Origin of the sequence: Candidatus Bartonella washoeensis Sb944nv (assembly GCF_000278135.1) — a bacterium.
In the GTDB taxonomy this organism is placed as follows: Bacteria; Pseudomonadota; Alphaproteobacteria; order Rhizobiales; family Rhizobiaceae; genus Bartonella; species Bartonella washoeensis.
The window spans coordinates 136,105-251,447 of the sequence record NZ_JH725024.1 but is presented as its reverse complement, the minus strand read 5'-3'; the positions used below and the strand labels follow the sequence as shown (position 1 = coordinate 251,447).

The window sequence follows — 115,343 nt, the reverse complement described above, 5'->3', positions numbered from 1 at the left end:
TATTCCTTTACTTGGACTTGGAAGATCATTTTCAGCAATGCCAGCAATTTTATCATCTTTATCAATGTAATAATATGGTATTTCAGTAGAGGTAGGACCTGAGGCATTGCCTAATTCAGCGCCAACAATGGCAGAAAAGCCAGTGTCGCCACTAAAGGTGTAAGAAATAAAATTGGTGCGTGTCGGCCCTGCTGGCGCTATGCTGTCGTCATTGAGAACGTTGCCGTAGCCACCTGTCCAGCTATTGAAAATGGTATCATCAAGACCTACACGAAAACCACCAAGTTCAATGTAAGCGGCTGAAAGTTTTGCACCAGCGTTGTCTTTACCATCACCCCAGTTTGAATAGATACGCGCATAGGAACGAAGTGTTCCCAACTCTGTTTCAGAAGCAGCTTGAAAAACAAGGGTTAATCGTGATGATGCGCCATAAGTTTTCCTTTTGTGATTTAACGCAGTATTAGTTTTGGCACCAACATTGTCACCACCTATAAAATCAGCACGTACACTTCCCGACAAACGCATGCAGGTCTCTGTTCCAGGGATATAGAAATACCCTTTGCCATATGCATCGCAGACGCGAACAAATTCTACAGGCTCTGGTTCTGCAATAACTGTTGAAGCTGCTTGCGCTCCAGAAATTGCTATCAAAGCTGCTGTAGAGCTTAAAAAGAGGGACTTAATATTCATAATATTCATAGTGGATCTCCAATGAAGGTAATTTAATCTCTTTAGGGAATATTATTTGTTTAACTCATTAAAAACCAGAGTAAAATAATACGATACTTATGATTCTAGCTATACTGATCGTTTTTAGATATACAAATATGAAATCGTCTTTTTGAAAGCTATTCATGTACTATTCAGGGCAATGTGGTAGAAAAGTCACGATTTTTCATTTGTTAACTTTTTATTTGATTGGATCAATGAAAATAAAAGAGAAAAACATCAGATATTTTTGAAAAAGATCGAAAATGTCTTGAACTTTTTAGTGATACCGTTTATGCACCGCCCTTGGAGAGGTGGCCGAGTGGTCGAAGGCGCTCCCCTGCTAAGGGAGTAGGGCTCAAAAGGCTCTCGAGAGTTCGAATCTCTTCCTCTCCGCCATTTATCAATAAAATCAATAGGTTATATGGAATTTTGATTCTATTGATTCTTTTAAATACTTTTTCTGTCTATCCCGAACTTTCTTAGAGCTTTTTGATGGCTTTTATTGCGAGTCGTTTTTTATCAACAGTTTTGATATAGAGCTATGTTCTTTTGTCTTTGAATCTAGCTAAAAAGCCTTCTCATTTCCACTATATTATAAGTTTTACGAAACCAATTGCCAAAACTTTCTCTGGTCAGTTTCACGCTGCCTTTACCAATATAATGAATATTTCCTTCTGAGAGATGAGTTTCAAGTTTTGCAACTAGTTCAGGCAAAAATGGAGAGAAAAATATCTGTTTTAAATTGGTATTTTTGACCTTCGTATAGTTTTAGGGGAAGGCTATGTCCATTCTGTTTGAGGAGCGTTACCTATGAACTTTCGATAAGTTTGTCTGATTTAGATTTAGGGTATGCATCTTTATAATTCAGAAAGCACGAGTTTGTTGTCATCAAAGAATTTTTTCGTTCCATAAATTCTGTGTTTCTTATACTTGGATCTATAATCCATATGCACATGCCATACAATCTTACCCTGCCGCGTATTTTTTCCAAGATGAGGTGGGTTGATTAAGTATGGCGTATTAATTATGTGAATCTTAACATTTTGATTGAATTTTATACAATGAAAAAGTGAAAAAGCTATTGTGTGCCAATAATAGACCGATAAATAGACCAATAGATATTTCTCAAAAATGCTTCTAAAAGAAATTTTGATTCATAATACATTGTAAGGGCACATTCGAAAATCCTATTCCCTCACTTTTATTCAGGCATCCCTCACCTTAGAAAATATATGGAGAATCAATAAGTTATTTGGGATGAAAAAGAATATGGTGCCCAAAAGAGGACTCGAACCTCCACGCCTTACGGCACAGGTACCTGAAACCTGCGCGTCTACCAATTCCGCCATCTGGGCTATAAAGTTCATCTAAGCTTGTGAGGCAATTCTGTCAATAAAATTGTAGAATTTATCTTTAGCTGAAAAGTCTTTGACCAAACTTCTTATGTTACAATAAGACTTTAGCCATTAAGGTGTGATGATTGTCTTTGATGAAATCGTAGAATCAGAGTTGAATGTGTAAATAATAGGAATGCCAGTTGCTAATTCTTGAGACATAATTTTTTCTTCATCTAGACCTTCAAGTGCCATAATAAGAGCACGAAGAGAGTTGCCATGTGCTGCGACTAAAACAGTTTTACAACGTAAAATATGCGGTTGGATATGGTAAAGATAGTAGGGCCAAACGCGCGCACCAGTATCGCGTAGGCTTTCTCCATTAGGGGGGGCAATAGCATAAGAACGACGCCATATTTGCACTTGTTTTTCTCCCCATTGTTGACGCACTTCATCTTTATTCAGGCCAGCAAGATCACCGTAATTACGTTCATTCAATGCTGGATTTTTTATCAATTGCAGATCGGATTGTCCCATCTGTTCTAAAATGTGTTGTGCCGTTTTTTGTGCACGCTGTAAGGCAGATGTATAAGCGATATCAAATTTTAAACCAGCTGCTTTAAGATTCTTTCCTGCTGCTATTGCTTCTGCATGGCCTTTTTCTGTCAAATTTGGGTCTTTCCAACCAGTAAAAAGATTTTTGAGATTCCATTCACTTTGTCCATGACGGATAAGTACAAGTGTGCGTCCCATTATGAATTTCCTATGTTACATTGATTGTTTAAAATTCATTGTTCAATCCCAAAACATCGAGCATTGAATAAAGACCATTTTCGTGGTTCTTTGCCCATAAGGCTGCTTTTAATGCTCCATTGGCAAAAGTAGAGCGTTCTTGCGCTACGTGGGAAAAAACGATACGTTCATTTGAACCGGCAAAAGTAACACTGTGGTCGCCAATGACTGTTCCACCTCGTGAACAGGCAAAACCAATTGTACCTTTTTCGCGTTTGCCTGTGTAGCCATTGCGTCCACTGACACTCACATTTTTAAGCGTAATATTGCGACCTTCTGCTGCGGCTTGCCCAAGAAGAAGAGCTGTCCCAGAAGGGGCATCAACTTTGCTAGCATGATGCATCTCGTAAATCTCAATATCAAATTCATCCGCGTCTAACGCTTTGGCTGCTTTTTTTATGAAGTTAGCCAAAAGATTGATGCCGAGACTCATATTTCCGGATTTGACAATAGTTGTATATTTTGCAAAATCTGCAATTTGTGCTTCTTCTGTTTTGCTAAACCCCGTTGTTCCAATAATATGAACGAGGCCTTTTTGGGCAGCATAGTTGGCGTAGAGAATACTGGCTTGTGGTTGTGAAAAGTCTAAAATGCCATCTGTATTAGAAAAGGCATTTTCAGGATCATCTGTGATGCGAATATTGAGAAAGTCTGAACCAATCAATGTACTGGCATCTTTGTCTACAAAAGGTGATCCTTTTCGTACAAGTACAGCACAAAGCTCTACATCTTTCCTACACCGGATAGCTGTAATGAGCTCACGTCCCATTCTTCCATTAGCACCAACAACTGTCAGGCGCATATTTATCTCCTTATGATACTTTAGTCTTTTAATATAGATAAATTATAGGTAAATTCTCTTCTTATTTCTAACGGTTCCTTTTCCTTAAGGGAAAAGTTTGCTTCTTTTAAGTTATGTGAATGGGTTAACACTTCTTGTATAAACTCGTAATGAGAGGTATCTTCGTTATCATTATAGAATAAAGAATGTTAATGTAATGCAATATATTTTATAACATGTATTTGGGAGAATGGAAGATTGCGCATGATGTTTACAAATGCATAAGATTCCATTGGTGCACAGGCATATCACCTGTTTAAATATTACTTTCACTTTTATTGCTAAGAGGTGCTTAGAAATCAAGATCTGCATAGTGAGGACTCGCTACAATTCCTCGGATGCGATCTGTTAAAAGAGGGCGGAAAGAAGGCCGCGATTTAATTCGCATATACCAGTCTTTGGCTGCTGGGGATTGATCCCAGTCAATTTCCCCTAGAAAATCAAGCACAGAAATAGTTGCTGCGGCTGCTAGATCTGCATAGGATAGTTTAGAGCCGACTAAACAGTCGCGAGATGCACAGAGCCAATTAAGATAATTCATATGTGGTGCAATATTGGCGCGTGCATTGCGTAAAATTTGTGAATCAGGAGCTCCTCCACCAATGGTGAGTGGCATTTCACGTTTATAAATTCTTTCTCGTACAATATGACGCGTAGCTTCATTTTCAAATTTATTTAAAAACCAATCGTTGAGACGGCGTACCTCGCCCCGATCTAAAGGATTTTCCGGAAAGAGCTTATTCTCTTGTCGCAAACTCCCATGTGTCTCATCTAAATATTCGTAAATAACTATAGCTCCGGATAAGGGAACTTCTTGTTCAGCAAGAAGAACAGGGACATGACCAGCTGGATTTAGTGCAAGAAATTCGTGTCTTCTTGCCCATTCATGTTCTACAATCAATTGAGTGCTTATATTATATTCTCCAAGAACAAGACGTATGAAGCGGGAGGCAGAAGAGAGGGGAGAGTGGAAAAGTGTCAGCATAATCTACGCTATCAAATAGAGTTGATAAGAATTCTTTCAAGTAACAGGAATTTTTATAAAGGTGCTTTACTGGAAGCACAAGATTATTAGCAGCAGCTCACAATTATGCTTAATAAATTATTAATAATAGGAATGTGTTTTATACTGCGATTGCTTGCAAAATGGCAGCACGCATTTCTTCTAAACCTAGAGCTTTTTCTGAAGATGTCACGAGAAGTTCCGGATAAGCTGCTGGATGTTTGAGAAGCTTTGTTTGTGTAGCCATAACTAATTTTGCAAGCTCATTCGATTTAACTTTATCACTTTTTGTCAAAACAATTTGATAAGAGACAGCTGCTTTATCAAGGAGATTGAGAACATCTGCATCATTTTTTTTAATTCCGTGACGAGAATCAATCAACACATAAACACGCTTCAGTGTTGTGCGACCGCGTAAATAACTAAAAATCAGACGCGTCCATGCATCAACCAAATTCTTAGGAGCTTCAGCAAAACCATAACCTGGCATATCTACAAGCGCTACAGGGGGGAGATCTCCTGGTTGCCCACTGTAACCATCGGGTACAAAGTAATTAAGTTCTTGTGTACGCCCTGGTGTATTTGAGGTGCGTGCCAAGCTTTTTTGTTGGACGAGTGCGTTTATTAGGGAAGATTTTCCAACATTGGAACGTCCTGCAAATGCAATCTCTGGTGGACCTTCGGGAGGAAGAAAGCATATTGTAGGGACGCTGCGAATAAAAATCCAGTTGCGAGAAAAAATTCCAGAAAGGGCAGAACATTTTGTCATTCATGCACTTCTTTTTTAGGTAACTTTCGCCACATAGCTTTAAGATTATCAAAAAGCTCAATTTTAACTCCCTGATGTTTCATCATAATGCCTTGCTGAATCATTGACAATATATTGTTCCATGCCCAATAGATGACGAGACCGACAGGGAAAGAAGCTAGCATAAAGGTAAAAATGACTGGCATCCATATGAAAATCATAGCTTGTGTTTGGTCTTGGGGGGCTGGATTCATACGCATTTGTAAAAACATCGTTATCCCCATGATCACAGGCCATGCACCAAGCATAAGAAAAGCTGGAACTGCGTAAGGCAAGAGGCCAAAAAGGTTAAAAAGAGAAGTTGGATCAGGCGCTGCTAAGTCTTGAATCCAGCCAAAGAAAGGAGCATGCCGCATTTCGATTGTAATGTACAGAACTTTATAAAGAGCAAAGAATATTGGAAATTGCACTAACATAGGCCAACATCCTGCAAGAGGATTGATTTTTTGGGTTTTATACAATTCTATTATTGCTTGTTGCTGTTTGGTTCTGTCGTCTGGATATTTGTCTTTGATTTCCAAAAGCATAGGTTGCATGAGCTTCATGCGCGCCATAGATTTATAAGATTTATTTGCTAGCGGAAAGAGAAGCATTTTCAAGAGCACTGTGACAAGAAGAATGGCGATGCCAAAATTGCCTGTTTGCTTATAAAGAATGTCAATGAGGGCAAACATTGGTTTAGTGATGAAATCAAACCAACCCCAATCGATTAAAAGAGCAAATTTTCTAATTTTTAGCTCATTTTGATAGTGATTAATGATTTCAACCTGTTTTGCACCAGCAAAAAGACGATTTGTAATGCTTTTCGTTTCATTTGGGGCAACAGTTAAAAGTGATCCTAGCAAATCAGATTGATAATGCGTGTTTAGGCGATCAAAATAAATAAAGCGGCTTGTATATTCTTTATCTTGTGGGGGAATGATCGCTACGGCCCAATACTTATCGGTAATACCAATCCAACCTCCTATAACTTTGGAAAAAGTCATACTTTTCTGTCCATTATCGGGATTTGGATTAAGTTCTGCTAAGGTTTTGTATTTTTCTGTTTTGAGTGAATCTCCTGCAATACCTATCATTCCTTCATGGAGTAAATAGGTTGCATTTGTATGTTCTGGTGGCGCTGCACGTGCAACGCGCGCATAAGATGAGAGATATATTGGTTTATCACTCTCATTGTGGATAGAATCCTCAATGGTGAACATGTAGTGATTATCAACTGAAAGGGTGCGACGAAAGATTTGCCCTTGTCCGTTATTGTAAATTAAAGTAACGGGCGTTGAAGGGGTTAGTGTTGTATTCTGTCCCTCTATTTGCCATTGTGTATCAGATTGCGGCAAGGCTTTTGCTGATACAGATGAACTGGTAAAACCAAATTCAGCAAGATAAGTTGTTGTAAACCCTTTGGGGTTTAGCAAAGCAATTTCCGGTGATTTTTTATCGACTGTCAGACGATATTTTTTTAACAGAAGATCATCAAATTGTGCACCAATAAGATTAATGGAACCTTCAATTTTATCAGTTTTAATCGCAATACGGTTCGTTTTTGCCAATTCAACACTACGGATTTCAGGAGTCATTGGGTGATCGATGATAGATGCTGCTTCATGCGTTGGTGTAACGTCAGATAAATTTGTATGAGCAGTAGCAAGAGATGACTGTTGTTTTGACAATTGTTGTGCAACGTGTTGTTTTTGTTGTAACTCAATCTGTTTGGGAGCAACGTAAAAAAAATGCCATGCGATAAGCACTGCAAAAGACAATCCAATGGCGATGAAGAAATTGCGGTTATATTCCATTCGTACTACCTTGTTGCCGTTGTTGTTTTGTTTTTGATTTTACTCGTCGGTTTAATTCACTGATTAAAGATTTAAAAGGTGCATGCAGCGCATCAGGATATGCTATAATGACATAATCTGTCCCTGCTTCCATATCATTTGTTAAACCAACTCTAACTGCTTCGCGCAGACGCCTTTTGATACGATTACGCTTAACAGCATTGCCGTTTTTACGTGTGACAGTGAAGCCTACACGTGCAACAAGAGGAGATTTTATTTCTGCTGTTTGCTGACGGGACTTAACTTCGAGCAGAAATAAAGGACCACGTCGTTTTTCTCCTGTGCGTACAGCCAAAAAATCCGCTCTCTTGCGAATGCGGCAGGGATGTGTTTTCTTCATAAATAGCGCTTCGCAATTTCGCTAAATGCCTGCATATACAGGCATTGGAGGTTCATAACGAAAGTTTCACAACGAAGAAATAATAAGCAACATTCAACTGTTGTGAAAATTGAAATGGTTAAGCAGATAACCGCTTACGTCCACGCGCACGCCTTGCGGCAATAACTTTACGGCCACCAGCTGTTGCCATGCGCGCACGAAAACCATGACGACGTTTACGGACAAGTTTAGAGGGTTGGTAAGTACGTTTCATTTATTTAATACCGCGGAGTGCGGCCCTTCTTAGCTCTATGAGCAGTTACGTGCTAGATGAATATTTGATCCTAGTCATATGACTGCTAATCCATAAGGAAAAACATACAAAAAGTCAATCTTAGATTATTTTTCTTTTTCTGAAAAAAGAAAGAAAGTCTATGACGAATGTTAATTTTATGTATGATACTTTTAAATTATGGAAAAATGATTATTGGTTGTCATATTCAGTTTATAGTTATTTCTTCTATGGTGAAAATAAAAGACTAAGGCATTAAGGTAAAAAAGAAAGAAGAATACTTTTTTATTGTATATTTGTAAAAAATGTTATTTTGGAATACGTGGTATTTTATTTATTTAAGGAGTGTCCACAGTTTTGTTTCTTAGAGGGACAGCTAAGAGTATTTATAGAGTGATCATAGTAGAACAAGACATGTCTGGTGAAATTTCGTAATGGATTTTACGCTTGAGTTTTTTGTTCGAGATTAGTTTAATGTTTTGAAAAATTAGTGTGTTGAAAAAGATGAGGTATAAAATATTTACACTTTAATAATTCTCATAAAGTGGGAACTTTGTAGGTGTTTACCTTTAAGTGTTTTTTGTCCTTATTGCTGTGTTCTCTGCCATGAGTATAGAGAGGAAAGAGCGTGAATCCTATCACAAGAGAGGCGATCCGCAACGCGTTACATAAAGTCAAAGGACCAAATTTTGAAAGCGATATTGTATCTTTGGGGCTTCTTTCAGAAATATTGATTGCTGATGGCAAGGTTTTCTTTTCCATTACAGTTCCTGATGGACGTGTGCAAGAGTGGGAATCATTGCGCCGTATTGCTGAAGAAGTGGTGTGTGCTATGGAGGGGGTTGAATCTGTTGTTGTCACACTTACGGCAGAAAAAAAACCGATGATATCTTCTCAGATGCATAGAGATGCAATATCAAAACGTAGGGCAAATCTATTACCTATGAAAATGCCGATAGAAGGTGTGCGGCATGTAATTGCGGTTGCTTCTGGAAAAGGTGGAGTTGGCAAATCTACAATGGCGATCAATATTGCCTTAGCTTTACAAGATTCTGGTTTTAAAACAGGTTTGATGGATGCGGATATTTATGGTCCATCTTTGCCACGTTTGACAGCGCTTGTTAATCAAAGAGCACAGCTCATTGGTGGGAAAAAGCTTCAACCGCTTGAAAAGTTTGGTCTTAAATTAATGTCGATGGGATTTTTGGTTGAAGAGGAAAAGCCAGTGGTATGGCGTGGTCCTATGGTGATGGCAGCTGTGACGCAATTGCTAAGAGATGTTTTATGGGGACCTCTTGATGTTTTGGTGGTCGATATGCCACCGGGAACAGGGGATGCACAATTGACACTTGCTCAACAAGTACAGTTAACGGGTGCGCTGATTGTTTCTACTCCCCAAGATCTGGCCTTGATTGATGCGCGTAAAGCGATAGAAATGTTTATGAAAGTTAATATTCCCATTTTAGGGCTTATTGAGAATATGAGTTATTTTATTGCTCCTGATACAGGAAAACGCTACGATATTTTTGGCTATGGTGGCACGCGCGTAGAAGCGGAACGTCGAGGTGTCCCTTTCCTAGCAGAAGTGCCGCTGGATGCAGCTTTACGGTCTTCTTCTGATGATGGTATGCCCATCTTTGTTGCTAAGCCTGATGGGGAGAATGCTAAGCTTTATCGTAGAATTGTGGATCAAGTAAAAAACAGATTTTTTTAAATTTGTGTTTTTTTTTGTAGGGTTTGCTAAGAAACAATAATTAAAAACATAAAGAGCTTTTTTGGGTGTGCTTCTAGTGTGTGCGTGCTTCTTGTTGAAGGAGGTGTTTCAAAGGTTCAACAAATAATAAATGGGTTATGCAAGTGGGTGATTCAAGGGGGATTTCCAAAGCTTATCATATGAGGTAGAGCAGTAAGGTGAAAAACGAGCTGCGGGCATTTACGCTAAAGAAAATTGTAAGCAAATGAGGATAATTAAAGCAAAATTGCATAGACCGTAAAAGGTATTCTAAAAACAGCGTATTAAAGAAAACCTCTATCTATATGTTTATGAAAGAAAAAAGTCTCTATCGAGGCATGAAAGGAGCGTTTTTCGTTATCCAGCATCCTAACGGAAAGGTTGGAGAGAATAGTGTAAAATGAGATATGTTAATCCTGAGGTTATATATTTCTTCAAAAACGCTACAGTCAGTTGTTTTGGTTGCTAAAAAGAGCGATTTACGTTTGCATGGAAGTGTTTTTATTTCAAATGGATGGGGCAAGTTTGAAAAATGCCGGTTATTAAGGGTAATCGGGATAATCAAGAGGGGAGTATAAGATAGAGGAATGGATAGAATTGTTGCTTCTGCGATTGAAAAAGCGGCTTTAGAAAAGTTATTTGGATTGATATATGGTGTTGGTCACTTCGGGAATTGATTTTTCTGGAAGCGATAATGCTGATCAGAACGGATGATAATGCTAAGAAAGTCATTGGATACTCGGGAAAGTCATCTTTTTACGATGCGACTGATTATTTAAGCGACTGATCCTTTGGTGTTGGCAAAAAAAATTTGGCAGATATGGCTTATGATTACAGGTAAAAGATTTAGTGAAAGTTGATGGAGAGAGGTACTTGAATATGAAAGAAATGCATGCGTGAAAAGGCATATTTTATAGGTGCTCATGCTTATTCTGCACCTCTGATAGAGCCAGCGCTTTATCTCGTGGCAACACCTATCGGAAATCTTGCCGATATCACTCTTCGTGCTTTGCAAGTTCTTGCAGGCGTTGATGTTTTAGCGTGTGAGGATACCCGGGTAACGCGTATTCTTTTAGAACGCTACGGTATTCAGAAAAAAACATTTCTTTATCATGAACATAATGCGCAAAAAGCAGGGCCGAGGTTGTTAGCGGCTTTGGCAGAAAATAAAACTGTTGCACTTGTGTCAGATGCAGGAACACCACTTATTTCTGATCCTGGCTTTAGATTGGTGGAAGAGGCGCGCAAAGCTGGTCATAAAATCATTCCGATTCCTGGTGCATCAGCTCTTTTAGCTGCTCTTGTCGCGACAGGGTTGCCTACGGATAGTTTTTTCTTTGCGGGTTTTTTGAGCGCGCGCAAGGCACAGCGCCAAAAGCGGTTAGAACAATTAAGAGCTATTCCCGCGACATTGGTTTTTTATGAATCGCCTCATCGGCTTGTTCAGACTTTGCAGGACATGGTCTCTCTTTTTTCGGCGGATCGACCTGCTGCAATATGTCGGGAATTAACAAAAAAATTTGAAACCGTGGATGTTTCCAATCTAGGAAATTTGTGCGAGAGTTACAGTAAGCAAGCGCATATTCGTGGAGAAATCGTTGTGCTTGTTGGAGAAGCGCCTCCCTCTTTGGAGGTGATGAGCGATCAAGAGATTGATGACATGTTATTAGAATTGGCGTGTACGCATTCTGCAGCTCAAACAGCTGCTTTGGTGGCAAAAAAAACTGGCTTAAAAAAGCAGGAACTTTTTCAGCGGTTGAATTTTTTGAAGGATGCGTAAAAGATGCATAGGGCTCTGCAAAGAGAACGCAGAAAAAAGTCTTTCTCTCGAGGTGTTCGTGCAGAAAAATGGGCAGCTTGGTGGTTGCGTTTTAAAGGGTTTCACATTGCTGAAATTCGTTTTCGAACAAAGTGTGGTGAAATTGATTTAATTGCGCGGCGTGGAAATCTGGTTTTAATCGTCGAAGTAAAAGCACGCTCAACATTGGATGAAGCAATAACTGCCGTTTCTCCAATGAATGAGAGGCGCATTGAGGCAGCGGCCGATATTTGGTTAGCACGACAAAAAGATCATGCTCTTTTATGTGTACGCTTTGATCTGATCGCGATTGTGCCATGGCGTTTCCCGCATCATATTCCAGCGTTTTTTACTTCTGATAAGTGAGGGTTTTTAGGGCACTTTAGCTATGGTCGATAAAAAACATTTTGTTTTTATATATAGATGGGGTAGAAAAAGCAAGTAACAGTTTGAGCGCTATGAGGAGCAAAAGATGGACGATTATGAAAAGTTTGCAACTGGCTTGTTGATTGTTTTTGGGGCGTTGATTATCGGTGGTCTAATGGCCATGCATATTGTGCTTATGAATAAGCCAGGTTTTTTATTTGCATTAGCAGCAGCTGTCGTTGGTTGGTTCTCTGCTTTTGCAGTTCTTTTTGATAAGCCCAAAATCTATTTGGGATTAATTATTCTTGCTATGTTATGTGTTGCTTCCTCAATCAGTGTTTATGTTAGTTAAAATGTATGAGGTACTGGTTGAGCTCCCTTTAAAATTATGAGAGTGAGAAGTAGAAATGAAGATTGGCTTTTTGGGAACGGGTAAAATTAGCGCTTCAATGGTCGAGGGCTTAATGACAAGCGCTTTTGATGTTTCTTCCATTATCATCTCACCACGCAATGCGCAAACTGCACAGCGCCTTTCGCACAACTATGATAAGGTTATGATTGCTGAAAACAATCAAGCATTACTGGATGAAAGTGATTGTATTTTTCTTTGCTTGCCTAATCAAATTGCAGAAGAAGTTTTGCGTTCTCTTCGTTTTCGCCCAGAACAGCTTGTTATTTCTGTTCTTGCTATGGCAAAAGCAGCACAAGTTGAAGAGTGGATAAATCATGAGGTTTATCGTGCGGTTCCACTTCCTTTTGTGGCACAATGTAAAAATTTGACGCCAATTTATCCTGATCATCGATTTTTACGCAGTTTATTTGATGCGTTGGGTGGCACATTAGTGTTGGATGCGGAAGAACAATTTAATCTTTTCATGACTGCCGGTTCACTGATGGGGGTTTATTTTAATTTTATAGAAACAGCACATCAATGGTTTGTAACACAGGGCTTAAAAAAAGAGCAGTCGGCAGATTTTCTTGCCATGATGTTTGGAAACCTTACGGATGAAATGCGCAAAATTACAGCAGCTGATTGTCACACATCTCTTGATTTTTCTCTACTTGAGAAAGAATTTTCAACAAAGGGAGGAACAAATGAACTTTTATCAGACTGTTTTTCTCGTCAAGGGGGAAGAAGTGCTTTAATAACGGCTCTTGAGACTACTTTGCAAAAAATGAATGCTCCGTTTACACATTAAAATACTGAGTTAATATTTTCTTTTTTCATCCGAATGATAGGGTATTGGTTGTGTTTATTGATATCGATCTACGTGAAAACAGATCTACAAAATTGTTTTCTATGCATACGCAATAGCAAGAAAATTGATGTTCGGGATAATTGCTGTCATATGTTGATTTTTAGTATAAATTAGCATCACATCTATTGAAACGATCCCTTCGGTACTGTCGTCTTTCATTCTGATCAGGAAAAACTCTTTTCAATGGTAGATCAATAAAAGGGATGGCATGTGTATCGAAAAGTAGTTTTAGAATGGGTGGAATATGCATTTATGAATTTTTTAAAGACAAGAGCAATTGCAATATAGGGGGAAGTATAATGGTTGGCACCAGCTTTTTACAAAAAATTGAAATTGTCAGAATAGCTTTGTCTCCAGTATTTTATTTTGAGGTATCTTATTTATTTTGTCATTAGAGGGGTAAAAAGCATTCAATAAGAGCATATGATATATTTTCTTGTTGCGAAGAGTTTCCATGCCGTGGTGAGAATATTTTATTGGGTATATAAAGTGTGTTTCACTTTGTGAAAGGATTGTGTACATTGATGGTGTGACGTAGGGATCTTGATCTGGACTAGGCACTCTGATTGATTACGTTTTTATAGATTCCGATTTCAGCAAAATGAACAATAATTACATATTGGGGTAAAGCGGTCCTTCATTGCCTTGTGGACAGGTCCAATTGATGTTTTGGTTGGGATCTTTGATATCACATGTTTTACAATGTATGCAGTTTGAAGCATTGATAACATAAGTTTCGTGATCATTATGATTGAGCCATTCATAGACAGCTGCAGGGCAATAGCGTGCGGAAGGTCCTCGATAGATTGCGTATTCAGAGTTTTTTTGTTTTTCTAGTGAAGCTATTTTTAAATGGCAAGGTTGGTTTTCTTCATGGTGTGTATTAGAAAGTGCGACACTGGAAAGGCGATCAAAGGTTACAACACCATCTGGTTTTGGATAAGCAATTGGTTGAAATTTTTCTGCTGGTTTGAGACATGCATAGTCTGCTTTTCCATGGGAGAGTGTTTTAAATAAGGAAAATCCGAACAACTGTTGCCACCACATATCAAAGCCAGCAAGTTTAATTCCATATTTTGTACCATATTTTGCCCAAAGTGGTTTGGCGTTGCGTGCTTTATAAAGATCTTTGCCAATGGGACCTTTTCGCCAATGCGTTTCGATTTCTTTGACTTCATCATGAGCACGGCTTTTAGCAAGAGCTGAAGCGATTTTTTCAGCTGCCAATATACCTGATAAGATAGCATTGTGTGATCCCTTGATACGAGGGACATTGACAAAACCGGCAGAACAGCCAATGAGTGCTCCGCCAGGAAAGGTGAGTTTTGGTACAGATTGCCAACCACCTTCACTGATGACGCGTGCACCATAAGAAAGGCGTTTTGCGCCTTTGAAGATTTCATAGAGTTTGGGATGTGTTTTAAAACGTTGAAATTCTTCGAAAGGAGAGAGGTAGGGGTTTTTATAATCTAAATGCACAACAAAACCGACAGAAATTAAGTTTTTTTCCTGGTGATAAAGAAAACCTCCACCGCCGGTATCATTATCTAATGGCCAGCCGATAAAATGTTGAACTAAACCAGGCTTATGTTTTGAGCGATCAACTTCCCAGAGCTCTTTGAGACCGAGACCAAATTTTTGTGGTTCACGGTTTTTGCTGAGTTCAAATTTCTGTATTAGTTGTTTTGCTATTGAACCACGAGCTCCTTCTGCAATGAGAGTATATTTTGCCAGTAACGCCATACCGGGCATATAATTTTCTCCAGGGGTTCCATCTTTATTAAGCCCCATATCACCTGTAAGAACGCCAATGATAGCTCCGTTATCGTTTTGGATGGTATCCGATATGGCAAATCCAGGATAGATTTCAACACCAAGTGCTTCGGCTTTTTTGCTCAGCCAGCGACAGACATCACCAAGCGAAACGATATAGCAACCATCATTTGATAAGATTTTTGGGCGAAACACATTGGGGAATATTGTAGCGTGCTTTGGTTTTAACAAAAAGAATTGGTCATTGGTAACAGGCGTTTTGAAGGGATGATCATGTTCATTTCTCCATTCTGGTAAGAGTGTATCAATGCCAATAGGATCAACAACTGCACCAGATAGAATGTGAGCGCCGACTTCACTTCCTTTTTCGACGATTATGACAGAAAGTTCAGGGTTAATCTGTTTCAGACGAATTGCAGCGGAAAGCCCTGCAGGTCCTGCACCTACAATCACTATATCAAATTCCATACTTTCGCGTTGGTGATGCAGAGGTGCGTGCATAGCTTATAAAGCTTTCTCCAATTCAGGAATAATGTGGTGAAGATCGCCTACAAGGGTGTAATCAGCAATTTGCACGATAGGAGCTTCTTCGTCTTTATTAATGGCTACAATAACTTGTGCATCCATTATACCAGCTAAATGTTGAATTGCACCAGAGATGCCGACAGCAATATAGAGTTCAGGAGCAACGACTTTACCTGTTTGTCCAATTTGCCAATCATTAGGAGCATAGCCTGCATCAACAGCTGCGCGGCTGGCACCCAAAGCAGCTTCTAGTTTGTTTGCAAGAGGGAGAAGAAGTGCCATAAATTGCTCTTGTGAACCAAGACCGCGTCCGCCTGATACAATAACACGAGCTGAGGTGAGTTCAGGGCGATTGCTTTTGCTAGTTTCTGCTTTTACGAAAGAAGAAAGGTTGGGATTAGCGGCTGGTGATATTGTTCTAATGGGTGCAGCATCATTTTTTTGTGGAGTTGGCGTGAAAGAGGCTGTACGGACTGTTATAACCTTTTGAAGATCATTCGTGCGTACAGTTTGAATGGCATTTCCTGCATAAATTGTTCGTTTGAAAGTATCAGGTGCAATCACGGCGATAATGTCTGAAATTTGCATAAGATCAAGAAGGGCAGCTACACGCGGCATCACGTTTTTTCCGGTGCTTGTAGAGGCAGCCATGATCACATCATAATCATTCGCACATTTTATGATTGTGTCGGCTAAAGGTTCGGCCAAATGATGTGCTAGATACTCAGCTTCAGCAACAAGAACTTGCCGTACATCGGTGAGTTTGGCGCTGTTTTCAGCGATCTCTTGAACGTTCGTTCCACAAACCAAGATATCGATATCATTGCTCATTGCTCGAGCCGCAGTGAGTGCTTTTGCGGTTTCTTCTGTATTGTGTTCGGCCAATAAAAGAATTGCCATAAATTTTTATCCTTTTATACAGTGTTGCTTCTGATCCATTATTTATTGAACGTTAAATGCAATTTTTTTGTTTTAGCGCACTGATAAGCTCTGCTACATTGGTTAGTTTGATACCGGGTTGACGGGGTTTTGGTTCTTCAACGCTAAGAATCGTTAAGCGTGCTCGTGTCTCTACGCCAAGATCCGTAAGAGCTTTTTGTTCAATGGGTTTCTTTTTCGCTTTTATTATATTGGGGAGAGAAGTATAGCGTGGTTCATTTAACCGTAAATCAGTAGTCATAATTATGGGGAGGGGGAGGGTAAGGGTTTGTGTACCATTGTCTACTTCTCGGATGACTGTAGCATGTCCATCTTTTATGTCCAGATTGGAGGAAAAAGTTGCTTGTCCCCAGCCAAGAAGGGCAGCTAACATTTGCCCAGTTTGATTGCTATCGTCATCAATGGCTTGCTTGCCCAAAAAGACCATATCTGGTTTTTCTTCATGTACAATGGCCTTGAGAATCTTAGCAATCGCTAAAGGTTCTAGTGTTTCCTCTGTTGTGACAAGGATTGCGCGATCCGCTCCCATTGCCAATCCCGTTCGCAAAGTTTCTTGTGCTGCTTCTGGTCCAATGGAAACAAGAACGACTTCAGAAATTTTTCCAGATTCTTTTTGGCGAATTGCTTCTTCCACGGCGATTTCGTCAAAGGGGTTCATAGACATTTTTACATGGGAGAGATCAACGCCTGTGCCATCGGGTTTAACACGTATCTTGATGTTATAATCAACAACACGTTTGACAGCGACAATTATCTTCATGATGATCCTCTTTGTTTGTATGCTCACAAGTTTATAGTAATAACCACAAGAAACCAAATTGTTTAGAACGGAATCTCACTTAATCATTGGTTTTCCTATTATATAATTTTTTATGTGTGCTTATATTTTTTATCATTGTTACGCATCTTTATTTTGTTTTTTATGTTCTCATAATTGCCAACTTCACTTGAATAAAAAGTAAAAAACAATGAACATTTATTTCAAATGAATGTTTTCATCATAGTTTGTAAAACAGTTGTACGAAAAGAACTTGAAATAAGAGGGGTGCAGAATGATAAATAATTTACGAATAGCAAATGAGGATATCGTTTTTTGGTTCCGTATCTCAGTTTACAAACGAGTATAATAGCTATTAAAGATAATGACAAAAGAATAAAAAAGCCAAAGAGGGGGAGAATTTCTTAATTGAAGCGTTTAAAAGCAGGGAAATTAAATATCACATGTTTCAATATTTCTAACAAATGTTTTAGGAAGTTCTTAAAGCTCTATTTACTAAAATAGAGCACACTTCCCACTCCTTTATGCGATTCTTTGCAAAAGATTAATGAGATGTAGCGTTTGTGAATACTGAATACAATGAGGGGTAGCATTTGTGAATACGAAGAGTCATAATACTAAGCAAGTTCAGCATGATAAACCTTCTTCTTTTGTTGTTGAACCAAAGGGAAGGGTAAGCACACCTGCTGAAGTGACGATGTCGGATATCGCTAAAAAATTACGCTCTGTTTACACACAAATGCAGATGAAACATTCGCCTCATCATTTGACACCACGCAATTTGGTGGAAGAGAGTTTTAAATCTTATTTGGATGATATTAGTCGGGCTATTTTAGCTGAATATTATATGCGTCGCCAAAAAGAAAAAAAGCTTTTTGAGCATTTGGAGCAGATTAAAACGCTTATTCAAAATTTGCAAAGTGAAAAGAAAAGTTTAGAAGAAGCAGCGGCAGTAGCACGGCCTGTTTCTCGTTCAAAACCTCTTGATTCTGTTGTGCAACACCTTGCTCATATGGCATGTGGGGAAAACCAAGAACGGTTTTCGCTCAAAGAGGCGCCAAATTTTTCGGAGCAAAACAATATAAATCCAGTCTCTCCAAATGCTATAAACGCGTTGCAACAAGGTGGTAAAAGTTCTTTGCCAGCAGAAGCTAAAAAGCCTTCTTCAAAAGAGGATGATAGGTTTGTAGAAAGTTCTATAACAGAAGGGAAGTGTTCAGATGTTCAAGCATCTGGTCGTTGCATTGAGTATGATCAATATGCTTCTTCTTTAAAGGTGGATTCTCTCTTAAAAAGAGAGCCTCTGGGGATTTTCTTTTTTTTACGTTATCCTGTTAAAAAATTGCTTCCTTATTTTTTAACCATTGCATTTATGGTGACGATAACATTATGTTTTTATAGTTTTTTTAAAAGGAGCTCGCTTTTTTAATTTGATGATGTGAGGTTAAAATAACATAAGATGTATGCAATTTTTGATTTTATAAAGGCATGTATGGCATCTAAAGTTGTTTTTTTAAACACGCAACAAAGGTTATTAGAGAAGGAGCTCAAAATTAACTAGAAAACCTCAAATTATCTTGAAGGTTCTATAAGTGAGTATTTATTTACCAATTGCTGAAATGTCACTCAACATGCTGATCTTGATTGGTATGGGAGTTGTTGCTGGTTTTTTTTCAGGCCTTTTTGGAATTGGTGGTGGTTTTCTCATCACGCCTTTATTGATTTTCTATAATATTCCTCCTGCTATTGCTGTTGGAACAGGGGCTAACCAGATGATTGCATCATCTGTAACAGGGGCGATTACACATTTTAGAAGGCGCACTCTTGATATCAAACTTGGTCTTCTTTTGGTAATTGGAGGGGGGATAGGCTCTTTAATCGGGATTCAGATTTTTTCTGTGCTGAAAAAATTGGGCCAATTAGATCTCATGATTTCGCTTCTTTATGTGCTTCTTCTTGGGAGCGTAGGAACTTTGATGATTATTGAAAGTTGGTGCGATATGATGCGCCAGCGTAAGGCACCAAAAGTCAATGTTCGTCTTGCTGGTAGACATAATTGGATTCACCGCTTGCCATTTAAAATGCGTTTTCGGACATCAATGATATATGTCAGCGTTATTCCCGTTTTAGGAATTGGTCTCATTGTGGGGTTGTTGTCTTCGATTATGGGAATTGGTGGTGGATTCTTTATGATACCAGCGTTGATTTATCTTCTGCGTGTCCCAACCAGTGTGGTGATTGGAACCTCACTTTTTCAGATTACATTTGTGTCCTCTTTTACCACAATTTTGCAAAGCGTGAGTAATCAGTCAGTTGATATTGTTTTGGCTTTTTTACTGATGCTTGGGGGAAGTATTGGTGCGCAATATGGAACACGTGCTGGACGAAGATTAAAAGCTGAACAATTGCGTATGGCGCTTGCATTTTTGGTGTTGATTGTATGTATGCGGCTTGCTTTCCAATTATTTGTACGCCCTGATAATCTTTTCTCTCTGGATATTCTGATGAGATAAAAATGGATAGATTCTTTTCTTTATGTATCATTACAGGTTGCTTTTATGTAGTTTCTTTTTCTACGTGGGCACATGTTGGTGCGAAAGCTACATTTATTGATCAAGTCGACCACGAAACTATCCAAATTATCGTAACGACTAATATGATCACGGTTGATGCACATTTCGATGGTCGTGATCTTTATATTGCTGGTGTTTTGGAAAATATCGATCCGTTATATTCTCGACAGAACCGTTATGATATTGTTGTCAGCTTAGAAGGGCAAGCGCGGCCGATGGTTATGCGGGAAAAAAAGCGGAATGCTGGAGTTTGGGTTAATGCAGATTCCCTTGTTTTTAAAAATGTTCCTCTTTTTTATTCGATGGTTACAACGAGTGAAATTGATGATATTACTACCGTTGAAGAATATAAACGCTTGGGGCTAGGATTATCCTATTTATTGCTGCAGACGGATGAACAAGATCAGGAAAAAGTACAAATCTTTCGTGATGAACTCATAAAATTGCAAAAAGCCAAAAATCTTTATCATGAGGAAGTGGGTGGCGTTCATTTTGGTTCTGGTGCACTTTTTACAGCACATTTTCGTTTACCGCCAAATACCCCTGTTGGACATTATCAGGTCCGTGCTTATCTTTTTCGCGATGGGCAGTTTATTGATAGTGCGACCACAACTCTTGAAATCGTTAAAGCACATATTGCTTATACAATTTTCCACGCAGCTCATAGGCATAGTTTCTTATATGGACTTGTTGCAGTACTTGTGGCTGTTAGTACAGGCTTTTTATGCCGTTTGATTTTGCGAAAAGATTAGGAAAAGGGAGACCATAAGACATTTATTTTTTGCGGAAAATGCGTAAAAAAAGAAAAATAGGCACAACAATGACGGCTCCCATCACGGTGATATGGAAGAGATTTGTGAAAGTTATAAATCCTGTTTTCCATAGAGATTTTAAAAATTCCATTATTTTCTGCATCAGATTTTGAGGTGTCCACCCAAGAAAATTCATCACAATACCAGCGAGGAATGAAAGGGTAAGCAATTTTATAGCAACACGCCCTAGTGATCCTCCAAGAAATGCATGAAAAGAGTTGGACATATTTTTTCTTCTCTTTATTTTGATACGCTTTTGCATATATTGTGATTGTGTTGCATAATACAATGGTGTTATTATAATAAAGGAGAAACAATATTTTTTTTGTTATTTTTTCTTACTTCTCTTTCAAGTTTACCACCTTGTAATACTGGTGTAACATCTGTGCTAGTTTCTGAAACACGTTCGTGTTCTGTTGGCATTTTCCGTATTACTTTCATAGTACTCCTTTCATTAATTTGGTGAGTATTCTTCACTTTTTTAGGATTTGTAAGGATATATTTATAATGTTGCGATATCTTTCATGATGGTAAGACTTTCAGCACATTGACGTCTCCTCTAAAACATTAATATGTTGCGTATAGAATGGGATTTCAAACCATCCTATTTAAAAAAGAGACTACCCCTTTTGATAAAGAAATACTCAGATAGATATTAAAACTGGATGTTTCAACCTCCGTCAATTAAAAAAATGATAAATTTATTTTTTGAAAAAACAGGGGCAATAAATTTAGCAAGAGTTAGTGTTTCTAAAATAGCAGGGGATTTTCAAAATGTGTTGTTGAAGAAAAGTTTGCTTATGTGTGTGTGGGCAAATACTAGGTTATCGTCATGTTTATGGTTGGGGTTATGTCGTTCTTTGCCTTAAAAGATGATAAGGTGCAATTGAGAGCCATTATTTAGAGGGGAATTCATGGAAAAGCTTAAATTTCCTCCTGAAGAAGGCATGGAAAGCGTTGCCGTAGACAAGTTTATCACTCACTTATGGGCATCAAAATATCAAATTGTTATTGAGATTCTTGCATAAACCGGGGGTACTTTAATGACATTTATAGAAAATCGCAAGAAGAAGTTTGAAGAAGAGGTCATGTTTGATAATGCAAAGAAGAAATCTTTGCTTTCTATGGACTCAATTATAGGTTTTGTGACATCATCAATAGAGCGTTATCAGTCGTAATATCTTCATCGTAATCGGATTGTTTTTCGTTATTATTGGGGTTTGTTTTATACGTGTTCAGGGGGAAAACCGAGTGTTTGGCAAGTGGCTGCTGCTTTTGAAAGTTTTGTGTTTTGCCTCTAGGAGGCGTGTTTTCTAAGCCTGATTTTATTATTTTTGCGTGTTGTTGCATCAGGGAATTTATAAAATAATCTTAAAAGGAAAAGTTTATGGACTTAAAAAGAAAAACATTGAAAAGCAGCAGTTCTTTTATTTCTGCTGTTATTGCACTGGGGATGTTTGTGCAACAAGTTTCAGCAAAAACACCTGTCGATACCCTTGTGATGGCTTGGAATCTCGATGCAATCAGTACATTTGACCCTGCGCAACTTAATGATCGCTATGGAATTGAAGTGGTTAACAATATTTGTGATAATTTAGTCGTTTCGGCTACAGATGATGCTACTAAAATTGTTCCCTCTTTGGCAAAGAGTTGGGATGTTTCGAGTGATGATCAGAGTACGGTGATTACTTTTCATTTGCGTGATGATTTGAAGTTTAATGACGGTCGATCTGCTTATGCCAATGATGTTGTTTGGGGCATGAGGCGGGTTGTTCAATTGAAGTTGTCTAACGCGGCAACGTTTAATGAATATGGTATCACTGAACAAAATGTTGATGAGGCGCTTCAAGCACAAGATGAGAAGACGGTGGTGATGAAATTTGATAAGCCTTATCCAGCAGAGCTTATTCTTAGCAATATTTCCACTAATCGCACTGCTGCTTTGCTTGATCGTGAAACGATTATGAAACACGAACAAGATGGTGATATGGGAAACCGATATTTGGCCAGTCATGCTGCTTGTGTTGGTCCTTATCAGTTAAGTAGTTGGCGTCCTGGAGAAGCTCTTTTATTGCGTGCAAGTTCCAACTATTGGGGGGAAGCGCCTAAGTTGAAGAAGATTTTAATTCGCCATGTTGCCGAGCCAGGAACGCAACGTTTACTGTTGCAAAAACACGATGTTGATGTTGCACGTAATTTGACACCAGAGGATTTGGCAGATCTTCAAGCAACAACAGATATTAAGGTTGAAAAAGTGTTGACGCCGTCCATGATAATATGGGGGTTCAATACAACAAATCCAATTTTTGCCAATGAAAAAGTACGTTTGGCAATGCGCTATTTGATCGATTATGAAGAACTTGGTAAGACCCTTCTCAAAGATGTTGGTATTCCACGTGCAAGCTTTATTCCTCTTGGGAATCTTGGTGCTTTGGATGAAAAAGAAGGGCAACCTTTTAAATTAGATTTGCAAAAAGCTAAGCAGCTTTTAACGGAAGCAGGGTATCCAGATGGTTTTGAGGCAAATATTTTTGCAGGAGCATCTCCTTATCCTTTTGCTTTGCCAATTGCCCAATCTCTGCAAGATAATGCAAAAAAAGTGGGGGTGCGTTTTAAAATTGAGCGTTTTGTGGGTACACTGTTGTTTTCAAAACTTTACGCACGTGCTTTTGATACAATTTTTTTCGGATGGAATAATGATTCTGCAGATCCCCACACAATGGCTTCACGTCTGATTTACAACCCTGATAATCGGTTTGAGGCTAAAAATACGGGTTATCCAAGTTGGTGCCATGGATATTTGGATGAAAAGATGAACCAAAAGGTTAAGGATGCATTGTTTCAAAAAGATCCACAGAAGCGGGCACAAATATATGCTGATTTGCAACGTGAAATTATGCAAAAAGGCCCTTATGCTTTCATCTATCAGACATATGTTTCTGTAGCGATGACACCTGATATTAAAAAATGGGTTTGGAATAGTGCACCACGTATTTTTTATAGTGCAATTGAAAAATAAGCGAATTTAAGTGTGTAAAATACAACAAAAGTGAGATCGTGATATCTTCGACGTTTTGTATATGATTTAAGAATTTTGCAAAACGTTGAAGTTCGTCTGCAACGGATTTATATGTTGTGTATAGAATGTAATTTCAAGACATTCTCTTTTAGAGAGAGATTTCATTCTCATTAAAGGTGTGTTTGTGTAGATGTCAAGATTAAACATTTCAACTTTCGTGAATTAAAAAATGGTAAATTTTTTTAGTGAAAAAACAGGTGCGACGAATGTAGCAGAATTTAGTGTTTCCGAGATAGCTGGGGCTTTAAAGCGTGTTGTTGAAGAGAAGTTTGCTTATGTGCGGGTGCGTGGGGAGATATCGGGGTATCGTGGTGCTCATGCTTCGGGGCATGCTTACTTTGCTTTAAAAGATGATAGGGCGCGCTTGGAGGCTGTTATTTGGCGCGGAGTTATGGAAAAGCTCAAATTTCCTCCTGAAGAAGGGATGGAAGTGATTGCTGTAGGCAAGCTTACAACTTATCTGGGGTCATCAAAATATCAAATTGTTATTGAGGCTCTTGAACCAACAGGGGTTGGCGCTTTGATGACACTTCTAGAAAACCGCAAGAAGAAGCTTGCGGATGAAGGCTTGTTTGACGAAGCTAAAAAGAAACCGTTGCCTTATATGCCACAAATTATAGGCGTTATAACATCACCAACAGGTGCTGTTATCCGCGATATTATTCACCGTATATCGGATCGTTTTCCTTTGCATATTTTGGTTTGGCCTGTACGGGTTCAGGGGGAAACAAGTGGTCGGGAAGTTGCTGCGGCTCTTGAAGGTTTTAATGCGTTGCCCTTAGGGGGACTTATTCCAAAGCCTGATCTTATTATTGTTGCACGAGGAGGGGGAAGTTTAGAAGATTTGTGGGGATTTAATGACGAAGCCGTTGTGCGTGCTGTTTATGCATCTGCTCTTCCTGTTATTTCTGCTGTTGGGCATGAAACGGATTGGACCTTGATTGATTATGTCGCTGATTGGCGCGCTCCAACTCCTACAGGAGCAGCAGAAATGGCTGTTCCCGTTAAGCTTGATCTCGAAGTGCAAGTGGCATCGCTTGGTGCGCGTTTGCGCACCGGATTAGCGCGTTATTTTGATTTTCATCGACAAAAATTGCGTGCTACTCTGCGAGCTCTTCCAACTGCCGATCAAATTTTTGCTTTACCTCGGCGAAGTTTTGATGAAATTTCAAGTCGGTTGCAGCGTGCTCTTTGTGTAAGTTATGATAAAAAACGTTTTTCTTTTTATGCACTTAGTATACGTCTTTCACCGCGTTTGCTCAATACTGAAAAAGCACAACACAATATGAAGGAATATACTGCACGCCTCCACCGTGCTTTTGTGCGCAATGTTGAAAAACAACGTGCTCAGATAGAGGTAGCTTTCAGGCTTTTAAGGAGTACTTCGTATCAGAATATTTTGGAGCGCGGCTTTGTTTTGGCTTTGGGGCAAGAGAATAAGCCTATCAAAAGATTGGTGCAGTTCCCTGAATCAGGGCAAGTGAATTTACGCTTTTTTGATGGTGAAATTAGTGTTTCAACGCATGATCATGTGCTCAATCGATCTTCAAAATCTAAACGGGTAAAGTCTAAGCAAGATGATCAAGAAATGCTCTTTTGATACGATAAATTTAGTGCTGGATGAAGGACTCCTTATGGGAGTGGATGGAAAAGTTCGTTGTTCATGGGCAGGAACTGACCAACTTTATTGTGCTTATCATGATAACGAATGGGGAAAACCTGTTTTTGATGATTCCCGTTTGTTTGAAAAAATTTGTCTTGAAGGTTTTCAGGCAGGACTTTCTTGGTTAACGATTTTAAAAAAAATCTCTCATTTTCGCCAAGCTTTTGATCATTTTGATTTCGAAAAAATTACTTATTATGATGAAGAAAAGATCAAAATATTGATGCTTAATAAAGGCATTATTCGTCATCAGGGGAAAATTCTATCAGTGGTTAATAATGCCTTCAAAGCACGTGAAATAATTGCAGAATGGGGCAGTTTGTCTGACTATTTTTGGTCTTTTCAGCCACCACAATCAGAGCGTTATGAAAAGATAGATTTTCAAATATTCAAGAACAATCCTGTTACACCAGCTTCTCTTCGTCTTTCGGCAGATTTAAAAAAACGTGGTTGGACATTTGTTGGTCCCACAATTTGTTATGCTTTTATGCAGGCAGTAGGGATTGTAAATGACCATCTTGAAGGGTGTTTTTGTCGATAAATTTGCAAAGATCTTTTAGTCTTTTGATAGTTTAATCTGCTGCTTATCACGTGATAATCGCTTTTGGGGGTGAGGGTGTGGTGTAGAACTGGTTTTAACAGCTACAGCGATGTGATTTCAGAAAGGGTGATAAAAGATCGGTTAGCGATTTTTCAGGAGTGTTTTTTTTAAATTTTTTATTTCTGGAAGCATCGTGGATGCAGTTTATACTACTATCGGTTTGAGGAATATTTGTCTGTTGTATTTATACAATGTTTAATAAGACAAATGATTGACATTTTATTCATGGTTTTTGATAGAAGCTGAGTCGTTTTCAGTTTTATCAGCGTAGAGCTATGATGTATTGTTCTGTTTTTTGGAATTTAACGAAATATGTTTGTTAAATTTTACTGAATATAGAGTCATTAGCAATATTTGTATCGTATCCTATTATCAAATGCTTGTGCATGTAATACAGAAAAATAGTGCTATGGAAAATTGATGTAAATCACTTAGTCTGCTTGTGTTATACTTTGTTATCTGATAGCTTTCTTTTTTGGGAAGCGATTTTGCTGTGTGGGCTTCAGTTTTTGGGAAGATTTTTAAGCTCAGGCAGGTTATATCCACTCCATTGCTTAGTTGAATCCCCGGAATTTTCCGTTAGAAAATATAATTGGTGTGGTTTGTGATTTGGTATCGAGTTTGTGTATGTGCGAAGCAATGGTGAACATCAAGATTGGAAAGAATTTATAGAAGTCATGTCTTTTTTGGGGGGGTGAGTATGGTGAATTTTGTTTTTACTCATGAAAAAGTTTTTTTTATTATGCATTTTCTCATTGGCGATGATCTTCTTAGAAAGATGAAGTTTAAAGGAAATATTTCTCATCGCAGTTGTATATTTGTCGAATCGTTTTCTATTGTACATAACAAAGAAAGATTTCTTTTTATTCTTAGCATTCAAAAGCTTAAAGAGCTTTTTACAGGGGCAAAGTTGCAGCAGTGTTGATTTTTTGTGTTTTTCGACTCGTTTAGTTCAGTCTTAATAATACGCTAAAGATAAGCGTGCTCCTTGAAACTGATTGTCTGAGAGGTACAATTATTTTTTTAAAGTTTGCACATTATTATTTTTTGATACAGTTTAAGGGAATGGAATGGTGAATTTATGAATCTCTGTGCAATGGCTTTCTATATGACTTACAACTTAGGAGTGGTTTGAGGATAAGAAGTAGCTTATTGTGGAGGGCAAAAAGGCATTATAATGCGGATATGATACTGGCTGAGTGAAGGTGCGTTGCATGTTTTTTATGGTTTTATTGCAACTTGAGCCAATGACTTCAAAAGTGAATGATTTTATATAGGTGGTCAAAACATTTTTGTTCAGTTTTCGTTATTATAAGTTTATCGTATTATTTTAAAATAATTAATCGATATAATAACTTAAAAGGAAAATTTTATGGACTTAAAAAGAAAAATATTAAAAAGCAGCAGTTCTTTTATTTCTGCTGTTATTGCACTAGGGATGTTTGTGCAACAAGTTTCAGCAAAAACACCTGTCGATACCCTTGTGATGGCTTGGAATCTCGATGCAATCAGTACATTTGACCCTGCACAACTCAATGACGTTTATGGAACTGAAGTTATTGATAATGTTTGTGATAATTTGGTTAGTGCAGCTACAGATGATCCAGCTAAAATGGTTCCCTCTTTGGCAAAGAGTTGGGATGTTTCAGGTGGTGATCAGAGTACGGTGATTACTTTTCATTTGCGTGATGATTTGAAGTTTAATGACGGTCGATCTGCTCATGCCAATGATGTTGTTTGGGGTATGAAACGGATTGTTAAACTAAAGATGGGCAACGCGGCAATATTTAATGAATATGGTATCACTGAACAAAATGTTGATGATGCTCTTCAAGCGCCAGATGAGAAGACGGTGGTGATGAAATTTGATAAGCCTTATCCAGCAGAGCTTATTCTTAACAATATTGTTTCTAGTCGTGCTACTGCTTTGCTTGATCGTGAAACGATTATGAAACACGAACAAGATGGTGATATGGGAAACCGGTATTTGGCCAGTCATGCTGCTTGTGTTGGTCCTTATCAGTTAAGTAGCTGGCGTCCTGGAGAAGCTCTTTTATTGCGTGCAAGTTCCAACTATTGGGGGGAAGCACCTAAGTTGAAGAAGATTTTAATTCGCCATGTTGCCGAGCCAGGAACGCAACGTTTACTGTTGCAAAAACACGATGTTGATGTTGCACGTAATTTGACACCAGAGGATTTGGCAGATCTGCGAGAAAAAACAGATATTAAGATTGAAGAGGTGTTGGAGCCTTCCATGATGTATTGGGGATTCAATACAACAAATCCAATTTTTGCCAATGAAAAAGTACGTTTGGCAATGCGTTATCTTATTGATTATGAAGGACTTGGGAAGACCTTTCTTAAAGGTGTAGGTATTCCACGTGCAAGCTTTATTCCTCTTGGGAATCTTGGTGCTTTGGATGAAAAAGAAGGGCAACCTTTTAAACTTGATCTGCAAAAAGCCAAACAGCTTTTAACGGAAGCAGGTTATCCAGATGGTTTTGAGGTAAATTTTTTGGTGGGGACATCTCCTTATGCATTGTCCATTGCTCAAAGTATCCAAGATAATGCAGAAAAAGTGGGAGTGCACCTAAAAATTGAACGTTTAGCGGGTACGCAGTTGTTTTCAAAAGTTTACGCACGTGCTTTTGATACGACTTTTATAGGATGGAATAATGATTCTGCGGATCCCCACACAATGGCTTCACGTCTGATTTACAACCCTGATAATCGGTTTGAGGCTAAAAATACAGCCTATCCAAGTTGGCAGCATGGATATTTGGATGAAAAGATGAATCAAAAGGTTGAGGATGCATTGTTTCAAAAAGATCCGCAGAAACGGGCAAAAATATATGCTGATTTGCAACGTGAGCTTATGCAAAAAGGACCTTATGCTTTCATTTTTCAGAAATATAGTGTTGTAGCGATGACACCTGATATTAAAAAATGGGTTTGGAATAGTGCACCACGTATTTTTTACAGTGCGATTGAAAAATAAGCACGTATTTAAGTGTTGTAAAATATAAAAAGAGCATGTTCATGATGTAAATGATGAAAAATATCCCCCTGCATAAAAGTGGTTTTAAAGCCATTTAGGGTATAAAATTGCGGGGGGGATTTGCTATAAATATAGTGAAAGTGCGGTTTATAGGTGTGGAGAGATCAATATTGATCAGCATAGAGATAATGTTTCTGAAGATATCTGTTCATTATAGTGTCGGTGGTATACGTCTCAGTTATATAGCTTAGCGTTTGAGTATCTAGCTTAATGAAAGTTAGAGAGAATGGATTGTGTGTTGTGCTGTGCTTTTGAGAGATAAAATAAATAAATCAGAATTGCTTTCGTGTGTACAAGAAAAAATAAAACGCAAAAGGAAGGAATAAAATGAAAAGAAAAGGAATATTGAAGAGCTTTTGTATTTTATTAGTGGTAATTGGGTATTTAAATGCCTCCATATCACTAGCACTAAGTGCATCATCCAAAGATACATTGGTGATGGCGTGGAATATTGATTCAATTAGCAGTTTTGATCCAGCACAATCGGTTGAGGTTGTCACGAGTGAGTTGTTGACGAATATTTGCAGTGCGTTAGTACAGTACGATCGTAATGATCCTAAGAAAGTTCGTCCTGCCATGGCTCAGTCTTGGGATGTTTTAGATGGTGGAAAAAGAATAGTTTTTCATCTCCGTGATGATTTAAAGTTTGATGATGGAAGGAAGGCGACTGCGCAAGATCTCGCGTGGTCAATGCAACGGATTGTTAAATTAGGTTTGGGTTATGCCCAATCTTTGATAAATTATGGATTTACTAAAAACAATGTTGAACAAGATATTCAGGCCCTTGACAATAAAACTTTACAACTGAAATTGGACAAACCTTATCCTATCCAACTTGTATTGACTGTAATTGGGCAGTCCTATGCTTCTGCTTTGCTTGATCGACAAACACTTGAAGCGAAAAGTGTTGATGGTGATATGGGCAACAAATATTTAGCCACGCATTCTGCTTGTGTTGGTCCTTATAAGTTGGTGCGTTGGACCCCGGGGGAGAAAGTTGTATTACAAGCTACACAACATTACTGGGGAGATGATGTACCCAAAATTAAAAAGATTGTTGTGCAGCATGTCGCTGAATCAGCAAGCCAGAGACTTCTTTTGGAAAAAGGTGATGTAGATATAGCGCGTGATCTCTCTTCAGAGGATATCTTAGATATTGAAAAAAAAGGGGGACCGATCAAAATTAGCCGTGTTTTACGACCGCAGTCCATTTATTTATCGTTGAACAATAAAAACGCGATTTTTGCTAACGAAAAAGTAAGGTTAGCACTTCGTTATTTGATTGATTACGATAACCTTGGAAAAACTGTTTTAAAAGGTATTGCAATTCCACGTGCAAGTTATATGCCATTAGGTATTCCGGGGGCTTTAGATGAAAAAGAGGGATTACCGTTTAAATTAAATTTAGAAAAGGCAAAGCAATTAATAAGTGAAGCTGGTTATCCTAATGGTTTTAAGGCCAATCTTTTGGTTGGGAGCCTTACCTATATGTCATCTGTAGCACAGTCTATTCAAGAAAATGCACGCAAAATTGGTATTGAGCTTACAATTGAAAAGATGGCACAAGCTCAATTATTGAGCCGTGTTCGTGGTGGAAATTATGACACTGCTATTATGGGGTGGGGGAGTGCTGATCCTGATGGGCATCCTGCTTCATTAAATCATGTTTTTAATCCTGATCCAACATTTACAAAAAAGCACAATATGTATTTGGCTTGGCGTGCTGGTTATTATGATGAGAATGTCAATAAAATGGTGATGGATACGTTGTTTGAGCAAGATCAAAATAAGCGTATTACACAGTATCGTGCTTTACAGCATTATGTGCTCGAGCACGGCCCTATGGTTTATTTATTTCAGACGTATTATACCGTTGGCATAGGACCAGCAGTCAAAAATTGGGTTTGGAATAGTTTTAGACTTTACTACAATGATGCAGAAAAATATGCGCAGTTACATGAATAAAAATTATGTGGGATGCGTGATTTGAGTTTTTTGATTGTGTGGCGGAAAGGAACGCCACATTCATATTTTATAGATGTTTAGGATCTTATCAAGATGACTTTATCATTTCCAGAAGCCAATAGAGTAGCATCACAAAAGCAGAAAGAAATGTTTGTATGGGACTTTTTTTTAAAGGGATTGAAGTTGCTCATTTCAATTTTTATCACATTGCTTGGTTTGGTGACTATCACTTTTTTTATTGGTCATTTGCTTCCTTTAGATCCGGTTCTTGCTATTCTTGGTGATAATATCAGTCAAGAAGCTTATGATGCCATGTTTTATAAGTTAGGTCTTGATAAACCATTGATTGTTCAATATTGGAATTACCTTTACAATGTATTTTTGTTTGATTTTGGGGATGCATTAACTTCAGGTCGTCCTGTTTTAACAGACATTATGCGTGTATTCCCTGCAACGCTAGAGCTTGCAACAGTTGCTATTGTGATTGGCACAAGTTTTGGTATTCCCTTTGGGGTTTTTGCAGCGATGTATCGTGATTCACCGATTGATTATTTTGTCCGTGTTTTTACACTACTGAGTTATTCAACCCCGACTTTTTGGCTTGGATTGATGGCATTATTAATATTTTATGCTAAACTTGGCTGGATTGGTGGTCCAGGTCGTATTGATTTTATTTACGAATATTCTTTTGAACCCAGAACGGGATTTTTTCTCTGGGATACTCTCTGGCAGGGACAATGGGAAGCTTTTGGCAATGTTTTTAGCCATATTATTATGCCTGCTTTAATTTTAGCTTTCGGAGCTATGGCTTATATTAGTCGTATGACACGTGGTTTTATGATTGAACAGCTTAATCAAGAATATATTATTACCGCGCGTGTGAAGGGATTATCGTGGGCGCGAACGGTTTGGGGGCATGCTTTTCGTAATGCGGCTGTTCAGATTATTACTGTGGTCGCGCTTTCTTATGCTTTTTTATTAGAAGGCGCTGTCTTGACAGAAACGGTTTTTGCCTGGCCTGGCTTTGGTCGTTATTTGACCAATGCACTTTTGGCAGGAGATATGAATGCGGTTGTAGGATGTACTTTCCTTATAGGATTTCTTTTTGTTGCTATTAATTTGTTTTCTGATTTACTTTATCGCATCTTTGATCCAAGGACACGTTGAATATGACAATAATTAATCATCATAAGTCGCAATCGTCATTTTCTTTGAAACATTGGTTAACTGAATCTGTTCCAAGATCAATACTGCAAGCGAATGTACAAAAAATTTATCATTCATCGATCAGATTTTCTCATAATTTTTCGGCTGTATTTGGTCTGATTATTATTTTTGTTATTGTTTTATGTGCAGCTTTTGCTCCTTGGATTGCTACCCATGACTTTATTAGCAATGACCTTGTTCATCGATTGCAGCCGCCGTCTATACAGCATTATTTAGGAACAGATGAATTGGGGCGTGACATTTTTAGTCGTTTAGTTTTTGGTGCACGTATTACTCTCTATATTGTTTTTCTCACAACAATTATTGTCGGACCAATAGGGTTAGTTGTTGGCACTGTAGCTGGCTATATGGGCGGATGGATTGATACTATTCTGATGCGTGTTGTTGATGTTTTTCTTGCTTTTCCAAGTTTGATTTTAGCCCTTGCTTTTTCAGCAGCTTTAGGACCAGGGATTGAAAATGCAGCAATTGCCATTTCAATCGCAGCGTGGCCACCGATAGCGCGTTTGGCACGTGCTGAAACTTTGACTATACGGTCATCTGATTATGTCTCAGCAGTTCGTTTGCAAGGTGCTTCTACTTGGCGAATTATTCTGTTTCATATCGCACCGATGTGTATTCCTTCAGTGGTTGTAAGGTTAACATTAGATATGTCTGGAATTATTTTAACGGCTGCTGGTCTTGGTTTTTTAGGGTTGGGTGCTCAACTTCCAAACCCTGAATGGGGGGCAATGCTTTCGACAGGTCGTGAATTTATGATGACAAGTTGGTGGTTAGCGGCGATGCCAGGTTGTGCAATATTATTTACAAGTCTTGCCTTCAACCTTTTAGGTGATGGGTTTCGCGATATATTGGATCCACGTAATGGATAAAAAATTATTAGAGATAGAAGATTTACGTATTTCTTTTCCGACAATGCGCGGCATTTCAGAAGTTGTGCGCGGCGTTAGCTTTTCTGTGGGAAAGGAAAAAATTGGAATTGTTGGGGAATCAGGGTCTGGCAAATCGATGACTGGACGTGCGCTGTTAAAACTAAGTCCAAAGGCTGCAATCGTTAAAGCCAAAAAAATGCGTTTTGATGATATCGATCTTTTGGCTGCAAATGAACCTCAGATGCGTACTATTAGGGGAAAACGTATTTCAATGATTTTGCAAGATCCTAAATATTCGCTTAATCCATTAGTACGAATTGGGGATCAGATCATGGAAGCTTATCGTATTCATTATCGTGTTTCAAAAATGGATGCGTGGGAAAAAACAATTTCCATGTTAGAATCTGTTCATATTCGCAATCCTGAGCATGTTATGCGTCTTTTTCCTCATGAAATATCGGGTGGCATGGGACAGCGGGTGATGATTGCTATGATGCTTATCCCTAAGCCTGATTTGATTATTGCAGATGAACCAACTTCTGCACTTGATGTCACTGTGAGAAGTCAAGTTTTGTCAGTATTAGATGAGCTTGTGACGAAGTCTGGAACGGGACTTATTTTTATTAGTCATGATTTGAATATGATTGCTGATTTCTGTGATCGTGTTTTGGTGATGTACGCTGGTCGCGTATTAGAAGAATTACCTGCGTGTGATTTATCGCGTGCGCGTCACCCCTATACCAAGGCTTTATTAGACAGTTTACCAAGGCTTGATAAACCAGTTGATGTTTTGGCCGTCCCAGAGCGGGATTCCGATTGGCTGTATGGCCCAACGATTGTTAGTGGTGTTTGAGGGAGCTATCCATGGCCAATTGTGAAAATATTGTTGATGTTTCTAATTTATCTGTAACCTTTGGGCATGGGCACAAAGCAGTGACAGTTGTTAAAAATGTTAATTTCCATATTAAACGTGGAGAAGCTTACGGTTTAATTGGTGAATCAGGATGTGGAAAATCAACGATTTTGAATGCATTGGTAGGGATGATATCTCGTTATAGTGGGCGTTTCCTCTTTGATGGAGAAGAGGTACAGCAAAAAAGAAGCAAAGATTTTTTGCGGCGTATTCAAATAGTTTTTCAAGATCCTTATGCTTCGCTTCATCCACGAAAAATGGTGCACAGTGTTCTTTCAGAATCGCTTGCAATTCATAGTATGGATAACCGAAAGGAAAGAGTGTACGATGTTTTGAATTCTGTTGGTTTAAATTCTTCATTTCTCTATCGTTATCCACATGAGTTATCTGGAGGGCAGCGTCAGCGTATTGCCCTTGCAAGGGCTTTGATTATTGAACCAGAAGTTTTGTTGCTTGATGAACCAACCTCTGCATTAGACGTATCGGTGCAGGCTGAAATTTTGAATTTGTTGAAATCATTGCGGGAAAAAAAGCAATTAACTTATTTAATGGTTTCTCATGATCTCCCCGTTATTGCTCATATATGTGAACGTGTTGGTATTATGCATCAAGGGGTTATTCTTGAAGAACTTGGTAATAATGATCTCCGCAATTTGCATGCGCAAAGTGACTATACCAAAATGTTTTTTGAAGCCAGTATCGAACCTATTGCTCATAGAGAAGAGAGAGTATGAGGAATTTTATAGGAAGGAAAAGGATTTTTTCTGTAATGTAAAATTTTTTCATTTTTTATTATTATATTAAGAAACTATTTAATGATAATATTTTTATCATATTATGTATTTTTATTATGATATATAAATATAATAATGTAATTTATTTTTTATATTATAATTTATTTAATTATATTTTGATAATTAAAATTTTAAATATAGCATTTCTTTACTCTATGATGCTGTATTTAATGGATGTTTCTGATTTTTCTATTGGAATATGTTTTATCTTTTACGCTCTCTGGTTTTTTTTATCCTTTCTCATCTTATTTCTCTAAAAATGCTGAGCTTTTTTTAAAAAAAGCAAGAGTAAGGATATTTGTAATCACAAATAACAATTATGGAAATCTTTAGGTTATTTTCTATCATAAAAAGAGAAGGCTTTTAAAAAGGAGTTCAGATTTATAAATTGAAAAGGCAGCACATTGTGCTGTCTTTTTTATTAATGCAAACAGAATAAACAGGCTTGCTTTTACAGCCTTATTTTAAAACTGATAGCGTATGCCACCAGAAAAACTAGCTCCAGAGATACCAGTTTTCTGAAGCTTTTGTTGATAACTGACATCACCATGAAGCGAGAGATTGCCAGACAGTTGTGCATTGATGCCAATGCCGCCTTCAATTGCAGCTCCCATAGGATCAAGGTCAAATTTTCTGCCAATCTCAATGGTACCATCATCAGCAAAAGTTTTGATTAAGTTTGCTTTTCCATAGAAAGACATCGGATGGTTGTTTTCAGCAGCAACGGTTTTTGTCAAACGTCCGCCAACACGGATCAACCATTGCGAAGGATTATTCATATCAACGGTAAAGTTATCGGCATCTTCAATGGTGTTAAACATCAAATGTTGATAGGCAAGTTGTGCTTGCGGCTCGAAGGTTAAACTTTCCACACTGGTTGCAAATTCTTTGCCAATAGTCGTAGAGACACTCAACATCTTAGCATCGTTCAACTTTGCGGTTTTGCCAATGAGAGCATTGGTGATATTTCCTTTTAGCATTCCATAGGACAACAGTGTATCCACATACAGACCATTGTTATGTTGTATCGTTGCGTAAGCTGTCAGAGACCACTTATCCAGTGTATTCTTGCTAGCATCTACTATGTCCTTTGGTGTGAATGATAGCTGTCCATAGGTGCCTACAAGACCAAAATGTGTGGTTGCGCTTTGTCCTTCCATAGCTGCCAATGTCACACCGCCTTGGAGAGCAGCATAACCAATATCCGCACCATAACCGTATTTGAGAGGTCCGCGTTCAGAAGATAAGGTTCCTGTGCTTCCGTAAGTGTAGAGGAAGAAACCTGTTTGTTTCTCTTTTTCTTTTCCTAAGACCGATGTTCTGATATTGGCTAAAAGCGTGTTTTGTTTAGCCATATCGGTTAATCCCGTATAGAAGAGGGCATTTGGCATAACTAAGTAACTTGCTGTTTGTGCTACAGGGGCGATGACACTTGGACCCGAGCTAGAACCAGTTTCAAGAATTTCTTTATGTAAGCGGAAATCCCAGAAGTTTTCATTCTTTTCATCAAACAGGTTTTGCGCAACATCAGCTTTTCCATGGCTTGACTCTGGTCCATAGGCAGTGAGCGTATATTTATAAGGCAAATGATTTTTCGTGGTATAGCCATTTGCCAGTTTGAAAGAGTCTTCATTTGCTTTTCCGGAAACTTGAATGAGTGAAAGTCCCCCTATATTGGAAGGACCAGCAGCATTTACTACACTCTTTCTGTCCCCTGAATCGCTTTTGATATAAACTGTTGTGTTGCCTGAGACATCACCATGAATGAGAAGCCTATCGGTTTTTTGATCGGCACTTGCTATGCCATCACTCCAAGCAGTGTTGAAGTAAATCTTTGCATCACCAGAAGCCTTATAGACCTCTGAAGTGTCTGGTTTACCAGACCCTATATGCAATGTGTGATAATGGTCTTCTGTTGGTCCATGAAAGATGATGGAGCTGTTGTTGAGACTAAGCACAGAAACATCAGAACGTGCTCTTTGATCAATATCAAGTAAATTGCCATCAGCATCTTTTTCTTTTGTACTGTTTTTCAATGTCCATATGGTGTTGTTTTTCAGATCAAAGTGGACATTTCTGTCTTCAGCAATATTCGCTTTGCCCTCTAGAGTGGAATGATTTGCGTTTAATGTGAAGGTGCCGTTGGAGATTGCTTTAACCTCTTTCTTGTTCCAATAATTGTCGGATCCCCAAGATTTTGGATTTTCGAAAATACCATCTCCTAATAATACGTCGTTATGGATTTCTGAATTTGTAAGATTGACTGTACTAATTGACAAATCTTGAATATCTTCAATGTTATCGTTAGTAAAAGCTCCAACGAAAATTCCTGTCCCATTTTCAACGTGAATATCTGCATTGGTTAAATTGATCTCATTGTTTTGATGTTTTTGAGGATCATTTGATTCATCGAGTTTGCTATCAAAGAGACCTAACAACTGTAAACCGTTGATTCCTGCTGTTACAGAAACATTTCTCAGATCAATATGTCCGTTAGCTGCTGCCCATATTGCAACTTTTTTTGCTTCTATTTTATTTTCTTTTGCACTCTGTACTGCTTCAATATCAGTATTAATCATCTTAATCGTACTATTATTTCCTGCAGTAAGACCAAAATCAAAATTTTGAATGGTTGTTTTACCATTGAATTCGATTATACTATCAAGCTCTGCAACGTTTACACCAACAGTCATTTCTTTATTATTTTCACCACCGGTTATTGTTAAATCTCCGCTGGTGATTTTACTCCCACCGTCTGCATAAAGGCCTTCATCAACATTTTGAATGATTGTTTTGCCCTTTAACTGAATTTCACTACCAGATTCCGCTGTCCATACACCAGAGCGTTCTTTGTTGTGGTCTTGATCAATTGCTTCACCACCGATTATTGTTAAGTTTTCGCTGGTGATTTTACCGCCATCAACTGCTCCAAGACCGTTTAAAGTATTATTAATCGTTGTTGTTCCATGCAATTCAATTTTGCTATCAGGACCAAATGCAACTGCAGCGGAACTTTTGCCATCTGTTGTTAGAGAAACATTCGTAGTATCAATCTGTCCACCTTTTTTCGCAAATAATGCGGTGTTTCCATTTTTTAATAATGTGGCGTCTTCATTCTTTATTGTTACTGTTCCTCCTGCCATTGTGATCTTAGATCCTGCCTCTGCATGGAGTCCATTGCCATTAGATGAGGAAACTGTCGTATTGTCAGTTAAAGTAATAGTACTGCCTTGTTTAGCATAAATTCCATCATCTTTTCCGTCAAACGATCCCCCAGAGATTGTTATTGTCGAATGATCATCTGCAAATATGCCTGTTGTTGCTTGCGTAACGGTTACATTTTTTAAATTGATTGTACTTTTCTCTGCTTTTATTCCTACAGACATTGGCTTGCCATTTTCACTGCTTGATATGGTTACATTTTCTAGCGTGTTTTGATTATTTTTGCTCGCGTTGAAGGAAGCGCCAATTTCAGAAGCCGTAATGAAGCCCGCGGTCATTTTGATTATGCCACCTTTTTTTGCTCGAAGCCCGTTAGTAACTTTTTCAATGGTTGTTATGCCCGTTAAATTAATTTCGCTACCAGAATCTATCGATTCTACAGCAGTGGGGAATTTTTCGGGATCAGAAGTGTTTATTTTTAAATCTTTGCCGTTGATTGTGCCACCGTTTGTTACCTTAATTGCATCATAGGATTTTCCAGATTCATTTTTAACTTCTCCTTTATCAGCATGAAGAACTTCGGCATATGCGTTGAAATGAGTGCTAAACAGCATGACAGCTATGGCAGCTGTACAGCATGAAAGAGATTTTTTATACATCAATATTTTCCTTACTTATAAGCCCCATATACTCCTCCCCCGCCTACAAGAAGGATTATCAATATGGATGACAGTTGTAAGAAGGAATAGGTGATTTTTATTTTTATGTAAAGTATATTTATAACTAATATTAAAATACGAAATGTTTATTTGTTTTTTATAATTTATTTAATTGAATATTTTATGTATTTTAATTTTTTTATTTAATTTATTATAATATTTTTAAAATATATCGTATTATTTTAATATTTATATTGATAATGCATTGTAAAATAAATTATTTTATTAATAGTAGGTATCATTTTGTTCAAATATTAATGAGTCTATGCTGTGAGGAATAAAGAGATGGAAAAGACACTGAAAAAAACAAAAAATGATCAATGAGAATAGCAGTGTCTGCACAGCTGTATCTGGGAAAAAGAAAGATTTTTAATGTCACTTCAGAATAAGCAGAGAAAAGAGTTTTTTGAGGATCTTTTATAAAAAAGTTAGGAGGTCCTAGATGACTTTTAAAAGGTCTTTGAAAACCCGTTGTAGTTTGACATTAGCTTTTGTCTTAAGTGGGAAGAGTTGAGATTGGATAGGAATATATAATACTCGTTGTTTTTATGTATTTTTACCGTTAATGCGTTGTTTATCAAATTTGGATTTTGCTACGCAGCAATCGAAAAAAATGAAAAACCGCAAAAATCAATATTTGATAGCAAAAATGAAAAGAAACTTTGAAAAAATAAATTAAACATTGAGACAAATTGTATAACTTGCCAACAAGCTAAAATGCTAGATATGCAAGTTACAAAACTAAAGTCATAATCATAAAAATAAAAACGGTAGCGGAGGAGGGATTTGAACCCCCGACACAAGGATTATGATTCCTCTGCTCTAACCTACTGAGCTACTCCGCCAAACAAAATAGACAAATTGTTGCAACTTATCTCATTCTTTTGCGGATATAAGGGGTAGAATAGCAAGATGTCAAGCATCGTTTTTAAGCTTTTCTCTTGTCATTCTATTTCATCCCCGATATGGAATAAATGAAAGTATATTTTTATATAATAAATCAGGGGAAGGCATAAAAATGGTGCCACGTGTAGCGGTTTTAGGGTGTGGTCGTTGGGGAGGGAATCATATACGAACCCTCAAGAAACTCGGGGCTTTGGCAGCAGTTTCTGATATGGATGGTGAGCGCGCTGCAAGTTTTGCAAATATGTATGGTGTTAAAGCCATTGCGTCTGATAATCTTTTTACTCATGAAGATATTGATGCATTAGTGTTGGCGTTGCCTCCACAATTTCATACAGAAAATGTTCTGCGTGCTCTTAAAAATGGTAAAGATGTTTTGGTTGAAAAACCAATTGCTTTGAATGTAGCCGATGCTGAGCGTCAAGTTCAGGTTGCTAGCGAATACGGGCGGATTTTTATGGTGGGCCATATTCTGCGCTTTCATCCTGCTTTTGAAAAAATATGTGAATTGGTGGCAAAGAGAGAACTGGGTGATGTGCGTTATATTTATTCTCACCGATTAGGCTTTGGAAAATTTCATACACAAAGCGATGCTTTATGGGATCTTGCTCCTCATGATCTTTCAATGATTTTGGCTTTGACAGGATGTGAACCCTCTGAAATTCGGGGAGAGGGTACTGCTGTAATTGATCAGTGCTCTGATTTTGCCCATATTCATATGACTTTTCCAAATGGTGTACGTAGTCACCTTTTGGCTTCACGCCTTAGTCCTTATCGTGAAAGGCGTTTAACGGTTATTGGTACAAAGGCTATGATCGTTTTTGATGATATGGAACCGTGGAATCGTAAATTGGCATTTCACCGTTTTGCTGTTTGGAAGGAAAATAAAGAGTGGGCTTTTAATGTTGATAAGCTCAATTATATTGAGATTTGTGAAGATTTGCCGCTTACTTGTGAACTGCAGCATTTTCTTCATTGTATTCAAACGCGTCAATCGCCTCGGACCAATGGCGATGATGCTATTGCTGTTGTAAGGATTTTAGCTGCTGCTAGTATCAATTAGCGGAGATATAACAGATAAGTAGCGTTTTTGCATTCTTGTGATTATCAATGGAGTTAATATGCAATTCATCGACTTGGGGGCGCAGCGTGCGCGCATTGAAGATAAAGTTAATGCTGCAATTGCGGATGTGGTGGCTAGTGGCAAGTATATTTTAGGACCAAAAGTAACAGAATTTGAAGAGCAATTGGCAGATTATCTTGGTGTTAAGCATGTGGTTGCGTGTGCCAATGGAACCGATGCCTTGAAGATGCCCCTTATGGCTAAAAACATTGGTCCAGGTGATGCTGTTTTTTGTCCTAGCTTTACGTTTTCCGCAACTGCTGAAGTGGTCGCTTTGGTAGGAGCGGAACCTGTTTTTGTAGATGTTCGCCCTAATACATTCAATATCGATGTTGATAAACTATGTGAAGCAATTGAGATGATTAAAAAAGAGGGACGTCTCAAACCGAAGGCTGTTATTCCTGTTGATTTGTTTGGGCTTCCTGCTGATTATGCTCAAATTACTAAAGTGGCAGTAAAGGAAAATCTTTTTGTTATTGAAGATGCTGCTCAATCGATGGGAGGAAGAAGCGGTAATATTATGTGTGGAGCTTTTGGTGATGTTGCTGCAACAAGCTTTTATCCCGCAAAACCATTGGGGTGTTATGGCGATGGAGGCGCTATGATGACGAATGATGACGATTTGGCAGCACTTTTACGTTCTATTCTGTTTCATGGTAAAGGTCAAACGCAATATGACAATGTGCGCATCGGTTTGAATTCGCGCCTAGATACAATTCAAGCTGCAATTTTGCTAGAAAAACTTGTTATCTTTGAAGATGAAATGGAAAAGCGTTTAGCAATTGCTCAATATTATTCCAATGGTTTAAGAGATATTGTTACAGTTCCAGAAGTGGAAGAGGGGGGACGTTGTGCCTATGCACAATATACTATTAAGGTAGAAGATCGCGATAGATTAAAGGATTATTTACAGGAAAATTCCATTCCTACGATGGTTTATTATGAAACTCCGCTGCATCAACAGCCAGCTTATAAACACTTTTCTTATGTAAAAGGTTCTCTTTCTGTTTCTGAGTCTTTACGAGAGTGTGTTTTAAGTTTACCTATGCATCCTTATTTAACGCAAAGCGATCAGGATATGATTATCCAGCGAATAAGAGATTTTTACCACTCTTGAGAAGAGTCTCTTTGTCTTGAGCTATTATTTATTGTAACGCTGGGCTTTATTGGGCTCTATCATATCTTGTAAGGTGTTTTGGGAGAGTTATGCTATCAAAATAAAGTCAGAATTATACGAGGCTATTCTATGAGTAGGTTAGATATATGCACAAGCATGCTGTATGTTGTGTTGTAATAGATTAATGGATTTATTGTATTTGAAAGATTCAGTTGAGGTTGCGTTAATTGATTAAATGGTTTTACTGGTTTTTTAATAACTTATGTAAGAGGTGTTTTGGGTGTGCAGGTTATTTTTTTGCGAATACGGGATGCTAGGTCGTTTTTATTTTTAGAGTTTTCGATCAATGTTTTGATACGTGAACCATTACCCTCTTGTAGTGCTATTTGTGCAGCTAATGTCGCCGCTAATTCTTTTGTTTCTTCTCGCAGTTCATTTAGGAGTTGCTGGTTAGCAGTAGTACCAAGCTCATCAATTTGAATTTTTTGTAAACGTTGCTGATAGTTTGCAATCTTTTCACGCATAGCTTTAATTTCCATTGTGAACGTTTTTGTTGTGCGCGTATTACGTTCGCTTTTTATCACGATCGTTTCTTTTTCATGAGGGAAGTAAGAAGCACATTGTTTTGGGAGACACAATTGATAAAACTGTTCTGTTAATTGACTAAGTTGTATTTTCTGTTTGGCATATTTTTTTTGCAAAGAGTCATATTTTTGTTGGTTGCGTGCTAATTCTACAGCGTGCTGGGCACAGAGAAAATCGTAGTTTGCTTGTATTTCAGTGAGTGATAATGGAATTTGTGCAGAAACAAATTTACGTGCAAAATAAAGGGCTCTGCGCCAAATAAGTGGAGAAAAAAGCACTAGCAACCAAGAAGTGGTGGCAACTCCAAGAACAAAAAAAAGAAATGATTGGATAAACATAAATCCTCTTTATTACTTGAGAATCCATTTAAAATGGATTCCATGTTGGGGTGGGTGTTAATTTTAAATATCCTACATTAATGCCAAGGCGCGCACCAATTCCCGTACGTACTGGAATTAACAAAACATTATTGCGTTTAAGGACATGAAAACCAACGCCTGCTATTAAATAGGCCGAACCTGAAATACCACCATAGCGTCCCCATAAATTATCTACATTATTGAGATCATAAACTAAGATCATTAAACGGGAACCTTGTCCACCAAAATCCCATCCTACAGAGGGGCCTTGCCAAAAAACTTTATGGTGACCGTAGTTTTTGGTAAAAAGTTGTCCTTCGCCATAGGTTAATCCAGCAAAAAAGGCGCCAGAAGCTTCCTCACCTAAAATATAGGCATTTGGATAACCGTATTGCGAAAAGATATTTTCAATTGCTACTGCTATACCGCTAGCAGTTTTCCCAAAAAAAGTGTGACCGGAATCAATAATTTCTTGCAACGAATAATAGGGCCCGTTTTGCCCTATGGGGCGGGATTGCGTATGTGCGGCGTTTATTGTTATGCATAAAAGGAATATTAAAGATACGATACTTTTGTACCAGCGTGTTAGAAACAAGAGAGCCATAGAAAATTTCCCTTTTATTAGTTACAAACAAAAGGATAATATTAGGATTTTTATTCGATTCAAATAAAAAATTAAGGCATAAGGTTATTTAAATTCTTGAATTTGTTTCTGAAAAGAACTTTAGCGTGATTGTTAAAGTTCCGTATATATGCATTGGATGTTAACAGTTTTACTTTAAAATGATGCTTGTTTTTCAATCTAGGAGTTCTCAATAATTATGACGTTAGCTTTTTCTTTAAAGTCTACTGATCTTGCTGCTTTGCTTTGTAGCCGTATCTGCCACGATTTGATTTCACCTGTTGGTGCTATTCAAAATGCAATGGAGCTTTACGATGAAGGAGGAGCTGATGAAGATGCTTTGCAATTGGTGCGTTGGTCTGTTGCGAGTGCTTCTGCACGTCTACAATTTGCGCGATTGGCTTTTGGTTTTTCGGGGGCAGGTGGGAGCCAAATAGATACGCGTTCCGCTGAACAGGTTGCTCAACAATATATGAAGGAAGAAAAAGCAGTTTTAAAATGGCAAGCTCCTGCTTTACTTTTACCAAAAGATGAAGTTAAACTTTTGCTTAATTTGTTATTGATTGCAAATGCAACAGTTTCGCGTGGTGGTGAAATAGTTGTGATGATTTTGCAAGATGAAAATAAACGTTCTTTTCGATTTGAAATTTGCGGTAAAAATTTACGTATTCCCTCTCATTTTATTGAGTTATATAGTGGAAGACTTCAAGAAGAGCTTATCGATGCTCACGCCATTCAATTTTATTATACAGTGTTACTTTCTGAGATAACATCCATGAAAATAAACATAAATGAAACAGACAGTCTTATTATTTTGGAAAGTGTGAAGAATTTTTGAATAAGATAAACACAATTAAGCCGTATTGGGAAAAGATGGCTTAGATGATATCCGTGAACGATTGCTTTGGGATATCTTAAATTGTAAGCATATTTTATACACAAGCGATTTTTTTGTGTGCGAGCCTTTTATTTTTAAATAAGAGAAAATCTCGGCCCGCTACACTCCGAGATTTTACAATGCGCATTTTCATTGCTTAAGCGGTTTTACGTACGTTCTCTTCAATTGGATCACGTAACACATAACCGCGTCCCCAAACTGTATCAATGTAGTTTACGCTAGAAGAAACGGCTTCCAATTTTTTCCGCAGTTTACAGATAAAAACATCGATAATTTTAAGTTCAGGTTCATCCATTCCACCGTAGAGATGATTGAGAAACATTTCTTTCGTGAGTGTAGTACCCTTGCGTAGAGAGAGAAGTTCTAGCATTTGATACTCTTTACCAGTTAAATGGACGGGATGACCAGCAACTTCAACTGTTTTTGCATCAAGGTTAACGGTGAGATCGCCAGTAACAATAATTGATTGTGCATGGCCTTTGGAGCGACGAATAACCGCATGAATACGTGCGATTAATTCATCCTTATGGAATGGCTTAGTCATATAATCATCCGCACCAAAGCCAAAACCACGTACTTTATCTTCAATAGCACTCATGCCAGAAAGGATGAGAACAGGGGTTTTAATTTTTGCCAATCTCAGTGTTCGCAAGACATCATAGCCTGACATATCAGGGAGATTCAGATCAAGCAAAATGATATCGTAATCATAGAGCTTACCTAAATCGACACCTTCTTCACCTAGATCAGTGATATAGACATTAAAGTTTGCTGACTTTAGCATTAACTCAATACTCTGAGTGGTTGCTTTATCATCTTCAATTAATAATACGCGCATCTTAGATCCCTCACTTCGCTCCTCCCGAATCAAGCGGAGCTACTTTAATTTCAAAACAGCTGGTAAAACCACTGTTGATAAAAAATTCATAAAATCAAACACTTCTAATTAAGAGTGTTTATGAATATTTCAGTAGTACGCGTAACAATCACCACTGAATTCCCCACTATCTATGATAGTGGTTAACAAAATATTTTTTTTTTTGAAAGAGGTTGACAAAATTATTTTAGAAAAATCGTATATTTTTAAGCTTGATAAAAAAATGAAGTGGTTTTTCATGAAATTTAACTTAAAAAAAACCTTATAAGAGATTCTTTTAAATTACTTTTTACAATTTTGATATTTATTTACCGAGCTTTAAATCTCTTTATTCTATAGTAGAGGCGAAAAGTAAAGAAATGGTTATAGCTCTTTAAAGCAGATGGTGTTTGCAGATGCTTTAAGGAGGGGATAAATTATGGTTTCAAGTTTTAAAATGGACTGTTTTTCGTCAGAAAGAGTGTAACGAGAAGTATGTTAAGAGTGTGAATGTGAATTTTGAGTTGGCTCAATCAAGGAGTAGTGAGTATGAAGCCACGTGAAAGTTTGGTACGATTGAAGATGTTTCAAGTGCGTGGGAAGCGTCGTGAAATTGCACAGCTTGAGATGATGATTGCAGAATTTGAGCGAATGGTGTTAGAGCTGGAAGCGCAAATTATGAATGAAGAACGTAAATCTGGAAACAGTGATGTTCATCATTTTGCTTATTCTGCTTTTGCTCGTGCTGCGCGGCAAAGGCGCGATAATCTTATAAATTCGATTCGTGATTTGCAACTTCAGAAAACAAATGCTGAAGTTGCTCTTCATGAAATTGATACAGAATTACAACGTGCACAGCTTTTGGAAGCACGGGAAAATGGGGCGGTAGCATGTGATGACTCTATCCTCATTCAATCTAAATCGATGACTGGATAATGAAAGCTTTAGTTTGAAGATCCATTTTTGGAGATATTTAGTGCTGAAAGCAAAAAAATAGCCAAACTTTTATCAAGTTTGGCTGTTTTATAGTGTATTTGAAAAGCAGGATTAATGGTAATTAATGCCTGTAGTTTTGGATTCTGGTTGTCCGTAATCCAGCTAAGCCGTGTTCATCGATCAAACTCTGCCATGAAAGAAATTCTTCTACAGTCAAAGTATAGCGTTGACATGCTTCATCAAGACTTAACAATCCACCTCTGACAGCCGCAACAACTTCAGCTTTGCGACGAATTACCCAGCGCCTTGTTGTTTTTGGCGGTAGGTCGGCGATTGTGAGTGGACTTCCATCCGGCCCAATAACATATTTCATTTGCGTTTTTATCAAATTCGTCATTGCATCGTCTACTTTTAGTTAGGGATTTGATGCGTTTATAAGGCATGAAATTTAAAAAAGAGCTAAATACGTTGAAAGAAAAAATTAATAAATAAGATAATGCGTTAAAAAGAGAGTACAAAGAGAAGCGCGTAGAATAGCTTCTTACGATGTTTGTCGGATTTTAAGAGAAAAGCACAAAGGGTTTTCATTTGCCTTATTTTTATCGCTGTTTTTTGTTTTCACCCGTTTTTAGGAAAGTGATACTGTTGGTTGTGGAAACGATAAAAAAGCAATATAAACGAATTATGAATAGCATAAAAAACAATGAGTGGCGTGCATAAACAATATTAATAGAATGTGTGCACATTAAGTAGAGAATAAATACATGTTTTTGAACAGTCTTGATTTGCCAGGACAACCTGAGAATTCCCGCATTGTTGTAGCAATGTCGGGGGGCGTTGATTCATCAGTTGTTGCAGGTCTTCTGAAAAAGGAAGGGTATGATGTCATTGGAATTACGTTGCAGCTTTATGATCATGGTGCTGCAACACATCGGGTAGGGGCGTGTTGTGCTGGACAAGATATTGAAGATGCGCGCCGCGTAGCAGAGACATTGGGAATACCTCATTATGTTCTTGATTATGAAAAACGATTTCGTGAAGCTGTGATTGATCCTTTTGCAGAAAGTTATGTACATGGAGAGACCCCTGTGCCATGTGTGGCGTGCAATCAGACTGTCAAGTTTGCTGATTTATTAGCAACTGCGCGTGAATTGGGTGCAGATGCTTTGGCAACGGGCCATTATATTCGCTCCCGCTCTCATGGTGCGCATCGCGCTCTTTTTCGTCCTCACGATTCTGAACGTGATCAGAGTTATTTTCTTTTTGCAACAACACAAGAACAGATTGATTATTTGCGTTTTCCACTTGGTGACCTTCCGAAAGCACGTGTTCGTGAAATAGCAGCAGAAATGGGCTTTGTTGTTGCTAATAAGCATGATAGCCAGGATATTTGTTTTGTTCCGCAAGGAAAATATTCTGATGTTATCACAAAGTTGCGTCCAGAAGCGGTTACTCCTGGGGTTATTGTGCATATCGATGGGCAGGTTTTGGGTAAACATTCCGGAATTGTTAATTATACTGTTGGTCAACGTCGTGGCATTGGTGTTGCAACCGGTGAAGCGCTTTATGTGGTTTATCTCGATGTGGAAAATGCGCGTGTTATTGTTGGTCCGCGTGAAATGTTGGAAACACATAAACTCTTTTTGCGTGATGTGAATTGGCTTGGTGATGAGCGGTTGGATAATTTCCCAGCTGATGGTGTTGAGGTAGCTGTAAAAGTGCGTTCAACACGTCCGCCGCATCTTGCTCGTTTGTATTATCGCGAGGGTGTTTTTTCCGTTGACTTGTTGGAATGCGAAAATGCTGTGGCACCAGGGCAGGCTTGTGTTTTTTATGATGGAAATGATGATGAAGCACGTGTTCTTGGTGGTGGGTTTGTTACCCATTCAGAACGTGCGGCTGGTGCTGAAGTGATGTTGAAACGCGTTTTGTGCAATTTGGAAACAAAAGCTGCTGTTTCTTCTGAGCTTAAAACAACCGCTTCTCTATGAAGAAAATGTATTCCTTCAGGTGATATATTCCAGCTTTAATTGTTGCCTTTAACTGAGCTGATCAGAAGCGGCGAGGTGTGCTTAATTCAAAGTCTGTTGCTATGGCAACATTCAGGCTATCAAAGCCGTGAGCTATAGGAATACGAAAAGTTTTTGTTTTTTGTAGAATATGGGTTAGCAAGCATTTTGTTCTTAAAATAAGCGCTGTCCTTTTTGCTCGTGTGAGAGTGTAGGGGGCGGAGGAAGAAAGTGCATAAGCATGAAAATATGCATCGTTTAGAGTTGCTATAATGTCATGAATATCACTGCCTTACGTATAGAGGACTTTTAGAACTGCACTAGCAGAAACTCTGATTGATTTTCGGTAAAGTGGATCGCATGAGATTTGATCAATGATAATTCCATCACTGAAAAAGCGGCAGCATTGTGAAAAATTTTCCCTATATTATCATGATTAGAGATATCACATAAAACCAGAATCAGAGCTTTTTCAGGGAGTTCATGTAAAAAAATTTGTAATGATGGTAGCGTTTTGCGTTCACCAATACCGAGTATACTACGATGAACATGGAACTCCGCAATATCATCCATGATTTTTTGTGGCACGCAATCAATGGGACAGATTGGTTGTGTCATTTCTAAAAGGGGCATCAGCTTAGGAAGGCGTTCTGACAAAATGAGCAAGACAGTGCAGAAAACTTTTTTGAATGCAGCAATGCCGACAATATTACTTTACATGCAGCAATAAATTGATGTTGTCGTCCAACAAGATTTTTTTCACGAATGTTTTGATAGGCTCTTAAACGTAGATCATAAGTTTGTAGATTGTTATGATATTCAAATGCATACCGCACTTTTAATGTTCTTTTTTCTAAATTGCCAGATAATGAATGTTTGCTTTATTTTTGAATAGAGAGGAAAAAAATATTATTTTAAACCTATGGTAGAATTTATGTTGACATAATACAACCATAGGTATAATATAATGTTACTGAGTGCGGTACAATGTTATTGTTTTCGTAATCGGGTACAGGGTCTTAGGTCCCCGCTATTTCCTAGGCTCTGTATACCCTTAATTCCTAAGGGAAAAGAATCTGGGTCCCCAATGCCCAGATTCTTTTTTGGGTAATTTTCTTTCTTTTTCTTTTCTTAAAATGGTTTTTATGGTCATTTTAGCTGACATAATGTGTTTGATACGCGTTATGGTATCAAATTGCAGCGGGATGCTAAGGCGCTTTTTTGCTGTATACAACTATGCTAATATGTTGATTGGTTTTGCTGTTCATAAAAATTTGATAAATGGTGCGTAAGTTTTATGCATTTGAGCAAAAGTAATGGATGATTTTTAATCATAAGGCAGTAATCGTTCATTCTATTCAAAAAGCTATTAATCATAAAAATAATGCGTTTAATTTCTTGGCGAGTTTATCATTTCTTGTTTTGAATAATATCCGCGTTACTCTATTCGTTACACTCTATCGTTTAAGAGGGCAATTTCTGCAAGTAACGATAGCAGGCTGAAGAGAGGCGTTTATTGTATTGTGGAGCTTCTGTGATATTGAGGGAATATTGGCGACATGTCAAAAATATCATTATATATTTGAAAGTGTTATTCCTTATTTCATTAAGAAGAAAGTGTGGTTATGGATGTAAAAATCAATATACAAAGCTTAACCCTATACTCTATTTTCGTTGCTTTTATCGTTTTTGCTTTGAAATATTGGGCATATTACATCACAGATTCGGTTGCACTTTATTCTGATGCATTGGAGTCAGTCGTAAATATACTTGCTTCATTAGCAGCATGGTGGGCTGTTAAAGTAAGTATGAAGCCGGCGGATCAAGATCATCCTTTTGGACATCATAAGGCGGAATATTTTTCGGCGATTCTTGAAGGTGTCCTAATCATTATTGCGGCAATAGTCATTTTAAGAGAAGCGTGGATGGCTCTTTCCACCGTTAAATTAGTACAAAAACCTGGAATATGGCTTGTTATTCATTTTGTCGCAAGTGTCATAAATTACATGTGGGGTTTTGTTCTTATTCGGCAGGGAAAAATCCACCGCTCACCGGCTCTTAAAGCTGATGGAATGCATTTCATAACAGATGTTTTTACTTCACTTGCTATTTTAATTGGTTTGGTTGCTGGTTTTGTGGGTGGATGGAGCATTTTGGATCCGATTTTAGCGATGATCGTTGCTGTTAATATTCTTTTGCAGGGGTGGAAGGTGATTAATAGTGCTGTTCAGGGATTAATGGATGTTGGAGTTGAATTGAATGAAACTATGCGCATTCGTGAGCTTATTTCTGCAAATGCACATGGTGCGCTTGAGGTGCATGATTTGCTTACGCGTGTTGCTGGCAGAGTTACTTTTATAGAGTTTCATTTGGTTGTGCCGGCTGCAATGCAGGTAGGAGAAGCACATCAGATTTGCGATAAAATTGAAGGTGTTCTTCAAGAAGAATTTGACAATGTCCGTGTTTCTATTCATGTAGAGCCTGAAGATGAGGCTAAATTGCCTCCTGGTACAACAATGATCCCTTTTATATAAGAGGGATTTTCGTTTTGTTGTTTTTGCAATTTGAGGACTGTTCTCAAAATGTTAAAGATCAATTATTTCAGTACAGGCTATTTCATTTTTTTGATTGATAAGACTATAACGTTGTAATTGACAATGCCATTGATGATCAAATCGTTCAATAGCAAATAAGTTGAAGCCTGCAGGTGGTTTTTTATCATCAAAAGCTTGCGATGCGGAAGAAACACCAACAATAGGGATTTTCCCCATTGTTCCTTTAATGGTATTTAATGTGGGTAAATGGGTGTGTCCGTGAAGAATAAGTTCACAACCGTGGTGTTTGACAACGTCGAGAAAACGCTCAATACCCCATAATTTTTTATGCCAAGAGGTTGCACGGTGAAAGGGAGGATGATGTATCATGACGACACGAAAAAAATTCCGCACTGCTGCTTGATTTAAAAGTTTTGATAAAGCTTGTGCTTGCATTTTGCTAAAATAACCAGAAGCTTGAAAAAGTGGTGTAGCAATAGCTGAAGAGGCACCTATAACGGCTACATTATTGCGAATGCGCATATAAGGAAAGGCGTTCTTCTGAGGGAAATCACTTGTGATCCAAGGTTGGAAAACAGTGCATGCCTTTTGGAATGCTCCACGGACATAGGCATCATGATTTCCAAATGTTAAAGAAATGTTTTGAGGCTGACCTTGGTTCAGTAACCAATTACGTGCGTGGTCAAATTCCTTATCTAGGGCAAGATTGACAAGATCACCAGAGATCAAAAGATGGTCAGGATTTGTTTTTTTTAAGGCATCCATTAAGGTTTCTAGAACATTTGTTGCCATTTTGTGTTTGCGTTTTTTTTGCCAATTAAGATAACCCGTAAGGCGTTTCCCGCAAAGTTCATGCAAGGAAGGTTGTGGTAGAGGTGAAAGGTGCACATCCGATATATGGGCAAGATAAAACATGCGTGTTAGAATAGCGCTGAAAACAATTTAGGCAATAAAAAAGAGAGTAAGACAAGTTGGTGCATTTTTGAGACAAAGGCAGGACTGTAAAATGAAAAACAGTTTGTCAAAAATGCAAAAAAAACCTTCAGAAAATTTACGCCTTATTGTTTAGTGACAAAAAGGCAGGGCTTGGTATGGTAAGTGCTTGTTTGTATTGCTTGTGTAGATTTTTGTATAAGGTAGGTTCCATTTTAAAGTATCAATATTTTCTTAGTATTTTTAACGATTTTCACGGTACCATAAAATGTTAAAGAGTAAAAGACAAGTGACTAGTGCGAAGAAATCGGAAAAGATCGAAAAATAGAAAGCATTAATTAAGCGGGTTTCTGTTGCTTCTTTCAGAATAATTGAATGCGCAAAGGGAGATGTTTGTTGTGTTTGCGATTGAACTAGTTTGATGGGAGGAAGATTAATGGTTTCTTTTCCTTCACGGTGTAAACGCACAATATGACCGCCAGTTTTTTTACTGATAGGGGCTAGTTTTTCTTTTGTTGAAATTAAGTCGGACAATTCGATATTATTAAGGACACCTACAGAAGAAAGTACTGTTAAATCACCATTTTGGATGGTAAAAATTCCTGTTTCATCGGTATTTATAGCTGCTGTAAACACACCTTCTTGCTCTTTGGTAAGGATGATTTTTTCTTTTTTCCCAGAGGGAAAAGTTATCTCAGTTGGTTCTGGATGGTCTTTGAGCGTTTGACGACGAATTGTTAAACGATGATGATCGCTGGTGGTGCTTAATTTTTCTTCTTCAAGTTCTGGTTCTTTCATAAGCCAATGGGCAATTCGGCGATAAAGAGCTGCATAAGGGCCTCCTCCCTCGAAACCTCTTGCCCACAGCCAACTTTCATCGGAAAGCAGCATGCCTACACGTCCTTTACCAACGTGAGAAAGAAGTAAAAGTGGTTGTTCATCCGCTCCTTTCATGAGGACTATACCTTTGTTTACATTTTGAATTGCAATTTGTCGTAACCATTTCCCCCATTGAGAGGCGGCATGCGTAGGTGTTGCAAGACCTCTTGTGACAGGATGGCGTTCACCTTCTTTGGTTAACTTAGGACGAAAAGGCTTTTGAATGATAACACCATTGGGTAATGCAGGAAGGATGCTTATTAAAGGTGTTTTCGCAAGCGAGTTTTTTTGGGTAAATTCAGGACCTGTGACCATCAGCAATGCACCACCCTTTTGTACATATTGTGCGATATAATCGTAATAGATTAATGGGAGAACAGCAGAGTGCTGGTAACCATCAAGGATAATGAGATCAAAATTATCAATTTCTTCAACAAAAAGTTTTCTTGTAGGAAATACCACAAGTGACAATTGGCTTAATGGTGTGTTATCTGCTTTGTTGGGAGGACGCAAAATAGTAAAATGAACGAGATCAATATTGGAGTCGCCCTTTAAAAGGTCACGCCATGTCCGTTCACCATTGTAAGGTGCACCTGAAATAAGAAGGACACGCAAATTTTCTCTGATTCCTTCAATAACAGCTATAGCACGGTTGTTTTCAAAGCTTAACTCACCTTTGTGTGTATCGGTTGCAACTTGGATAATGTTTTTTTCAGCATGAGGAAGGGTGATTTCAGTTTGAAAGATGATACCAGGGGTTACAGAATAATGACCAACTTCTTGTTCATTGATGCTTAAAGTAATATTTGCTTGCGTTGGTAGAGATTCTTGGGGTTTCCCTTTATCTTCTACCAAGATGGAGAGCATTTGTGGTTTGTTAATAAGAGCAAAGCTGGGGGGAGAAATAAATTTGATTTGGCGATCAAATTCATCTGATCTCCCTGTTATAAGAGCATTGACAGGTGCTTTATGGTGAAGGTCTGAAATGCAAGGGATATCATGGACTTGACCGTCGGTGATCAAAATTGTGCCTGCATAACGAGAGGGTGATACATCGGATAGAGCTTGTGTTAAAGCATTAAACAAATTCGTTGAGGGTGCATATTGATTATCAGCCAGTTTTCCTGCTTCAATAAAGCGCGGTTCAAATTGTGGATAATGCGCCAATTCATTTATTAATTGTGCACGTGCTTCGTCACTATCGTTTGTACGGGTGCCAAATGTTTGGCTTTTGCTGCGATCAATTACAATGCCTACCGTGCTTTTAAGGGGGGCACGCTGCTCTTTTATAATCATTGGATTAAGCAAAGCAAGGATGAGTGATGCTAATGCCATGAGGCGTAATAAAGATCCTTTACGCTGTGTAACGAGACCAATAATCACAAAAAGAGCAGATATTCCCGCTAAGAAGAGAATCCAAGAGAGAGGTAATAAAGGCTGAAAAGTGAAGAATGGTATCATTGCCTTCTTTCTCTGTTAAAGCGTTCTAAAAGTGCTGGAACATGAACTTGGTCGGCTTTATAGTTTCCTGTAAGAACGTAGATAACAATATTCAACCCTGCACGAAATGCCCAGAGGCGTTGCATCGGGTCATTGGGAATAAGTGGATATTTCCATGTACCTTTTTCGTTTAGCGCCCAAGCAGCAGCGAAGTTATTAGCAGTGATAAGGAGACAACTCACATTATCACCGGTGGCAAGAGAATTTTTGTTTTTTCTATTCATTGATGATGATTCAACCCATAAAGGTGAACCACGGTAGAGACCAGGAAAATCGGGCATAATATAAAAAGAACGGGCGATAACGTGATCAGTTGATGCCGGCTCAATGGCTGGAATATTTAATCCCTTTAAGATGGTGCGTAATCTTTGTGTGGCGGGAGTAGCAGTACCTTCAAGATTAAGGTTAGCATTTATCTGATCGCGCGTGTCAAATAAAACTGTACCTCCGTGTTTCATAAAGGCATTTATTTTTTCAAGACTTTGTTGTGTTGGTAAAGGACTGTTAGAATCTATCGGCCAATAAATGAGAGGATAGAAGGCGAGTTCATCTTTATCAAGATCAAGCGCTATCACAGAGCCGGGTGAAAGCATTGTACGCTCTGCAATAAATTGACTCAATGTCTCTAATCCGCTCTTACTCGTTGCATCAATTTCATGATTGTTGGTTATGACATAAGCAAGATGCGTGGCACCAGCTGCTTGTACTAGACTCTCATCATAATTTTCTACACTTTGCGCATGCGCGACTGGAGCATGTGAGAATAAAGTGATGAGACCTATTATGAGGGGGAGAAAAAGCAGCATATTGCTTCGTCGATTGAGAGTAAAAGCTCCTCCCATCCATAAAATGAGAAAATTATCAAAGGCGAATAATAAAATGACCAACCCTAAAAGGGGACCAATGAGATGTTTTTCTTTTGTATCATAGTATAGTGGATCCTTGCTTAAAGAGAGTGGCAATGATGATTGCTGCACCAAGCGCGATGAATCATTTAAGAGATTGAGCGCATAAAGATTATTTTTTGAACCGTAAAGCCCCGGTGGGGTATGAGAGGAGGCTAGGGGTGGATTTTGCACATCAATAACGAGTGGAACAACAGAAGAGGGAGGAGGTTGTAATTGACCATCAGCGGTTAGTGTCCTCCAAGGGTTTTGTATTGTTGTTGTTTTTATGTGTGTTGGGTTTTTGTTTTCATAGGTATTCAATGTGATGAGTTGTTGCAACATTTGTGCGAAAAAACCAGAAAGAGGGAGATTCGACCAAGTGGGGTCGGGTGCGATATGAATAAAAATGAGCATGCCTTTGCCACGATTAGCGGCTGTAATAAGCGGAGTTCCATCAGCAAGATTGAGCCACGTTTTTTCAAAAAGATCTGAGCTCGGTTCTGCTAGAATTTGGCGTGAGACAGTGATGTCTTCTGGGAACGGAAGATGAAAGAACAAGCTATTTTTTGCAAAAGGTGCAAGTTTTTGCGGTTTAGCCCAAGACATGATACTCCCAAGCAAGCGTTTTCCAGGACGTAATGGCACTGGTAATAAGCTATCATGGTGTTCAGCAGCACTTAAATTTTCTCCTGCAAAGCGGATGAGTATTCCCCCTTTACTGACAAAATCAGAAAGTTTTTTTTCCGCTTCTTGTGATATATTGACAATGTCACCCATAATAAAAACCGATGGATTTTGTTTGAGTAAATGATCAATATCAACAGAAAGCTCCTTTCCTTCTGCTGTAATAAGCTGTGTATGACCTTGCAATGCCTTGATAATGTAAAAAAACGGAGTAAGTAGAGGCTGTGCCATTTCATTGATGCTTGGTGATAGGAGAGCAACTCGGTTCACTCGGTTATGGCTATCAACTAAGAATGTTGCTGCGGCGTGGGCATGGTTTTCGATTTTTATCCATGCAATATCGTTGCGTAATTCAAGTGGTAAGTTAAAAGGAACGACAGTTGTTGTTTCTCCATCAAGAAAATTTGTTGTAAAACGGCCAAGGAGTTGACTGTTTAAATCATAAAGATTGAGTACGACCGCAGTCTTTCCATGTGTGGTTGCACGAATGACGCGCGTTGCAATGCTTCCATTGTTATTTTCTATGGCTGTTATACCGATTAGGTCAGAAATATTAGCTAAATACCACAACAGCGTTGTGGGTTTTAACTGTTCAATCAGAGCAAAAGCTTGATCATCTCCGCTTGTTTGTAAGCCATCACTTAAGTAAGCAATATCAAGAGGTTTATTTTTGGTTATTTCAACAAGTTTTTTCAGTGCACGTACACGGTCGACAGGCCAAGGTTGGGGTTGCAAATGCATTAAATGTTGTTTTACGGTTTTGGCTGGTAGGGGACCAATATTGAGAGTGTCATTTTCGGCTGTCGCAAGAAAATAAACATTCTTTTGGTGTTTTTCTGCTTGTGCGAGGAGAGTTTCGGCAACAGTAATGCGTTTTTTCCATTCTTTCACAGAAGCCCATCCATTATCAATAATCAGTGCAAGGGGTTGAGACCCGGAAAGTGTCGTTGGCTTTTGCTTCCAAGTAGGTTGTGCTAAAGCGATAATAGTCAGTGCTGCTATAGTTAATCGTAACAACAATAACCACCAAGGTGTATGGTTTGCAACTTCCTGTTGATTGCTTGATTTAGGCAAAAAGCGCAAAGGCGGAAAAGGCTCTTTACGCGGGAGGGGAGGTGTTGCGCGCAACAACCACCAAAGGATCGGTAAGGAAAAAAGTCCGAGTAAAAGCAGAGGAGCACCAAAACTCAAAATGACCTCCTACTATGATGAGATGGAGAGCACTCTATTTTTTCGACAAGTTGCAGAATGATTTCTGTTAAGGGCTGATCAGTTTTACTCACATGATAGGTCCAACCTTGGCGTGAGCAAAAATCTGCCAATTGTTGTCGCCGTGCTTGGTACAATTTGCGATAGTGATCACGGAAGTTCTCTGCTTTTTCCAGAACGCGTTTTTCTTTTGTTTCAGGATCAAAAAATTCTGTACAGCCTGCGTAGGGGAAGCACTCTTCTGCGGGATCAGCAACTTCAATTAAATGGGCAGTAACCCGTTTTGCGGATAAAATGTTTAAATACTGGATAATCTTTTCTGGATAATCGAGAAAATCGCTGATTATGATAGCATGGGAAAAACGCGTAATTGTTGAAAAATCTGGAAATGGATTTTCTGTATTATGATTTTTCAAAATGAGTGCCATACGTTCTATAATATTGGATGTCATTGTGGGTGGCATTAAATTGGGAATAGCAATATGTTCGCCACTGTTTACAAGAAGCAATGCCAATGCCAGGGCAAGAATGATAGCATGATTACCCTTAGAGATTTGCGAAAAACGCGAACAATAATGCATAGAAGCACTTTGGTTAGGCCAAATCCAAACTGTCTGCGCTTTTTCCCATTCGTTTTCGCGTAGGTATGTCTGTTCGTCACGTGCAGAGCGGCGCCAGTCAATGCGGGTAATGGATTCTCCTTCAACATAAGGGCGAAATTGCCAGAACTTTTCTCCGTTACCGCGTTTACGCTGGCCATGCCTTCCCGTTATCAGCGTATTAGCAATTTGGCGTGCTTGCAAAAGGAGATCCGGCATTTTAGCGGCATCTTTATGCAGCTTTTCAGCAAGTAACAGTGGAGATTGTTTTAAAACTTTTTTGCCAATGGCCATTAGAGGGCATCTTTCACAAGATTATCGATAATGTCTTTTATGGTTATATTTTCAGCACGTGCAGAAAAATTGAGCGCCATACGGTGTTGTAATACAGGTTGAGCCAATGTTGCAATATCATCAAGAGAAGGAGATAAACGTCCATGATAAAGAGCACGGGCACGGGCACAAAGTGAAAGTGCTTGTGATGCCCGAGGACCAGGTCCCCAAGCAACATAGGTGTTTGCGAGAGTGTTTTCCTTATGAGGGCGCGCTGAACGGACGAGCTTTAAAATAGCTTCGACAACATTTTCGGAGATGGGCATTTTGCGGACGATTTTTTGTAGTTTTTGTAGTTTTTTTGTTGATAAAATCGGTTTTGCACTTTGGTTTTTTCCTCCCGTTGTTTCTAGAATAATACGTCGTTCTGTGGTTAGATCAGGATAATCAATATCGATTTGCATTAAAAAGCGATCCAGTTGCGCTTCGGGAAGTGAGTAAGTTCCTTCCTGTTCAAGAGGGTTTTGGGTTGCAAGCACATGAAACGGTTGTGGTAAATCGTAACGGGTGCCAGCAACGGTCACATGATATTCTTGCATAGCTTGTAAAAGAGCTGATTGCGTGCGCGGAGAGGCACGATTAATTTCATCAGCCATGAGAAGTTGCGTAAAAATAGGACCTTGAATGTAGCGAAAAGAGCGTTTGCCGTTTTTATCTGAATCCATAATTTCAGAACCGGTAATATCCGATGGCATCAAGTCGGGTGTAAATTGGATGCGTTTTTCATCAAGTCCTAATACTGTTCCCAATGTTTCAACAAGGCGGGTCTTAGCAAGCCCTGGAACGCCAACCAGAAGAGCGTGTCCTCCAGCCAAAATGCTTATTAACACGTATTCAATCACATGCTTTTGACCAAAAATAACTTTATCAACTTCTTGTTGTAGAATATTTAATTCTTTGTGTGCTGTATCAATATCATCAATGATAACTTGAGCTTCATTATTGATAGTAGCCTTCTTAGTAGAATTGGATAATGTATCGCTTTGACTCATATTTCTTCCTTAAGGCAGCTTTTTGCAAAATGGATAATTTTCTCTGTATGATAATGAATATTTTATGATTTGTAGCAGAAAATGACGAGAAAAGAAGTGTAATACGCTGTTTTTTTGAATATTCCTGCATATTTAGAAAGATCTATTTTAACGAATGGAGTACGATTTATAAGGGATGCTGTGGGAAACTGTTGCCCTATGAGCATACCAGTGTGAGAGAATGTTGGCAATTTGTTTGAAAGGTTAAAGGGTGAAGAAAATAATACAAAATTTCAAACATGTTGATTGGTTGCAGCAGAGTTGTATTCAAACGCTTCTTCACGTTTTGTCTTTGGACGGTGGAGAGGCGCGTGTTGTTGGGGGGGCAGTGCGTAATCAACTTTTAGGGCAGCCTATTAGTGATATTGATATTGCGACAACCTGTTTACCACAACAGGTTATAGAGCGTGTAGAAAAAGCGGGATTTAAAGCTGTTCCTACAGGTATTGCGTTTGGTACAGTGACGGTGGTTGCTCCGTTATGTTCTTATGAGGTTACAACTCTTCGCTCTGATATTGAAACGGATGGTCGTCATGCAAAAGTGGCATTTGGTTGTGATTGGCAGAAAGATGCTGAACGGCGCGATTTTACTATAAATGCGCTTTATTGTGATGCTGCTGGCAACGTTTATGATAGCGTGGGAGGTTTAAATGATATTGCCAGCCGAACAGTCCGTTTTATCGGTATTCCAGAAAATCGTATTCGTGAAGATTATTTGCGTATTTTGCGCTTTTTTCGTTTTTTTGCTTGGTATGGGGGTGGACGACCTGATGTAGAAGGACTGAAAGCGTGCGTTTGTTTAAAAGGAGGTCTGCAAAAACTTTCATCTGAGCGTCTTTGGGAGGAAATGAAAAAACTTCTCACAGCTTCTGATCCAACACGCGCTCTTTTATGGATGCGTCAAAGCGGGATTTTAACACTGATTTTCCCTGAAACAGAAAAATGGGGCATTGATGGGATTCACTCACTTGTGAAAACAGAACAGACTTTTGGTTGGCAAGTGGATCCGTTGTTGCGGCTAGAAAGCCTTCTTCCTCCTGATTCTATACGTCTTCATGAAATGGCGCAACGCTTGCACTTATCTAATAAGGAAACAAGGCGATTAAAGGAATGGGCAGAGTTGGAAATAATTAGCCAAAACTGTTCAGATAATTTTTTGCAAAAATTGATTTATTTTCATGGTCGACAGCCGGTTTTAGATCAATTATCTTTATCTCTGGCTGCAGCACATGTTAATGCTTTGAAGGAAAACGAAGCTTTGCAAAAAGTAGAAGCTTATATGAGGCTTTACCAGCTTGCTCAAAAATGGCAAATTCCAACTTTTCCTGTTAGTGGCAAGGATTTGATGGAGAAAGGTTTAGCGAGAGGAGTGCTTTTAGGACAAAAGCTTAAAGAGCTAGAAAAAATGTGGATTGAAAGCGGATTTTTAATAGATCGCAAGAGTTTATTAGAAAAAATTAATTTGTAATGTTGAATTTTTCGAAGAGCTTTCTGCTTTTCTTTCGTTTATTGTTATTTTGCTTTTAGCAATGTCATTTTAGAGCTACTCTAGCAGAAATGGTATGAGATTCTATTAGGATGGGCTATCCCTCAGCGTTTTTATAAATATTTTTATAAATATATTGAAGATCTTGATGAAGATTTTGTATTTTTCTCATAAAGTTTTTCTTTTTTCATTATAACCAATTTGGCGAAGTGCTTCCCCTGTTGTTATGGCTACGCTCATTGCGAGATTTAGAGAGCGTGCGTGTGGTTGCATGGGAATTTTCAATGCATAATCAACCGCTTCATGGACATAATCAGGAACTCCTGCTGATTCACGACCAAAAAGCAAAACATCATTTTTTTGATAGCATATCTGTGTATAGCATTTTTCTGCTTTTGTGCTCAAAAGCAAAAGACGACGGTTAAAGTGTTTCATGGTGTTCATAAAATGTTGCCAATCAATGTGTCGTTCTAACGAGGCATATTCGAGATAATCTAGTCCTGCTCGCTTAAGGTTGCGATCCGAAAGACTGAAGCCTGCAGGTTCAATAATATGTACATGCAAACCAAAACATGCGCTAAGGCGCAAAATTGTTCCTGTATTGCCAGCAATATCGGGTTGAAAAAGAGCAATGTGAAGTGTCATGTACTCTAATAGTATGGTTTTTCCCTCGTGTTTGTAAAGCAGTTATATAGTCTATTCCAGAAATATAATTGAGAAGCATGTGGTTTTTGTGCTGAGTTACCATTCTTTCTCTATTTCAGAGAAAGTTATGTTATCATCAGATATGCAAGGGGATAACTAGAAAAGCAAGACAATGATCATGAGTATCTAATACGGATTTGAGTGATTACAAGAATTTTCTCTTTCTATGGAATATTCAGGATTATGTTATTCGCCAAATACTGTCATATATGTCAGGTGTATCCCTAAATAGTGATCTTTACTGGTAACAAAGATTGCAAGGGGGGAGGGATGGTTATGAAATCGAGTTTAATTCATTTTTTTATCAATATTTATTGCTGCACAAGCTTTATAATGTCGATGGGGAGTTAAAAGCAGATTGAATGTGAGATTGCAGTATTTTTAACAAAGGTAGCAGTAAAATAACTCTCTATAAATCTCATGTACAAAGACTTCGAGTTAGAATGAATTGGTTAGATCCCAAAGTTTGGAATATTGTTATTGTTCGAAACCAATGGATTTCAGTTCTTAGCAATGGGCAGTGCAAGAATATATCTGCATTACCTTTTATAGCTTGAAAATGTTGAAACTGCATCTAGGATCGGAACAGAAAATTTTAATTCTAAAATGCAACTATTTGAAAAATAAAAGAATTTTGAAGATGGAAAACATAAGGAAGGGTGAGCCAATGTTTTCTCGAGTTGAGGTTAGAGAGTGCAGTCTTCAAAGAGAGAAAAAATTGTATAATTGATAGGAAGTCTTCTCTGAATTTTGTGTCTTTCGTTAAGCTTTGAGATGAGAGATAAAATGGTGATAATGTCTCATTTGTACAAAACAGGTATGTTACCTTGAAGAAGTGTAATATTTAAGTGCTCTTAAGGGATTGGCAAAAAGTTACACTTTATTGAGTATAAGTTGTTGGGTGTGTATGAGGTCTGAAAATCATCTCCGTCGTTTTATTGAAGATATTTATGGTGTTTTAAAAAACGGAAGCTCAATGGCAAGCGGTTCCATTTACCTCAGCCAAGTAACTTAGCGTCGCTAAACCTTGTGATCTTAGTGTCAGAAAGGGATCTTACATCTGGCTTTGGAAAAATTTTCCAAGGACTATGGATTATGATGGAGAGGTCTATGAGGATTGATACCACCTTTTCCGGGTTCATTCCTGTGTCAAGCTTACAGATGAAGGTAAGTATGAAAGGAAAGCGGTGGGAAGAAAAACAAGCAAGATTTACCAATGAAGAGTCATGCTGTAGTGGATGCTTTTATCCACTCTTTCCGTTTTCTTCTCACCCCAAGGAACTAAAATGTTAGGACACAAGCACTTTAGCTTGATGTAGGAGATAAAAATACACAAGGTATTCTGAGGTTATGTTGAAATGCATGAAGAAAAGGGGTGAAGAAGCAAAATTGCATCTCTGTCTTTTTTCTCACACAAATAAGAAAACGCTGTAAAATGATGATGGGCACTTTTACAAAGAATGTTATCTGATCAAATTCTTTTCAATAGAATCAAACACTTCAGATATATTTTCTGGTGATTGAATAAACAATCTCCTTCTTTTTTATGGGATTGCTAGCCTTTTCTTCCATTGTCTCCTCGGTTAACGAGTTGGGTTATACAGAACTTAAAATGTGCTTCATGGTTTACGACTTGAAGGAGGCAGCATTGTACAACGAGGAAGAGTATGGTAAAAAAAATCCTTTGAGAAATAGGCACTTTGTAGATAATGAGTGAGCAGACAAGGCGGGATTTCCTGTTTTTGGTAACAGGTATTGCAGGGGTTTTTAGTGTGGGCGCGGTTATGTGGCCTTTTATTCGTCAGCTGCGCCCAGATGAGGCTGTTTTGGCATCTTCTTCTGTTGAGGTGGATCTTTCTGGCATTGAAGAGGGTATGTCGGTGACAGTTAAGTGGCGGGGGCAGCCTGTTGTTATTCGCAATCGTACGGCACAAGAAATTGCTGAAGCTCGAGCTACTGAATTGAGTGTTCTGAAAGATCGGAAAGCGCGCAATCCTAATCTTGAAGTGGAAGCAGAAGCGACGGATTTTGCACGTTCTGCAGGTGAGGGGCGCGAAAATTGGCTTATTTTCATTAATCTTTGTACGCATTTAGGTTGTGTGACACTTGATCAATCGGGTAGATTGGGTGGATGGCTGTGTCCGTGTCATGGGTCTGTTTATGATACAGCTGGAAGAGTGCGCTCAGGACCAGCCAACTATAATTTAGCTATTCCACCTTATCGATTTCTTTCTGATACTTTGCTCAAGATAGGATAAAGTGATGAAGGGGTTTCCTCCCTATTTTCCTAAAAGTGCTCTTGGACGTTGGCTTGATAAGCGTTTACCTCTTCCTCGTTTTTTCTATAGTGTGTTTGTCATTTTTCCCGTTCCACGTAATCTTAATTATTTTTATACATTTGGTGGTATTTTGACCGTTATGCTGTTATCACAGCTTTTGACGGGCGTTGTCTTGGCACTGCATTATGTGCCAGATGTTCATTTGGCTTTTGAAACTGGTGAAAGATTTCGACGTGATGGGCAGTTTGGGTGGCTTTTTCGTCCATGGCATTCTGTAGGGGCTTCCTTCTTTTTTATTGCTGTCTATATCCATTTAGCGCGTGGACTTTATTATGGTTCTTATAAAAATATGCGAGAAATGGTTTGGATCACGGGCATTTTCATCTATATGGTTATGATGGCAACGGCATTTTTGGGTTATGTGCTAGTTTGGGGGATGATGTCTTTTTCAGCTGCTTCAGTGCTTGCTGGTCTTTTTAAAGCTATTCCTTTAGTGGGAACGTGGTTGCATGAGACGTTTCTTGGTGGTTATAGTGTAGGACAACCGGCGTTGAACCGTTTTTACGTTTTTCATTATTTGTTTTCATTTCTTTTGCTTTTTCTGGTTGTGCTTCATATTTGGGCACTCCACCAAGTTGGACAGGGGAATCCAACCGGTCTTGTGGTACAATCAGAGAAGGAAAGTGTTCCTTTTTCACCTTATGCGCTTATCAAAGATATTTTTGCCATTACTATTTTTTTGATCTTTTTTTCTTGGTTTTTATTTTATATGCCCGATTATATGGGACAGGCTGAAAATTATAATGTCGCTGATCCTTTAAGAGCACCTTTTCGTGTGGTGCCGGAATGGTATTTTTTGCCCTTTTATGCTATGCTTTGTGCTATAACTTTTAATATTGGTGTTCTTTCATCTACTTTTTTAGGCGCTGTTGTATTAGCGGGTTCGGTTTTGGTTTTGATTTTTGTTCCGTGGTTAGATCGCTCCACAATATGCTCTGCAAGATATCGTCCCATTTATAAAATTTTCTTTTGGACATTCATTGTTGATGTTGTTTTTCTTGGTTGGCTGGGTTCAAGAGAAATGAGTGATAACACTCTTTTATGGGCGCAATTGGCTACAGCTTATTATTTTATATTCTTTTTGATTGTTTTGCCAATTTTGCCTATTTTTGAAAAGGGTTGTTCTCTTCCTGCTTCAATTACTGAAGAAATGAAACAGAAAAAAAATAGACTATGGTAAATGCTTTTATTGGACTGATTATTATACCATTGATAAGCTTTTCTTCTCAGAGCGTTGCGAGGAATGTTTCTGATAAAGAGAAAGAGTCTGTTTCTTTCCCTTTGCGTGCTCCTAAAAAACAGGAATGGAGTTTTTCAGGGCCATTTGGGGTTTATGATAAAGAGCAATTGCAGCGTGGATTGAAGATTTATAAACAAGTTTGTTCTAGTTGTCATGGGCTGAAATATGTGGCTTTTCGTGATTTGAAAGCTCTTGGCTATGATCAGGAAAAGATTAAGGCTTTTGCAAGGCAGTATCAAGTGAGCGATGGTCCTAATAGAGAAGGAAAATTTTTTAAACGCGCAGGTGTTGTAACGGATACTTTTCCTTCTCCCTTTGCTAACAAAGAAGAAGCAAGATTTATTCATAGTGGTGTTTATCCGCCAGATTTATCACTGATGGCGCGTGCGCGTGCCGTGCCTTTACCGTTTTCTACTTTTATTTTTGACATATTGACTTATTATAATACTGCTGGGCCAGATTATATTACAGCTCTTTTAACAGGATATGAAAAGGCACCAGAAGATATAAAAATTGCTGATGGCTATTGGTATAATCCTTATTTTATTGCAGGTAATACTTTAGCTATGGCACCTCCTTTGAGAGATGGTCTTGTTTCGTATAAGGATGGAACTCCAGAAACGGTTGAACAATATGCACGGGATGTTTCTGCTTTTTTGATGTGGGCTGCTGATCCTCACATGGAAATTCGTAAGAAAACTGGCTTTCGTGTTATTTTATTTCTTATCATTTTTGCGGGGCTTGTTTATATTTTAAAAATTCGGATCTGGAGTGGTTTAGACAACGAGTTCGAGAAAAAGGCAAAAGATTGAAGGAGAGAAAAGGCTGAGGCTACTGGTCTTAAAAAGGCAGAGGGAACAAATTTGATCACGATGCATTGAGGCTTTATAAAGTAAAAAACGGAGATGTTAAAATGAAGAAAATTATGTCTACTGCTCTTATATCAGTTTTGATTGCTTCTAATGCTTATGCTCAGTCTTTTGTAGTGCAGTTTGAACCTGAGAAGATTTCTTCAACCGGTATCGTACAGGTAGGTTCAGATATGTTTGCACGTTACGTTACACCTTTGGCAACAGATTTTGTTGCTTCAAGTCTTATTGGTGCAAATGTATACAATTTAGAAAACGAAAATATTGGCGAAGTGAAAGACCTTATTCTGCGTGAAAATAGTATAGCAGGGATTGTTGTTGCTACTGGTGGTTTTCTTGGTATAGGAGAAAGTTATGTGGTTGTTTCTCCAGAAACAATTCAGATGACAAATGATTATGGCAAGTGGAAGCTTATTACGAATGCGACAAAGGATTCTTTGAAGGAAGCTCCAACATTTAAATATGAAGGTCGTTGGGGACGCTAATTTTGCGTTTCCATTTTCTATGGATAAAACAGTTGCCGTCATAATATATAATATATGATGGCGCTGTTTTTTTTTGAAGAAAATCTTTTAAAGGTTTTGAAACAATTTTATACAAGAGGTTGTTTCAATTTTCTCAAAATTTGCTTATTTGAAAGTAAATCAATATATTAATCCAAATACGATGGAATTTTATGGTATTGTTCTTTAGTGATTTTTTATGGTTAGACCTTTTTCGCATAAAAGGTGACATTGTTATTTGTTCTTGGTAAAAAGTGCTTTGAATTTTAGCAGCTTTGCTTTTAAATTTACAGCATATACAATTCATCGTTTTTTTAATTTATGTGCTGATTTTTTGATATTTACTTGAGTTGCGTGCCTGAAAAACATACATCATACATCCAAAGCTGTTTCTTTGGTGAGTATTTTTCTGCTTTCACCATAAATAAATTTATCTTTTCAATTAGTTCAGTTTCAAGCGTATGGGTGGTTTAGGCAATATGGCAAGAAAAAATCTGTTTAGAATTTATTTTTCTTTGTCTTTAGAAAATAATAGATACATTATTTACACTTTTCCAACCTGTATGAACGGTTTGTAAGATTATGTAAAAGAACGTCGATCTAGATATCTTTATGCATTTCTAGAGGTTTAAAGGCTTTAGGTATTGTGTTTAAATAACATGATATCGCCATCTTGTACGATGTATTCTTTACCTTCATCACGGGCTTTGCCTGCTTCTTTTGCCCCATTTTCTCCTCCAAGAACAATATAATCTTCGTAGCTGATGGTTTGGGCACGAATAAAGCCGCGTTCAAAATCTGAGTGGATAACACCAGCTGCTTGCGGTGCTTTAGTGCCACGCGTAATTGTCCACGCTCTTGTTTCCTTAGGTCCACAGGTGAAATAAGTAATGAGGTCAAGCAAATGGTAACCAGCGCGAATGAGGCGATTCAGACTCGGTTCAAAGAGCTCTAGAGCACTAAGATATTCTGTGGCTTCTGCATCATTAAGTTGAGTAATTTCAGCTTCGATGGCAGCAGAAATGATAATGCTTTGAGCGTTTTGTTCTGATGCCATTTTTTCAACCATTTGGGTAAAGCTATTTCCATGAGCAGCATCATTTTCGCTTACATTACAAACATACAGTACGGGTTTGGAGGTTAAAAGATTCAAACTATCAAGGATATGGCGTTCATCAGAAGAGATATCTTTGAGTAATAATCGGACAGGGCTTCCTTTCTGCAGTAAATTTAAGGCTGCTTCCATAACAGGAAGAATTGTCATGGCTTCTTTGTCTTTTCCGGTTGCACGTTTACGGATTTGTACGATTCGTCGTTCAAGACTTTCAAGATCTGCAAGCATCAGTTCTGTTTCAACAGTTGTGGCATCAGAAACAGGATCAATGCGTCCTTCTACGTGGGTAATATCTTCATCTTGAAAACAGCGTAAAACGTGAACGATGGCATCGACTTCACGGATATTGGCTAAAAATTTATTGCCTAAACCTTCACCTTTTGAAGCACCACGGACGAGTCCGGCAATATCAACGAAACTAATGCGCGTGGGAATGATTTCTTTTGAGCCAGCTATAGATGCAATTTTTTCCATTCGCAAATCTGGAACAGCGACTTCACCTGTATTGGGCTCGATTGTACAAAAAGGATAATTAGCAGCTTGTGCTGTGGCTGTTTTTGTTAATGCATTAAAAAGTGTTGATTTACCGACATTAGGTAGTCCAACGATACCGCATTTAAAACCCATGAGCGCCTTCTTTTCTGTTCATTATTATAGTCAAGATAAATTTTCTTTGGCGTTTCTATAGCATATTTTGAGAAGAGTCACAGTCTCCTGTTGCTGTAGAGAAGAAAAAAAGTTATGTTGAAAAATAACCTGTTTTTTTATCATATTTTTAAAATCCCTCTCTTCATATTTCTAGAGAATTTCTAATTAACGTTAACAGTGTGCTAAGTTTTTTATAGTATGCAGGTTTATATGAAGAATTAATCGGAGAAAATATAAGAGTGTTATCTCGTCGTGCTTTTTTAATTGCAGTACCTTTGGCTTTGGTTGGCTGCGCTACTCATCAGTCAGATATGTCATTTGTTTCTTCTCGACCAGTTCAATACATTCCGGCAGAAATACAGGCCTTATATGCACCTGTAACAAATGAACCTTATTTATTGCCTGCTATTGATCTTGCAACAATTGATCCAAAATTTTGGCGCCAAAAAGTGCTGTATTATACATCTTATCCACCTGGGACATTGGTTATAGATACACAGGAGTGTTTTCTTTACCTTATTGGTGAAAATGGAGAAGCTTTGCGTTATGGCATTGGTGTTGGTAAGGAAGGATTGGCATTTGAAGGTGAAGGGGTTGTACAGCGCAAGCGCCGATGGCCAAATTGGGCTCCTACTGCTGCAATGATGGCTCGAGAACCAGAACGTTATGGTCATTTGGGGCAGGGAATGCCACCAGGACCCGATAATCCATTGGGAGCACGAGCACTTTATCTTTTCAAAAATGGGCAGGATACGCTCTTCCGCATTCATGGTTCACATGAATCGTGGTCAATTGGTCGCGCTATTTCAAGTGGGTGTATTCGTTTACTCAATCAGGATATTATTGATCTTTATGATCGTGTTCCTACTGGCGCGCGTGTGGTAGTGTTGCAAAACAGTGATCGTAGACCTAGTGTTTTAAGTCAACAATCAAATGTTTATGATCCACTACAGTCAACAATCAAGCCAACTGATTTTTTTTAATTCCAAGGGATTCGAGTTTAGCAAGTTTCATTGAGTCATTTGGGGTTTGCTGTTTGAATGATCTTCTTTTCAAAAGAAGTATTATGTACAAGAGCTGTACAAAGCAATACTGTTTTTTATGAATCTGAGAAATAAACTGTTATCGCAGATCTTTATTTTTCATTGCTTGTGAGATTTTGTTCATAAAGAGACATCCGTCACCCTTGAGGAGAAGAGCAATGTTTTTTGCAATTGTGTCTAATAGAAGGGGTAACCATTCTTGGTCGGATTTCGTAAAGTTTCCTAGAACATGCTGATGAACAAGTTCTTTAGAACCAGGATGTCCAATTCCTAAACGCATACGACAGTAGTCAGTGCCACAATGGGCATCAATGGACTTTATACCGTTATGTCCGTTACTTCCCCCACCGATTTTGATACGCACGGTTCCAGGTGATAAATCGAGCTCATCATAAATGATAATCAAATTTTTCAAATCTAATTTATAAAATCGTAATGCTTCACCGATAGCTTGGCCTGAGAGATTCATGAAAGTTTGAGGTTTTATAAGAAAAGTTTTTTCATTATTTATCAGACCATTGGAGATTTCAGCTTGAAATTTTTTCGACCATGGAGAAAAAGAGAAGGATTGGTAAATGGCATCAACAGCCATGAAACCGATATTATGGCGGTTATTTTGGTGTTGTAAACCAGGATTGCCAAGACCAGCAATAAGCCACATGTGCACCTTCAGTACAGTGTGAGGGGATTAAAAATTTTCAATAAGCTAAGGCGGGAAAAATTCCCGCCTGCTGAAATTTATCAAGTTTTTTCGTTATTTTTTTCATTCTCTTGTTCGGAAGTCTCATCGCTGACATCCATACCAGCAGGGGCTGCGATAGTTGCAATGGTAAAGTCTCGATCTTGAATAACCGGATCAACTCCTTCAGGCAATTGCACTGCTGAAATATGGATAGAATCTCCAATAGAGTAGCTGGAAAGATCAATCTCAATTGCTTCAGGGATAGCGTTTGCTGGAGCGGTACATTCAATTTCATGACGAACAATATTGAGGACACCTCCCTTTTTAAGTCCCGGAGCTGTGTCTTCATTGAGGAAGTGTACAGGAATATTCACTTCCACAACGGATTTCGCAGAAATACGCAGGAAATCTACATGTAAGGGAAAGTCACGCACGGGATCTAATTGGTAGTCTTTTGGTAAAACTGTGATTTTTTGTTTGCCAATTACAATAGTTGCAATGGTAGTACGAAAGCCACCAGCATGAATTTTGTAGAAAATCTCTTTATAGGGAACTGTGATTGCCAAAGGTGGTTGTTTTTCACCATAAATGACAGCAGGAATGAGACCGTTGCGGCGAAGTTCACGGGAGGACCCCTTACCAACCCGCTCGCGTATTTCGGCCTTAAGAGTGTAGCTTTTGCTCATAATTTAAGTCCTTTTACATGATTGGAGATTCATTAAAAACTAACGACAGTTTTTGCATGAATATGAAGATATACGCTGTTAAGCAGCGATTGCTCCATTCTGCGTTGCCTCCAAGGGTGTCTACGCAGAAGGTTGTTCTATAATTCAAACCATTCATAGATGCAAGAGTTGTGGGAAAAATCGATGATTTCTATCGTTGAGAAAAAGGAAATGTTACAAGTATGGTTTAGATGGAGAATAAATATTAGCCTATATATTCAGAATAAAATACTGGAGATGTTATGAAGGTTGAGATTGCCTTGGGCGAGATGGCAGAATGTAGAGCTTTGCGTCAATCTATGCCAGCATTCGTTGATTTGGAAGAATTATTGGCGACGCGTCTTCTGGTGCAAGGTAATTCTGGTTCAGGAAAATCACATCTTCTTCGCCGTCTACTTGAACAAAGTGCTTCATGGGTACAACACTGTGTGATTGATCCAGAGGGTGATTTTGTAACTTTAGCAGATAAATTTGATCATGTTGTTGTTGAGGCTCAACGGAGCGAATTAGAATTGACGCGTATTGCTCATCGAATTCGCCAACATCGCGTTTCGGTGGTGTTCAATCTTGAAGGATTAGATACTGAACAACAGATGCGTGCTGTGGGTGCCTTTCTTGGTGCATTGTTTGATGTGGAACGCGATTATTGGTATCCCATGCTCGTTGTTGTTGATGAAGCACAATTATTTGCTCCAGCTGCCGCAGGAGAAGTTTCTGATGAAGCGCGTAAAATTTCGCTTAGTGCTATGACCAATCTTATGTGTCGAGGGCGCAAACGTGGTCTTGCCGGTGTCATTGCTACACAGCGTTTGGCTAAGCTTGCCAAAAACGTAGCTGCTGAAGCCTCAAATTTTTTAATAGGGCGAACTTTTTTAGATATTGATATGGTGCGTGCTGCTGACCTTTTGGGAATGGAGCGACGCCAAGCGGAAATGTTTAGAGATCTTGAGCGTGGTCATTTTATAGCTTTAGGCCCCGCTTTATCACGACGTCCCTTACCGATTATCATTGGTCCTGTCGAAACATTGGCACGTTCTTCTAGCCCAAAATTAATGCCACTTCCAACAGAACGGACTGATGTAAAAGAACTCGTTTTTACTGCTTCGCCGGAGGAAATTTTAATTCCATTTAAAAAATCACGAGAGCCGAGGAGAGAGAAATCAATTCATGAGATGTTAGAAGAGGCTGTGCATAAAAAACAAGAATTGTTGGAAGAAGAACCAAGCTTATTTCCTGAACTGTCTGTTGTTGATCGCGATATCCAAGCAGAGCGTGTTATTCGTGAAATTCTTGATGATCCTGAAGCTTTTTATCGTTCAACAGCGGTTCTTTATCAAGATTTCTTGGTTCGCTGTCGTATTCATGGTCACTCAGGGGATCTTTTGAATCTTTCACAATTTCGGCGTAAGTTGGCTGTTGCTCAAGCTTGTGTTGATGAAGAAACTGCTGTAAGTGAAAGTTGGAAACGCATTTTGCATCTATCGGAAAGTTTGGAAGATGATGTTCAAGGTGTTTTTTTGAATGTAGCACAGGCTGCTTTAGGTGGAAAACCATGCCCCTCAGATGCATTTTTAGCACGTCTTTATGGGACTCACTCTTTAAGTCGTGCACGTCGGCTTTTAACCTACTTTGAAGAGCGTGGGCTCATTGTTATCCATACACATTTTAGCGGTCAACGCATTATAGCTTTTCCTGATTTTGGTGTAGAAACAGCACCAGGAGATCCCAAGGAACCAGTTTAACCGAATAAACTCGAGACAGATTGTTCTGCTGCTGTTCTTGCAATTGCTTCTCCAATAAGGTCAGCAATTGGTAAAACGCGAATATTATGTGCCTTCTCGATTGTTTGTGTTGGCATAATTGAATCCGTAATAACCAATTCTTTCATTTCTGAATTCGTAATACGTTCGATAGCATTTCCAGAAAGGACACCGTGTGTGATATAAGCGGTAACGCTATTGGCTCCATGTTTAAGGAGAGCACTTGCTGCATTGCATAGCGTTCCACCTGAATCAACAATATCATCGAGCAAAAGACAATCTTTTCCGGATACATCTCCAATGATATTCATAACCTCTGATTCACCGGGACGTTCACGACGTTTATCAACAATAGCAAGCAAACTGTTCAAGCGCTTGGCTAAGGAGCGTGCGCGTACTACACCGCCAACATCAGGTGAAACAACAATGACATTTTCAAGAGAGTAGTGTATTTTGACATCGCGAGAAATAACTGGAACGGCATAGAGATTATCCGTTGGAATATCAAAAAAGCCCTGAATTTGTCCTGCATGAAGGTCCAAAGTTAAAACACGATGGGCTCCTGCTTCAGTAATAAGGTTGGCAACAAGTTTTGCAGAAATGGGAGTCCGAGGCCCAGGTTTTCGGTCTTGGCGAGCGTAACCAAAATAGGGTATAACAGCTGTGATACGACGTGCCGAAGAACGACGAAGTGCATCAATCATGATGAGCAATTCCATCAAGTGATCGTTGGCTGGATAGGATGAAGATTGCAAAACGAACACATCTTGTCCACGCACATTTTCATGCAATTCCACGAAAATTTCTTGATCCGCGAAACGCTTTACAGTTGCTTTGCCTAAAGGGATGTTTAAATAATTTGCGACATCTTCAGCGAGGCGTGGATTAGAATTGCCGCAGAAAAGTTTCATGATAGATCCTCTAAGTAATCACGATGAAATATGATACGGTTTTTAACTTCTTGTTAGCAAATTGCAAGAAAACAATTACAAAACCATTACAATTTTATCTATCATTGTTAAAGAAGGTATGCGTTTTGTTTTTTCTTTTTCCAAAATTTTTGTTACTTTTAGAGCAAAGTTTTTTTGTTATGAGGCAAAGAGATCCATATTTGATTAAGCTTTTTGGCTCATATTTTATAAAGAACGCCTTCAATATACGTAATATCTTATGTTTGAGGAGAAGAAAGGGGAATAAGTAAAAGGGGGCTTGCCCTTAATCACCATAACCAAACATTGAAAATAATAATAGCCAAAACTGTTGAATTTTGTGAGCCAATAGATAATTTTGTGAAAAAAGCAAAGTACAATCGGGTTTATTTTTTTATTTGTGTAAAAAACTTATTTTTGCAGTTTTAATATTGTTCTAAAGTACAAAAGGGTTTTATCTTTTTTTATTTCAGCATAATAGCAGAAATTTGCCGTCCGTAATCAGGTTCGTTACGGTGTATTGCACGGCGATAGGAGAAAAAACGCTCTTCATTTTGATAGGTACAAAGCTTAAGACAAGAAGCATTGATTCCTGCTTCTGTGAGTTTATTCATAATGAATGCCCATAGATTAAAGCTAAAGTGATTTACTTTGTCTGTTTTTAAAAAATATTTTTGGTATTTACTATGGCAATCAATAAATTGGTTGTAAAATTCACTTGTGACCTCATAGTGACAAGGACCAATACAAGGTCCAAGAACCGCTGTTATTGATTGCCGTTTGGCACCTTGCGCTTCCATAACAGAGATTGTTTTTTCTATAATCCCATTTAAGCTTCCTCGCCAGCCGGCGTGTGCAGCTGCGATGACATTTGTTTGCGGATCAGCAAACAGAACTGGTCCACAATCTGCAGTAAGAATGCCGATTGCTAGATTTGGTGTGCTTGTAACGAGAGCGTCAGCTTTGGGACGATCGTTGATAAAAGCTTGATCAACAACAACGACTTCACAAGAGTGTATCTGATTGACAGTGACTAAATCTTGTACTTCAATACCAAAATAATGAGCGATTAAAGTGCGGTTTTTTGCAATATGTTCAGGGTGATCATTTGAGCTTTTTCCGACATTGAGGCTTTGGTAAAGGTTTTTTGAAACACCTCCTTGACGTGTAAAAAAACCATGTTTTATCCCTTGGCGCTGTAAAGCAGAAAGATCTTTTGCAAGGATGGGATCAAGAATAGGCTTCATAAAAGGTCCTTAGCTGAATATCATGGTTATTTTAAGTAAGAATGGTATGTGGGGTGCTCGTGTTTGTCCATGAATTTGTTATTGGGAGTGTTGTTATTGGCAGTTAATTAAAATCTAGGAGGCAAATGTGTATTTTTTATCACAAACATGCAAGACTTTAAACAACTTGCCCATTTGATCTGGACCAGCTAATCGTTCGATATCTTGGCGGATTTTGTCTTGCTGTGTAGCGCTTTTGCCAGCTCCAAGCTTTTTTGCACGTTCCAGTAGTCCCATTTTAAAAAGAAACTCTCCTTGTTCTAGAATTTCAGCAAAACAGCCTTGTTTAAGGGCTATTGCTTTTAAAAAGGAAAAACCAACATGTGATGTTAAATCATGTTCACCAGGAGCGTCAAAAATATCACGAAATCTATGTTTTGAGAGTGCTTGCAGTGTATCGCCAAACGCAAGATCAGAAGCACCATAATCGATGAGCAAAGCAGAACCTTTCATTTGTATTAAGCGTCTACTGATTTTTCGCATTATTTGGTGTCGTGAGGGTGCATGTTCAAAAATTGTTCCATCAGGGATTTCAGAATAATAGGATTGTAAGCAAGAAGAAGGAAGTTTGCGCGGAACAGCAATAAATGTGAAGTCTCCATTTTTATTAACTGTAATGCGGCGTTCTTTCCATTTTCCATTGATTTTAATATATTGGTTGATGGGGAGTGTATCGAAGAACTCATTGGCAATTAAGAAGAGAGGTCCCGAGGGAATTTGATCAAAATTTTCAATGCTATAGATTGTTTTTTGATAAGATGAGAGGCGTTTTTTTTGTTCTTTTGCAAGGTTTTGGCTTATTTCAATAAGAAAAATTTCAGCAGATTCAAATGCTGGGACGCATAATTTTTGAATGGTACGCAAAACATCATCCATAAGAGTTCCACGTCCTGGCCCTATTTCAGCTAGGATAAAAGGTTGAGGACAACTTTGTGCTTTCCAACTTGCGAGGGTCCAAATGCCAATCATTTCTCCAAATAATTGGCTTATTTCAGGTGCGGTGATGAAATCTCCGGTGCGCCCAAAGGGATTTTGTGTTCGATAATAGCCGAATTGAGGATCAGTGAGTGCCAACGCCATGTATTGGCTGACAGTGATTGGTCCATTACGTGCAATAATTCTTTTAATTCTCTCTTTAAGGATAACCATTATTTTACGGATTGGTGTCTAAGGGCGTGGAAAAGGAGATAAAACCCTAAAAAAAGCATAGGAAGAGTTAAAGCCATGCCATAGGTGATTCCAGTAGCGTGAAAAAGGTTAGAAAACCATTCTGGATCTTCTTGAGGGGCACGATAAATTTCTGAAATGCTTCGTGCTGTTGCGTAGCCTATAATAAATGTTCCTGCAACAGCTCCAGGGTGCTTTAATGCTTTAAAAGCAAAAATAATAATAGACAAAATGATAAAGAGAAGAAACCCTTCCGCGAGGGCTTCGTAAAGTTGACTTGGATGGCGTGGTAGATATTGGGGATCTTGGGGAAAGCAGACGGCCCAAGGTACAATGGTAATATTGCCCCATAATTCTTGGTTGATGAAGTTGCATATTCGTACAATACCGATGCCAATAGGAGCACCTGCTGCAACTATATCAAACATTACTCGTATGTTGATATTGTTTTTACGGGCAAACCAGATCATTGCAATGATAATACCAATAAGGCCGCCGTGAAATGACATTCCCCCATCCCATACTGCGATGATGGCACTTGGGCGGCTAAAGTAATAAGCCGGGTCCCATACAAGCACTTGCCCTAGGCGGCCACCAACAACGATACTGATGGCAGACCAGACAACAAAATCTCCTATCTTCTCTTTCTCTACAGGAGGTTGATTTGCATACCATAGGGATTGTTTTTTTAATAATTTTTGCGCGTACCACCAAGCAAAAAGAATACCTACAACATAACCGAGTCCATACCAATGCAGAGTTATCGGGCCTATACGGACAATGACAGGGTCGAGAAAAGGTGGAAAAGCAATGGCAGGACAAGAAAGATCATTCATGAAAAAGCGCTTTACATTTATTAATGTTAAATGATGCAAATGTTAATAAAGTTCAGAAATGACAGATGAAGGCATAATGGTCAATTAGGAGGTGGATAGGTTTCCACTGTTTTTAGTGTGTAAAAATTTATGGTGGTAAAAGGAGTAAAAAGGTTCGGGTAAATCTGTATAGTTATAAGACAAAGGGAACAAATACAGTATCTAAATGTTATGAAAATACGCTATAATGCGTGCGTCAGTCAGTAATTAAAATTAAGGGAAAAAACACATGCGTAATGGATCAAACCGTATTTTTGATGAATTAGCAAAATTAGCAACAGATGCAGTTGATGTTGCACAAGGTATCAAACGTGAAGCCGGAACAGTTTTTCGTTCACAAGCTGAAAAGATAGCGAATAAACTTGATCTTGTTCCACGTGAAGAATTTGAAGTGCTTAAAGATATGGTGCTGAAAGCACATGCCGACAATGTTGATTTGAAAAAACGTCTTGATGATTTGGAAAAAATGCAAACGCCAAAAAAATAAAATGGTTTTTTATAAAATAAAATATAGTTTGAGAAAAAATATCCCCAATTTTTCAATGGAGTGCGTCAAACCAAAAAATGCTTAATCCTGAGTCTGTTAGAGCAGTTTTTCTATTTTTTTTCGGTTTGTTTTTTATAAAAAAACACTTTTTTGAATCAGGGGGGCTAGCGCTATGAAATTGTATCAATACACTGAAAAAACTTGATGATTCGTTTTGTCATTATCAGGTGTGTTACCTAGGAAGTATCACTTGTTTCTGGGTAGTGTGTGCTTTTAGTGTTTTAATGTGTATTTGTTTGGGTAAGGGCTTTGATTGTAGCAAGGTGTTGTTACAGTTTAGGTTTTTTGTGTGCTGTTGACAACGTTGTTAATATTTATTGAGGGTTAATGATGAGGCTTGCATTTTGCGCCACAAAAAGAGAAGAACATCCTGTTGACTTTATCGAACAGATTGCTTGTAAATACGATTGGTCTTTTGAGCGGGATGCCGAAGATGAAATTAGTGTTTGTGTAGAAGGGAAACGGGCAAATTATTGCCTCGCCTTTTCATGGATGGAAGAGCAAGAAGCTCTTCATTTAGCTTGTGCATTTGACCTTTTTATTGAAAATGGTCGAACAGCGGAAATGCATCGCTTATTGCTGGCAATTAATGAAAAATTATTGCTGGGACATTTTGATTACTGGCAGGGCAACAATACCGTCATTTATCGGCAGGGTCTTCTACTGGCTGGAGGAGTGCCGCCATCTCATATACAGGTTGAAACATTGTTGATACATGCGCTTAAAGTCTGTGAAAGCCATTACACTGCGTTTCAGATGGTTGCTTGGTCTGGTGAGAATGCTTACAAGGCACTGCAATACACTTTGTTTGAAACTGTAGGGAATGCCTAAATCCTTTAGCAAGCTTGTTTAACGATTATTTTTATTATCAATGAGCGGTGAAATATTTCTCATAGAGGGATATCAATAATAGCGCGTAATCCCCCTAAGGGACTATCATCTAATTGGATGTTCCCTCCATGGCTACGTGCTATGTCTTGGGCAATAGAAAGGCCAAGGCCTGTTCCGCTGGCGTCTTGATTTCGCGCTTTATCAAGCCTAAAGAACGGTTTAAAAACTTCCATGCGCATATTTTTATCAATGCCAGGTCCATCATCGTCAATAGTTATTATAAAGGATTCTTTTTGGGATATGGCTGTCAGCTTAACGGTGTTGGCGTAACAAAACGCGTTTGACACAAGATTGCTGACTAGGCGGGTGAAGGCATGGGGACGTGCTTGTATTTCTGTAGGGCCTTCAATGATGTAGGAAAATTGACGTTTGTGAAGATGAGCATCGGCAGAGAATTTTTGCATAAGAGCATTTAAATCAAAGGTTTTAATATTTTCACTGCCTTCGCCGCGTGCAAAAGCAAGATAGGCTTCTAACATATTTTGCATATCGCTGACGTCTTGCTCAAGCGGAGCAATATCAAAGTCAGTATTTGCTAAAGCCAATTGGAGTTTAAAGCGGGTAAGAATGGTTCTTAAATCATGACTTACGCCTGAGAGCATCATGGTGCGTTGTTCGATTTGGCGTTCAATGCGCTCTCGCATGCGCAAAAAAGCAATCCCAGCACGACGAACTTCATCAGCTCCTTGTGGTTGAAATCCTTCTGGTAAAGGACGACCACGCCCAAAGCTTTCTGCTGCTTCAGCCAATTGTTGAATCGGTTTGATTTGATTGCGCAAGAAATAAATCGCTATCAGCAATAAAACAAGAGCTGTTCCTACCATCCAGCTTAAAAAAATACCAGTATTGGAAGCATAGGCTTGGCTGCGCAGTGCAAAGACGCGCAAAATATTACGACCAAGGTGGATGCGGATTTCGACAAGATCAGAATCGCCTACTGTATCAATCCAGAAGGGGCGGTTAATTTGGCGGGTGATTTCTTCACTTAGAAAATAATCAAGAATTGCAAAAAATGGTTTAGGTCCTGGAGGAGGGAGGGGGGCAGGTGGAAGGATAGAAATGTTTAATCCCATGCGTTGTTGTGCAATACGCTTGATATTTTCATAGTTATCTTGTTGCGGATATGTTTCAATGATATCAATAATGGCCGAAATGTCATGAACAACGGCAGTTGAAAGACGCTCGGTCACCATTTGCCAATGGCGTTCCATAAAGACGTAGCCGATTACCGTTTGCAGGAGCACCATAGGAGCGATAATGATAATTAAAGAGCGAGCATAAAGCCGTTTAGGCATCTTCTTTGTTAACCAGCGGATAAATTTTCTTGAAGATTCGATCATTATGTCCCGCTTACTCAATGGAGAGTTTATAACCTATTCCTCGCACAGTCTGGAGCCATGTGGGGATTGCTGGGTTTTTTTCAATCTTATGACGTAAACGATTAATTTGTACATCAATGGCACGTTCACCAATATTATTGTCATTCATTGCAAATTTATGGCGTGGAATCGTATCACCTGCATTTTCGGCAAAAATGACCATCATTTCTTGTTCCTTATCTGTCAATTTAATAACTTTTCCTTCTTTTTTAAGCTCACGTCGTGAAATTGAAAATATATAAGGTCCAAAAACTATCTGCTCAATTTTGGGTTGGTTTGGTGAAAAACCACGCCGTAAAATAGCATTGATACGAAGTAAAAGTTCACGAGGGTCAAACGGTTTAGCGAGATAGTCATCTGCACCTGCTTCTAATCCATGGATACGGTTGTCTATTTCCGATAAAGCTGTGAGCATGAGAATGGGAACATCTTTTGTTTGACGGAGTGAATGGGTGAGATCAATGCCGTTTTCGCCTGGCATCATGACATCAACTATAAGAAGGTCAAAGTCTAAGCTTGCAAGTTGTCGTCTTGCTTCACCGGCATTGGCAGCGACTGAAACACGAAATCCATTCTTCATAAGAAATTGAAATAAAAGATTGCGGATACGGGTGTCGTCATCAATCACAAGAAGGTGAGGTGCATCATCACACAAAACTTGAACGTGATCAGTCATTCTCTAAAGCCTTGATAAAAATTCAGTTTACAAAAAATTCAAGTTTACATAAGTTGCATAAAGCTGTCGAGCTGGCACTTTTATTCTATAAAGTGGGGGTGTTATTTAAAAGTTTGAAAAAATTTACTTTTGAAAAGGATATCATGGGTAATTTTAGAACACATATTATTCCGGTCACACCTTTCCAACAAAATTGCACTTTGCTTTTTGATAATGAATGTAAAACAGGGGTTCTCGTTGATCCTGGTGGTGATTGGCATCGGATTCAAGAAGTGATCGAAAAGAGTGGTGTTCACGTTGAGGCTATTTGGATAACACATGGTCATATTGATCACGTGGGAGCGGCAATGCAAGCTAAAGAAGCGCTTAATGTGAAAATTATAGGTTCACATCGTGATGATAAGCCTGTAATGGATGCTGTAAGCGAAAGCGCGAAAAATTATGGTATAGCTGATGTGCGTATTTGTATTCCTGATCAATGGTTAGAAGATGGCGAGAGCGTTCATTTTGCTGGACATGTATTTAGAGTTTTTCATACCCCAGGACATTCCCCTGGTCATGTCATTTATTTCAATGAAAAAGAACGCTTTGCTCTATTGGGTGATGTACTCTTTCGTGGTTCTATTGGACGTACGGATTTTCCATTCTGTTCTCATGAAGAATTGATGAAGTCCCTTAGAGAGAAAGTTTTGCCATTAGGCGACGACGTTCGTTTTATCTGTGGCCATGGTCCAGGAAGTCAAATAGGTTATGAGCGTCAGTGCAATCCTTTTTTACAAGGAATGAATAAGCAAATGAAAAAAAACCCGCTTTAAAGCGGGGTTTTTGCAATGTTAATCATCTTACTGGAGCATAACAGAAGTGATCTAAGCCATCATAACCTCGAAAAGTTCCTGTTTTAGGGTTAAATGAACGGTATCTTTGCTTACAATAGTTAAGCCAGTCAGTAGTCCATGGCTGATATGTTGTTTCTGATTGTATTTCATAAATTACCTGACTTTGTGGAATTTGTTGATAGACTACACGGTTTTGTGGTACAGTTTGGTAGACAATTTGTGGCTGTTCTGGTTGTTTTAGAATATTGCCAAGAATCGCACCTGCAGCAAGGCCAATAATTCCCGCTGCTAAAGTATCTCCTGAGTTATTACGATTCACGTGATGTTCATGTATATGATGATGTTTTGTCGTTTTGCGCTCGACATAATGATATTGTTTGCGTTCAACATGATGATGTTTCCTTTCCCTCCTTTTATGGTCAACATGATGGTGGTGCTGATTATTATAAGAATAAAAAGGGTGATGCTTATTAAGAACAGAACGAGAGCTATAATCATCAGAATGGATGTTAAAGTTGTGAGAAGGGAAATGATTTTCTACCTTCATTCTTCTTATCGAATTATCGATTTCTCTCGAAACATATTCACTGTGAAAGGATGCCATATCCGCAAGCGTTGTACCTAATGGTACTAAAACGGCTGCAGTTGATATTACTGATAATACCGCTACTCTAATTACTTTTTTCATAACAACGCTCCTTGATGTAAATTCGCATTTTTCCATATTCTATATGTGCCAAACTGAATAGAGCCTGAACGATTTTGGATTTTATTTTGACAAAACGAATAAAAAGTCATTTAGTTAAGCGTATACTGTAAATATTATAGAATAAAATCGTGACAAAAATTTGGTTTTAAACAATACACTCTTTTGAGCTTAATTTATAAGTTCGTATTGATAGCACTTGATTTTTTACTATGGGAAAAAATTCTCCATTGAATAAATGGTGTGGTGATAAATCTCACTTTACTTGCTCTGAACCATAGAGCATTGTTCTACGTGATTAATTTTGTAAGGACGATATAAAAATTCTACTTTGCGTTGTATGCAGATAATTTTGATAATAAAAAAATGTTTTTTATTCATGTTTGCTGATTTAACTTCTTTATCCTTGGTTAAGGTTTGTGATCAACGGTGTAGGGGAGGGCAGATTACATTTGCAAAGAATGGGCGTGTTACCATGGAGAAGTATAAGATTAAGTGTACGGATCAGCAAAAGATTTGAGTTTCATTGAGGATAAATCTCTGAAAAAGGCATCAAAGTACAAAACATCTCCGTTGTTTTGTTGAAGGCGTTCATGGTTTTTGAAAAGTGCAAGCTCAATAGCGAGAGGATTCGTTTACCTCAGACAAGTGACCTAGCATTGCTAAATTTTATGAATCTTAGTGTCAGAAAAAAATCACTTTCGGTTTTGAAAGATTTTTCCAAGAACTATGGATTATGATGGAGAAGCTGTGAGGATTGAAATACCATCTTTGCCAGAGCTTCATTCCTGTGCTGGAAGCTATAGATAAGGTTAGCATGAAAGAAAAGTGTTAGAAAGAAGAAAGGGAAGATTTACCACGAAGAGTTATACTGTGGTGGATATCTTAGTGTTTGTCTTTATATTTTGCGCTATTCTAGGGAACTGGAAATATATGGCTCAGGCATCTCAGTATGTTGAATGAAATGAAAATACACAAGGTATTTTGATAAAGGTTATGTTCATATGCATGAAAAGAAGGAGTAAGGAAACAAAATTGCATTTCTATCTTTTTTTCTCGTACAAAGTTTGAGACGAATGAGAGTTTTTTAGGGGGCCAGCTTTTGTATGCCAAATGATGACGATATATTTGTTTGCGTAATCTCTGAAACAGATAGACAGCCTCATTGAAAGAAAACATGAAGCCATAAAGGTGAAAACCAGCTTCCATTTTTACCATTTCCTTTTCATTTGGCTTTACGACTTTTAAAAGCATCCAAAGCAAAAACCTTTTAAATAATAAAGATTGTGTATTGCCTCATGCTTTTGTTTTTCACGTTCTTTAATGGGAATACGCCGCTCATATAAAGCCGTTCATATAAAACAGAACGCCGTTGTATTGCAATTCACGTGCTCATGTGCTTTTTTTTAAAAGAACTATTTCTCAATCCACCCAAGTCTATTTCACGATGATGTTCGTGATTAATATGTAGATTCATTGAGCAACACGATCTTTACGCTTATGAAGGTATAAGCTGGCACCATTATACTATTTTTAGCTCTCAATGTCGTGAAAGCTCTTGCATTGAGACGGTTCATAAGAAGTATTTTTCCTTCTTTCTTCAAGTGTTTTTATCTACATGCCAATTCTGCTTGTGACGCGTAAGCGAATGATTTTAATTGATTCAAAATAAACAGATTTGAAATAAAAGAAACTTACTGTATTCGGAGTGCTAATTCAAGTTGCACACAATTAATTATTATTATAAATCAATGCTTTGTGCGCATAATAAAACACCTCATCATGATAATGTTCCTTTTCCACATAAAGCCACTTTATCGAAGGTTATTTTCAATAAAACCAATCATTTCAGACATATCTTCTAGTGATTGTATAAAAGCTTCTTTTTCATGGGATTGCTGATCTATACTTCAATCGCGCTTTGGCATAGAAGCGTTAGGGGTATAAAGCCTAGAGTTTAGGAGTATTTTGGGAGAGTTTTATAGCTTTCTGATATTAGGTAATATGCTCAAACGAGGTAAGATTGTTTAAAAAAAATATTCGAAGCATTTTCTTGTAAAATTTTCTTTCTTACGTTGTTTTTATTTAAATTGGAGTATTCATTTTATATGATGATACTGTTGCTGCTTATTTTAGCGAGATCTTTAGATAAGCTAAGATATCTTCTAAATATTTGGAAGTTTTGAATCACTTTGGAGGGAATATTTTCTTTTTCTTCTCATTGAGAGTGTTTTTGTGAGATCTTTTTGGGGTTTGTTGATTCTTTAAAATGCCGGTATCTGTGGTTGGTCCCATATAATCAAGGTCTGGTTTGGCGAAAAGGCTTGATTGTATTACAGGCGCATGGGTAAATTGATTGCTATGGTGCGTTAAGGGATCATCAGCAATTGCTAATTCTATTTTCTGTATCTGTTTGATTTCATCACGAAGTCGCGCTGCTTCTTCAAAGTTAAGATCAGCTGCTGCTTTGTGCATTAATTTTTCAAGACGTTTGATATGAGATGCTAAATTTTTACCAACCATATTGTTTTTCGCGATGAAATCAGGAATATTCTTGTCAATATGGTTGGTTTCATATCCTGAATTGAGAATATCTCCGATATTTTTTTTGATACTCGTCGGTGTGATATGGTGTTCTTCATTGTAGGTTATTTGTTTTTGTCGGCGTCTTTGAGTCTCTTGTAAAGCTCGTTCTATAGAGCCTGTGATTGTATCTGCATAAAGAATAACTCGGCCATCTACGTTGCGTGCAGCGCGTCCAATTGTTTGTACGAGCGAGGTTTCAGAGCGCAAAAATCCTTCCTTGTCGGCATCTAAAATAGCGACAAAACCGCATTCTGGAATATCTAAGCCTTCTCGAAGCAAATTAATACCGATTAAGACATCAAAGGTGCCGAGCCGCAGATCGCGAAGAATTTCAATACGTTCTAGTGTATCAATGTCAGAATGCATATAACGTACGCGAATACCTTGTTCGTGGAGATATTCAGTTAAATCCTCGGCCATACGCTTGGTTAGCACTGTCACCAATGTACGGTATCCTTTTTGAATTGTTTTACGAATTTCATTTACAACATCATCGACTTGATTGTAGGCAGGGCGAACCTCTGTTGGTGGGTCAACAAGCCCTGTTGGGCGAATAATTTGTTCAGCAAAAATGCCATGAGATTGTTCTATTTCCCAGCGTCCTGGTGTTGCAGAGACGGCAATAGTTTGCGGGCGCATGGCATCCCATTCTTCAAAGCGTAAAGGACGATTGTCCATACAAGAGGGAAGGCGAAAACCATATTCTGCTAAGGTCGCTTTTCGTCTAAAGTCACCTCGGTACATGCCACCAATTTGGGGAATGGTTACATGGCTTTCATCGATAAAAACAAGAGCATTGTTTGGAATATATTCGAACAAGGTTGGTGGTGGTTCACCGGGTTTTCTTCCTGTTAAATAGCGCGAATAATTTTCGATTCCAGAGCATGAGCCAGTGGTTTCTAGCATTTCCAAATCAAAAATTGTACGCTGTTCTAAACGTTGCGCTTCTAAAAGACGTCCAGCTGCGTTCAATTCATCGAGGCGTTGAATTAATTCCATTTTGATTGACTTCATTGCCTGATTTAGTGTTGGACGCGGTGTTACGTAGTGTGAGTTGGCATAAATTTTAATAGATTGGAGGTCGCCTGTTTTTTGACCCGTTAGAGGATCAAATTCAGTAATCGTTTCTACTTCATCGCCAAAGAGTGAAATGCGCCAAGCACGATCTTCAAGGTGGGCAGGAAAAATTTCAATGATATCCCCTCGGACACGAAAGGAGCCACGAATGAAATTGATATCTTGTCGACGATAGTGTTGAGCAACCAAATCAGTGAGTAATTGCCGTTGATCAAGCCTATCTCCTATTTGCATTTGGAAGGTCATGGCGGTGTAGGTTTCCACTGAACCAATTCCGTAAATACAAGATACAGACGCGACGATAATGACGTCATCACGTTCAAGTACCGCGCGTGTTGCAGCATGGCGCATACGGTCGATTTGTTCATTAATAGAGGATTCTTTTTCAATATAAGTGTCAGAGCGTGCCACATAGGCTTCTGGTTGATAATAGTCGTAATAAGAAACAAAATATTCGACGGCATTGTGGGGAAAAAAGCTTTTAAATTCTCCGTAAAGCTGTGCCGCTAGAGTTTTATTTGGTGCTAAGATCAGAGCTGGGCGCTGTGTTTTTTCAATGATTTTGGCCATTGTATAAGTTTTTCCTGAGCCGGTAACACCCAAAAGCACCTGAGTACGCTCATTCTTCTCAATCCCCTCAACCAGAGTTTTAATTGCTTTAGGTTGATCTCCCGCAGGTTCAAAGGATGTTTCGAGTTGAAACGGGATGCCGCCTTCAGATTTTTCAGGCCGAACGGGACGGTGAGGTGTCCATAATGCGCCATTCTTAAAAAGAGGATTTCCTGAGGCAATGAGTGCAGAAAGAGCTTCCACTGTTGCTGTGACACCATTTTTCATTGTTGCAGTTGCATCCTTTGATATAAAAGTACTCGTGGTTTTTAAGTCAATACAGAGTTTTACAACTTAATCGCGATAACAGCAAAACGTTCCTTGGCAGTTTTGTTTCGGCTTACTGGCTATTTCATAGGATATTTGATTAAGCCTTTAAGGAAGTTTCCTTGGGTGTTTTGAGTATGGTGACATTTGTAGTGGTTTGTCTCCAATATCTTGTTTGCGTCATGATGATGTTCAATGGGGAATTTTTCATAATATTCAATACAGTTGTTATGGAGAACTAGTGTCCATACTGTGATTTTTTACTGAAAGCATTGTGTATGTGTGATACACATCATTTCCATCTTTAAATGAGAGGTAACGAGATGATACCCAACCTGTTTGGCTATTATATCTAATATGGCACCAGTTTCCTTTACAGATTTTGACAAACACTAACTCTCCTGCGAGGATTAAACCACGAAGTGCATACTGAGTGCTTGGCCCCATTCTAAAATTAAGATTTCTCGTGACAAAGGCATCCGCAGCTTCGGATACTGTTGTGGCTAAAAAGAGAGGGACAAACACAAAAAAAACTACCAATTTTTTCATTTTTCCACAGAGGATTTCTTTAGAGATTTCCCTTCCTTTTCTCTTCATACAGGATCTCTTGCATTTAAGCTATGATAAAACAGAAAAAAACACAATTGTTTCTTCTTTAGGCTTTAGGGATAAGAGCATAGTTAGACATTTAAAGTCCTTAATATTAGAGTTTTTTAAATATACTTTTGGTGAATGCTTCGTATCGCATTATTATTTTTATATGGAAAATAGGGATGCTGTACTATATAATAAAAGAAATTATAGTTTTCGGATTCCAAAAGTAATTTTGGGAGCTGTTTTTTTTGTTTTTATTAAACCTTCCGTGTAACAGAAAGGGACGGATTATGGAAAAAGTTCCGATGACTACAGCTGGTTTTGAAAATCTTAAAGAAGAGTTGCGTTGGCGCCAACAACAGGAACGTCCACGAATCATTGAAGCAATTTCTGAGGCGCGCGCGCATGGTGATCTCTCAGAAAATGCCGAATATCATGCTGCTAAAGAGGCGCAAAGTCATAATGAGGGGCGTATAAATGAGCTTGAAGACTATATTGCGCGGGCAGAGGTTATTAATGTTTCGCGTCTTTCCGGCAATAAAATTAAGTTTGGAGCCACTATCAAGCTTTTGGATGAGGATACTGAAGAAAAAAAGGTTTATCAGATCGTTGGTGATCAAGAAGCTGACGTAAAAACTGGAAAAATTTCTATTTCTTCACCTATTGCACGAGCACTTATCGGCAAGCAAGAGGGTGATGTGATTGAAGTAAATGCACCAGGTGGTGCGCATAATTATGAAATTATTAAAGTTCAATATATCTAAATTATTATGCGTGTGTTTTTGAAAGAGACCGATGTCATTGTTCCTCATTTTAAAAAACGTTTGTCAGGGGTAACTTCTACTGTTATTCAGCTTATTCCATTACAGCGAAAACAGGGTATGCGTATATCCATTTTTGGAGTGGGGTTGCCGAAAAATTTGCCAACCCTTGCCTTTAAAGACCTTTTCGGGCTTTGGAAAAGCCCGGTCGGTAAGCCATTTCGTATTTGGCATGCACGGCGCAATATTGAAATGCTTTGTGGGGTTTTTTTGCGCGATATTTTGCGAATGAAGCTTAAACTCATCTTTACATCAGCGTCTCGACGCCATCATAAGCCTTTTACCAAATGGTTGATTCGTCGTATGGATAAGGTTATTGCTACCAGTGTATGCACAGGAACTTATCTAGAGGTGCCTCATCAGGTTATCATGCATGGAGTGGATGTGAGACGTTTTTCACCACCAAAAACGAGAGATGATCGCTTTTCTTCGTCTGGATATCCTGGAAAATATGCAGTAGGGTGTTTTGGGCGCGTGCGCTACTTAAAGGGCACTGATTTGTTTGTGGACGCTATGATAGCATTGTTGCCACGTTACCCTGAATGGACAGCAGTTATTGCGGGGCGTACTACAGGGCAACATTATAATTTTAAAAAAAAATTATGCCAGAAAATTGCTGAAGCTGGTTTGAGTGACCGCATTATTTTTCTTGGAGAGGTGCTTGATACGCCTTTGTGGTACCGTCGTTTGTCGCTTTATGTGGCACCATCTCGTATGGAAGGTTTTGGTTTGACTCCATTGGAAGCAATGGCATCTCAGACAGCTGTGGTGACAAGTGATGTAGGAATTTTTAAAGATTTGGTGGTAGAGGGAACAGGAACAGTTGTTAAAGTAGGTGATGGTTCGGCTTTAACTTCAGCAATTGAGCCTTATTTTGTTGATATCGAAAAAACATTAGCTGTAGGGCAAAGGGCTTTGGCTCACGTTCGCACTCATTTCCCTCTGGAAAAAGAGGCAGCTGCAATTGGAAGCATTTACGAGACAATGTTTGCTGAAAAAACACTTTAAATATGTCAGAAATTTCCTTGTACAGTGAATATAATGTATCATCTTTAGAGATTCTCGTAAATGATATTCAAGCGAACAATTCAATCATACAAATGTTATTTTACGAAATTGAGGGTGTCTTGATACGATATAGACTCTCAAAATTTTTGAAGAGGCTTAGGAGTTTATGCTCTTAGAGTGATGTGGAGAAGATTGTTATAAAGTGCAGGTGTGGGGTGGGTATTTTTTTATTTCCAGTAATTAGGGAGAATGCAGGAAAGAATGCTTTAATACCTTCAACTCCAAAAATTTTAGGTAAAATGTGGCTCTTCAAGTAATTTTTTTGTCGTTATTTTTGTGATACTAAGTGTATGGGCAAAAGCAATAAGATATTTTCCTTCCTTTGAGAACATGGTTTGCTGCTCTATCTCTGAGACCAGATTTTGAAGCTATGCGTTTTGCTCCATTGGTGAAAGTGATAGTGTATTTTTCAATAAAAAATTCAACTCAAGTACATTGTAATGGAAAAACATTTTTACCAGAACTCATCACTTTCTTGATCTTAATGATAAACCATTAGTAAAAATATTGAAATATTTTCTGAAGCTATTTCCTCTTTTTGATGAGGAATGTGCATAAAGCAGAATGTTATAAGACCTTGTTTGATATGAAAGCTCTTGAGTAACACTTCATAGTTCTTGATGTATCATTCATCTCAAACAGTTGATGTACCAAAAAGAGTGGTTTAAGATCTTATTGGAGGATAACTTTATATTGCTGACACAATGACTCAATTGATTTTTTCATCAATTGAATGAGTATTATATTTTATAATCCACATTGTTTATCTTGTAAATTGCTTATCATTGCAAACTTAAATGCTATGCGTTAGAATTGTTCACGCCAAAAAGCTGGAATAAAAAGTACGAAGATAGTTATAATTTCAAGACGCCCAGCTAGCATCAGAAAACTTAAAAACCATAAGGCATTGTCATTGATTGTAGAGAAATTGCCAGCAGGTCCAATAATGTCTCCAAAACCTGGTCCAATATTTGAGAGGGCGGTTAAGACACCTGTAAAAGCAGTGGTAAAGTCAAGACCGGTAGTAAGCAAAAGTGCAGTACCAATAATGAGGCAGAACATATAAAGACATACAAAAAACAAAATTGATTTAGCAACGTCGCTTGATATATTGGCATGATCGTAGCGTGCTTTTACCACTACATTAGGAGAAAGAAGTTGCGCTATATTTGTTTGTGTAATACGCCAAAGGATAATGAGGCGGTTGATTTTCATGCCACCAGAGGTAGAACCAGCACATCCGCCCATAAAAGAAATAATGAAAAAAATTCCAAGTGCAAAAGGACCCCAAAGTTGATAATCTTTAGCGCTATAGCCAGTGGTGCTAATGATAGACGAAAGGTGAAAAATTACATCAAGAAAAATCCAGTTGAAGGTGCGATGATCATGAAAACGCAACCATGCTGCTAAAGAAAAGCTAAAAAGGAAAACAATAGTAAGAAAAACGATTACTTGCGGATCAAGAAAGCGTTTAGAGCGCCCAGGAAGCACTAATTTAACATAGAGTACAAAGGGTAAAGCAGAAAGCAACATAAAGATTGTTGAAACAATTAAAATGGCTGGCTTATCAGAAAAATAGCCAAAAGAACTGTCATGAGTTGAAAAACCAGCTGTTGCTACTGTGCTCATTGCGTGGTTGATGGCATCAAATAAACTCATGCCAGAAGCAAAATAGGAGAGCATACAAGCAAGGGTGAGTCCAACATAAGCTATGATAATTCCATTGGCAATCTGATTAATGCGGGGTAGTATTTTTTCAGATTTATCTGATGATTCCATATGAAAAAGCTGGGCCCCTCCAACACGTAGTGAAGGCAAAAGCAAGAGGGCTAAACCGATAAAGCCAATGCCTCCAATCCAACATATGAGTGAACGCCATAACAAAATACTTCGCGATAAATTGTCAAGCCCAGTGATTACTGTGGAGCCTGTGGTTGTAATTCCAGAGACGGATTCAAAAATTGCTTCTGCTAAAGAGATTGGGAGATGAGAAAGATAAAGGGGTAAGGCGCCAACGATGCTTCCTGTTAGCCAAAGGCAAACAGTAAGTGTAAAGCCAAGTCGCGCTGAAAAACGGCAGGTAGCCCCCTTGGTTGCCAAAAGAATTAGAGTTGCTAACATAGTGGTTATGGCGCAAGAATAGAGAAAGGTTATCCAATTACGGCTATTGTCGTGCAAATCGACAAAAATTGGCAGAAGCATTGCCCCTCCCATGATTAACGCAAAACGTGCACAGACATTGATAATAAATTGAAAAATGGTTGTTTCCTATCTTTGTATCACTTTTTGTTACGGTTTTATGCTTATGATAATTTACGTTTCTCTCTTTATAGGATAAAGATTCATTTCTACATGAAGCACACCTTGGTGAACTGGCAATCAAACCTTTTCCCAAAAATCGAAAAGAAGTACTTATACATCATAATTTAGGCTGTTGAAAAATCTTTTTTTTATAAGCTGCATTTCGTTATAATTTATAGAATAATTAAGTAATAAAAAATGAAAGGGATTCTATGGTACAATCGCGTGTTCGCCTGCTTATTATTGGCTCTGGTCCAGCTGGTTATACAGCGGCGGTTTATGCGGCGAGGGGAATGCTCAAACCGGTTTTGATTACTGGATTGCAGAAAGGTGGACAATTGACGATTACAACTGACGTTGAAAATTATCCGGGTTTTGCTGATCCAATTCAAGGGCCGTGGTTGATGGAACAAATGGCAAAACAGGCTGAAAATATGGGCACGAAAATTGTTTATGATATTATTACAAAGGCTAATTTATCAAAGCGCCCTTTTATTTTATACGGAGATTCAGGAACGCAGTATTGTTGTGATGCGCTCATTATTGCAACGGGGGCGCAGGCTCGCTGGCTTGGTTTGGAGAGTGAACAGACGTTTATGGGGGGAGGTGTTTCTGCTTGCGCTACATGTGATGGCTTCTTTTATCGTGGTAAAGATGTTATTGTTGTTGGGGGTGGAAATACAGCTGTAGAAGAAGCTCTTTATTTGTCGCATTTGGCTAAAAATGTTAGCGTGGTACACCGCCGAGATCATTTTCGAGCAGAAAAAATTTTGCAAGATAGGTTGCTTGCTTGCAATAATGTACGCATTATTTGGGATCATGTTGTAGAGGAAATTGTTGGTTTGTCAGCTCAGGATTCAAAGGGAGCTGTTGTAACAGGTGCACATCTTAAAAATGTTAAAACCGGTCAAAAGATTAAGGTGGATGCAGATGGAATATTTATTGCCATCGGGCACGATCCCGCTGTTTCTTTGTTTGAAGGGCAATTAAAACAAAAACCGGGTGGCTATTTATGGACGATGCCGGATTCAACAGCAACGAGCATTGCTGGTGTTTTTGCTGCAGGAGATGTAGCGGATGACACATTCCGCCAAGCTGTAACAGCTGCGGGAAGGGGATGTATGGCAGCACTGGAGGCAGAACGGTTCTTAGATCTTCAGGTATGAACTCTCAAGACGTTAAATAAATTAGAGGCAAAATTGTGACATCACCATTGGATTGGGATAAGTTAAGGGTTTTTCATGCTGCTGCAGAAGCAGGTTCTTTTACGCATGCAGCGCAAAGGCTTCATTTATCCCAATCAGCAATTTCACGACAGGTTTCAGCTTTAGAGCAGGATGTTGGTGTATCCCTGTTCCAGCGTCATGCGCGTGGGTTGATTTTAACAGAGCAGGGTGAGATTCTTTATCGCACAGCTCATGATGTTTTGATGAAGCTTGAAAGTGCGCGCTCGCAGCTAAGTGAAAGCCGTGAAAAACCGGCAGGGAATTTGCGTGTCACATCAACCTACGGAATGGGGGCAGGATGGCTTGCAGAGCGTATGCCTGAATTCTTAAGTCTTTATCCTGATATGCGGGTTCAACTCTTGCTTGATGATGAAGAACTTGATCTGACAATGCGTCATGCAGACTGTGCTGTGCGTTTACATCAACCTCAACAGCCTGATCTTATACAAAGAAAACTCTTTACAATTCATATGCATGTTTATGCTTCGGAAAATTATATTGCAAATTATGGCAAACCAGAAAAAATATCTGAGCTGGATGCACACCGTATTATTTCGTTTGGTGAACCTGTTCCATCTTATTTGTCTGGTTTAAATTGGTTGGAAAAGGCTGGTAGAAGTGATGGATCTTTACGCACTTCAGTACTACGAATTAATAATATTATTTCAATCAAGAATGCGCTTATGCGTGATCTGGGTATTGCTGTGCTTCCTGATTATATCGTAGATAATGATGAGCGCCTTGTGCGTCTTTTTCCTGATATTGTTGATATTCCTTCCTTCGATACTTTTTTTTGTTATCCTTATGCTTTAAAAAATTTGGCAAAGCTGAATGCTTTTCGAGATTATATTTTTTTGAAAGCACGTCAGTGGTCTTTTTAGTGATGTGATAGTTTAAGCTATGTTTTTACTGCATAGCAGATCCGCTTAAGTCTTTATTGTGCTTCTTCTTATAAAATGACATAAAACAATATCTCTTGATTATGTGTCTCCCATTGCATTTTCTTGAGTGTTCCCTTACGAAGATCTTTCAGATTGATTTTATCTCTGAAGGTTTTCCAAATTTGCCGGACAATTTGTCCGGCTTTTTTTTGGTAAGCTGAAATAATGTTTGAAAATTGGGTATATTGAAAGATCATAAGAAAAAAATCAAAAGGGATGTCCTAATTTTTGATACACACACCAATAGGTGGTGAGAAGTTTTGCAGAATATTAGGATTATAGATTATAATAGCCGTTGTGAACTGAAAGGGGTTTACGGGGAAACATAGTCTTTATAAGCATGAGATTTTATTTAGCATCGCAAATTTAATTGAGAAGTACAAGCCTTACGAGCATGTAACATATGGCTTTGATGATAGTCATTTAATGTGACTATAAAATTGGAAAAGAGTCATTTTTTAGTCATAGAGTTAAGACAGCCAAGGATATAGATTTCAATATACTAAAGAAGATAGAGATGTGCTTCATGTAAATATTATCTCTAAGATTCGTTGTGCTTTGTCTGTTTGAATAGAGTATCTAAAAATTTTTTGATTTTTTTCATGGTATATATTGCTATGCATTTTTTCTCATACACACTTTTTACAGAAGCCATTTATTTATGCCATTAACCTGGTGTCCGAAAATCTCTTAGGTGCACTGCGGCAACGAAATTATAGCAATAGATGATGCTTAGAATTTTAAAGCAAATTATTGCAAAAGCGTTGGATGCGTAAGCAAGCTTCTTTAAGCAACTTTTCTGATGTCGCATAAGAAATACGAAAAGCTGGTCCAAGTCCAAAAGCAGACCCATGGACTACAGCGACAGATTCTGCTTCCAGAAGTGCTATTACAAAGTCTTCATCATGAGCGATCACTTTACCTTCAGGGGTTTTCTTCCCAATGAGTTCTGCACAAGAAGGATAAACATAGAAGGCACCTTCTGGCGTTGGACAATGAATCCCAGGCGCTTGGTTTAGCATGGAAACGACAAGATCACGCCGTTTTTGGAAAACACCTTTATTTTGAGTGATAAAGTCTTGTGGTCCATTGAGTGCTTCAACAGCTGCCCATTGTGAAATAGAGCTTGTACCGGATGTCTGTTGTCCTTGAATAGTATCCATGGCCTTAATTAATTCTTGTGGGCCGCCTGCATAGCCGATTCGCCAACCCGTCATAGCATAGGCTTTAGAAACACCATTCATTGTGAGTGTACGGTGGTAAAGTTTTGGTTCCACCTGAGCTGGAGTGACAAAATTAAAACCTTCATATGTGAGATGTTCATAAATATCGTCGGTAAGGATGTACACATGAGGATATCTTACGAGAACATCAGTTAGCTTTTTTAATTCGTCATGCGTATAAGCAGCGCCTGATGGATTTGAAGGAGAGTTAAAAATGAACCACTTGGTTGTTGGAGTGATGGCCGCTTCCAATTCTTGCGGTTGAAGCTTATAAGAAAATTCAGCTTTTGTTTCTACAAAGATAGGTGTGCCCTCGTTAAGAGCAACCATTTCTGGGTAACTTACCCAATAAGGTGATGGAATGATGACTTCATCCCCTTTATTCAAAGTTGCCATCAATGCATTAAAGAGAATCTGTTTACCACCAGTGCCAACAATAATTTGTTCTGGTTTATAATCGAGATCATTTTCTCTTTTAAATTTCGCTGCAATCGCTTGGCGCAATTCTGGAATACCAGATATAGGTGTATATTTTGTTTCTCCACGTCGAAGAGCTTCAATGGCAGCATTTTTGATATTGTCTGGTGTATCAAAATCTGGTTCTCCAGCGCTTAAAGCAATGACATCACGACCTAATGTTTGCAAATGACGCGCTTTTTGGGAAACAGCAATTGTTGCAGAAGGTTTGATACGAGAAAGCCTCTCGGCGATAAAAGCCATAGTTTCAGTTCCTTATAGTGAAATAAGCAAATGATTTTTAATTTGAGGGTATTCTATAAGAGATTATGTTGTATGCAATAAAAAATTGCAGACAAACTCTTTGAAAATTTTGTTTTAGACACAGATTTGATTTTGGTATTTTTTTTTAGGTTTTTACAAGGAAGCTGTTCTTTATATTTATAAAAAGATTTAAAGAGAGGATCAGGTGCATTTTTATAATTATAAGAGGATAGTCAATACTTTGATAAAGGTAAATTCTGCTTTTATTAATGTTAAAAACAAAAAAATCCCCACTTTTGTAGATGAGGATTTTTAAATAAAATCTAGCAGAACTTAAAAAATTAAAGGGCTGCAAGGTTGCCAGCAGCAGATTTTCCTGAACGACGATCTTGAAGAACGTCATAAGAGACTTTTTGGCCTTCATTGAGATTGTTTAAACCAGCACGCTCAACAGCGGAAATATGTACAAATACATCCGCACTCCCATCGCTAGGCTGAATAAATCCGAAACCTTTTGTTGTATTAAACCACTTAACTGTTCCTGTAGACATAGGAAACTCCTTAGAATATATAATATTGTGTATTGAAGCCAAAAGCCCTCAATACGGTTTTAGATCGAAATTAGGTGGGAGAAGTTTTGTCAGACGTGCAGATCGCACAGGAAAGAAAGTCACTTAACCAAAAGTTCGATAAAGCTCATATAAAGGTCTTTCGGATAAAAAACAAGTCTTAATCGCTATTTTTATACAAAGACGGATAAAGAATATTGAGGAGCGCATAGTTTGTGGTGAAGTAAAAAATTTTTAAGTAAAATAGCTTTGCAATGGGCGCACTTTAAGGCACTTTTTTGTAAGTGCTTCTATGGACTGTACTACGGATTCAGCTCCTGCTATTGTTGTATAATAGGGAACTTTTTGCATGAGTGCTGCATGGCGTAATGATTTGGAGTCCGAGATGGCACTGGCAGTGTTTGTTGTATTAAAAATCAATTGAATTTGCCGATTACGAATAGCATCTTCAATATGGGGATGTCCTTCTAACACTTTATTGATTTTTTCTGCCTTAACATTATGTTCGGAAAGGAATTTCTGTGTTCCGCTTGTTGCTAAAACAGAAAAACCAAGCTTAGCTAAACATTTTACGGGATTTAAAATGCGTTTTTTGTCCTCATCTCTCACAGAAACGAACAAAGTTCCCTCCTTTGGAAGTTCAACACCGGCTCCAAGTTGGGCTTTTGCAAAAGCAAGTGCAAATTCATAATCAAGTCCCATAACCTCTCCGGTTGAACGCATTTCTGGACCAAGAAGTGTATCAACACCCAGAAAACGAGTAAAAGGAAAAACAGCTTCCTTAACAGCGATATGTTGTTTAGGTTGTGGAGAGGGTAATCCACCATAAGCTTGGAGAGCACTTTGGAGAGTTTCTCCTGCCATAATACGTGCAGCCATTTTAGCAATAGGGCGACCAATTGTTTTTGCAACGAACGGAACCGTACGTGAAGCACGAGGGTTAACTTCTAAGACATAAATTGTGTCATCTTTAATGGCATATTGTACATTCATAAGACCACGAACATGAAGTGCTTGTGCCAACGCTTTAGTTTGACGCTCTAATTCAATGACTAATTTATCTGAAAGTGTGTGCACAGGTAAAGAACACGCCGAATCGCCAGAGTGGATCCCTGCTTCTTCAATATGTTCCATAATGCCAACGATCAATGTTTCTTTCCCATCACATAGACAGTCAACATCAACTTCAATTGCTTCTGTCAGATAAGTATCAAATAAAAGTGGATTTTTACCAAGCAATGTATTAATCTGCCCCGTCTTGTCATTGGGATAACGGGCTTTGATCTCTTCTGTTACTAATTCAGGAACACTCTCAAGCAAATAATTTTGCAAGCTACGCTCATCGCGGATAATTTGCATAGCACGTCCTCCTAAAACATAAGAAGGTCGAACAACCAATGGGAACCCAAGTTCATGGGCGATGAGACGGGCTTGTTCTACTGAATGGGCAATACCGTTTTGAGGTTGTGTTAAGTTAAGTTTGAACAATAATTTTTGAAAACGGTCTCTATCTTCTGCCAGATCAATGGCATCAGGTGAAGTTCCTAAGATGGGGATTTTGTGTTTTTCTAATGCACTTGCTAGTTTTAGTGGTGTTTGTCCGCCAAATTGGACAATGACTCCAACCAATTCGCCTTTTTCCTGTTCTGTTTCTAAAATAGCGAGAACATCTTCTGTTGTTAAAGATTCAAAATAAAGACGATCAGATGTATCATAATCAGTCGAAACTGTTTCAGGATTGCAGTTAATCATAATGGCTTCAAAGCCTGCATCACGTAGTGCAAATGCAGCATGGCAACAACAATAATCAAATTCAATACCTTGTCCGATACGGTTTGGACCGCCACCTAAAATAACAATTTTTTTGCGTTCAGAAACTTGTGTCTCCGAGTATGCTACGCCGGCGAAGGGGACTTCATAGGTTGAATACATATACGCTGTAGGTGAAGAAAATTCAGCTGCACAAGTGTCGATACGTTTGAAAACATGCTTGACATTGAGTGCTTTGCGCAAAGCAGCAATATCATCGGGCTCTTGTCCAGTAAGAGTGGCTAATCGCGCATCCGAAAAGCCCATAGCTTTCAACATGCGCAGATTATCTGCGTCTTGAGGTAATCCATGGGTGCGGATACGCTGCTCCATCTCAATGATAGAAGCTATTTGTTCCAAGAACCATGGATCAATTTTGCTGATTTGGTGAATTTCTTTTAAAGGTAAACCCTCGCGCATTGCCTGGGCTATGTAACGCAGACGGTCAGGGCTTGGTATTGCAATGGCAGAGCGTATAGAATTTTTCTCATCACCTTCAGCATGTTGAGGAACGACAATTTCATCAAGACCGGTAAGACCCGTTTCAAGTCCACGAAGCGCTTTTTGCAGTGATTCTTGAAAAGTACGACCGATTGCCATAACCTCTCCTACAGATTTCATTGCTGTTGTTAAAACAGGTGAAGAACCGGGAAACTTTTCAAAGGCAAAACGAGGAATTTTGGTGACAATATAGTCAATAGAAGGCTCAAATGATGCTGGTGTTGCACCGCCAGTGATATCATTTTTTAACTCATCAAGTGTATAGCCAACTGCCAATTTAGCTGCTACTTTGGCAATTGGGAAACCTGTTGCTTTTGACGCAAGCGCTGAAGAACGCGAAACACGCGGATTCATTTCAATAACAATAAGGCGGCCATTTTCAGGATTGACGGCAAACTGTACATTAGAGCCACCAGTTTCAACGCCAATTTCACGCAGGACAGCAATCGAAGCATTACGCATACGTTGATATTCTTTGTCGGTTAAGGTAAGGGCAGGAGCTACGGTGATAGAATCGCCTGTATGGATCCCCATAGGATCAATATTTTCAATGGAACAAACAATGATACAGTTGTCATTTTTATCGCGGACAACTTCCATTTCATATTCTTTCCACCCCAAAACACTTTCTTCAATCAAAACTTCTGTTGTGGGTGAAGCTTCAAGTCCGCGTTCAATAATTTCATAAAACTCAGAGCGATTATAAGCAATTCCACCACCTGTACCACCAAGTGTGAATGAAGGACGGATAATGGCTGGAAGTCCAATAATATCAAGAGCTTGAACTGCTTTTGCAGTAGCATGTGCAATATAATGTTGTTTACGGTCTGCTTCTGTTTGATGCCAATCTTGTTCAAGTTTTTCTAGTGCTTTTTCAAGGGCATTGCCGTAAAGTTTAGCTTTCAGTTCATCACGTGTTTTTGCGTGTAGTCGACGATTTTCTTCTTTGAGTTCAGTTGCATTGGCTAACATAGAACGTGGTGTTTCTAAACCGATTTTTGCCATTGCTTGGCGAAACAAGGCGCGATCTTCAGCTTTATCAATAGCATCGGCATTTGCGCCTATCATTTCCACATGATAGCGGTCTAAAATTCCCATACGTTTTAATGATAAAGCAGTATTGAGTGCTGTCTGTCCTCCCATAGTTGGTAAAAGGGCGTCAGGACGTTCATGGGCAATAATTTGGGCAACTATTTCAGGAGTGATGGGTTCAATATACGTGGCATCAGCTAAATCTGGATCCGTCATAATGGTGGCAGGATTAGAGTTAACCAGAATAATTCGGTAGCCTTCTTCTTTTAATGCTTTGCAGGCTTGTGTGCCTGAATAGTCAAATTCACATGCCTGACCAATAATAATAGGTCCTGCTCCAATGATAAGAATGGACTTTATATCTGTGCGTTTTGGCATGGTTTTTTCCTATAGCAAATATCTGGGCGCGATTGCGGCAGGCAGAATATTTAAATTTTGAGGCCAAAATCGTTTTATAAGTTAAGTGATAAAGAAAGTAAGTCCTAAAATGTCTTTTCCATGCTTTTTTTCATAAAATTAAAGATATATTTTTTTTTGTTATGGTTAATTTTATATGAGGGCGAGAGTATCATCTTTACTAAGGATACATAAGAGGAAAAGTCAGGATATTGAAGGTTATCATAGGTAATGAAACATAACAGTTGTTTAAGGACAGGTGGAATTTTGTAGAGTGAAATCAATTGTGGCTATAATACGCTTGTCATTATTACACTGTTTGTCATGGTCAGTTTTTTTATATAATCTTTTCTACTTTTTCTTGCGTGATAATGCTTCATTTCTATGGATTGTAATAAAAAATTTAATCAAAGTTGTGAATAGATTTTTCTATTCTGTTCATAATTTGATAATGGTAAAAAAGAATTATTGATACTGAATCTGCTGTTCTATCACTGTACAAAGCTAGATTAAGATTATTCAAGGTTTTGATTAAAAACGTGAAATGATATATTATATCTTTATAGCTTACACGGATTTTGATATTTTTCTTGATAACTTAAGTGTTTATTTGAATATATATTGGTAATGTAGGGGACATTTCTGTCCCCATTAGGTTATTGAGAGGCTCTTAAAACAATAATTCCTGGTGTTTTTGCTACATAATCCATAAAAGGAGAATCCACTACTTTTTCATTCTCCTTTAGTGAAGAAGCATTCCGTAACATAGGGCCCTTATCTGTCATGATAAAGAAGCCTACATGGGTTACATCCAATCCAGGAAGTTTGGTATAAATACCGATGAAATCACCAGATTGTAAACGGCTTATAACTTCTTCGTTAATAACACTACTTGGAATATAAGTTATATTGCGTTTAACAATTGGTAGTCCAGGAAGGTAGTTTCCGCCATCAGCTTTTTTATTGAGATATTTTTCAGTGTTCACTGCATTGGCACTTATTTGTGCAGTGATGTCATCGGCGAGTTTATATTCTCTATAAGCCCAGTCGGTAAAAAAATGCTTTCGATTTAAAAAGCTAACCTTACCATCAACATAGCGCGTCCGGATGACATTCTTTATGAATTCTGTTTGCGATGTTGATTTTCGTAATGCTTCAACGTAGTCCAGATAAGTGAAACAATCTAGACCTCTAAAGTCGATTATAAGTTTTTCTGGTGTATTTTCTGAGCCCTGTAGCATATTCGCTTGGTAAGGTGTCCCTAAAAAAGCTTCAGAAAGCAAGCCAATCATTTTTCCTATCTCTGGATCACTGATTTTGGAGCGTTCTTTAAGAATAGTGTTCAGTTTATCTGAAGTATATGGATCTAAATTTACTTTGGCTGTTTGTTGCGTTTCCATTTGGTTTTCTGAAGTATCCTTGCTTACATCAGAATTTTGGAAATCACATCCTGTAATCAACGCTGAGATTAAAATTACTTGAAATATTTTTCGCATTTTTTCACCATTTTTGAATTGATAATTAGTGATATTTTCCGCGCTCACCAGATTGTCATTGATTTTATTTTAGCATATAATAAATATAGTATAAATAGATATATTCATAATTGTTTTCTAAATTTATACAGATTGCGTATGATTTAAATGTTTTTTAGAATTACAGCATAAAAATTATTTTTTTAATTTTTATTTTTAAATAGCTAATTATAATTTTTTATGATTTTTTTTATAAATTAATTATTAATTTATGTTAAATAAATATATATTATTTTAAATATTATTATTTTTTAATTACGTTATAATATTTTATATACTATATTATACTTGCAAATAAATATTTTGATATGAAGTGAGATACAGGCGAATTTTTATGATAAAATTTTATTTCATTTAATGCATTTAAAATGACTCCTTAAAAATCATCATTCTTTACAAAATTATGTACAGTGTTGTGTGTCTGGTAAAATGACGATTTGTGATATTTTGCTGTTTTTTTTAAAGTTTTCACTTTCGTTATAGTTTTTGTGAGAATAAGTTATGTTACGTAGCATTTGTTAATAGCAGGTAGAGTTTAAAAATTGTAGGAAAAATAATTTGCGTGCTATGAATAATCAAAAACTCGATTAAAAATTTATCCATCATAGGCTTATTTTATTTTTTATTACTTTGTTTTGGATATTATCGGTATTGCAATCATTAGTCCTATTTTGCCCAGTTGATAGGAAAGGATATCAGTAAGGCTTCTGGGGAAGGATGAAGATTATTTATAGCTTTATTCAGCAATGCAATTTTTATTTGCTCCAGTCATTGGCAATCTCTCTGACCGTTATGGTCGACGTCCTATTTTGCTTATCTCTCTTATCAGTTTTACTCTTTATAATCTTATATTGGCTATACATGGAGCTATTCTATATTGCTTACTGGGTGTCTTTTTTATTTTGCGGCTGGTTTTTCACTCATTAATTCCATTTTTGCGTGGGTTATGCTTACAGAAACGCTTCCTATGTGCAATAGGCTACTCCTTTGATATTAAACGTGCAAATTCTTTAGGTGCTCTTTTGCAACTCAGACAATATCCAAAAGCTCTTTGAATGTTATTGTTTTTTTCTTTATTGGCTTGCGGAATCTGTATGGCCAAGCGTTTGGGTATTCATTGCTAAAGAACGCTATGATTGGAGCACGTTGTTTATAGGATTATCTTATAATATTTTCGGGATAGGACAGATTATTGTAATCACTCTTATTCTGCCTTATTTTTCTAAGCGATGGAGCAATTGGTATATTGCGATGTTGGGACTCTTGTTTGCATTGTTTGCTACACATTTGCAATACAATGTTGGATGGTTTATCTGTTTTTTGCGTGTACCATGCTTGAATATCTCTTTATGCACCTATGCACGCTATTGCTTCAACAGAGGTATCGGCAAGTGCACAAGGAAAATTGCAGGGAGCGATGACATCTGTTATTGCATTGAGTTTGATATTTAGTCCCATTTTTTAGATGTTTCTTTCCGAACAATTTACACATGAAGACATGGTATTTCATTTTTCTGGTGCTTCTTTTGTGGGAAGATTTTGTGTGCTTTTTGTTACAACGGTAATTTTTGCTTTACGGGTACGCTAATTTTTTGAAATTCTGATTGATAACAATATTCTGCTAAGATAATTCAAAAGGCAAACAAGTCTTGTTAATGCTATGAGTGAAGTAAGCTGCTCTGTTGCTAAAATAATATATTTGTGCTCAGGGATAGAGTTTTTGCGGAGGTAACTCAAAGGACAAAGCACTTCAATTAAGCTGTTTTTTTATAGTTTATAATGAGATCAAAAAAACGCTGAAATAGATAGTGGCTGTCTTGTGGTCCAGGGGAAGCTTCAGGGTGGTATTGAACAGAAAAAATCGGTTTTCCAATGATCCGAATACCACAATTTGAGTTGTCAAAGAGGGAAATATGGGTCTCTTCAACATGTTTTGGTAAAGATGTCGTATCTACAGTAAAACCATGATTCATAGATACAATTTCGACTTTTCCGGTAGTAAAATCTTTAACAGGATGGTTGGCGCCATGGTGCCCTTGATGCATTTTTATGGTTTTTGCTCCAACAGCAAGAGCCAGAAGTTGATGTCCAAGACATATGCCAAAAAGCGGTATATTACTGTCAATGAGTGCTTTAATAGTTGGGACAGCATAATCGGCTGTAGCAGCTGGATCGCCTGGTCCATTGGAAAGAAAAACACCATCAGGATTCATTGCTAGAATTTCTTTCACGTTTGTGTTTGCTGGTACAATGGTTATACGTGCACCGTTTGCAGCCATGAGGCGCAGAATATTGCGTTTCACTCCATAATCAATCGCAACAATGTGAAAATTGTACGCGTCATTTGCACTATAGCCTTTATTCCACATCCAGGGTTTTTCATTCCATTCTACTAATTGCTTTGATGTTACTTCTTTGGCGAGATCAAGATTGATAAGTCCAGTCCATTTTTGTGCGCGCTTTTTCAGAGCATTAATATCAAAATTCCCATTGGGATCATGGGCGATGATGCCATTTAGTGCACCTTTTTCACGAATAAAAACGGTTAATGCTCGCGTATCAATACCACAAAGTGCAATGATCTTACGCGTTTTCAGCCATTGATTAAGATTTTCATTTGCACGATAGTTGGAAGGATGGGTAATATCTGCTTTGAAAATGGCACCAACTGCTCCATGACAATTGAGGGGTGTGAGATCTTCAATATCTTCACTATTTGTACCTACATTGCCGATATGAGGAAAAGTGAAATTGACGATTTGTTTTTCATATGACGGATCTGTGAGGATTTCTTCATAGCCTGTCATCGCGGTGTTAAAACATATTTCAGCTTCAGCAACACCTGTAGCACCTGCTCCTTTGCCTTCAATAACTGTTCCATCGGCCAATATTAATAAGGCTGTAGGTTTGCTTACGCTCCAAGGATTAGGAGATGAGATAATTTGTGTCATAGCATGTGCTCATAATTTGTTATCTGAAAAATATAATAATCAACGTTACACAAAAAGCACAACTATAACAGATGTTATGTGTATAGTTATTGCGATATTTTGCTTAAGGCCAAGAGTATATGTATATTCCATGAAGAGGTAAAGTCCTGTTTTGGAATTTTCTAAGACCTCGGTGTTAATTATTTTTTATCATGCAGGTAAGACGATAAGGGTTGGTTACAAGCTGTTTTTTCTTGAATAAAACGGATAAATTTATGTTGCGTGATCAAATTGATATGGCAATTCGAAATTGCCTTGAAGATATGAATAAAGAGATATCTTTCCACGCTTCATTTAATTGATGAAGCATTTAATTGGTGCTGCTATTAGGATTATGATATTTCTTATCGTGGTGATAAGACAGCGAAAACTAATGACTATCAAACAGTTTGTTTTTAGCTGAAATAATAAAAGGATTTAGAACGCGTTCATAAAGAATCTGGATGCTTAGAATTTGGTAAAGAAAAGACAAGAGAAAATGGAAATCATTCGTAAATTTCTTTTCCGTTCGCTTACTAAGAGGGAAGTAAAAAAGTCCTTTTTGTGGCTTTGTTACAAGCAAAATTGAAGGATTAAATGATATGAGTGATGTGGTGGTGCGGCTAAATGGATGCTCTGCGTGGCAAATGAATCCTACCAATTTGCAAAAGGAATCTGAAAGTTTTTTATTTTTAGTCACTTGTCATGTGTTCAGATAGCATAGAGATAATGTTGATAAGTGACATTGCTCTCATAAAAGTTAGCACGCAAAAATACTTCTTTGAGAATAAAAAAGGGAATGTTTTTTCTGCGTATTTACGTCATTAAAGAGGGGCTAAAGGATTATAAGTGTTTTAACTTTTCTAAAAAAGATTTATTGTTTTTAATATATAAAAAGCTTTTAGATAAAATAAGGTGGTTAAACAAAAGCCGCGTGATACAAATTTTAAATTTTTTGTAAGAAGATTTTTTTCTTTTTTTTCAGGAGTGATTATTATTTTGCGTGAAATTAAAATGCAAAGGGCTTTTTTGTATGATAGGCACCTTCAAAATGGATCAAGGGCAAGTTTTTCACTCTATTTTCGGTAAAAAGAATTTTGAAATGCTTCTTTTTAAAAGTTGAAGCATTTTTGAGTCAAGATGGTCCCAAGAACATATCTAGAAGAACTCTTCATTCGTAATATGCTGTTGGGAGAAGTTTAAAAATTTTATTCCCTTATCTTTTAAAAGTATAGAACCAACAAGTGGTGCATGATAAAAGGAATATAGAATGCTCCATTTATATGGGATTTGTTGTGTACAGTGGTGAAGCTGCTAAAAACAATTCGGTTAACAACAATGGTTTTTTTGCTAGACGCAAACGGGAGCGACGCGCCCACAGAGCACCTTGTTGGCCAATATGAATGTAGTCGCGAGTTAATGTTCCACTGTTAAATAAATAGTGTCCCAATGGTTTAGAGCCCAAATGCATCAGTGCTTGATTGTGTTCCAATAGAGTTTCTTGTGGGATTACAGTGCGTCCAAGGAGCCAAGGTTGATTATCTCCCATCAGTATGATTTCTCGTAGCCAGTAATGCGAGCTATCAGGTAGATGCTCAGATTCTTCCTTCAATTTATCACGCGTAATGAAGCATTCACGTTGTGGTTCGATGCGTATGCAGGTGCAGTGGTTTTCGAGTCGACGCGTCATAGATCCCAACTCCATTAGCCAATCGTTGATGCTAGCTGGGACTGGAGGATCTTTATCAGATAACCACTTCAGAGGTGGCAAGATGGAATCCATAGGATCAGACATCATTTCACTTCATAGCTCAGCTCAAAGTCTATTGCATTTACTGCATTGGATGATAAAAATAGATACTTCTATTGTAATGCAGAAATGCAAAGGCAGCAAGATTTTAAACGGAAAGATGTAAAGGGAGAGTGAAGTATTTTTTAGCGCTTATATTTTTTCTTTTTATTAATCCTAGATTCTATGCCCATAACTTTCTAAGTCAGAGGATGATTGAAGTATAGATTAATTAATTGCATAAAAGAAGAAGCTTTTTTATCTAATTGTTAAAAGGTATGTCTGAAATGGGTAAGTTTATTGAAAAAGCCTTTGATAAGGTGGCCTTTCTGTAAGGGTAGTCATTATCATTCTCAGGTGTTTTCTTAATTTAAGTAAGAAAGAATGATAGAGATACGTTTTATTTCCTCAATTCTTCTCTTTGTACATCTGAATATAACCTTTATTAATAATATCCTGTGTGTTTTTATTCATTGCGACAAGCTGAAGTACATTTGTCATATTATTTCAGTTTCTTGGAGAGAAAAGAAAATACAGAAATCGTCCCTAAGGAATCCACTGCAGCATGACTCTTCGTGGTAAATTCTCTCTATTGCTTCTTAACGCTTGCCTTTCATGCTGGCTACTATAAGTTTGGCAGAGGAATGAACAAAAATAAAGATGACATCTTATCTTCATAGCTTTTAGCCAACGTTTGCAAAACACTATGAGAGATCGCTTTCTGATACTAGGATGCATAATTTGATGTGTGCTGGGCTATTTGTCTGAGGATAGGAGAAAACGCTTACTACTTTAAATATTATGGATATCTGTAACAAAATAACGGTAAGATTTTGAACCTTTATCTGCATTTCAGAAACTTATCTTGAATAAATGGTAACAATTTTGCAAATTTCTGCACTTAATATCATACTTCTTAATGGTAATACTGTTGTTCTTTACAAATGGAAATTTACCACTACGCCTTTTGAGTTCAAATATTATTGAGGGTATGGAACTTAGGACAACACTTCTTTCGTTTGTGAAATTCAAAAGGGGTTGTTTGAATTTTCTGTTAGGACACTCTTATGAAGTACATAGGAGTTAAAGTTTACGCGATAGAGGCTTTGATCATTGTTATTGTTTTTTATAATAATGTGCAGCAGCTATGTTAGTACTACAGTAAGATGAACAGATTTGATTATCATTATGGTCTGTAAACCATATGTTCGAAGCAATGATATTGGGGTATGAATTATAGAAAAGAAAATTAGTATTACACTAAAACGGCGTAGATATTCTTTTATGAATACGAGTACGCTGTAGCATATTGTTATTGCATATGAGGGAATGAGTGGTTAAAGAGCCTCGTCGCTACGAACTTAGATAATGTGATGATGGTGATGCAAAAAGACCACAATTTAAGCATCTCACCACCACTCCCCTCCCAATAGCTGTAACTTGTAAATCTATGGCAGAAATATTTCAGCAATTCCACTTAGCACCCAAAGGCGCTTCTAAAAAAATGAATAAATGCTTTATGATCGAATTTTTCGTCCTACCCATATAAGAAGGCAGGCTCCGATAAAGCCGGAAATAAGATAACCAAGCCATCCAGCAAAACTCACACCTAAAACTCCAAAAAGAAAGCTTGCCAATGCAGCTCCAATAATTCCTAAAATAATGTTTAGAAACACCCCTGTCTGGCTTTTCATAAGATATTGTGCAGCCCAACCTGCAAGTCCGCCGATAATAATAGCTGCTATCCAGCCGATGTTTGCGTCTTCCATTACATTCTCTCCTTTGCCTGAATCTAAACTGTTAATTCTAACTAGGGTAAGCTTTGTAAAGGTCAAGGTTTACTTATTTTTTTCTTGGGGAATATTGCTGCTGAAAATTTTGTTACAATCTTTACTTTGCTGTTTTCTAATGCGCGTGAATATTTTATATGCGCAACGCTATCCATAAACCCCAACATACACACACACAACCTTTTATAGTAATAAAAAACGCTCAGGTTGACAATAGTTTTACGTAAAAAGAAAATGTTTGTGACAGTATTTTGAAAGTATAAATAAGTGTCTTTATAAGCAGATTTTTTGCCAATCGCTGTAAAGAAATTCGCAAAATAAAATGACAAAATGAAAGGTAACAAGCAAAGTTGAAATTCAAAAAGTTTGAAAAAAAGTGTGCTTATACGATATCAATGATGCTTGAAATGATGTTTCACTCTTTGCAAAATATTGTGCAGGTCGAATTTGTAAAAATATTGATACGATAGTTACAATTCGACTAATAACTGCATTCTTCATAAACATACTTCTTCCTTTGAATAACAATCATTAATTTTCTTGTTAAACTATTCTAAAAGTTATGATTTGACTGTTTGTTGTTCAGAGGGATTACGCAGGCGCGAACTTTTGAGTAGTCCTTTGGCTTCTAAAATTGGGTAGATCATTGAGGTTAAAAGAGAGTTAATCTGTTTGAGATCGCGTACAGTGTCAAGATGAAGGCTCGACGATTCTACGTTTTTGAAGTTACCTTCACGGAGGCGCTTAAAATGCTTTAAACTCATTTCTTTTTCTAAATTTCGGAGTTGATCTTTTTTTTGTACCAATAAATGCGCAGTGTGTGTGTTACGCGAGACAAGAACATTAAATGCGATATGCGCATTGGCCAGAACAATGGCGTGAAAACGAAGAAGGTCATTCCATCCGTCACTGCTGAATTGTAAAGCTTTTTGTTGTTTCTTTTTAACCAGCATAAGCATATTATGCATAATAATGTCTCCCGCTTGATCCAATTTTATACAAGCACTTAGAAGTTCTTGTGTTTGGAGTGCTTCTTCATCAGATAATTTTTGTCCTGCCAATCGTGCAAGATAGAGTTTGATTGCGGTATGCTTTTTATCCAATATAGAGTTCAGCTGGCTGAGCTCACGGATGATGTCTGGATCAGGTTTTTCATAAAGTCCCATGATTTTTTCTAGCATGATATCTACGAGATCACAAATATGGATGACTTCACGCATGACATTAGAGAGTGCTAAAGTTGGGCGATCAAGAACACTATCATCAAGAGCTGTTTGATCGGATAAATTAAGAGTTTTATTGGTTTGCGTTTTTTTTGCACTTAAATGAACAATTTTAGTGGTCAATTTTAAAACCCATTTCGAGAGTGGTATTCCAGCAAGAAGAATAAAAACATTGAAAATAATATGGGCATTAATAACTTGAGTAGAAGCATTATTGCCAAGCCATGTGATTGGTGGTTGAAAGAAAAGAAATAAAATAAGAATAAGGATTGAACCGGCTCCACGCATGAGTAAATTCCCCAATGGGACAAGGCGGGTGTTAGGGGAGGCGTTGCGTGTTAAAAGTGGCGCTATGAGAGAAGAACCAAAGTTGACACCAAGGACCATTACAACACATAGTTGAGCATGGATAAGATCATAATTGGCGAAATTGACTAGCAAAATGATTCCTGCGATAGAGGAATGCAAGAGGTAAGTTAGTGCTGCTGCCAATAAAAAAGTGGAAATAGAATCGGTTGAAAGATAGCTGATGATGTTAGGCAAAATCGCGCTATCACGTAAAGGTTCTGTGGCGGCACTTATCATTTGTAAAGACAAAATCAAAAGGCCGATACCGATGATGATACGTCCGATTTGACGCCAATCACGTTTTTCAGTTGTCATGAAGATACAAGTGCCGATTAAAAGACATAAGGGCACAGCGATAGTGAGATCATAGGAGAGAATTTTGACAACCAATGCCGATCCTAATTCTCCTCCACGTACGGCCATAAGCCCTGCTAGCCCAGAGACAAAACCAGATTCAACAAAAGAACCAACAAGGAGTGTTATTGCTGTAGAGCTTTGTAAAATCATTGCTGTAAACAGTCCAAAGCTTACAGCAAAAAATGGTTTGGAAATGACATGGCGCATTTTGTATTTAAGTTTGTCACCATAAGCGCGTTCAAACCCCGTACGCACCATACGTGTGGCCCAAAGAAGTAAAGAAATAGCGCCGGCAAGATGAAGGAGTACCAATGAACCATTCATGATACTTTTTCTTTCTCTGTTATCATAAATACAGTTGATCTAAAAAATTGTTGAATTGAGGTTTATCATTTTATTTCGCTTTCGCTTTTAATACATGACTAAAATCATAGCCGCTTGGATTTTGAAAAATCTTTAGACCAAAACTAGGAAGAATGGAATAAAGGTGGTCAAAAATATCACTTTGAATTTGTTCATAATCCAGCCAAACGGTTGTGTTGGTAAAGCAATAGATTTCCAAGGGTAAACCATTTGGTGTAGGAGGTAATTGTCGTGCCATCAAGGTCATGTTTTGTTCGATGTTTAGGTGATTTTTGAGATAAGCAAAAACATAAGCACGGAAAGTCCCAATATTCGTTAAACGGCGGGTATTGGCTAACACATCGTGATTTTTATCTAATCGAGCGTTCCATTCATTGATTTCTGGTATTTTTTGTGTGAAATAATTTTCTAACAAATTAAATCGGGAAAGATATTCTTGTTCTTCTTCTGTGTGGAAACGGATGCTTGATTGGTCAATAAAGAGGGAGCGTTTAATGCGTCGTCCACCTGCTTCCTCCATTCCGCGCCAATTTTTAAAAGGATCAGTCACCAGTTTACGGATAGGCACGGTTGTAATTGTTTTGTCAAAATTTTGAACTTTAACAGTATGAAGCGCAATTTCAATGACATCACCATCTATATCGAGACTGGGGATTTGAATCCAATCGCCGACACGTACCATATCCGTGGATGAAATTTGGATGCCTGCAATGAGAGAAAGGAGTGTGTCCTGGAAAATCAACATAAGGACAGCCGCCATTGCACCAAGACCGGATAAAAGAATAAGAGGTGAGCGGTCGATCAATGTGGCTACCATGAGAATTGCAGCCACAGTAAAAAGCGCAATTTTAGCGATTTGAATATAACCTTTTATTGGTTTTAAACGCGCTGTTGGCTGTTGTTCATAAAGGATATTAATAACATTAAGGAGAGAAGAGATTGTTAAGACAACGACAAAAATAATGAAGGCATTAGCAACATTACTTATAATAGTGCTAAGTTCAGAAGGAAGTGTCGGGATAAAATCAATGCCGATTGAAAGAGTAAAGGCTCCGACAATATTAGCTATGTACTGAATGGCGTGTTCAATATCAGCGGTTGTATCTTTAGGAAGAAAAAAAGAAAACCGTTTTGCTGCGCGAATGAATATATTTCTTGCTAAAAAGTTGACTAAAAGCGCAATTAGAATAAGAATAATAAGCCAAACAATAGATTCTAGCAGTGGATATTGAACAAGAAATTTGATCACTTTTTTACTCTCCATTTTTGAATTATGCACGGTTGAGCTCTTCAAATCTTTCAACCGCTTAAGATGAAGTATTGGAATTATGCTCCAAAGTCGTTAAACATGCAAAAAAGAATTTTAGAACTCTGTGAGAGATAATGCGTTTTCCGTCTGATTTCCTTGATGAAATCCGCACCAGATTACCGATTTCAACGGTTATTGGCCAAAGGGTGGTATTTGATCCCCAAAAAAGCAAGCCTTCGCGAGGAGATTTTTGGTGTTGTTGCCCATTTCATGGTGAGAAAACTCCAAGTTTTCATTGTGATGATCGTAAGGGGCGTTATTATTGTTTTGGCTGTGGTGTGAGTGGTGATATTTTTACTTTTCTTTGCGAGCTTGATGGATTGCGCTTTTCAGAAAGTGTAGAACGTTTGGCTGATTTTGCAGGGATGAAATTACCTGTCTTTGATCCACAAAGTCATAAACGTCAAATGGAAAAGGCTGACCTTTATGATGTTATGAAAATAGCTACGGATTTTTTTCAATATAGCTTACATGATAAAGAAGGAGCGCAGGCGCGTCGTTATCTTGATGAGCGTGGTGTAACGCCAAAGCTTGCAGAGCGCTTTCGGATTGGGTTTGCTCCGACAAGGCGTACAGCTTTGAGAGAAGCTTTGAGTGCACGGGGTATTTCGATAAAACAAATGGAAGATTGTGGGCTTCTCAAATTGGGGGAGGATGGTGGCGCTTCTTATGATCGATTTAGAAATCGTATTATGTTCCCTATTGAAGATTTACGTGGACGTGTCGTGGCTTTTGGAGGGCGTGCATTAGATAAAGATACGCCGGCAAAATATCTCAATAGTCCTGAAACAGTCCTTTTTCATAAAGGAAATATGCTTTACAATGCGGCTGCTGCTCGCAAAAATAGCCGCTTTGTTGGTGATGAAAAGATCCATTCCCTCCTCGTTGTTGAAGGCTATATGGATGTGATTACATTGACTAAAGCTGGTTTTGAGGGAGTTGTAGCTCCTCTGGGGACAGCCTTAACGGAAGCACAAATTGGGCTTTTATGGCAGATGGCGACTGATCCAATTTTGTGTTTTGATGGAGATGAAGCTGGTTTAAAAGCTGCTTTTCGTGTTGCTGATCGTGTATTGCCTCTTTTAAAGGCGGGGGTGTCTGTGCGTTTCGTTTTGTTGCCACAAGGTAAAGATCCAGATGAAGTGATTCGCGCTGGTGGTGCACAGCTTTTCAATTCTTTTTTGCAAAAATCAATTCCATTGATTGAGCTTTTGTGGTTGCGCGCTATCTATGGAAAGAATTTTGAAACTCCAGAAGCACGAGCAGCGCTAGAAAAACAACTAAAACAGCAAATTTTTACGATTAAGGATGCAGATATCCGCCGTTATTATTTTCAAGATATAAAAAAACGACTTTTTGATTTTTTCCGTCCGTTTTTTTCGAAAAAAAAAGGTGCAGGACGATACGATCAGAAACCCCGAAATAGGATATTTGAAGATCGATCTTTTTCGATGTTGGCAAATTCCGACATAGTGCGCAATTCATCACATACTGTTCCTCTACGTGAGGCAGCTATTTTACTAATTTTGGCGTATTATCCTGAGTTATGGTATGAAAATTTTGATGTTCTTTCTGAGTTGGAATTACAAAACACGCAATTAGTGAGCCTTCATCAATCTATGTTAGAAATTCTTGGGAGCCAGCAGCTTCATGATAAAGAAACAATGGTTGCACTTTTAGAAGAAAGAGGGCAAAAAGCTCTTTTAGAACGTATGAAAAATCTGGTGCAAAATGTTGGTATGCGTACCGTCTTTGCTGGTGCTCCGATAGAAGATGCCCGTGCTGTATTAAAACAAGCCATCTACTTGCATCTTCAAGAACACCACCTACATAAGAGACTACAAGATATTGAAGAGCAACTTATCAAAAATCCTAATAGTGAGGTTTTTGATTTGCTTCGTGAAATAAAATTTGAACTGGAGCAGATGCAAGCGACAGAAGCTTTAATTGAAGGATTTGGCAGTTGGTTTAATGAATAAATAGACGGGAATAATAAAGATAAGATAAAATGATTCGCTTTTTTGGAGCGAATCAGTCACCTAAAGCTTAGTATGAGGAAGTTTTATGTAAAGCGGCATTTTTATAAAGAATGACGAGTGAATTTTAGGAATAGCGGGAAATTGGTTCTTACTATAGGATGCAAAGATTATCTCAGAAAAGCTGAGAGGTGTCGGGGAAACTTCTAGAGTTTTCCCGCGTTTTTGTGTGAATAAAGAGCGTATTCAACAAAATGTATCTTTTCCAAAAGGAAGTATATATAGGTTAAAGTATACATAGGAAATTTTTAATACGCTAAGTGAGAACGCAAAAAGCTGGTCATGCGGAAGCTGTGTAGTGATCAAGTGGAGTTAACGGTATGGCAACAAAGGTTAAACAGAAAGATAATACGGAAGCAACGGGACAAGTGAGTGTGGATAGTCCTCTTCTCGATTTTTCTGATGATGCCATCAAAAAAATGGTTAAACTCGCCAAAAAAAATGGTTACGTGACGATGGATGAATTGAATGCAGTTCTTCCTCCTAATGAGGTTACATCTGAACAAATTGAAGATACCTTGGCGATGTTCTCTGAGATGGGCATTAATGTTGTGGATGATGAGGATGAAAGTGAGTCTGAGAATTATGAAGAGGAAGTTACGGTAGAGGGGGGCGATTTAGTAGAGGCTACGAGCAACGCGATTGCAACGACAACGAAGCGTGAGGTCACAGATCGCACTGATGATCCAGTGCGTATGTATTTGCGTGAGATGGGTGCTGTGGAGCTCCTTTCGCGGGAAGGGGAAATTGCTATTGCTAAGCGTATTGAAGCGGGCCGTGAAACAATGATTGCTGGACTTTGTGAGAGTCCTTTGACTTTTCAGGCGCTTATTATCTGGCGTGAAGAATTAAAAGAGCAGCGTATTCTTCTTCGTGAAATTATTGATCTTGAAACGACTTATGCAGGACCTGAAGCTAAGCAGGCTCCCGTTATTGAACGAAGTGCGGTCGAAAAAATAAAAGGGGAAAAAACGTCTTCTAGCACGCGTGATATCGAGGATATTACGCGAGATATAGGGATTGAAGATGATGATGAAGAAGACGATGATGTTAACTTATCGCTTGCTGCAATGGAAAACGAACTTTGTCCTCAGGTCATGGAAACATTGGATTTCATTGCTGACACTTATGTAAAATTGCGAAAATTGCAAGATCAGCATGTTGAGAGCAGTTTGGCAGAGCGTAAAGAGGGAGCTCTTTCACCTTCCCAGAAGAAAAAATATATTCAATTAAAGAGCGAATTGGTTCAAGCAGTGAAATCTCTTTCTTTGAACCAAAACCGTATTGAGGCCTTGGTTGAACAGCTTTATGACATCAATAAGAGATTGATTCATAATGAGGGTAAGCTGAAGCGCATTGCAAATAATTATGGTGTGGGTCATGAGGATTTTTTAAAAGAATACCAAGGTCGTGAATTGGATGCAAATTGGATTAATTATATTGCAACTTTGTCAGGGCGCGGTTGGAAAGAATTTTCAAAGCGTGAGGCTAAAGAAATTCAAAATTTGCGTAGTGAGATACAGAATCTTGCGCAAGAAACTGCTATTTCAATTAGCGAATTCCGTCGGATTGTGACCCAGGTGCAGAAAGGTGAGCGCGAATCAACAATTGCTAAAAAAGAAATGGTGGAAGCCAATTTGCGTCTTGTGATTTCAATTGCAAAAAAATACACTAATCGTGGTTTGCAGTTTCTTGACCTTATCCAAGAAGGCAATATCGGTTTGATGAAGGCCGTGGATAAGTTTGAATATCGGCGTGGATATAAGTTTTCAACTTATGCCACATGGTGGATTCGTCAGGCAATTACGCGCTCAATTGCTGATCAAGCACGCACCATTCGTATTCCTGTTCATATGATTGAAACAATTAACAAGATTGTTCGCACATCGCGTCAAATTTTGCATGAAATTGGACGTGAACCTACACCAGAAGAATTGTCTACTAAGCTTTCTATGCCATTAGAAAAAGTGCGAAAAGTTCTTAAAATTGCAAAGGAACCGATTTCGCTTGAAACGCCCGTTGGTGATGAGGATGATTCTCATTTGGGTGATTTTATTGAGGATAGGAATGCATTATTGCCGATTGATGCAGCTATTCAAGCTAATTTGCGTGATACAACGACTCGCGTTCTTGCTTCATTAACACCACGTGAAGAACGTGTTTTGCGAATGCGTTTTGGTATAGGGATGAACACCGATCATACGCTGGAGGAAGTTGGCCAACAATTTTCAGTTACACGCGAGCGCATTCGTCAGATTGAAGCAAAGGCACTTCGTAAGTTAAAGCATCCTAGCCGTTCACGCAAATTGCGTAGTTTTCTCGATTCTTAAGTAGAATAGTGCATTTGCAAAGATGTATTATTTATAAAGATGTATTATTTATTTTGTGAATGTGGATGAAAGGCATATGATGCAGCTCTTGAGATGTCTTTTTTCCAAAGATAATAGGTTGAGGTTGAATCATTTATACAGAATTTGCGATATCAAAACTTGCTCTTGGCTTTAATATTTATGTGTTATGGTTTATAAAGCGGCATGGAATTATATGGTCAGCTTCCAAAAGGATAAACAATATCTGAAATATTATCTTATCTGTGCCAGTACGTTTACTCATAGAAGTGGTGTATTAAGTATTTCTCTCTTCAAAGCGTGTTAATTTTTCGATGTGCTCGAGCAAAGGTTTCTTTGTGTCGAGCTATGCATAAAAGTCGCTTAAGTTCGTGTGTAGATGTATGAAAAGTTTTATTTGTGTTATATTATTGTTCTAAATTACCAAATATTTATCATTGTGCATATTGGTTTTTTTTATTATCTTCATAACAAACGTTTGCATAAAGTGTATTCTATTTTCATTAAAACTGGATTTTTAAAAAAATTGTCTTGAGACAATGCACTGGGTGGAATGATGTCTAAATAGA

General features: G+C 38.1%; 85 protein-coding genes, 3 tRNA genes and 3 pseudogenes (1 of these 91 running past the window's edge). 42 read left to right on the top strand and 49 right to left on the bottom strand.

Features of this window, described 5'->3' with window-relative positions; genetic code table 11:
* On the bottom strand, positions 1-690 hold the 5' portion of the coding sequence (locus MCQ_RS05755) for a porin (protein ID WP_035008106.1). Its footprint begins 522 nt before the window's first position; 690 of the gene's 1,212 nt are visible here — the first part of the coding sequence; the start codon lies at positions 688-690; the stop codon falls past the left edge of the window.
* A 326-nt stretch (positions 691-1,016) separates the two neighbouring features.
* Here MCQ_RS05755 and MCQ_RS05750 point away from each other — a divergent pair.
* Positions 1,017-1,107: transfer RNA gene (locus tag MCQ_RS05750), tRNA-Ser, on the top strand.
* A gap of 874 nt (positions 1,108-1,981) precedes the next feature.
* Here MCQ_RS05750 and MCQ_RS05745 read toward each other — a convergent pair.
* The 8 genes from MCQ_RS05745 to rpmH all read right to left on the bottom strand — a co-directional run bounded on the left by MCQ_RS05745 (position 1,982) and on the right by rpmH (position 7,917).
* Positions 1,982-2,066, bottom strand: a tRNA-Leu gene (locus tag MCQ_RS05745).
* 111 nt (positions 2,067-2,177) lie between these two features.
* On the bottom strand, positions 2,178-2,798 hold the full coding sequence (locus MCQ_RS05740) for a 2,3-bisphosphoglycerate-dependent phosphoglycerate mutase (protein ID WP_006924112.1): 621 nt from the start codon (positions 2,796-2,798) through the stop codon (positions 2,178-2,180).
* Positions 2,799-2,826: 28 nt separating this feature from the next.
* Entirely contained in the window at positions 2,827-3,639 is an 813-nt protein-coding gene (dapB, locus tag MCQ_RS05735) for a 4-hydroxy-tetrahydrodipicolinate reductase (RefSeq protein WP_006924111.1), read from the bottom strand.
* Between the two features lie 331 nt (positions 3,640-3,970).
* Positions 3,971-4,663 carry a glutathione S-transferase family protein gene (locus MCQ_RS05730; protein WP_006924110.1) on the bottom strand — a complete coding sequence of 231 codons (693 nt, stop codon included), beginning with the start codon at positions 4,661-4,663 and terminating at the stop codon, positions 3,971-3,973.
* A gap of 139 nt (positions 4,664-4,802) precedes the next feature.
* A complete protein-coding gene (yihA, locus tag MCQ_RS05725) occupies positions 4,803-5,450 on the bottom strand; it encodes a ribosome biogenesis GTP-binding protein YihA/YsxC (RefSeq protein WP_006924109.1) in 648 nt (215 codons plus the stop codon).
* Entirely contained in the window at positions 5,447-7,285 is a 1,839-nt protein-coding gene (gene yidC / locus MCQ_RS05720) for a membrane protein insertase YidC (protein ID WP_006924108.1), read from the bottom strand. The genes yihA and yidC overlap by 4 nt, the downstream gene beginning before the upstream one ends.
* A complete protein-coding gene (gene rnpA, locus MCQ_RS05715) occupies positions 7,275-7,664 on the bottom strand; it encodes a ribonuclease P protein component (protein WP_006924107.1) in 390 nt (129 codons plus the stop codon). Before rnpA ends, yidC begins: the two co-directional genes overlap by 11 nt.
* A 118-nt stretch (positions 7,665-7,782) precedes the next feature.
* Positions 7,783-7,917 (bottom strand): 50S ribosomal protein L34, encoded by a 135-nt coding sequence (gene rpmH, locus MCQ_RS05710; protein WP_005864709.1) that lies wholly within the window; start codon positions 7,915-7,917, stop codon positions 7,783-7,785.
* Positions 7,918-8,563: 646 nt separating this feature from the next.
* On the opposite strand from rpmH, the gene MCQ_RS05705 reads away from it, so the two are divergent.
* From MCQ_RS05705 to MCQ_RS05685, 5 genes are all read left to right on the top strand, one after another.
* Positions 8,564-9,649, top strand: a complete 1,086-nt coding sequence (locus tag MCQ_RS05705) for an Mrp/NBP35 family ATP-binding protein (RefSeq protein WP_006924106.1) — start codon at positions 8,564-8,566, stop codon at positions 9,647-9,649.
* A 910-nt stretch (positions 9,650-10,559) separates the two neighbouring features.
* On the top strand, positions 10,560-11,447 hold the full coding sequence (gene rsmI / locus MCQ_RS05700) for a 16S rRNA (cytidine(1402)-2'-O)-methyltransferase (RefSeq protein ID WP_006924105.1): 888 nt from the start codon (positions 10,560-10,562) through the stop codon (positions 11,445-11,447).
* A 15-nt stretch (positions 11,448-11,462) separates the two neighbouring features.
* Entirely contained in the window at positions 11,463-11,831 is a 369-nt protein-coding gene (locus MCQ_RS05695) for a YraN family protein (RefSeq protein ID WP_199805784.1), read from the top strand.
* A 106-nt stretch (positions 11,832-11,937) separates the two neighbouring features.
* The gene (locus MCQ_RS05690) at positions 11,938-12,183 is read left to right on the top strand and encodes a hypothetical protein (RefSeq protein WP_006924103.1); all 246 of its coding nucleotides are present in this window, start codon (positions 11,938-11,940) and stop codon (positions 12,181-12,183) included.
* A gap of 55 nt (positions 12,184-12,238) precedes the next feature.
* Complete coding sequence (locus MCQ_RS05685; RefSeq protein WP_006924102.1) at positions 12,239-13,030, top strand: pyrroline-5-carboxylate reductase; 792 nt, start codon at positions 12,239-12,241, stop codon at positions 13,028-13,030.
* 672 nt (positions 13,031-13,702) lie between these two features.
* Here the strand turns inward: MCQ_RS05685 and MCQ_RS05680 are convergent.
* Genes MCQ_RS05680 through MCQ_RS05670 form a run of 3 tightly spaced genes read right to left on the bottom strand, consistent with a single transcriptional unit; the run spans position 13,703 to position 17,087 of the window.
* Positions 13,703-15,364: an electron transfer flavoprotein-ubiquinone oxidoreductase gene (locus MCQ_RS05680; protein ID WP_006924101.1), complete on the bottom strand. Its 1,662-nt coding sequence runs from the start codon at positions 15,362-15,364 to the stop codon at positions 13,703-13,705.
* A 3-nt stretch (positions 15,365-15,367) separates the two neighbouring features.
* Positions 15,368-16,288: an electron transfer flavoprotein subunit alpha/FixB family protein gene (locus MCQ_RS05675; protein WP_006924100.1), complete on the bottom strand. Its 921-nt coding sequence runs from the start codon at positions 16,286-16,288 to the stop codon at positions 15,368-15,370.
* A 52-nt stretch (positions 16,289-16,340) separates the two neighbouring features.
* A complete protein-coding gene (locus MCQ_RS05670) occupies positions 16,341-17,087 on the bottom strand; it encodes an electron transfer flavoprotein subunit beta/FixA family protein (protein WP_006924099.1) in 747 nt (248 codons plus the stop codon).
* A gap of 613 nt (positions 17,088-17,700) precedes the next feature.
* Here MCQ_RS05670 and MCQ_RS05665 point away from each other — a divergent pair.
* From MCQ_RS05665 to MCQ_RS05655, 3 genes are all read left to right on the top strand, one after another.
* Positions 17,701-18,534, top strand: coding sequence for a hypothetical protein (locus MCQ_RS05665; protein WP_006924098.1), 834 nt, complete (start codon positions 17,701-17,703; stop codon positions 18,532-18,534).
* A 163-nt stretch (positions 18,535-18,697) separates the two neighbouring features.
* Complete coding sequence (locus tag MCQ_RS05660; RefSeq protein ID WP_006924097.1) at positions 18,698-19,618, top strand: sulfite exporter TauE/SafE family protein; 921 nt, start codon at positions 18,698-18,700, stop codon at positions 19,616-19,618.
* A gap of 2 nt (positions 19,619-19,620) precedes the next feature.
* Positions 19,621-20,430, top strand: coding sequence for a TIGR02186 family protein (locus tag MCQ_RS05655; protein ID WP_006924096.1), 810 nt, complete (start codon positions 19,621-19,623; stop codon positions 20,428-20,430).
* 22 nt (positions 20,431-20,452) lie between these two features.
* Here the strand turns inward: MCQ_RS05655 and MCQ_RS05650 are convergent, their stop codons facing one another.
* Entirely contained in the window at positions 20,453-20,716 is a 264-nt protein-coding gene (locus MCQ_RS05650) for a DUF6460 domain-containing protein (protein WP_006924095.1), read from the bottom strand.
* Positions 20,717-20,787: 71 nt separating this feature from the next.
* On the bottom strand, positions 20,788-20,931 hold the full coding sequence (locus MCQ_RS09375; protein WP_006924094.1) for a hypothetical protein: 144 nt from the start codon (positions 20,929-20,931) through the stop codon (positions 20,788-20,790).
* Between the two features lie 602 nt (positions 20,932-21,533).
* Between MCQ_RS09375 and MCQ_RS09820 the strand changes: the two genes are divergently transcribed.
* The 10 genes and pseudogenes from MCQ_RS09820 to MCQ_RS05595 all read left to right on the top strand — a co-directional run bounded on the left by MCQ_RS09820 (position 21,534) and on the right by MCQ_RS05595 (position 34,602).
* Positions 21,534-21,668, top strand: coding sequence for a hypothetical protein (locus tag MCQ_RS09820; protein WP_006924092.1), 135 nt, complete (start codon positions 21,534-21,536; stop codon positions 21,666-21,668).
* 209 nt (positions 21,669-21,877) lie between these two features.
* Complete coding sequence (locus tag MCQ_RS05640) at positions 21,878-23,509, top strand: ABC transporter substrate-binding protein (protein WP_006924091.1); 1,632 nt, start codon at positions 21,878-21,880, stop codon at positions 23,507-23,509.
* Between the two features lie 229 nt (positions 23,510-23,738).
* Positions 23,739-25,169 carry an exodeoxyribonuclease VII large subunit gene (gene xseA / locus MCQ_RS05635; protein ID WP_006924090.1) on the top strand — a complete coding sequence of 477 codons (1,431 nt, stop codon included), beginning with the start codon at positions 23,739-23,741 and terminating at the stop codon, positions 25,167-25,169.
* Positions 25,147-25,773 (top strand): DNA-3-methyladenine glycosylase I, encoded by a 627-nt coding sequence (locus MCQ_RS05630; protein ID WP_035008057.1) that lies wholly within the window; start codon positions 25,147-25,149, stop codon positions 25,771-25,773. The genes xseA and MCQ_RS05630 overlap by 23 nt, the downstream gene beginning before the upstream one ends.
* Before the next feature lie 1,432 nt (positions 25,774-27,205).
* The gene (locus MCQ_RS05620; protein ID WP_006924087.1) at positions 27,206-28,831 is read left to right on the top strand and encodes an ABC transporter substrate-binding protein; all 1,626 of its coding nucleotides are present in this window, start codon (positions 27,206-27,208) and stop codon (positions 28,829-28,831) included.
* Positions 28,832-29,218: 387 nt separating this feature from the next.
* The gene (locus MCQ_RS05615) at positions 29,219-30,856 is read left to right on the top strand and encodes an ABC transporter substrate-binding protein (RefSeq protein ID WP_006924086.1); all 1,638 of its coding nucleotides are present in this window, start codon (positions 29,219-29,221) and stop codon (positions 30,854-30,856) included.
* Between the two features lie 93 nt (positions 30,857-30,949).
* A complete protein-coding gene (locus tag MCQ_RS05610; RefSeq protein ID WP_006924085.1) occupies positions 30,950-32,023 on the top strand; it encodes an ABC transporter permease in 1,074 nt (357 codons plus the stop codon).
* A 2-nt stretch (positions 32,024-32,025) separates the two neighbouring features.
* Positions 32,026-32,955, top strand: coding sequence for an ABC transporter permease (locus MCQ_RS05605; RefSeq protein WP_006924084.1), 930 nt, complete (start codon positions 32,026-32,028; stop codon positions 32,953-32,955).
* A gap of 79 nt (positions 32,956-33,034) precedes the next feature.
* Positions 33,035-33,808: pseudogene (locus MCQ_RS05600) on the top strand (ABC transporter ATP-binding protein); the annotation flags it as partial.
* Positions 33,809-33,819: 11 nt separating this feature from the next.
* Entirely contained in the window at positions 33,820-34,602 is a 783-nt protein-coding gene (locus MCQ_RS05595) for an ABC transporter ATP-binding protein (protein ID WP_006924082.1), read from the top strand.
* A gap of 524 nt (positions 34,603-35,126) precedes the next feature.
* Here the strand turns inward: MCQ_RS05595 and MCQ_RS05590 are convergent.
* A complete protein-coding gene (locus tag MCQ_RS05590) occupies positions 35,127-38,483 on the bottom strand; it encodes an autotransporter outer membrane beta-barrel domain-containing protein (protein WP_006924081.1) in 3,357 nt (1,118 codons plus the stop codon).
* Between the two features lie 831 nt (positions 38,484-39,314).
* Positions 39,315-39,388, bottom strand: a tRNA-Met gene (locus MCQ_RS05585).
* 173 nt (positions 39,389-39,561) lie between these two features.
* Here MCQ_RS05585 and MCQ_RS05580 point away from each other — a divergent pair.
* Both MCQ_RS05580 and MCQ_RS05575 read left to right on the top strand, forming a co-directional pair.
* Positions 39,562-40,509 carry a Gfo/Idh/MocA family protein gene (locus tag MCQ_RS05580; protein ID WP_006924080.1) on the top strand — a complete coding sequence of 316 codons (948 nt, stop codon included), beginning with the start codon at positions 39,562-39,564 and terminating at the stop codon, positions 40,507-40,509.
* A 58-nt stretch (positions 40,510-40,567) separates the two neighbouring features.
* A complete protein-coding gene (locus tag MCQ_RS05575; RefSeq protein ID WP_006924079.1) occupies positions 40,568-41,686 on the top strand; it encodes a DegT/DnrJ/EryC1/StrS family aminotransferase in 1,119 nt (372 codons plus the stop codon).
* Positions 41,687-41,946: 260 nt separating this feature from the next.
* On the opposite strand, the gene MCQ_RS05570 is transcribed toward MCQ_RS05575, so the two are convergent.
* Both MCQ_RS05570 and MCQ_RS05565 read right to left on the bottom strand, forming a co-directional pair.
* The gene (locus tag MCQ_RS05570; RefSeq protein WP_006924078.1) at positions 41,947-42,609 is read right to left on the bottom strand and encodes a hypothetical protein; all 663 of its coding nucleotides are present in this window, start codon (positions 42,607-42,609) and stop codon (positions 41,947-41,949) included.
* Between the two features lie 28 nt (positions 42,610-42,637).
* Positions 42,638-43,234: a DUF1134 domain-containing protein gene (locus MCQ_RS05565; RefSeq protein ID WP_006924073.1), complete on the bottom strand. Its 597-nt coding sequence runs from the start codon at positions 43,232-43,234 to the stop codon at positions 42,638-42,640.
* 217 nt (positions 43,235-43,451) lie between these two features.
* On the opposite strand from MCQ_RS05565, the gene chpT reads away from it, so the two are divergent.
* A complete protein-coding gene (gene chpT / locus MCQ_RS05560; RefSeq protein ID WP_006924072.1) occupies positions 43,452-44,090 on the top strand; it encodes a histidine phosphotransferase ChpT in 639 nt (212 codons plus the stop codon).
* A 196-nt stretch (positions 44,091-44,286) separates the two neighbouring features.
* Here the strand turns inward: chpT and ctrA are convergent, their stop codons facing one another.
* A complete protein-coding gene (gene ctrA, locus MCQ_RS05555) occupies positions 44,287-44,988 on the bottom strand; it encodes a response regulator transcription factor CtrA (RefSeq protein WP_006924071.1) in 702 nt (233 codons plus the stop codon).
* Between the two features lie 567 nt (positions 44,989-45,555).
* Between ctrA and MCQ_RS05550 the strand changes: the two genes are divergently transcribed.
* Positions 45,556-45,942: a hypothetical protein gene (locus MCQ_RS05550; protein ID WP_006924070.1), complete on the top strand. Its 387-nt coding sequence runs from the start codon at positions 45,556-45,558 to the stop codon at positions 45,940-45,942.
* Between the two features lie 121 nt (positions 45,943-46,063).
* On the opposite strand, the gene sciP is transcribed toward MCQ_RS05550, so the two are convergent.
* Positions 46,064-46,339, bottom strand: coding sequence for a CtrA inhibitor SciP (sciP, locus tag MCQ_RS05545; RefSeq protein WP_006924069.1), 276 nt, complete (start codon positions 46,337-46,339; stop codon positions 46,064-46,066).
* A 367-nt stretch (positions 46,340-46,706) separates the two neighbouring features.
* Here sciP and mnmA point away from each other — a divergent pair, with 367 nt between their 5' ends.
* On the top strand, positions 46,707-47,933 hold the full coding sequence (mnmA, locus tag MCQ_RS05540; RefSeq protein WP_006924067.1) for a tRNA 2-thiouridine(34) synthase MnmA: 1,227 nt from the start codon (positions 46,707-46,709) through the stop codon (positions 47,931-47,933).
* A gap of 61 nt (positions 47,934-47,994) precedes the next feature.
* Here the strand turns inward: mnmA and MCQ_RS09370 are convergent.
* Positions 47,995-48,780: pseudogene (locus MCQ_RS09370) on the bottom strand (TrmH family RNA methyltransferase).
* Positions 48,781-49,576: 796 nt separating this feature from the next.
* Here MCQ_RS09370 and MCQ_RS05525 point away from each other — a divergent pair.
* Entirely contained in the window at positions 49,577-50,485 is a 909-nt protein-coding gene (locus MCQ_RS05525) for a cation diffusion facilitator family transporter (RefSeq protein WP_006924063.1), read from the top strand.
* A 51-nt stretch (positions 50,486-50,536) separates the two neighbouring features.
* Here MCQ_RS05525 and MCQ_RS05520 read toward each other — a convergent pair whose 3' ends face one another.
* The 5 genes from MCQ_RS05520 to MCQ_RS05500 form a co-directional block, all read right to left on the bottom strand.
* Complete coding sequence (locus MCQ_RS05520) at positions 50,537-51,433, bottom strand: metallophosphoesterase family protein (RefSeq protein WP_035008055.1); 897 nt, start codon at positions 51,431-51,433, stop codon at positions 50,537-50,539.
* Between the two features lie 249 nt (positions 51,434-51,682).
* Positions 51,683-53,779, bottom strand: a complete 2,097-nt coding sequence (locus MCQ_RS05515) for a glutamine amidotransferase (RefSeq protein ID WP_006924061.1) — start codon at positions 53,777-53,779, stop codon at positions 51,683-51,685.
* On the bottom strand, positions 53,776-56,580 hold the full coding sequence (locus MCQ_RS05510) for a DUF4159 domain-containing protein (protein ID WP_006924060.1): 2,805 nt from the start codon (positions 56,578-56,580) through the stop codon (positions 53,776-53,778). The genes MCQ_RS05515 and MCQ_RS05510 overlap by 4 nt, the downstream gene beginning before the upstream one ends.
* Entirely contained in the window at positions 56,577-57,491 is a 915-nt protein-coding gene (locus MCQ_RS05505; protein ID WP_006924059.1) for a DUF58 domain-containing protein, read from the bottom strand. The genes MCQ_RS05510 and MCQ_RS05505 overlap by 4 nt, the downstream gene beginning before the upstream one ends.
* The gene (locus MCQ_RS05500; protein WP_006924058.1) at positions 57,491-58,522 is read right to left on the bottom strand and encodes an AAA family ATPase; all 1,032 of its coding nucleotides are present in this window, start codon (positions 58,520-58,522) and stop codon (positions 57,491-57,493) included. Before MCQ_RS05500 ends, MCQ_RS05505 begins: the two co-directional genes overlap by 1 nt.
* Before the next feature lie 250 nt (positions 58,523-58,772).
* On the opposite strand from MCQ_RS05500, the gene MCQ_RS05495 reads away from it, so the two are divergent.
* Positions 58,773-60,029: a CCA tRNA nucleotidyltransferase gene (locus MCQ_RS05495; protein WP_006924057.1), complete on the top strand. Its 1,257-nt coding sequence runs from the start codon at positions 58,773-58,775 to the stop codon at positions 60,027-60,029.
* Between the two features lie 186 nt (positions 60,030-60,215).
* Here MCQ_RS05495 and MCQ_RS05490 read toward each other — a convergent pair whose 3' ends face one another.
* The gene (locus MCQ_RS05490; RefSeq protein ID WP_006924056.1) at positions 60,216-60,692 is read right to left on the bottom strand and encodes a tRNA (cytidine(34)-2'-O)-methyltransferase; all 477 of its coding nucleotides are present in this window, start codon (positions 60,690-60,692) and stop codon (positions 60,216-60,218) included.
* A 1,769-nt stretch (positions 60,693-62,461) separates the two neighbouring features.
* Here MCQ_RS05490 and petA point away from each other — a divergent pair.
* The 4 genes from petA to MCQ_RS05470 all read left to right on the top strand — a co-directional run bounded on the left by petA (position 62,462) and on the right by MCQ_RS05470 (position 65,685).
* Entirely contained in the window at positions 62,462-63,010 is a 549-nt protein-coding gene (gene petA / locus MCQ_RS05485; RefSeq protein ID WP_006924055.1) for a ubiquinol-cytochrome c reductase iron-sulfur subunit, read from the top strand.
* 4 nt (positions 63,011-63,014) lie between these two features.
* Positions 63,015-64,271, top strand: coding sequence for a cytochrome b (locus MCQ_RS05480; RefSeq protein ID WP_006924054.1), 1,257 nt, complete (start codon positions 63,015-63,017; stop codon positions 64,269-64,271).
* Positions 64,265-65,143, top strand: coding sequence for a cytochrome c1 (locus MCQ_RS05475; RefSeq protein WP_006924053.1), 879 nt, complete (start codon positions 64,265-64,267; stop codon positions 65,141-65,143). The genes MCQ_RS05480 and MCQ_RS05475 overlap by 7 nt, the downstream gene beginning before the upstream one ends.
* Positions 65,144-65,244: 101 nt before the next feature.
* Positions 65,245-65,685: a PRC-barrel domain-containing protein gene (locus MCQ_RS05470; RefSeq protein WP_006924052.1), complete on the top strand. Its 441-nt coding sequence runs from the start codon at positions 65,245-65,247 to the stop codon at positions 65,683-65,685.
* Positions 65,686-66,340: 655 nt separating this feature from the next.
* On the opposite strand, the gene ychF is transcribed toward MCQ_RS05470, so the two are convergent.
* Positions 66,341-67,444 (bottom strand): redox-regulated ATPase YchF, encoded by a 1,104-nt coding sequence (ychF, locus tag MCQ_RS05465; protein WP_006924051.1) that lies wholly within the window; start codon positions 67,442-67,444, stop codon positions 66,341-66,343.
* A gap of 260 nt (positions 67,445-67,704) precedes the next feature.
* Here ychF and MCQ_RS05460 point away from each other — a divergent pair, with 260 nt between their 5' ends.
* Positions 67,705-68,448 (top strand): L,D-transpeptidase, encoded by a 744-nt coding sequence (locus MCQ_RS05460; RefSeq protein WP_006924050.1) that lies wholly within the window; start codon positions 67,705-67,707, stop codon positions 68,446-68,448.
* Between the two features lie 139 nt (positions 68,449-68,587).
* On the opposite strand, the gene pth is transcribed toward MCQ_RS05460, so the two are convergent.
* Both pth and MCQ_RS05450 read right to left on the bottom strand, forming a co-directional pair.
* The gene (pth, locus tag MCQ_RS05455; protein ID WP_006924049.1) at positions 68,588-69,169 is read right to left on the bottom strand and encodes an aminoacyl-tRNA hydrolase; all 582 of its coding nucleotides are present in this window, start codon (positions 69,167-69,169) and stop codon (positions 68,588-68,590) included.
* 80 nt (positions 69,170-69,249) lie between these two features.
* Complete coding sequence (locus MCQ_RS05450; RefSeq protein WP_006924048.1) at positions 69,250-69,876, bottom strand: 50S ribosomal protein L25/general stress protein Ctc; 627 nt, start codon at positions 69,874-69,876, stop codon at positions 69,250-69,252.
* Between the two features lie 281 nt (positions 69,877-70,157).
* On the opposite strand from MCQ_RS05450, the gene MCQ_RS05445 reads away from it, so the two are divergent.
* Positions 70,158-71,657: a helicase HerA domain-containing protein gene (locus tag MCQ_RS05445; protein ID WP_006924047.1), complete on the top strand. Its 1,500-nt coding sequence runs from the start codon at positions 70,158-70,160 to the stop codon at positions 71,655-71,657.
* Here MCQ_RS05445 and MCQ_RS05440 read toward each other — a convergent pair.
* From MCQ_RS05440 to lgt, 4 genes and pseudogenes are all read right to left on the bottom strand, one after another.
* Positions 71,654-72,586, bottom strand: a complete 933-nt coding sequence (locus tag MCQ_RS05440) for a ribose-phosphate pyrophosphokinase (RefSeq protein ID WP_006924046.1) — start codon at positions 72,584-72,586, stop codon at positions 71,654-71,656. The genes MCQ_RS05445 and MCQ_RS05440 overlap by 4 nt on opposite strands.
* A gap of 482 nt (positions 72,587-73,068) precedes the next feature.
* Positions 73,069-73,851: a peptidoglycan editing factor PgeF gene (pgeF, locus tag MCQ_RS05435; protein ID WP_006924045.1), complete on the bottom strand. Its 783-nt coding sequence runs from the start codon at positions 73,849-73,851 to the stop codon at positions 73,069-73,071.
* Between the two features lie 107 nt (positions 73,852-73,958).
* Positions 73,959-75,039 (bottom strand): annotated as a pseudogene (locus MCQ_RS05430) (class I SAM-dependent methyltransferase).
* Positions 75,039-75,893, bottom strand: coding sequence for a prolipoprotein diacylglyceryl transferase (gene lgt / locus MCQ_RS05425; protein ID WP_006924043.1), 855 nt, complete (start codon positions 75,891-75,893; stop codon positions 75,039-75,041). Before lgt ends, MCQ_RS05430 begins: the two are co-directional and overlap by 1 nt.
* A gap of 268 nt (positions 75,894-76,161) precedes the next feature.
* Between lgt and MCQ_RS05420 the strand changes: the two genes are divergently transcribed.
* Complete coding sequence (locus MCQ_RS05420; RefSeq protein WP_006924042.1) at positions 76,162-76,419, top strand: accessory factor UbiK family protein; 258 nt, start codon at positions 76,162-76,164, stop codon at positions 76,417-76,419.
* Positions 76,420-76,809: 390 nt separating this feature from the next.
* Complete coding sequence (locus MCQ_RS05415; protein WP_006924041.1) at positions 76,810-77,310, top strand: type III secretion system chaperone family protein; 501 nt, start codon at positions 76,810-76,812, stop codon at positions 77,308-77,310.
* A 59-nt stretch (positions 77,311-77,369) separates the two neighbouring features.
* Here MCQ_RS05415 and MCQ_RS05410 read toward each other — a convergent pair whose 3' ends face one another.
* Positions 77,370-78,710, bottom strand: a complete 1,341-nt coding sequence (locus MCQ_RS05410) for an ATP-binding protein (protein WP_006924040.1) — start codon at positions 78,708-78,710, stop codon at positions 77,370-77,372.
* A gap of 10 nt (positions 78,711-78,720) precedes the next feature.
* Positions 78,721-79,425: a response regulator gene (locus MCQ_RS05405; protein WP_006924039.1), complete on the bottom strand. Its 705-nt coding sequence runs from the start codon at positions 79,423-79,425 to the stop codon at positions 78,721-78,723.
* Between the two features lie 143 nt (positions 79,426-79,568).
* Here MCQ_RS05405 and MCQ_RS05400 point away from each other — a divergent pair, with 143 nt between their 5' ends.
* Positions 79,569-80,240, top strand: coding sequence for an MBL fold metallo-hydrolase (locus tag MCQ_RS05400; RefSeq protein ID WP_006924038.1), 672 nt, complete (start codon positions 79,569-79,571; stop codon positions 80,238-80,240).
* Between the two features lie 22 nt (positions 80,241-80,262).
* Here MCQ_RS05400 and MCQ_RS05395 read toward each other — a convergent pair whose 3' ends face one another.
* The 3 genes from MCQ_RS05395 to MCQ_RS05380 all read right to left on the bottom strand — a co-directional run bounded on the left by MCQ_RS05395 (position 80,263) and on the right by MCQ_RS05380 (position 86,103).
* Positions 80,263-80,949 (bottom strand): BA14K family protein, encoded by a 687-nt coding sequence (locus tag MCQ_RS05395; RefSeq protein WP_006924037.1) that lies wholly within the window; start codon positions 80,947-80,949, stop codon positions 80,263-80,265.
* Positions 80,950-83,154: 2,205 nt separating this feature from the next.
* Positions 83,155-85,467, bottom strand: coding sequence for an excinuclease ABC subunit UvrB (gene uvrB / locus MCQ_RS05385; RefSeq protein ID WP_006924036.1), 2,313 nt, complete (start codon positions 85,465-85,467; stop codon positions 83,155-83,157).
* 267 nt (positions 85,468-85,734) lie between these two features.
* On the bottom strand, positions 85,735-86,103 hold the full coding sequence (locus tag MCQ_RS05380) for an SH3 domain-containing protein (protein WP_006924027.1): 369 nt from the start codon (positions 86,101-86,103) through the stop codon (positions 85,735-85,737).
* A 287-nt stretch (positions 86,104-86,390) separates the two neighbouring features.
* Here MCQ_RS05380 and greA point away from each other — a divergent pair, with 287 nt between their 5' ends.
* Positions 86,391-86,864 (top strand): transcription elongation factor GreA, encoded by a 474-nt coding sequence (gene greA, locus MCQ_RS05375; RefSeq protein ID WP_006924025.1) that lies wholly within the window; start codon positions 86,391-86,393, stop codon positions 86,862-86,864.
* A 6-nt stretch (positions 86,865-86,870) separates the two neighbouring features.
* Positions 86,871-87,929, top strand: coding sequence for a glycosyltransferase family 4 protein (locus MCQ_RS05370; RefSeq protein WP_006924024.1), 1,059 nt, complete (start codon positions 86,871-86,873; stop codon positions 87,927-87,929).
* 867 nt (positions 87,930-88,796) lie between these two features.
* Here MCQ_RS05370 and MCQ_RS05365 read toward each other — a convergent pair.
* Positions 88,797-90,191: a TrkH family potassium uptake protein gene (locus MCQ_RS05365; RefSeq protein WP_006924023.1), complete on the bottom strand. Its 1,395-nt coding sequence runs from the start codon at positions 90,189-90,191 to the stop codon at positions 88,797-88,799.
* A 311-nt stretch (positions 90,192-90,502) separates the two neighbouring features.
* On the opposite strand from MCQ_RS05365, the gene trxB reads away from it, so the two are divergent.
* Together trxB and MCQ_RS05355 are read left to right on the top strand one after the other, a co-directional pair.
* Positions 90,503-91,456: a thioredoxin-disulfide reductase gene (gene trxB / locus MCQ_RS05360; protein WP_006924022.1), complete on the top strand. Its 954-nt coding sequence runs from the start codon at positions 90,503-90,505 to the stop codon at positions 91,454-91,456.
* A gap of 35 nt (positions 91,457-91,491) precedes the next feature.
* Positions 91,492-92,397: a LysR family transcriptional regulator gene (locus MCQ_RS05355; protein WP_006924021.1), complete on the top strand. Its 906-nt coding sequence runs from the start codon at positions 91,492-91,494 to the stop codon at positions 92,395-92,397.
* Positions 92,398-93,197: 800 nt separating this feature from the next.
* Here MCQ_RS05355 and MCQ_RS05345 read toward each other — a convergent pair.
* The 4 genes from MCQ_RS05345 to MCQ_RS05330 all read right to left on the bottom strand — a co-directional run bounded on the left by MCQ_RS05345 (position 93,198) and on the right by MCQ_RS05330 (position 100,203).
* On the bottom strand, positions 93,198-94,400 hold the full coding sequence (locus MCQ_RS05345) for a pyridoxal phosphate-dependent aminotransferase (protein WP_006924019.1): 1,203 nt from the start codon (positions 94,398-94,400) through the stop codon (positions 93,198-93,200).
* A 341-nt stretch (positions 94,401-94,741) separates the two neighbouring features.
* Positions 94,742-94,951 (bottom strand): cold-shock protein, encoded by a 210-nt coding sequence (locus MCQ_RS05340; protein ID WP_006924018.1) that lies wholly within the window; start codon positions 94,949-94,951, stop codon positions 94,742-94,744.
* A gap of 252 nt (positions 94,952-95,203) precedes the next feature.
* The gene (gene carB / locus MCQ_RS05335) at positions 95,204-98,689 is read right to left on the bottom strand and encodes a carbamoyl-phosphate synthase large subunit (protein WP_006924017.1); all 3,486 of its coding nucleotides are present in this window, start codon (positions 98,687-98,689) and stop codon (positions 95,204-95,206) included.
* A 674-nt stretch (positions 98,690-99,363) separates the two neighbouring features.
* Positions 99,364-100,203 carry a DUF1460 domain-containing protein gene (locus tag MCQ_RS05330; RefSeq protein ID WP_035008104.1) on the bottom strand — a complete coding sequence of 280 codons (840 nt, stop codon included), beginning with the start codon at positions 100,201-100,203 and terminating at the stop codon, positions 99,364-99,366.
* A gap of 785 nt (positions 100,204-100,988) precedes the next feature.
* Between MCQ_RS05330 and MCQ_RS09935 the strand changes: the two genes are divergently transcribed.
* A complete protein-coding gene (locus MCQ_RS09935) occupies positions 100,989-101,297 on the top strand; it encodes a hypothetical protein (RefSeq protein ID WP_006924013.1) in 309 nt (102 codons plus the stop codon).
* 699 nt (positions 101,298-101,996) lie between these two features.
* On the opposite strand, the gene carA is transcribed toward MCQ_RS09935, so the two are convergent.
* The 5 genes from carA to MCQ_RS05300 all read right to left on the bottom strand — a co-directional run bounded on the left by carA (position 101,997) and on the right by MCQ_RS05300 (position 110,330).
* Entirely contained in the window at positions 101,997-103,193 is a 1,197-nt protein-coding gene (gene carA / locus MCQ_RS05320) for a glutamine-hydrolyzing carbamoyl-phosphate synthase small subunit (RefSeq protein WP_006924011.1), read from the bottom strand.
* Positions 103,194-104,490: 1,297 nt separating this feature from the next.
* Positions 104,491-105,009 (bottom strand): chorismate lyase, encoded by a 519-nt coding sequence (gene ubiC / locus MCQ_RS05315; RefSeq protein WP_006924009.1) that lies wholly within the window; start codon positions 105,007-105,009, stop codon positions 104,491-104,493.
* Positions 105,010-106,517: 1,508 nt separating this feature from the next.
* Entirely contained in the window at positions 106,518-106,769 is a 252-nt protein-coding gene (locus MCQ_RS05310) for a GlsB/YeaQ/YmgE family stress response membrane protein (protein WP_006924007.1), read from the bottom strand.
* 581 nt (positions 106,770-107,350) lie between these two features.
* Complete coding sequence (locus tag MCQ_RS05305; RefSeq protein ID WP_006924005.1) at positions 107,351-109,042, bottom strand: Na/Pi cotransporter family protein; 1,692 nt, start codon at positions 109,040-109,042, stop codon at positions 107,351-107,353.
* Between the two features lie 70 nt (positions 109,043-109,112).
* Positions 109,113-110,330, bottom strand: coding sequence for a mechanosensitive ion channel family protein (locus MCQ_RS05300; RefSeq protein ID WP_006924003.1), 1,218 nt, complete (start codon positions 110,328-110,330; stop codon positions 109,113-109,115).
* Positions 110,331-110,464: 134 nt separating this feature from the next.
* Here MCQ_RS05300 and dnaG point away from each other — a divergent pair, with 134 nt between their 5' ends.
* Positions 110,465-112,369, top strand: a complete 1,905-nt coding sequence (gene dnaG / locus MCQ_RS05295; RefSeq protein ID WP_006924001.1) for a DNA primase — start codon at positions 110,465-110,467, stop codon at positions 112,367-112,369.
* A 377-nt stretch (positions 112,370-112,746) separates the two neighbouring features.
* Positions 112,747-114,756, top strand: coding sequence for an RNA polymerase sigma factor RpoD (gene rpoD / locus MCQ_RS05290; RefSeq protein ID WP_006923999.1), 2,010 nt, complete (start codon positions 112,747-112,749; stop codon positions 114,754-114,756).
* Positions 114,757-115,343 lie beyond the last annotated feature (587 nt).

What these genes read in the sequence shown, in the direction of transcription:
- greA (WP_006924025.1), top strand. Translation starts at nt 86,391, where the DNA reads ATGGAAAAAGTTCCGATGACTACAGCTGGTTTTGAAAATCTTAAAGAA.
- MCQ_RS05570 (WP_006924078.1), bottom strand. Translation starts at nt 42,609, where the DNA reads ATGTTTATCCAATCATTTCTTTTTTTTGTTCTTGGAGTTGCCACCACT.
- pgeF (WP_006924045.1), bottom strand. Translation starts at nt 73,851, where the DNA reads ATGAAGCCTATTCTTGATCCCATCCTTGCAAAAGATCTTTCTGCTTTA.
- yidC (WP_006924108.1), bottom strand. Translation starts at nt 7,285, where the DNA reads ATGGAATATAACCGCAATTTCTTCATCGCCATTGGATTGTCTTTTGCA.
- uvrB (WP_006924036.1), bottom strand. Translation starts at nt 85,467, where the DNA reads ATGAAAAATGGTGTCACAGCAACAGTGGAAGCTCTTTCTGCACTCATT.
- MCQ_RS05515 (WP_006924061.1), bottom strand. Translation starts at nt 53,779, where the DNA reads ATGATACCATTCTTCACTTTTCAGCCTTTATTACCTCTCTCTTGGATT.
- MCQ_RS05505 (WP_006924059.1), bottom strand. Translation starts at nt 57,491, where the DNA reads ATGGCCATTGGCAAAAAAGTTTTAAAACAATCTCCACTGTTACTTGCT.
- yihA (WP_006924109.1), bottom strand. Translation starts at nt 5,450, where the DNA reads ATGACAAAATGTTCTGCCCTTTCTGGAATTTTTTCTCGCAACTGGATT.
- MCQ_RS05305 (WP_006924005.1), bottom strand. Translation starts at nt 109,042, where the DNA reads ATGAATGGTTCATTGGTACTCCTTCATCTTGCCGGCGCTATTTCTTTA.
- MCQ_RS05595 (WP_006924082.1), top strand. Translation starts at nt 33,820, where the DNA reads ATGGCCAATTGTGAAAATATTGTTGATGTTTCTAATTTATCTGTAACC.
- MCQ_RS05420 (WP_006924042.1), top strand. Translation starts at nt 76,162, where the DNA reads ATGCGTAATGGATCAAACCGTATTTTTGATGAATTAGCAAAATTAGCA.
- MCQ_RS05575 (WP_006924079.1), top strand. Translation starts at nt 40,568, where the DNA reads ATGCAATTCATCGACTTGGGGGCGCAGCGTGCGCGCATTGAAGATAAA.
- MCQ_RS05610 (WP_006924085.1), top strand. Translation starts at nt 30,950, where the DNA reads ATGACTTTATCATTTCCAGAAGCCAATAGAGTAGCATCACAAAAGCAG.
- pth (WP_006924049.1), bottom strand. Translation starts at nt 69,169, where the DNA reads ATGTGGCTTATTGCTGGTCTTGGCAATCCTGGTTTACAACACCAAAAT.
- MCQ_RS05440 (WP_006924046.1), bottom strand. Translation starts at nt 72,586, where the DNA reads ATGAAACTTTTCTGCGGCAATTCTAATCCACGCCTCGCTGAAGATGTC.
- MCQ_RS05405 (WP_006924039.1), bottom strand. Translation starts at nt 79,425, where the DNA reads ATGACTGATCACGTTCAAGTTTTGTGTGATGATGCACCTCACCTTCTT.
- MCQ_RS05605 (WP_006924084.1), top strand. Translation starts at nt 32,026, where the DNA reads ATGACAATAATTAATCATCATAAGTCGCAATCGTCATTTTCTTTGAAA.
- MCQ_RS05310 (WP_006924007.1), bottom strand. Translation starts at nt 106,769, where the DNA reads ATGGAAGACGCAAACATCGGCTGGATAGCAGCTATTATTATCGGCGGA.
- MCQ_RS09935 (WP_006924013.1), top strand. Translation starts at nt 100,989, where the DNA reads ATGCAATTTTTATTTGCTCCAGTCATTGGCAATCTCTCTGACCGTTAT.
- MCQ_RS05490 (WP_006924056.1), bottom strand. Translation starts at nt 60,692, where the DNA reads ATGACACTTCACATTGCTCTTTTTCAACCCGATATTGCTGGCAATACA.
- MCQ_RS05415 (WP_006924041.1), top strand. Translation starts at nt 76,810, where the DNA reads ATGAGGCTTGCATTTTGCGCCACAAAAAGAGAAGAACATCCTGTTGAC.
- carB (WP_006924017.1), bottom strand. Translation starts at nt 98,689, where the DNA reads ATGCCAAAACGCACAGATATAAAGTCCATTCTTATCATTGGAGCAGGA.
- MCQ_RS05655 (WP_006924096.1), top strand. Translation starts at nt 19,621, where the DNA reads ATGGATAGATTCTTTTCTTTATGTATCATTACAGGTTGCTTTTATGTA.
- MCQ_RS05685 (WP_006924102.1), top strand. Translation starts at nt 12,239, where the DNA reads ATGAAGATTGGCTTTTTGGGAACGGGTAAAATTAGCGCTTCAATGGTC.
- MCQ_RS09375 (WP_006924094.1), bottom strand. Translation starts at nt 20,931, where the DNA reads ATGAAAGTAATACGGAAAATGCCAACAGAACACGAACGTGTTTCAGAA.
- MCQ_RS05630 (WP_035008057.1), top strand. Translation starts at nt 25,147, where the DNA reads ATGATCAAGAAATGCTCTTTTGATACGATAAATTTAGTGCTGGATGAA.
- MCQ_RS05615 (WP_006924086.1), top strand. Translation starts at nt 29,219, where the DNA reads ATGAAAAGAAAAGGAATATTGAAGAGCTTTTGTATTTTATTAGTGGTA.
- MCQ_RS05740 (WP_006924112.1), bottom strand. Translation starts at nt 2,798, where the DNA reads ATGGGACGCACACTTGTACTTATCCGTCATGGACAAAGTGAATGGAAT.
- MCQ_RS05690 (WP_006924103.1), top strand. Translation starts at nt 11,938, where the DNA reads ATGGACGATTATGAAAAGTTTGCAACTGGCTTGTTGATTGTTTTTGGG.
- ctrA (WP_006924071.1), bottom strand. Translation starts at nt 44,988, where the DNA reads ATGCGCGTATTATTAATTGAAGATGATAAAGCAACCACTCAGAGTATT.
- ubiC (WP_006924009.1), bottom strand. Translation starts at nt 105,009, where the DNA reads ATGATGTCTGATCCTATGGATTCCATCTTGCCACCTCTGAAGTGGTTA.
- MCQ_RS05565 (WP_006924073.1), bottom strand. Translation starts at nt 43,234, where the DNA reads ATGGCTCTCTTGTTTCTAACACGCTGGTACAAAAGTATCGTATCTTTA.
- MCQ_RS05590 (WP_006924081.1), bottom strand. Translation starts at nt 38,483, where the DNA reads ATGTATAAAAAATCTCTTTCATGCTGTACAGCTGCCATAGCTGTCATG.
- MCQ_RS05620 (WP_006924087.1), top strand. Translation starts at nt 27,206, where the DNA reads ATGGACTTAAAAAGAAAAATATTAAAAAGCAGCAGTTCTTTTATTTCT.
- MCQ_RS05580 (WP_006924080.1), top strand. Translation starts at nt 39,562, where the DNA reads ATGGTGCCACGTGTAGCGGTTTTAGGGTGTGGTCGTTGGGGAGGGAAT.
- MCQ_RS05500 (WP_006924058.1), bottom strand. Translation starts at nt 58,522, where the DNA reads ATGAGTCAAAGCGATACATTATCCAATTCTACTAAGAAGGCTACTATC.
- MCQ_RS05475 (WP_006924053.1), top strand. Translation starts at nt 64,265, where the DNA reads ATGGTAAATGCTTTTATTGGACTGATTATTATACCATTGATAAGCTTT.
- trxB (WP_006924022.1), top strand. Translation starts at nt 90,503, where the DNA reads ATGGTACAATCGCGTGTTCGCCTGCTTATTATTGGCTCTGGTCCAGCT.
- MCQ_RS05410 (WP_006924040.1), bottom strand. Translation starts at nt 78,710, where the DNA reads ATGATCGAATCTTCAAGAAAATTTATCCGCTGGTTAACAAAGAAGATG.
- ychF (WP_006924051.1), bottom strand. Translation starts at nt 67,444, where the DNA reads ATGGGTTTTAAATGCGGTATCGTTGGACTACCTAATGTCGGTAAATCA.
- MCQ_RS05330 (WP_035008104.1), bottom strand. Translation starts at nt 100,203, where the DNA reads ATGCGAAAAATATTTCAAGTAATTTTAATCTCAGCGTTGATTACAGGA.
- MCQ_RS05470 (WP_006924052.1), top strand. Translation starts at nt 65,245, where the DNA reads ATGAAGAAAATTATGTCTACTGCTCTTATATCAGTTTTGATTGCTTCT.
- MCQ_RS05550 (WP_006924070.1), top strand. Translation starts at nt 45,556, where the DNA reads ATGAAGCCACGTGAAAGTTTGGTACGATTGAAGATGTTTCAAGTGCGT.
- MCQ_RS05450 (WP_006924048.1), bottom strand. Translation starts at nt 69,876, where the DNA reads ATGAGCAAAAGCTACACTCTTAAGGCCGAAATACGCGAGCGGGTTGGT.
- MCQ_RS05380 (WP_006924027.1), bottom strand. Translation starts at nt 86,103, where the DNA reads ATGAAGAGAAAAGGAAGGGAAATCTCTAAAGAAATCCTCTGTGGAAAA.
- xseA (WP_006924090.1), top strand. Translation starts at nt 23,739, where the DNA reads ATGGTAAATTTTTTTAGTGAAAAAACAGGTGCGACGAATGTAGCAGAA.
- MCQ_RS05395 (WP_006924037.1), bottom strand. Translation starts at nt 80,949, where the DNA reads ATGAAAAAAGTAATTAGAGTAGCGGTATTATCAGTAATATCAACTGCA.
- rpoD (WP_006923999.1), top strand. Translation starts at nt 112,747, where the DNA reads ATGGCAACAAAGGTTAAACAGAAAGATAATACGGAAGCAACGGGACAA.
- MCQ_RS05340 (WP_006924018.1), bottom strand. Translation starts at nt 94,951, where the DNA reads ATGTCTACAGGAACAGTTAAGTGGTTTAATACAACAAAAGGTTTCGGA.
- MCQ_RS05675 (WP_006924100.1), bottom strand. Translation starts at nt 16,288, where the DNA reads ATGGCAATTCTTTTATTGGCCGAACACAATACAGAAGAAACCGCAAAA.
- mnmA (WP_006924067.1), top strand. Translation starts at nt 46,707, where the DNA reads ATGTTTTTGAACAGTCTTGATTTGCCAGGACAACCTGAGAATTCCCGC.
- MCQ_RS09820 (WP_006924092.1), top strand. Translation starts at nt 21,534, where the DNA reads ATGACATTTATAGAAAATCGCAAGAAGAAGTTTGAAGAAGAGGTCATG.
- rsmI (WP_006924105.1), top strand. Translation starts at nt 10,560, where the DNA reads ATGCGTGAAAAGGCATATTTTATAGGTGCTCATGCTTATTCTGCACCT.
- dnaG (WP_006924001.1), top strand. Translation starts at nt 110,465, where the DNA reads ATGCGTTTTCCGTCTGATTTCCTTGATGAAATCCGCACCAGATTACCG.
- MCQ_RS05680 (WP_006924101.1), bottom strand. Translation starts at nt 15,364, where the DNA reads ATGCACGCACCTCTGCATCACCAACGCGAAAGTATGGAATTTGATATA.
- carA (WP_006924011.1), bottom strand. Translation starts at nt 103,193, where the DNA reads ATGACACAAATTATCTCATCTCCTAATCCTTGGAGCGTAAGCAAACCT.
- MCQ_RS05480 (WP_006924054.1), top strand. Translation starts at nt 63,015, where the DNA reads ATGAAGGGGTTTCCTCCCTATTTTCCTAAAAGTGCTCTTGGACGTTGG.
- petA (WP_006924055.1), top strand. Translation starts at nt 62,462, where the DNA reads ATGAGTGAGCAGACAAGGCGGGATTTCCTGTTTTTGGTAACAGGTATT.
- chpT (WP_006924072.1), top strand. Translation starts at nt 43,452, where the DNA reads ATGACGTTAGCTTTTTCTTTAAAGTCTACTGATCTTGCTGCTTTGCTT.
- MCQ_RS05670 (WP_006924099.1), bottom strand. Translation starts at nt 17,087, where the DNA reads ATGAAGATAATTGTCGCTGTCAAACGTGTTGTTGATTATAACATCAAG.
- sciP (WP_006924069.1), bottom strand. Translation starts at nt 46,339, where the DNA reads ATGACGAATTTGATAAAAACGCAAATGAAATATGTTATTGGGCCGGAT.
- rpmH (WP_005864709.1), bottom strand. Translation starts at nt 7,917, where the DNA reads ATGAAACGTACTTACCAACCCTCTAAACTTGTCCGTAAACGTCGTCAT.
- MCQ_RS05400 (WP_006924038.1), top strand. Translation starts at nt 79,569, where the DNA reads ATGGGTAATTTTAGAACACATATTATTCCGGTCACACCTTTCCAACAA.
- MCQ_RS05365 (WP_006924023.1), bottom strand. Translation starts at nt 90,191, where the DNA reads ATGCTTCTGCCAATTTTTGTCGATTTGCACGACAATAGCCGTAATTGG.
- MCQ_RS05445 (WP_006924047.1), top strand. Translation starts at nt 70,158, where the DNA reads ATGAAGGTTGAGATTGCCTTGGGCGAGATGGCAGAATGTAGAGCTTTG.
- MCQ_RS05640 (WP_006924091.1), top strand. Translation starts at nt 21,878, where the DNA reads ATGGACTTAAAAAGAAAAACATTGAAAAGCAGCAGTTCTTTTATTTCT.
- MCQ_RS05370 (WP_006924024.1), top strand. Translation starts at nt 86,871, where the DNA reads ATGCGTGTGTTTTTGAAAGAGACCGATGTCATTGTTCCTCATTTTAAA.
- MCQ_RS05650 (WP_006924095.1), bottom strand. Translation starts at nt 20,716, where the DNA reads ATGTCCAACTCTTTTCATGCATTTCTTGGAGGATCACTAGGGCGTGTT.
- MCQ_RS05730 (WP_006924110.1), bottom strand. Translation starts at nt 4,663, where the DNA reads ATGCTGACACTTTTCCACTCTCCCCTCTCTTCTGCCTCCCGCTTCATA.
- MCQ_RS05345 (WP_006924019.1), bottom strand. Translation starts at nt 94,400, where the DNA reads ATGGCTTTTATCGCCGAGAGGCTTTCTCGTATCAAACCTTCTGCAACA.
- dapB (WP_006924111.1), bottom strand. Translation starts at nt 3,639, where the DNA reads ATGCGCCTGACAGTTGTTGGTGCTAATGGAAGAATGGGACGTGAGCTC.
- lgt (WP_006924043.1), bottom strand. Translation starts at nt 75,893, where the DNA reads ATGAATGATCTTTCTTGTCCTGCCATTGCTTTTCCACCTTTTCTCGAC.
- rnpA (WP_006924107.1), bottom strand. Translation starts at nt 7,664, where the DNA reads ATGAAGAAAACACATCCCTGCCGCATTCGCAAGAGAGCGGATTTTTTG.
- MCQ_RS05525 (WP_006924063.1), top strand. Translation starts at nt 49,577, where the DNA reads ATGGATGTAAAAATCAATATACAAAGCTTAACCCTATACTCTATTTTC.